Annotated in this window: 96 protein-coding genes and 1 riboswitch (2 of these 97 running past the window's edge); of the genes, 59 read left to right on the top strand and 37 right to left on the bottom strand. The window is 71.0% G+C overall.

Translation table 11 applies throughout. The annotated features are described in order from the left end of the window. The 9 genes from carB to ACFPA8_RS12670 all read left to right on the top strand — a co-directional run. Positions 1 to 2,858 carry the 3' portion of a carbamoyl-phosphate synthase large subunit gene (gene carB / locus ACFPA8_RS12710; protein ID WP_386447038.1) on the top strand. Its footprint begins 457 nt before the window's first position, so 2,858 of the gene's 3,315 nt are visible here — the last part of the coding sequence; its start codon lies off the left edge, out of view; it ends in the stop codon at positions 2,856 to 2,858. Between the two features lie 115 nt (positions 2,859 to 2,973). Further along, on the top strand, positions 2,974 to 4,122 hold the full coding sequence (locus ACFPA8_RS12705; RefSeq protein WP_386447035.1) for a quinone-dependent dihydroorotate dehydrogenase: 1,149 nt from the start codon (positions 2,974 to 2,976) through the stop codon (positions 4,120 to 4,122). Then, complete coding sequence (pyrF, locus tag ACFPA8_RS12700; protein ID WP_386447032.1) at positions 4,119 to 5,009, top strand: orotidine-5'-phosphate decarboxylase; 891 nt, start codon at positions 4,119 to 4,121, stop codon at positions 5,007 to 5,009. The genes ACFPA8_RS12705 and pyrF overlap by 4 nt, the downstream gene beginning before the upstream one ends. Before the next feature lie 311 nt (positions 5,010 to 5,320). Further along, complete coding sequence (gene mihF / locus ACFPA8_RS12695; RefSeq protein WP_028431629.1) at positions 5,321 to 5,644, top strand: integration host factor, actinobacterial type; 324 nt, start codon at positions 5,321 to 5,323, stop codon at positions 5,642 to 5,644. Between the two features lie 83 nt (positions 5,645 to 5,727). After that, positions 5,728 to 6,324: a guanylate kinase gene (gene gmk, locus ACFPA8_RS12690; RefSeq protein ID WP_386447029.1), complete on the top strand. Its 597-nt coding sequence runs from the start codon at positions 5,728 to 5,730 to the stop codon at positions 6,322 to 6,324. 48 nt (positions 6,325 to 6,372) lie between these two features. Further along, entirely contained in the window at positions 6,373 to 6,648 is a 276-nt protein-coding gene (gene rpoZ, locus ACFPA8_RS12685; protein ID WP_028431631.1) for a DNA-directed RNA polymerase subunit omega, read from the top strand. Between the two features lie 130 nt (positions 6,649 to 6,778). Further along, positions 6,779 to 8,017, top strand: a complete 1,239-nt coding sequence (coaBC, locus tag ACFPA8_RS12680) for a bifunctional phosphopantothenoylcysteine decarboxylase/phosphopantothenate--cysteine ligase CoaBC (RefSeq protein WP_386447027.1) — start codon at positions 6,779 to 6,781, stop codon at positions 8,015 to 8,017. A gap of 300 nt (positions 8,018 to 8,317) precedes the next feature. Continuing rightward, a complete protein-coding gene (gene metK / locus ACFPA8_RS12675) occupies positions 8,318 to 9,526 on the top strand; it encodes a methionine adenosyltransferase (protein ID WP_386447025.1) in 1,209 nt (402 codons plus the stop codon). A 190-nt stretch (positions 9,527 to 9,716) separates the two neighbouring features. Further along, positions 9,717 to 11,867 carry a primosomal protein N' gene (locus ACFPA8_RS12670; RefSeq protein WP_386447022.1) on the top strand — a complete coding sequence of 717 codons (2,151 nt, stop codon included), beginning with the start codon at positions 9,717 to 9,719 and terminating at the stop codon, positions 11,865 to 11,867. 215 nt (positions 11,868 to 12,082) lie between these two features. Here the strand turns inward: ACFPA8_RS12670 and ACFPA8_RS12665 are convergent, their stop codons facing one another. Next, positions 12,083 to 12,688, bottom strand: a complete 606-nt coding sequence (locus ACFPA8_RS12665; RefSeq protein ID WP_386447020.1) for a hypothetical protein — start codon at positions 12,686 to 12,688, stop codon at positions 12,083 to 12,085. 264 nt (positions 12,689 to 12,952) lie between these two features. On the opposite strand from ACFPA8_RS12665, the gene fmt reads away from it, so the two are divergent. Together fmt and ACFPA8_RS12655 are read left to right on the top strand one after the other, a co-directional pair. Beyond that, a complete protein-coding gene (gene fmt / locus ACFPA8_RS12660) occupies positions 12,953 to 13,894 on the top strand; it encodes a methionyl-tRNA formyltransferase (RefSeq protein ID WP_386447017.1) in 942 nt (313 codons plus the stop codon). A 124-nt stretch (positions 13,895 to 14,018) separates the two neighbouring features. Then, positions 14,019 to 15,476 carry an RsmB/NOP family class I SAM-dependent RNA methyltransferase gene (locus ACFPA8_RS12655; protein ID WP_386447014.1) on the top strand — a complete coding sequence of 486 codons (1,458 nt, stop codon included), beginning with the start codon at positions 14,019 to 14,021 and terminating at the stop codon, positions 15,474 to 15,476. 36 nt (positions 15,477 to 15,512) lie between these two features. On the opposite strand, the gene ACFPA8_RS12650 is transcribed toward ACFPA8_RS12655, so the two are convergent. The 4 genes from ACFPA8_RS12650 to ACFPA8_RS12635 all read right to left on the bottom strand — a co-directional run bounded on the left by ACFPA8_RS12650 (position 15,513) and on the right by ACFPA8_RS12635 (position 21,765). Next, positions 15,513 to 16,331 (bottom strand): enoyl-CoA hydratase, encoded by an 819-nt coding sequence (locus tag ACFPA8_RS12650; protein ID WP_386447012.1) that lies wholly within the window; start codon positions 16,329 to 16,331, stop codon positions 15,513 to 15,515. Then, positions 16,328 to 17,491: a CaiB/BaiF CoA transferase family protein gene (locus tag ACFPA8_RS12645; protein ID WP_386447009.1), complete on the bottom strand. Its 1,164-nt coding sequence runs from the start codon at positions 17,489 to 17,491 to the stop codon at positions 16,328 to 16,330. Before ACFPA8_RS12645 ends, ACFPA8_RS12650 begins: the two co-directional genes overlap by 4 nt. Then, positions 17,488 to 20,526, bottom strand: coding sequence for an FAD-binding and (Fe-S)-binding domain-containing protein (locus ACFPA8_RS12640; RefSeq protein ID WP_386447006.1), 3,039 nt, complete (start codon positions 20,524 to 20,526; stop codon positions 17,488 to 17,490). The genes ACFPA8_RS12645 and ACFPA8_RS12640 overlap by 4 nt, the downstream gene beginning before the upstream one ends. A 66-nt stretch (positions 20,527 to 20,592) precedes the next feature. After that, positions 20,593 to 21,765 (bottom strand): pyridoxal-phosphate-dependent aminotransferase family protein, encoded by a 1,173-nt coding sequence (locus ACFPA8_RS12635; RefSeq protein WP_386447003.1) that lies wholly within the window; start codon positions 21,763 to 21,765, stop codon positions 20,593 to 20,595. 98 nt (positions 21,766 to 21,863) lie between these two features. On the opposite strand from ACFPA8_RS12635, the gene ACFPA8_RS12630 reads away from it, so the two are divergent. The 6 genes from ACFPA8_RS12630 to ACFPA8_RS12605 all read left to right on the top strand — a co-directional run bounded on the left by ACFPA8_RS12630 (position 21,864) and on the right by ACFPA8_RS12605 (position 28,304). Next, positions 21,864 to 22,628, top strand: a complete 765-nt coding sequence (locus ACFPA8_RS12630; protein WP_386447000.1) for an IclR family transcriptional regulator — start codon at positions 21,864 to 21,866, stop codon at positions 22,626 to 22,628. A 231-nt stretch (positions 22,629 to 22,859) separates the two neighbouring features. Then, the gene (locus ACFPA8_RS12625; RefSeq protein ID WP_386446998.1) at positions 22,860 to 24,335 is read left to right on the top strand and encodes an SLC13 family permease; all 1,476 of its coding nucleotides are present in this window, start codon (positions 22,860 to 22,862) and stop codon (positions 24,333 to 24,335) included. Between the two features lie 104 nt (positions 24,336 to 24,439). Then, positions 24,440 to 25,132 carry a ribulose-phosphate 3-epimerase gene (gene rpe, locus ACFPA8_RS12620; RefSeq protein ID WP_386446995.1) on the top strand — a complete coding sequence of 231 codons (693 nt, stop codon included), beginning with the start codon at positions 24,440 to 24,442 and terminating at the stop codon, positions 25,130 to 25,132. Positions 25,133 to 25,383: 251 nt separating this feature from the next. Further along, positions 25,384 to 26,373: a sugar-binding transcriptional regulator gene (locus ACFPA8_RS12615; protein ID WP_386446992.1), complete on the top strand. Its 990-nt coding sequence runs from the start codon at positions 25,384 to 25,386 to the stop codon at positions 26,371 to 26,373. 178 nt (positions 26,374 to 26,551) lie between these two features. Further along, complete coding sequence (locus ACFPA8_RS12610) at positions 26,552 to 27,028, top strand: cation:proton antiporter regulatory subunit (protein ID WP_386446989.1); 477 nt, start codon at positions 26,552 to 26,554, stop codon at positions 27,026 to 27,028. 49 nt (positions 27,029 to 27,077) lie between these two features. Continuing rightward, the gene (locus ACFPA8_RS12605; RefSeq protein ID WP_386446986.1) at positions 27,078 to 28,304 is read left to right on the top strand and encodes a cation:proton antiporter; all 1,227 of its coding nucleotides are present in this window, start codon (positions 27,078 to 27,080) and stop codon (positions 28,302 to 28,304) included. 173 nt (positions 28,305 to 28,477) lie between these two features. Here ACFPA8_RS12605 and ACFPA8_RS12600 read toward each other — a convergent pair whose 3' ends face one another. Beyond that, entirely contained in the window at positions 28,478 to 29,236 is a 759-nt protein-coding gene (locus ACFPA8_RS12600; RefSeq protein ID WP_386446983.1) for a S1 family peptidase, read from the bottom strand. A 523-nt stretch (positions 29,237 to 29,759) separates the two neighbouring features. Between ACFPA8_RS12600 and ACFPA8_RS12595 the strand changes: the two genes are divergently transcribed. From ACFPA8_RS12595 to ACFPA8_RS12550, 10 genes are all read left to right on the top strand, one after another. Further along, complete coding sequence (locus ACFPA8_RS12595; protein ID WP_386446980.1) at positions 29,760 to 31,742, top strand: BTAD domain-containing putative transcriptional regulator; 1,983 nt, start codon at positions 29,760 to 29,762, stop codon at positions 31,740 to 31,742. 102 nt (positions 31,743 to 31,844) lie between these two features. Further along, complete coding sequence (locus ACFPA8_RS12590; protein WP_386446977.1) at positions 31,845 to 34,166, top strand: TOMM precursor leader peptide-binding protein; 2,322 nt, start codon at positions 31,845 to 31,847, stop codon at positions 34,164 to 34,166. A gap of 64 nt (positions 34,167 to 34,230) precedes the next feature. Beyond that, complete coding sequence (locus ACFPA8_RS12585; RefSeq protein ID WP_386446975.1) at positions 34,231 to 36,174, top strand: TOMM precursor leader peptide-binding protein; 1,944 nt, start codon at positions 34,231 to 34,233, stop codon at positions 36,172 to 36,174. Between the two features lie 29 nt (positions 36,175 to 36,203). Further along, positions 36,204 to 37,832, top strand: coding sequence for a nitroreductase family protein (locus ACFPA8_RS12580; RefSeq protein WP_386446972.1), 1,629 nt, complete (start codon positions 36,204 to 36,206; stop codon positions 37,830 to 37,832). Between the two features lie 20 nt (positions 37,833 to 37,852). Then, on the top strand, positions 37,853 to 40,642 hold the full coding sequence (locus ACFPA8_RS12575) for a lantibiotic dehydratase (RefSeq protein ID WP_386446969.1): 2,790 nt from the start codon (positions 37,853 to 37,855) through the stop codon (positions 40,640 to 40,642). Further along, positions 40,642 to 41,817, top strand: a complete 1,176-nt coding sequence (locus ACFPA8_RS12570) for a lantibiotic dehydratase C-terminal domain-containing protein (RefSeq protein WP_386446967.1) — start codon at positions 40,642 to 40,644, stop codon at positions 41,815 to 41,817. The genes ACFPA8_RS12575 and ACFPA8_RS12570 overlap by 1 nt, the downstream gene beginning before the upstream one ends. Then, complete coding sequence (locus ACFPA8_RS12565; protein ID WP_386446964.1) at positions 41,814 to 43,001, top strand: metalloprotease; 1,188 nt, start codon at positions 41,814 to 41,816, stop codon at positions 42,999 to 43,001. The genes ACFPA8_RS12570 and ACFPA8_RS12565 overlap by 4 nt, the downstream gene beginning before the upstream one ends. Positions 43,002 to 43,131: 130 nt before the next feature. After that, a complete protein-coding gene (locus ACFPA8_RS12560) occupies positions 43,132 to 44,115 on the top strand; it encodes an ABC transporter ATP-binding protein (protein ID WP_386446961.1) in 984 nt (327 codons plus the stop codon). Next, on the top strand, positions 44,112 to 44,867 hold the full coding sequence (locus tag ACFPA8_RS12555) for an ABC transporter permease (RefSeq protein WP_386446958.1): 756 nt from the start codon (positions 44,112 to 44,114) through the stop codon (positions 44,865 to 44,867). The genes ACFPA8_RS12560 and ACFPA8_RS12555 overlap by 4 nt, the downstream gene beginning before the upstream one ends. After that, positions 44,864 to 46,852 carry a TOMM precursor leader peptide-binding protein gene (locus ACFPA8_RS12550; RefSeq protein WP_386446955.1) on the top strand — a complete coding sequence of 663 codons (1,989 nt, stop codon included), beginning with the start codon at positions 44,864 to 44,866 and terminating at the stop codon, positions 46,850 to 46,852. Before ACFPA8_RS12555 ends, ACFPA8_RS12550 begins: the two co-directional genes overlap by 4 nt. A gap of 177 nt (positions 46,853 to 47,029) precedes the next feature. Here ACFPA8_RS12550 and ACFPA8_RS12545 read toward each other — a convergent pair whose 3' ends face one another. Next, positions 47,030 to 47,206 (bottom strand): thiazolylpeptide-type bacteriocin, encoded by a 177-nt coding sequence (locus tag ACFPA8_RS12545; RefSeq protein WP_045862230.1) that lies wholly within the window; start codon positions 47,204 to 47,206, stop codon positions 47,030 to 47,032. A gap of 164 nt (positions 47,207 to 47,370) precedes the next feature. On the opposite strand from ACFPA8_RS12545, the gene ACFPA8_RS12540 reads away from it, so the two are divergent. After that, positions 47,371 to 48,681, top strand: coding sequence for an amidohydrolase (locus ACFPA8_RS12540; RefSeq protein ID WP_386446952.1), 1,311 nt, complete (start codon positions 47,371 to 47,373; stop codon positions 48,679 to 48,681). Between the two features lie 200 nt (positions 48,682 to 48,881). On the opposite strand, the gene ACFPA8_RS12535 is transcribed toward ACFPA8_RS12540, so the two are convergent. From ACFPA8_RS12535 to ACFPA8_RS12525, 3 genes are all read right to left on the bottom strand, one after another. Beyond that, positions 48,882 to 49,778 carry an SCO0930 family lipoprotein gene (locus ACFPA8_RS12535; protein ID WP_386446949.1) on the bottom strand — a complete coding sequence of 299 codons (897 nt, stop codon included), beginning with the start codon at positions 49,776 to 49,778 and terminating at the stop codon, positions 48,882 to 48,884. A gap of 187 nt (positions 49,779 to 49,965) precedes the next feature. Further along, positions 49,966 to 51,537: an NADH-ubiquinone oxidoreductase-F iron-sulfur binding region domain-containing protein gene (locus ACFPA8_RS12530; protein ID WP_386446946.1), complete on the bottom strand. Its 1,572-nt coding sequence runs from the start codon at positions 51,535 to 51,537 to the stop codon at positions 49,966 to 49,968. Continuing rightward, the gene (locus ACFPA8_RS12525; protein WP_386446943.1) at positions 51,534 to 52,139 is read right to left on the bottom strand and encodes a hypothetical protein; all 606 of its coding nucleotides are present in this window, start codon (positions 52,137 to 52,139) and stop codon (positions 51,534 to 51,536) included. The genes ACFPA8_RS12530 and ACFPA8_RS12525 overlap by 4 nt, the downstream gene beginning before the upstream one ends. 947 nt (positions 52,140 to 53,086) lie before the next feature. Between ACFPA8_RS12525 and ACFPA8_RS12520 the strand changes: the two genes are divergently transcribed. Then, a complete protein-coding gene (locus tag ACFPA8_RS12520; RefSeq protein ID WP_386446940.1) occupies positions 53,087 to 53,806 on the top strand; it encodes a PucR family transcriptional regulator in 720 nt (239 codons plus the stop codon). Positions 53,807 to 54,154: 348 nt separating this feature from the next. Here the strand turns inward: ACFPA8_RS12520 and ACFPA8_RS12515 are convergent, their stop codons facing one another. The 4 genes from ACFPA8_RS12515 to ACFPA8_RS12500 all read right to left on the bottom strand — a co-directional run bounded on the left by ACFPA8_RS12515 (position 54,155) and on the right by ACFPA8_RS12500 (position 59,086). After that, complete coding sequence (locus ACFPA8_RS12515; RefSeq protein ID WP_386446937.1) at positions 54,155 to 55,846, bottom strand: DUF1996 domain-containing protein; 1,692 nt, start codon at positions 55,844 to 55,846, stop codon at positions 54,155 to 54,157. Between the two features lie 16 nt (positions 55,847 to 55,862). Then, positions 55,863 to 56,501, bottom strand: a complete 639-nt coding sequence (locus ACFPA8_RS12510; RefSeq protein WP_386446934.1) for a DUF4142 domain-containing protein — start codon at positions 56,499 to 56,501, stop codon at positions 55,863 to 55,865. A gap of 170 nt (positions 56,502 to 56,671) precedes the next feature. Continuing rightward, positions 56,672 to 58,606 (bottom strand): AMP-dependent synthetase/ligase, encoded by a 1,935-nt coding sequence (locus ACFPA8_RS12505; protein ID WP_386447646.1) that lies wholly within the window; start codon positions 58,604 to 58,606, stop codon positions 56,672 to 56,674. 282 nt (positions 58,607 to 58,888) lie between these two features. Continuing rightward, positions 58,889 to 59,086 (bottom strand): hypothetical protein, encoded by a 198-nt coding sequence (locus ACFPA8_RS12500; RefSeq protein ID WP_386446931.1) that lies wholly within the window; start codon positions 59,084 to 59,086, stop codon positions 58,889 to 58,891. Positions 59,087 to 59,428: 342 nt separating this feature from the next. Here ACFPA8_RS12500 and ACFPA8_RS12495 point away from each other — a divergent pair, with 342 nt between their 5' ends. Beyond that, positions 59,429 to 60,703 carry a hypothetical protein gene (locus tag ACFPA8_RS12495; protein ID WP_386446929.1) on the top strand — a complete coding sequence of 425 codons (1,275 nt, stop codon included), beginning with the start codon at positions 59,429 to 59,431 and terminating at the stop codon, positions 60,701 to 60,703. Positions 60,704 to 60,730: 27 nt separating this feature from the next. Here ACFPA8_RS12495 and ACFPA8_RS12490 read toward each other — a convergent pair whose 3' ends face one another. From ACFPA8_RS12490 to ACFPA8_RS12480, 3 genes are all read right to left on the bottom strand, one after another. Further along, positions 60,731 to 60,949, bottom strand: coding sequence for a DUF397 domain-containing protein (locus ACFPA8_RS12490; RefSeq protein WP_386446926.1), 219 nt, complete (start codon positions 60,947 to 60,949; stop codon positions 60,731 to 60,733). Continuing rightward, positions 60,925 to 61,773 (bottom strand): helix-turn-helix domain-containing protein, encoded by an 849-nt coding sequence (locus ACFPA8_RS12485; protein ID WP_386446923.1) that lies wholly within the window; start codon positions 61,771 to 61,773, stop codon positions 60,925 to 60,927. Before ACFPA8_RS12485 ends, ACFPA8_RS12490 begins: the two co-directional genes overlap by 25 nt. A gap of 134 nt (positions 61,774 to 61,907) precedes the next feature. Then, entirely contained in the window at positions 61,908 to 62,816 is a 909-nt protein-coding gene (locus ACFPA8_RS12480; RefSeq protein ID WP_386446920.1) for an aminoglycoside phosphotransferase family protein, read from the bottom strand. A 263-nt stretch (positions 62,817 to 63,079) separates the two neighbouring features. Between ACFPA8_RS12480 and ACFPA8_RS12475 the strand changes: the two genes are divergently transcribed. The 4 genes from ACFPA8_RS12475 (at position 63,080) to ACFPA8_RS12460 (ending at position 69,040) form a co-directional block, all read left to right on the top strand. After that, positions 63,080 to 64,531, top strand: coding sequence for an FAD-linked oxidase C-terminal domain-containing protein (locus ACFPA8_RS12475; RefSeq protein ID WP_386446917.1), 1,452 nt, complete (start codon positions 63,080 to 63,082; stop codon positions 64,529 to 64,531). A 6-nt stretch (positions 64,532 to 64,537) separates the two neighbouring features. After that, the gene (locus ACFPA8_RS12470; protein ID WP_386446914.1) at positions 64,538 to 65,788 is read left to right on the top strand and encodes an FAD-binding oxidoreductase; all 1,251 of its coding nucleotides are present in this window, start codon (positions 64,538 to 64,540) and stop codon (positions 65,786 to 65,788) included. Between the two features lie 107 nt (positions 65,789 to 65,895). Continuing rightward, complete coding sequence (locus tag ACFPA8_RS12465) at positions 65,896 to 67,263, top strand: (Fe-S)-binding protein (RefSeq protein ID WP_386446912.1); 1,368 nt, start codon at positions 65,896 to 65,898, stop codon at positions 67,261 to 67,263. A 37-nt stretch (positions 67,264 to 67,300) separates the two neighbouring features. Next, positions 67,301 to 69,040 (top strand): L-lactate permease, encoded by a 1,740-nt coding sequence (locus ACFPA8_RS12460; RefSeq protein WP_386446909.1) that lies wholly within the window; start codon positions 67,301 to 67,303, stop codon positions 69,038 to 69,040. On the opposite strand, the gene ACFPA8_RS12455 is transcribed toward ACFPA8_RS12460, so the two are convergent. Next, positions 69,001 to 69,699, bottom strand: coding sequence for a GntR family transcriptional regulator (locus tag ACFPA8_RS12455; RefSeq protein WP_386446906.1), 699 nt, complete (start codon positions 69,697 to 69,699; stop codon positions 69,001 to 69,003). The genes ACFPA8_RS12460 and ACFPA8_RS12455 overlap by 40 nt on opposite strands. Before the next feature lie 330 nt (positions 69,700 to 70,029). Here ACFPA8_RS12455 and ACFPA8_RS12450 point away from each other — a divergent pair, with 330 nt between their 5' ends. From ACFPA8_RS12450 to ACFPA8_RS12405, 10 genes are all read left to right on the top strand, one after another. Continuing rightward, a complete protein-coding gene (locus ACFPA8_RS12450; RefSeq protein WP_386446904.1) occupies positions 70,030 to 71,466 on the top strand; it encodes a GuaB1 family IMP dehydrogenase-related protein in 1,437 nt (478 codons plus the stop codon). A gap of 88 nt (positions 71,467 to 71,554) precedes the next feature. Beyond that, entirely contained in the window at positions 71,555 to 72,244 is a 690-nt protein-coding gene (locus ACFPA8_RS12445) for a class I SAM-dependent methyltransferase (RefSeq protein ID WP_386446901.1), read from the top strand. A gap of 83 nt (positions 72,245 to 72,327) precedes the next feature. Beyond that, positions 72,328 to 72,738: a VOC family protein gene (locus tag ACFPA8_RS12440; RefSeq protein ID WP_386446899.1), complete on the top strand. Its 411-nt coding sequence runs from the start codon at positions 72,328 to 72,330 to the stop codon at positions 72,736 to 72,738. Between the two features lie 209 nt (positions 72,739 to 72,947). Next, the gene (locus ACFPA8_RS12435; RefSeq protein WP_386446896.1) at positions 72,948 to 75,356 is read left to right on the top strand and encodes an ATP-binding cassette domain-containing protein; all 2,409 of its coding nucleotides are present in this window, start codon (positions 72,948 to 72,950) and stop codon (positions 75,354 to 75,356) included. Positions 75,357 to 75,505: 149 nt separating this feature from the next. Then, positions 75,506 to 75,961 carry a helix-turn-helix transcriptional regulator gene (locus ACFPA8_RS12430; protein ID WP_386446893.1) on the top strand — a complete coding sequence of 152 codons (456 nt, stop codon included), beginning with the start codon at positions 75,506 to 75,508 and terminating at the stop codon, positions 75,959 to 75,961. 233 nt (positions 75,962 to 76,194) lie between these two features. Next, positions 76,195 to 77,703 carry an amino acid permease gene (locus ACFPA8_RS12425; protein ID WP_386446890.1) on the top strand — a complete coding sequence of 503 codons (1,509 nt, stop codon included), beginning with the start codon at positions 76,195 to 76,197 and terminating at the stop codon, positions 77,701 to 77,703. Between the two features lie 10 nt (positions 77,704 to 77,713). Beyond that, entirely contained in the window at positions 77,714 to 78,169 is a 456-nt protein-coding gene (locus tag ACFPA8_RS12420) for an Lrp/AsnC family transcriptional regulator (protein WP_386446887.1), read from the top strand. A 360-nt stretch (positions 78,170 to 78,529) separates the two neighbouring features. After that, positions 78,530 to 79,324 (top strand): carbon-nitrogen hydrolase family protein, encoded by a 795-nt coding sequence (locus ACFPA8_RS12415; protein ID WP_386446884.1) that lies wholly within the window; start codon positions 78,530 to 78,532, stop codon positions 79,322 to 79,324. A 138-nt stretch (positions 79,325 to 79,462) separates the two neighbouring features. After that, entirely contained in the window at positions 79,463 to 81,211 is a 1,749-nt protein-coding gene (locus ACFPA8_RS12410; protein WP_386446881.1) for a flavin monoamine oxidase family protein, read from the top strand. An 88-nt stretch (positions 81,212 to 81,299) separates the two neighbouring features. After that, complete coding sequence (locus ACFPA8_RS12405) at positions 81,300 to 81,827, top strand: DinB family protein (protein ID WP_386446878.1); 528 nt, start codon at positions 81,300 to 81,302, stop codon at positions 81,825 to 81,827. 143 nt (positions 81,828 to 81,970) lie between these two features. Here ACFPA8_RS12405 and ACFPA8_RS12400 read toward each other — a convergent pair whose 3' ends face one another. Then, positions 81,971 to 82,900, bottom strand: coding sequence for an LLM class F420-dependent oxidoreductase (locus tag ACFPA8_RS12400; RefSeq protein WP_386446875.1), 930 nt, complete (start codon positions 82,898 to 82,900; stop codon positions 81,971 to 81,973). Positions 82,901 to 83,223: 323 nt separating this feature from the next. Here ACFPA8_RS12400 and ACFPA8_RS12395 point away from each other — a divergent pair, with 323 nt between their 5' ends. Both ACFPA8_RS12395 and ACFPA8_RS12390 read left to right on the top strand, forming a co-directional pair. Beyond that, a complete protein-coding gene (locus tag ACFPA8_RS12395; RefSeq protein ID WP_386446873.1) occupies positions 83,224 to 83,421 on the top strand; it encodes a hypothetical protein in 198 nt (65 codons plus the stop codon). A 275-nt stretch (positions 83,422 to 83,696) separates the two neighbouring features. Continuing rightward, positions 83,697 to 84,218, top strand: a complete 522-nt coding sequence (locus ACFPA8_RS12390) for a hypothetical protein (protein ID WP_386446870.1) — start codon at positions 83,697 to 83,699, stop codon at positions 84,216 to 84,218. A 55-nt stretch (positions 84,219 to 84,273) separates the two neighbouring features. Here the strand turns inward: ACFPA8_RS12390 and ACFPA8_RS12385 are convergent, their stop codons facing one another. Next, the gene (locus ACFPA8_RS12385) at positions 84,274 to 84,498 is read right to left on the bottom strand and encodes a winged helix-turn-helix domain-containing protein (RefSeq protein WP_386446867.1); all 225 of its coding nucleotides are present in this window, start codon (positions 84,496 to 84,498) and stop codon (positions 84,274 to 84,276) included. An 83-nt stretch (positions 84,499 to 84,581) separates the two neighbouring features. Between ACFPA8_RS12385 and ACFPA8_RS12380 the strand changes: the two genes are divergently transcribed. Next, on the top strand, positions 84,582 to 84,869 hold the full coding sequence (locus tag ACFPA8_RS12380) for a hypothetical protein (RefSeq protein WP_386446865.1): 288 nt from the start codon (positions 84,582 to 84,584) through the stop codon (positions 84,867 to 84,869). A gap of 477 nt (positions 84,870 to 85,346) precedes the next feature. Here ACFPA8_RS12380 and ACFPA8_RS12375 read toward each other — a convergent pair whose 3' ends face one another. The 14 genes from ACFPA8_RS12375 to ACFPA8_RS12310 all read right to left on the bottom strand — a co-directional run bounded on the left by ACFPA8_RS12375 (position 85,347) and on the right by ACFPA8_RS12310 (position 96,407). Next, positions 85,347 to 86,186 carry a phage major capsid protein gene (locus ACFPA8_RS12375; RefSeq protein WP_386446862.1) on the bottom strand — a complete coding sequence of 280 codons (840 nt, stop codon included), beginning with the start codon at positions 86,184 to 86,186 and terminating at the stop codon, positions 85,347 to 85,349. Positions 86,187 to 86,374: 188 nt separating this feature from the next. Continuing rightward, positions 86,375 to 86,797 carry a hypothetical protein gene (locus ACFPA8_RS12370; protein WP_386446859.1) on the bottom strand — a complete coding sequence of 141 codons (423 nt, stop codon included), beginning with the start codon at positions 86,795 to 86,797 and terminating at the stop codon, positions 86,375 to 86,377. Then, positions 86,790 to 86,960 carry a hypothetical protein gene (locus tag ACFPA8_RS12365; RefSeq protein WP_386446856.1) on the bottom strand — a complete coding sequence of 57 codons (171 nt, stop codon included), beginning with the start codon at positions 86,958 to 86,960 and terminating at the stop codon, positions 86,790 to 86,792. Before ACFPA8_RS12365 ends, ACFPA8_RS12370 begins: the two co-directional genes overlap by 8 nt. Continuing rightward, positions 86,957 to 87,106 carry a hypothetical protein gene (locus tag ACFPA8_RS12360; protein WP_386446854.1) on the bottom strand — a complete coding sequence of 50 codons (150 nt, stop codon included), beginning with the start codon at positions 87,104 to 87,106 and terminating at the stop codon, positions 86,957 to 86,959. The genes ACFPA8_RS12365 and ACFPA8_RS12360 overlap by 4 nt, the downstream gene beginning before the upstream one ends. A 29-nt stretch (positions 87,107 to 87,135) precedes the next feature. Next, the gene (locus ACFPA8_RS12355) at positions 87,136 to 87,273 is read right to left on the bottom strand and encodes a hypothetical protein (RefSeq protein WP_386446851.1); all 138 of its coding nucleotides are present in this window, start codon (positions 87,271 to 87,273) and stop codon (positions 87,136 to 87,138) included. Then, the gene (locus ACFPA8_RS12350; RefSeq protein WP_386446849.1) at positions 87,270 to 87,710 is read right to left on the bottom strand and encodes a phage terminase small subunit; all 441 of its coding nucleotides are present in this window, start codon (positions 87,708 to 87,710) and stop codon (positions 87,270 to 87,272) included. The genes ACFPA8_RS12355 and ACFPA8_RS12350 overlap by 4 nt, the downstream gene beginning before the upstream one ends. Positions 87,711 to 88,022: 312 nt before the next feature. Beyond that, positions 88,023 to 88,334: an HNH endonuclease gene (locus ACFPA8_RS12345; protein ID WP_386446846.1), complete on the bottom strand. Its 312-nt coding sequence runs from the start codon at positions 88,332 to 88,334 to the stop codon at positions 88,023 to 88,025. A 950-nt stretch (positions 88,335 to 89,284) separates the two neighbouring features. Then, on the bottom strand, positions 89,285 to 89,824 hold the full coding sequence (locus ACFPA8_RS12340; RefSeq protein ID WP_386446843.1) for a hypothetical protein: 540 nt from the start codon (positions 89,822 to 89,824) through the stop codon (positions 89,285 to 89,287). 239 nt (positions 89,825 to 90,063) lie between these two features. Further along, complete coding sequence (locus ACFPA8_RS12335; RefSeq protein WP_386446841.1) at positions 90,064 to 91,656, bottom strand: DNA primase family protein; 1,593 nt, start codon at positions 91,654 to 91,656, stop codon at positions 90,064 to 90,066. 89 nt (positions 91,657 to 91,745) lie between these two features. After that, entirely contained in the window at positions 91,746 to 91,952 is a 207-nt protein-coding gene (locus ACFPA8_RS12330; RefSeq protein WP_386446838.1) for a hypothetical protein, read from the bottom strand. 191 nt (positions 91,953 to 92,143) lie between these two features. Further along, positions 92,144 to 93,526 carry a recombinase family protein gene (locus tag ACFPA8_RS12325; RefSeq protein ID WP_386446835.1) on the bottom strand — a complete coding sequence of 461 codons (1,383 nt, stop codon included), beginning with the start codon at positions 93,524 to 93,526 and terminating at the stop codon, positions 92,144 to 92,146. After that, positions 93,516 to 94,283 carry a DUF5995 family protein gene (locus tag ACFPA8_RS12320; RefSeq protein WP_386446832.1) on the bottom strand — a complete coding sequence of 256 codons (768 nt, stop codon included), beginning with the start codon at positions 94,281 to 94,283 and terminating at the stop codon, positions 93,516 to 93,518. Before ACFPA8_RS12320 ends, ACFPA8_RS12325 begins: the two co-directional genes overlap by 11 nt. Before the next feature lie 275 nt (positions 94,284 to 94,558). Continuing rightward, positions 94,559 to 95,068, bottom strand: a complete 510-nt coding sequence (locus ACFPA8_RS12315; protein ID WP_386446829.1) for a hypothetical protein — start codon at positions 95,066 to 95,068, stop codon at positions 94,559 to 94,561. 34 nt (positions 95,069 to 95,102) lie between these two features. Beyond that, positions 95,103 to 96,407: an MFS transporter gene (locus ACFPA8_RS12310; protein ID WP_386446826.1), complete on the bottom strand. Its 1,305-nt coding sequence runs from the start codon at positions 96,405 to 96,407 to the stop codon at positions 95,103 to 95,105. Between the two features lie 305 nt (positions 96,408 to 96,712). Further along, positions 96,713 to 96,843: riboswitch (FMN riboswitch) on the top strand. Between the two features lie 219 nt (positions 96,844 to 97,062). Between ACFPA8_RS12310 and ribD the strand changes: the two genes are divergently transcribed. The 10 genes from ribD (at position 97,063) to ACFPA8_RS12260 (ending at position 106,258) form a co-directional block, all read left to right on the top strand. Beyond that, on the top strand, positions 97,063 to 98,196 hold the full coding sequence (ribD, locus tag ACFPA8_RS12305) for a bifunctional diaminohydroxyphosphoribosylaminopyrimidine deaminase/5-amino-6-(5-phosphoribosylamino)uracil reductase RibD (RefSeq protein ID WP_386447643.1): 1,134 nt from the start codon (positions 97,063 to 97,065) through the stop codon (positions 98,194 to 98,196). Then, positions 98,197 to 98,862 carry a riboflavin synthase gene (locus tag ACFPA8_RS12300; protein ID WP_386446823.1) on the top strand — a complete coding sequence of 222 codons (666 nt, stop codon included), beginning with the start codon at positions 98,197 to 98,199 and terminating at the stop codon, positions 98,860 to 98,862. Next, positions 98,859 to 99,548, top strand: a complete 690-nt coding sequence (locus tag ACFPA8_RS12295) for a nicotinamide mononucleotide transporter family protein (RefSeq protein ID WP_386446820.1) — start codon at positions 98,859 to 98,861, stop codon at positions 99,546 to 99,548. The genes ACFPA8_RS12300 and ACFPA8_RS12295 overlap by 4 nt, the downstream gene beginning before the upstream one ends. 83 nt (positions 99,549 to 99,631) lie before the next feature. Continuing rightward, positions 99,632 to 100,972, top strand: a complete 1,341-nt coding sequence (locus ACFPA8_RS12290) for a bifunctional 3,4-dihydroxy-2-butanone-4-phosphate synthase/GTP cyclohydrolase II (protein WP_386447640.1) — start codon at positions 99,632 to 99,634, stop codon at positions 100,970 to 100,972. Positions 100,973 to 101,057: 85 nt separating this feature from the next. Then, positions 101,058 to 101,543, top strand: a complete 486-nt coding sequence (ribH, locus tag ACFPA8_RS12285; RefSeq protein ID WP_386446817.1) for a 6,7-dimethyl-8-ribityllumazine synthase — start codon at positions 101,058 to 101,060, stop codon at positions 101,541 to 101,543. 35 nt (positions 101,544 to 101,578) lie between these two features. Then, entirely contained in the window at positions 101,579 to 101,851 is a 273-nt protein-coding gene (locus tag ACFPA8_RS12280; protein WP_386446815.1) for a phosphoribosyl-ATP diphosphatase, read from the top strand. 151 nt (positions 101,852 to 102,002) lie between these two features. Further along, a complete protein-coding gene (gene hisG / locus ACFPA8_RS12275) occupies positions 102,003 to 102,851 on the top strand; it encodes an ATP phosphoribosyltransferase (protein WP_386446812.1) in 849 nt (282 codons plus the stop codon). 55 nt (positions 102,852 to 102,906) lie between these two features. Beyond that, complete coding sequence (locus ACFPA8_RS12270; RefSeq protein WP_386446809.1) at positions 102,907 to 103,353, top strand: PH domain-containing protein; 447 nt, start codon at positions 102,907 to 102,909, stop codon at positions 103,351 to 103,353. Between the two features lie 299 nt (positions 103,354 to 103,652). Further along, positions 103,653 to 105,065, top strand: a complete 1,413-nt coding sequence (locus tag ACFPA8_RS12265; protein WP_386446806.1) for a hemolysin family protein — start codon at positions 103,653 to 103,655, stop codon at positions 105,063 to 105,065. Then, entirely contained in the window at positions 105,062 to 106,258 is a 1,197-nt protein-coding gene (locus ACFPA8_RS12260; protein WP_386446803.1) for a hemolysin family protein, read from the top strand. The genes ACFPA8_RS12265 and ACFPA8_RS12260 overlap by 4 nt, the downstream gene beginning before the upstream one ends. 24 nt (positions 106,259 to 106,282) lie before the next feature. On the opposite strand, the gene ACFPA8_RS12255 is transcribed toward ACFPA8_RS12260, so the two are convergent. Further along, the gene (locus ACFPA8_RS12255; RefSeq protein ID WP_386447636.1) at positions 106,283 to 108,310 is read right to left on the bottom strand and encodes an AAA family ATPase; all 2,028 of its coding nucleotides are present in this window, start codon (positions 108,308 to 108,310) and stop codon (positions 106,283 to 106,285) included. A gap of 507 nt (positions 108,311 to 108,817) precedes the next feature. Continuing rightward, a complete protein-coding gene (locus tag ACFPA8_RS12250) occupies positions 108,818 to 109,438 on the bottom strand; it encodes a uridine kinase family protein (protein ID WP_386446800.1) in 621 nt (206 codons plus the stop codon). A 181-nt stretch (positions 109,439 to 109,619) separates the two neighbouring features. On the opposite strand from ACFPA8_RS12250, the gene ACFPA8_RS12245 reads away from it, so the two are divergent. Continuing rightward, the gene (locus tag ACFPA8_RS12245) at positions 109,620 to 111,005 is read left to right on the top strand and encodes a peptidase C39 family protein (RefSeq protein WP_386446798.1); all 1,386 of its coding nucleotides are present in this window, start codon (positions 109,620 to 109,622) and stop codon (positions 111,003 to 111,005) included. Between the two features lie 263 nt (positions 111,006 to 111,268). Here ACFPA8_RS12245 and ACFPA8_RS12240 read toward each other — a convergent pair whose 3' ends face one another. Next, on the bottom strand, positions 111,269 to 112,330 hold the full coding sequence (locus ACFPA8_RS12240) for a class I SAM-dependent methyltransferase (protein WP_386446795.1): 1,062 nt from the start codon (positions 112,328 to 112,330) through the stop codon (positions 111,269 to 111,271). A 453-nt stretch (positions 112,331 to 112,783) separates the two neighbouring features. Between ACFPA8_RS12240 and ACFPA8_RS12235 the strand changes: the two genes are divergently transcribed. Further along, on the top strand, positions 112,784 to 115,343 hold the 5' portion of the coding sequence (locus ACFPA8_RS12235) for an alpha/beta fold hydrolase (protein WP_386446792.1). The gene runs 143 nt beyond the window's last position; only the first 2,560 of its 2,703 coding nucleotides appear in the window; it begins with the start codon at positions 112,784 to 112,786; the stop codon falls past the right edge of the window.

Genomic DNA, 115,343 nt, shown 5'->3' with positions numbered 1-115,343 from the left:
TCTGTCACTCGATGGAGGAGGTGCTGGCAGGGGTCGACGGTCTCGGCGGCTACCCCGTGGTGGTCAGGCCCTCCTTCACCATGGGCGGCGCGGGTTCGGGATTCGCGCACGACGAGGAGGAACTGCGCCGCATCGCGGGCCAGGGGCTGAACCTCTCGCCGACGAGCGAGGTGCTGCTGGAGGAGTCCATCCTCGGGTGGAAGGAGTACGAGCTGGAGCTGATGCGCGACAAGCACGACAACGTCGTGGTCGTCTGCTCCATCGAGAACTTCGACCCGATGGGCGTGCACACCGGCGACTCCATCACCGTCGCACCGGCGATGACGCTCACCGACCGCGAGTACCAGACGCTCCGGGACATCGGCATCGCCGTCATCCGCGAGGTCGGTGTCGACACGGGCGGCTGCAACATCCAGTTCGCCGTGGACCCCTCGGACGGACGCGTCGTCGTCATCGAGATGAACCCGCGTGTCTCCCGCTCCTCCGCGCTCGCCTCGAAGGCAACGGGCTTCCCCATCGCGAAGATCGCAGCGAAGCTGGCCGTGGGATACACGCTCGACGAGATCCCCAACGACATCACCGAGCAGACCCCCGCCTCCTTCGAACCCACCCTCGACTACGTGGTGGTGAAGGCGCCCCGGTTCGCCTTCGAGAAGTTCCCGGCGGCCGACGACACCCTGACGACCACGATGAAGTCGGTCGGCGAGGCCATGGCGATCGGGCGCAACTTCCCCGAGGCGCTGAACAAGGCGCTGCGTTCGCTGGAGAAGAAGGGCAGCCAGTTCGACTTCGTCACTCCGCCGGGTGACAAGGGCGAGCTGCTGGCGAAGGCGGCCCGCCCCACCGACGGCCGGATCAACACCGTCATGGAGGCCATCCGTGCCGGGGCCACCCATGAGGAGGTCTTCGAGTCCACGAAGATCGACCCCTGGTTCACGGACCAGCTCTTCCTGATCAGCGAGATCGCCGAAAAGCTGGCCGCTGCACCGGAGTTGAACCCGCAGCTGCTCGCCGGGGCCAAACGTTACGGCTTCTCCGACGCCCAGATCGCGGCACTGCGCTCGCTGCGCGAGGACGTGGTGCGGGAGGTGCGCCACGCGCTCGGCGTCCGTCCCGTCTACAAGACCGTCGACACCTGCGCGGCCGAATTCGCCGCCAGCACGCCGTACTTCTACTCCTCCTACGACGAGGAGACCGAGGTCGCCCCGCGCGAGAAGCCCGCTGTGATCATTCTGGGCTCGGGCCCCAACCGCATCGGGCAGGGTATCGAGTTCGACTACTCCTGCGTCCACGCCTCCTTCGCCCTCGGCGAGGCCGGCTACGAGACCGTGATGGTCAACTGCAACCCGGAGACCGTCTCCACCGACTACGACACCTCCGACCGGCTCTACTTCGAGCCGCTCACCCTGGAGGACGTACTGGAGATCGTGCACGCGGAGCAGGCCGCGGGGCCGGTCGCCGGCGTGGTCGTGCAGCTCGGCGGCCAGACGCCGCTGGGCCTCGCGCAGGCGCTGAAGGACAACGGCGTGCCGATCGTGGGCACTTCACCAGAGGCGATCAACCTCGCCGAAGAGCGGGGCGCCTTCGGGCGCGTGCTCGAGGAGGCCGGCCTCCCGGCCCCCAAGTACGGCACGGCCTACTCCTTCGAACAGGCCAAGGGCATCGCCGCGGAGATCAACTACCCGGTGATGGTGCGTCCTTCGTACGTGCTCGGCGGGCGCGGCATGGAGATCGTCTACGACGAGGCCTCGCTCGCGGCGTACCTGGAGCGTCATGCCGGTCTGATCTCCGAACACCCCGTGCTCATCGACCGGTTCCTCGACGACGCCATCGAGATCGACGTCGACGCCCTCTACGACGGCGAAGAGCTCTACCTCGGCGGCGTGATGGAGCACATCGAGGAAGCCGGCATCCACTCGGGCGATTCGGCCTGCGCGCTGCCGCCCATCACCCTCGGCGGTCACGACATCAAGCGGCTGCGTGCCTCGACCGAGGCCATCGCCCGCGGAGTCGGCGTGCGGGGCCTGATCAACATCCAGTTCGCGATGGCCGGCGACATCCTGTACGTACTGGAGGCCAATCCGCGCGCCTCCCGGACGATCCCCTTCACCTCCAAGGCCACAGCCGTCCCGCTCGCGAAGGCGGCAGCCCGCATCTCGCTGGGCGCCACGGTCGCGCAGCTGCGCCGTGAGGGGATGCTTCCGGCGGAGGGCGACGGCGGCGATCTGCCGCTGGACGCCCCGATCTCCGTGAAGGAGGCCGTGCTGCCGTGGACCCGTTTCCGCGACGTCCAGGGGCGCGGCGTGGACACCGTCCTCGGCCCGGAGATGCGCTCGACCGGCGAAGTCATGGGCATCGACTCGGTCTTCGGCACCGCCTACGCCAAATCCCAGACGGCGGTCTACGGCGCGCTGCCCACGAAGGGACGCGCCTTCGTCTCGGTGGCCAACCGCGACAAGCGCTCGCTGATCTTCCCCGCCCGTGAACTGGTCGCCATGGGCTTCGAGTTGCTGGCGACCTCCGGCACCGCGGAGGTGCTCAAGCGCAACGGCATAAACGCCACCGTCGTGCGCAAGCACAGCCAGGGGCCGGGGCCCGACGGTGAGCCGACGATCGTCCAGCTCATCCACGCAGGACGCGTCGACCTGATCGTCAACACCCCCTGGGGCACCGGAGGACGCCTGGACGGTTACGACATCCGCACCGCCGCGGTCGCCCGTGCCGTCCCCTGCCTCACCACCGTCCAGGCCCTTGCCGCGGCGGTGCAGGGCATCGAGGCACTCACGCGCGGTGAGGTGGGGGTCCGTTCGCTCCAGGAGCACGCGGACCATCTCACGGCGGCCCGCAGCTCCGGCTGACGCTCCCCGGGGGCCGGCGACGCAGCCGCCCCCCGGCGGGTGCCCGCGGCCTCCCGGTCCCGGTGCCCGCCGAACGCCCCCGACCCCCGTCCGTCCGCACGCGAAGGCCGCCCGCATGTACCACCTGCTGTTCGAGACCGTCCTGAGGCGGCTGGATCCCGAGAGGGCCCACCGGCTGGCCTTCGCCCTGATCCGGCTGGTCTCCCGCCTGCCGGTGCTGCGGCGGCTCGTCGCGGCCCGGCTGGCCCCCCGGCGCGACGAGCTGCGCGTCGAGGCGCTGGGCAGGAGCATGCCGGGCCCCTTCGGGCTGGCCGCCGGCTTCGACAAGAACGCCGAAGGCATCGACGGACTGGCGATGCTGGGCTTCGACCACGTCGAAGTCGGCACCGTCACCGGGCGGCCCCAGCCGGGCAACCCCCGCCGGCGCCTCTTCCGGCTGACCCCGGACCGCGCACTGATCAACCGGATGGGCTTCAACAACGAGGGCTCGGCAGCCGTCGCGGCCCGGCTTGCCGCACGCGCCGAAGGCCGGGCACGCGGGGCGGCGGGCGGACGGGCCGCCGGCGCGGCCCCGGTGGTCGGCGTCAACATCGGCAAGACCAAGGCGGTTCCCGAGGAGGAGGCCGTCGAGGACTACGTCACCTCCACGGAACGCCTCGCCGCCCACGCCGACTACCTCGTCGTGAACGTCTCCTCGCCCAACACCCCCGGCCTGCGCGCCTTTCAGGCCACCGAGGCGCTCCGCCCGCTGCTGAGCGCCGTACGCGAGGCCGCCGACCGTGCCGTCACCCGGCGCCGTGTGCCGCTGCTGGTGAAGATCGCGCCCGACCTCGCCGACGAGGACGTCGACGCTGTCGCCGACCTCGCGGTCGAACTCGGCCTGGACGGCATCATCGCCACCAACACGACCGTCGCCCGCGACGGCCTCGGTCTCACCGCACCGCCGTCGCTGACCGCGGAGACCGGCGGCCTGTCCGGGGCTCCGCTGCGTGACCGTTCGCTCCAGGTGCTTCGCCGTCTGTACGTCCGGGTCGGCGGCCGGGTCACCCTCGTCGGCGTCGGGGGAGTCACCAGTGCGGAAGACGCCTGGGAGCGCATCCTCGCCGGCGCCACCCTCGTGCAGGGCTACAGCGCCTTCGTCTACGAGGGTCCCGGCTGGGCGCGGTCCCTCCACCAGGGGCTGGCCGCCCGCCTGGCAGCCAGCCCGTACGCGACGCTCGCCGACGCAGTCGGCGCGGAACACCGGAAGGCCGAAGCAGCATGATCCAGCCTGCTCCTCACCAGGAACCCTTCGGCGCACGGCTGCGCCGCGCGATGGACACCCGCGGACCGCTGTGCGTCGGCATCGACCCGCACCCCGGGCTCCTCGCCGACTGGGGACTCGGTGACGACGTCGAGGGCCTGGAACGCTTCACCTTCACCGTCGTCGAGGCGCTGGCCGGCCAAGTGGCCGTGCTCAAGCCGCAGTCCGCGTTCTACGAACGGTTCGGCTCCCGCGGAGTCGCGGTGCTGGAGCGGGCGGTCACCGAATCGCGTGCTGCCGGTGCGCTGGTGCTGACGGACGCCAAGCGCGGCGACATCGGCTCCACCATGTCCGCCTACGCGGACGCCTATCTCGACCCCGCCTCGCCGCTCTTCTCGGACGCGCTGACCGTCAGCCCGTACCTGGGATTCGGTTCCCTCCGCCCGGCGGTCGACCGTGCCCACGCAGGCGGCTGCGGCCTGTTCGTCCTCGCGCTCACCTCCAACCCGGAGGGCGCCGAAGTGCAGCACGCGGTACGGGAGGACGGCCGGAGTGTGGCCGCCACGGTGCTCGCGCGGATCGCGGAGGAGAACGCAGACGCCGAACCGCTGGGCTCCGTGGGCGCGGTGGTCGGAGCGACCCTCGGCGGCACACTGCACGGCGCGGGCGTGGACCTCGCCGTCAACGGGCCGCTGCTCGCCCCGGGGATCGGGGCGCAGGGAGCCACGGCGGCCGACCTTCCGCGCGTCTTCGGGGCCGCGACGCGCAACGTTCTGCCGAGCATCAGCAGGGGGGTGCTCCGGCACGGCCCTTCCGGGAAACTGCTGCGCGAGGCCGCCCGGACGGAGGCGGAGGCACTGGCAGAGGTCCTCGCCCGAGCGGGCTCGGCCCCCGGCGCGGACGTGTGAGGGCAGTACGTCCCTTCCTGTACGGCTCCGTACCTGCTTCGTACCTGCGGCGATGCGCGGCCGGAACCCCGACAGCCGTGAATTGAGGCGGAGTTGAGCCGGGAACTGGGGGTATTTGTCCATTAATGTCCCGATCGACTTGAGTCTGACCAGGACTTTTCCGCAGTTCTCGCTGACTCAGGCGCCACAGGCCGCTAGTCTCCGTCGGGAGCAGCGCGAACAGGCGCGTTGCTCGTTGCCCCGTGCTGGCGGGGCTATGAGAAAGCTCCTCACGAATCCATTCCGACAGTTCTAACTGAGGTGACGTAGGCGTGGCTCTTCCGCCCCTTACCCCTGAACAGCGCGCAGCCGCGCTCGAAAAGGCCGCCGCGGCTCGCCGGGAGCGCGCCGAGGTCAAGAACCGGCTGAAGCACTCCGGCGCGACCCTGCACGACGTGATCAAGCAGGGCCAGGAGAACGACGTCATCGGCAAGATGAAGGTCAGCGCTCTCCTGGAAAGCCTTCCCGGCGTCGGCAAGGTCCGCGCCAAGCAGATCATGGAGCGTCTCGGAATCTCCGAGAGCCGCCGGGTGCGTGGCCTGGGCTCCAACCAGATCGCCGCTCTGGAACGGGAGTTCGGCGGAGCATCCGCCTGATCTTTCCGTGACCGGGACGCCGCGGGTCACGGCCCGCGGCGTCCTGGTGGCAAGGCACAGCTTCGAACCGGGATAATCACTGCATGAGTTCTGCAGTTCCCCGGGGGGACACCCCGGAACCTCCCGCCGGCAAGCCTCGGCTGACCGTGCTCTCCGGCCCCTCCGGGGTCGGGAAGAGCACGGTCGTCGCACATCTGCGCAAGGCGCATCCAGAGGTCTGGCTCTCCGTGTCGGCGACGACCCGCAGGCCGCGTCCGGGGGAGAAGCACGGCGTGCAGTACTTCTTCACCGGCGACGACGAGTTCGACAAACTCGTCGCCAACGGGGATCTGCTGGAGTGGGCAGAATTCGCGGGGAACCGGTACGGCACACCCCGCGGGGCCGTTCTGGAACATCTGGAACGGGGCGAACCCGTCCTGCTGGAGATCGATCTCCAGGGCGCGAGGCTCGTACGGCAGGCCATGCCGTCGGCCCGGCTCGTCTTCCTCGCTCCGCCCAGCTGGGAGGAGCTGGTGCGCCGGCTCACCGGCAGGGGGACGGAGCCTCCCGAAGTCATCGAGCGGCGGCTCGCAGTGGCCCGTACGGAGCTGGCGGCCGAAGGGGAATTCGACACCACCCTCGTCAATACCTCGGTCGAGGACGTCAGCGCCGAGCTGCTAGCCTTGATGCAGATCGCTTGATTTTCGATCTTTTTCTGAACTTCACCACACCCCTCCGGAAGGCAGAGCGTGTCCTCTTCCATCTCCACGCCCGAGGGCATCATCAACCCGCCCATTGATGAGCTGCTCGAAGCCACCGACTCGAAGTACAGCCTCGTGATCTACGCCGCCAAGCGTGCGCGCCAGATCAACGCGTACTACTCGCAGCTCGGTGAGGGTCTCCTCGAGTACGTGGGCCCCCTGGTGGACACCCACGTCCACGAGAAGCCGCTCTCGATCGCACTCCGCGAGATCAACGCCGGCCTGCTGACCTCCGAGGCCGTCGACGTCCCGGTGACGCAGTAGCCACCGGCGGACCACCGTCACGGGCCCGGCAGCGCGGCTGCCGGGCCCGTGGTGTGTCATGTGTAGGTGGTAGGCAGCCCGCCTGACACCCGTCAGGCACCGTCGGGCTACGCGTGGGGAGAGGCGAGCGATGGAGCAGCGCCGGCACGACAGGCCGCAGGAGAACGGGCCGCGGGTCGTACTCGGAGTCAGCGGCGGCATCGCCGCGTACAAGGCGTGCGAGCTGCTGCGGCGGCTGACGGAGAGCGGACACGAGACGCGTGTCGTGCCGACCGCCTCCGCGCTGCGCTTCGTCGGCGAGGCCACGTTCTCGGCGCTCTCGGGCAATCCGGTGAGCACCGACGTGTGGGAGTCGGTGCACGAGGTTCCCCATGTGCGCATCGGTCAGGGCGCCGACCTGGTCGTGGTCGCGCCGGCGACCGCGGACATCCTCGCGAAGGCCGCGCACGGTCTCGCGGACGACCTGCTGACCAACACCCTGCTCACCGCGCGGTGCCCGGTCGTCTTCGCCCCGGCCATGCACACCGAGATGTGGGAGCACCCGGCCACCCAGGAGAACGTCGCCACGCTGCGCCGCCGCGGCTGCCTCGTCATCGAGCCGGCGGTCGGGCGGCTGACCGGTGCCGACACGGGCAAGGGGCGCTTCCCGGAGCCCGACGCGGTCTTCGAGGTCTGCCGCGGCGTACTGGCGCGCGGCACGGCCGAGGAGCGAGCCGATCTGGCGGGACGGCACGTGGTCGTCAGCGCCGGCGGTACGCGTGAACCCCTCGACCCCGTGCGTTTCCTCGGCAACCGCTCCTCGGGGAAGCAGGGTTTCGCCCTGGCGCGTACGGCGGTGGCGCGCGGCGCCCGCGTCACTCTGGTCGCGGCGAACAGCGAGCTTCCGGCCCCGGCCGGTGTCGACGTGGTCCGGGTGGGGACGGCGGTACAACTGCGGGAGGCGGTCGTGGAGGCAGCGGCTGACGCGGACGCTGTCGTGATGGCGGCAGCTGTCGCGGATTTCCGTCCGGCCGTCTACGCCGAAGGCAAGATCAAGAAGCGGAAGGATGCGGAGCCGGAGCCCCTCGCGCTGGTCCGTAATCCGGACATCCTCGCCGAGCTGTCGACCGACAGGGCCCGCGCCGGCCAGATCGTCGTCGGTTTCGCGGCCGAGACCGACGATGTCCTCGCCAACGGCCGGGCGAAGCTGGCCCGCAAGCGGTGCGACCTGCTCGTCGTCAACGAGGTGGGGGAGAGCAAGACCTTCGGCGCGGAGGAGAACGAGGCCGTCGTGCTCGGTGCGGACGGAAGCGAGACGCCCGTCCCGCGGGGGCCGAAGGAAGCTCTTTCGGACAGGGTCTGGGACCTGGTTGCCCTGCGTTTCCCCTGACCGTTTCCACCCGCTTCGCGTCGCGCACGGAAGCGAGCGGAATCACTTCGTCCGCCAGTTCCGTTATGTGTGTCATGGCGTGATATGCCGCACGCGCCGACGGCTCGTCAAGAGCGCACCGGATGTGCTGGTGGGCGAGCTTGCGCAGGTCATGGCTGTATCGAAGTTCGGGACTACGTGATTGGATACGGCTCCAGATGGATAAACTGGCGGCGGACCGTGCTTGGGCCCTGATTGAGCACAGCCCCCGACCGGTCCGCCCATGAATAGCCAGCAGCCGCTGCAACCCCAGGGAGCGATGTGTCCCGCCGTCTGTTCACCTCGGAATCTGTGACCGAGGGTCACCCTGACAAGATTGCTGACCAGGTCAGCGACACCATCCTCGACGCGCTGCTCAAGGAGGACCCGCACTCGCGGGTCGCCGTCGAGACACTGATCACCACCGGCCTCGTGCACGTCGCCGGCGAAGTGACCACCAAGGCCTACGCACCCATCTCGTCGCTCGTGCGCAACAAGATCCTGGAGATCGGCTACGACTCCTCGAAGAAGGGCTTCGACGGCGCGTCCTGCGGCGTCTCGGAGTCCATCGGCGCGCAGTCCCCGGACATCGCTCAGGGCGTCGACACCGCGTACGAGAACCGCGTCGAGGGCGACCAGGACGAGCTGGACAAGCAGGGCGCCGGCGACCAGGGCCTGATGTTCGGCTACGCCTGCGACGAGACCGCCGAGTACATGCCACTGCCCGTCCAGCTGGCGCACCGGCTCTCCGAGCGCCTGTCGGACGTCCGGAAGAACGGCACCATCCCCTACCTGCGCCCCGACGGCAAGACACAGGTGACCATCGAGTACGACGGCGACAAGGCCGTACGCCTCGACACCGTCGTGGTCTCCTCGCAGCACGCCGCGGACATCGACCTGGACTCGCTGCTCGCCCCCGACATCCGCGAGTACGTCGTGGAGCCGGAGCTCAAGCGCCTCGTCGAGGACGGCGTGAAGCTGGACACCAGCGGCTACCGCCTCCTGGTCAACCCCACCGGCCGCTTCGAGATCGGCGGTCCCATGGGTGACGCGGGTCTGACCGGGCGGAAGATCATCGTCGACACCTACGGCGGCATGGCCCGGCACGGCGGCGGCGCCTTCTCCGGCAAGGACCCGTCCAAGGTCGACCGGTCGGCCGCGTACGCGATGCGCTGGGTCGCCAAGAACGTCGTCGCGGCGGAGCTGGCCACGCGCTGCGAGGTCCAGGTCGCCTACGCGATCGGCAAGGCGGAGCCGGTCGGTGTCTTCGTCGAGACCTTCGGCACCGCCACCGTCGACGTCGAGAAGATCGAGCAGGCGATCAGCGAGGTCTTCGACCTCCGCCCGGCCGCGATCATCCGCGATCTCGACCTGCTCCGCCCGATCTACGCCCAGACCGCGGCCTACGGCCACTTCGGTCGTGAACTCCCCGACTTCACCTGGGAGCGCACGGACAGGGTGGACGCGCTGCGCAAGGCCGCAGGGCTGTAACTCCCACTTGCCGCGGGGCGCTTGAGGCGTCCCCGGTCGGGAAGGCCCGGCCGTTCCGCTGCACGCGGGACGGCCGGGCCTTCCGTGTGGGCGGGACGTGCCGCATCGGTCCCCTCGGGTGCCGTTCGGGCCCGCACCCGCCGGTACGGGCGCCCGCGGGTGTCCGTACGGTCTGCTAAGACTGAAAGCTGTGAGCAGCGACAACGGGCCGCAGCAGCCCTCGGCGGACGGAGCGCGGGAAGCGCCCGAGCAGCTTGCGCTGCTGCGGGAGACCGTGCGGCGCAGCAGGCCGCCCCGGGCCAGGCCCCGGACCTGGCGCGGCGCCGAACTCGCAGCGGAACTGCCCGTCGCGCGGGTCCTGGTGGACAAGGGCCTCCTCCACCTCGACCGGTACTTCGACTACGCCGTTCCCGCCGCCATGGACGAAGAAGCGCAGCCCGGAGTGCGGGTGCGGGTGCGTTTCGGCGCGGGTGAGCGGGAGGGCAGGCGCGAGGGCGGCAGGCTCATCAACGGATTCGTCGTCGAGCGCGTCGCGCAGAGCGACTATCCGGGTGCGCTGGCGCCGATCGCGCAGGTGCTCTCGCCGGAGCGGGTTCTCTCGCCACCGCTGCTGCGGCTGTGCCGGGCGGTGGCCGACCGGTACGCGGGCTCGCTCGCCGACGTCGTGCAACTGGCCGTGCCGCCGCGGATGGCGCGGGCGGAGAAGCGGGCTTCGCCCGAGGCGCAGCCGCCGCCGTCCCCGCCGTCGCCCGGCAGCTGGGAGCGGTACGTCGACGGGCCGGCCTACCTCCGCACGCTCTCCGAGGGCGGCAGTCCCCGCGCTGTCTGGACGGCGCTGCCCGGCCCGGACTGGCCGCAGGAGCTGGCGCGGGCAGTCGCCGCAGTCCTCTCGTCCGGCCGCGGCGCGCTGGCGGTACTGCCCGACGGGCGTGCGGCGGCGCGGGTCGACGCGGCGCTGACGGCGCTGATCGGCGACGGACGCCATGTGCTGCTGACCGCCGAGTCCGGGCCCGAGCAGCGCTACGCGCGCTGGCTGGCCGTGAGCCGCGGCGCCGTGCGGGCGGTGGTGGGGACGCGGGCGGCGATGTTCGCGCCCGTTCACGACCTCGGCCTGGCGGTCCTGTGGGACGACGGCGACGCGGCGCACAGCGACGACCACGCGCCGCAGCCGCACGCCCGTGAGGTGCTGCTCCAGCGCGCCGTCACCGAGCAGGCGGGCTTCCTGGCCGGGGGCCACGGATGCACCGTGGAGGCGGCGCAGCTGGTGGAGACCGGCTGGGCACGGCCGCTGACCGCGGCCCGGGAGACCGTACGGGAGACGGCACCCCTCATCCGTACGGTCGGTGACCTCGACGAGGCCCGCGACGCGGCGGCCCGCACCGCGCGGCTGCCGACGCTCGCCTGGAACACGGCCCGCGAGGCTCTGCAGCGGGGCCCGGTGCTGGTGCAGGTGCCCCGGCGCGGCTACGTTCCGCGCCTGGCGTGCGAACGGTGCCGGGCGCCCGCGCGCTGTGCCCGGTGCTCGGGACCGCTGGAGGCCACCGACGAGCGGGGAAGCCTGCGCTGCGGCTGGTGTGCGCACGAGGCGCCGGACTGGCGCTGCCCCGACTGCGGTGGCGCGCGGCTGCGCGGACAGGTATTCGGCGCCCGGCGCACCGCGGAGGAGCTGGGGCGCGCCTTCCCGGCCGTGCCGGTGCGTACCTCGGGGCGCGAGCACATCCTGGAGAGCGTGCCGGACGCGCCCGCACTCATCGTCTCCACACCCGGCGCGGAGCCCCCGGCCGAAGGCCAGGGCTATGCGGCGGCGCTCCTGCTGGACGGCTGGGCGCTGCTGGGACGGCCCGATCTGCGGGCCGAGGAGGAGGCGCTGCGCCGCTGGCTGTCGGCCTCGGCGTTGGTGCGGCCCCAGGGCGAGGACGGCACCGTCCTCATCGTCGCCGAGCCCACACTGCGGCCGGTGCAGGCGCTGGTCCGCTGGGATCCGTCCGGCTTCGCGCTGCGGGAGCTGGCGGAGCGTGCGGAGCTGGGCTTCCCGCCGGTCTCGCGGATGGCTGCCGTCAGCGGACGGGCCGAGGCGGTGGAGGAGCTGCTGGGGCAGGCCGGGCTTCCGGCGGACGCCGAGGTGCTGGGGCCGGTGGGGCTTCCCGTCATCGAACCGGGGCGTCCCCGGCGCAGCGGCGATCCGCCGGTGGGGGAGCACTGGGTGCGGGCCCTGGTGCGGGTGCCTCCCGGGTCGGGTGCCGCGATGGCGGCGGCGTTGAAGACGGCGCACGCTGCCCGGCTGGCGCGCCGTGAGGGAAGTCCCGTCCAGATCCGCATCGACCCGCCCGACATCGGCTGAGGACGGCACGGGACGGCCGTCGCGAACTTTCCCCCGGGGACCGGCTCGTGGGTAACGCGGCTGTGAAGTGAGCTGTGCCGGCCCGTCGTCGGGCGTCGGTGCCGTCGGTTGCGCCTGCTCGTGTGCTGAACCGCCGGCCGGTCCTGGCTGTGGACGTCACACCGCCCGGTGCGTGCGGCGCGCACCGGGCGGTGGGGGCAACGGCCGAGGAGGAGTCAGCCGTTGCGAGGGCCGGGGAAAGCCCCCGGTCTGTGGTCACGTGAGGGCTGCCCGGGCACGGGCGGCCGTGACTGCGTCAGCGCGGAACCGTGGACGGTGCCGGTCTGGGCGGACGCGGCGGTGACGGCGGGCTCCGGACGGGCCGTCCCCGCCGAGGACTTCCCCGGCGCGGCGGGGAGGGCGGGCGCAGCCGGTGCCGCATCGGCCGCGAGCTCCGCGGACTGCCCGCCCGCGTCCGTCAGTTCGCGGGACGCGTTGCGCCGCGACCCGTAACGGCGGTGCACAGCCTGCTTGGTGACGCCGAGCGCCGATCCGACCGCGTCCCAGGAGAAGCCCAGCGACCTGTCGAAGTCCACCGCGGCCGTGACCAGGGTCTCCACGCTGTCCCGCAACTCCTGTGCGAGACGCACTGTCGGAGCGGGCGCCCGCCCGTAGACGACGAAGCCCGCCGACGGGGCGGAGCGTCGCGGTCGGTAGACGTTGCCGAGCTGGGCGGTGAGTGTGCGCAGCGCGTCCACCTGGCGGCGAACCCGCTCGATGTCCCGCACCAGCAGGTGCAGGCTGGCCCTGGCCTGGGCGTCGTGGGTTGCGTGGTCGGCCATCGAAGAAGCCTCTCGAAACCGTCGTGCAGCGGATGGGAGCCGCGAACGGCTCGTTTCGGTCAATCTGGTTTGACCAACGCGGTAGTGGTCGTTCGGGTCACGCCCCGGGGGTGTGTGGACGAGCGACGCGGGTGTGCGCGCAGCCACGTACGCCCCCTCGGGTGGCGCAACGGGATGCCAAGTGGGGCCCGTAGACTGGCGCGTCGTCCCTGACCGCGGGTTCCGCGGTGCAGCCGCCGTTCCGTGAGAGGTGGACCCCAACCGATGAAGCTCGTCTTCGCCGGCACCCCCGAGGTCGCCGTGCCCGCGCTCGACGCTCTGATCGCCTCGGAGCGGCACGAGGTCGCGGCCGTGGTGACGCGCCCGGACGCCCGTGCCGGACGCGGACGGCGTCTGGTGCCCAGCCCGGTCGCGCAGCGGGCCGAGGAGGAGGGCATCGAGGTGCTCAAACCGGCGCGGCCCCGCGACGAGGACTTCCTCGCCCGCCTCCGCGAGATCGGACCCGACTGCGCTCCCGTCGTCGCCTACGGTGCGCTGCTCCCGCGGGTCGCCCTGGACGTACCGTCGCGGGGCTGGGTCAACCTGCACTTCTCGCTGCTGCCGGCCTGGCGCGGCGCCGCACCCGTGCAGCACGCCCTGCTGGCGGGGGACGAGATGACCGGCGCCAGCACGTTCCTCATCGAGGAGGGCCTGGACTCCGGGCCGGTCTACGGAGTGATCACGGAGAAGGTGCAGCCCACCGACACCAGCGGCGACCTGCTCACCCGGCTCGCCTTCGCGGGGGCGGGGCTGCTCGCCGCCACCATGGACGGCATCGAGGACGGCACTCTGCGCGCCGTACCGCAGCCCGAGGAAGGCGTCTCCCTCGCACCGAAGATCGGCGTCGACGACGCCCGGATCGACTGGCAGGCCCCGGCGCTCCGGGTGGACCGGCTCGTACGGGCCTGCACGCCCGCCCCGGGTGCGTGGACGGTTTTCCGGGGAGAGCGCCTGAAGGTGAGGTCCCTGACGCCGCAGCCCGGACCGCCCGAGGGCGGCGGGCCGGGTCCCGGGGAGCTGCTCGCGGGCAAGAACTCGGTTCTGGCGGGCACCGGTTCGCACCCGGTGGAGCTGCAGTGGGTGCAGCCGCAGGGCAAGAAGCCGATGCCCGCAGCCGACTGGGCCCGCGGCGTGCGCGTCGCCGGGGGCGAGCGGCTGGGCGAGTAGTGGACGGCGGCAGCGGGGAGAGGGGGCGGCCGTCCGCGTACCCGCTGTCCGCGTCCACGCCGTCCGGGGCCCGGCGTACGCTGGACAGACACCTCGTCATCGCAGATCCGGAGCACTTTTTCCCGTGAGCAACAGGCCGCGCCGTCCTTCGAAGCCCTACCGCCGCCCCCGTAAGGACCCGGTCCGCATCCTCGCCTTCGAGGCGCTGCGTGCCGTCGACGAGCGTGACGCGTACGCGAACCTCGTGCTGCCGCCGCTGCTGAGGAAGGCCCGGGAGAAGGGCGACTTCGACTCCCGGGACGCGGCGCTGGCGACCGAGCTGGTCTACGGGACGCTTCGCTGGCAGGGCACTTACGACGCGATCGTCGCCGAGTGCGTCGACCGTCCGCTGCGCGAGGTCGACCCGCCCGTGCTCGACGTGCTCTCACTCGGCGCGCACCAGCTGCTGAACACCCGCATCCCCAGCCACGCGGGGGTGAGCGCCACTGTCGAACTGGCCCGGGTGGTGCTGGGCGACGGGCGTGCCAAGTTCGTCAACGCCGTGCTCCGCAAGATCGCCGCGGACGATCTGGAGGGCTGGCTCGAGAAGGTGACGCCGCCCTACGACGAGGATCCGGAGCAGCACCTGGGGATCCGTCACGCGCATCCGCGCTGGATCGTCTCCGCGCTGTGGGACTCGCTCGGCGGCGGCAGCAACGGCATGGAGGACCTGCTTGTCGCGGACAACGACAGGCCGGAGGTCACCCTCGTCGCCCGTCCCGGGCGGGCCACCACGGAGGAGCTGCTGAGCGGCGACGCGGCCCCCGGCCGCTGGTCGCCCTACGCGGTGCGGCTCGCGGAGGGCGGCGAACCCGGCGCGATCGACGCCGTGCGCGAGGGGCGCGCCGGAGTGCAGGACGAGGGAAGCCAGCTCGTCGCCCTCGCGCTCGCCGACGCACCGCTGACGCCGCCCGGCGAGGGCGGCGGGAGCAGTGCCCGTGGGGACCAGGAAGCGGACAGCCGTGCCGAGCGGTGGCTGGACGCCTGCGCCGGCCCCGGCGGCAAGGCCGCACTGCTCGGTGCTCTCGCCGCGCAGCGAGGCGCCGTGCTCCTCGCCGCCGAGAAGCAGCCGCACCGTGCGGGTCTCGTCGCCCGCGCTCTGGACGGCAACCCGGGGCCGTACGGGGTGATCACCGCGGACGCGACCCGACCCGCCTGGCGGCCGGGGGCCTTCGACCGCGTCCTGGCCGACGTTCCCTGCACCGGACTGGGGGCGCTGCGGCGGCGTCCCGAAGCGCGCTGGCGCCGCGGTCCCGAGGACGTGGCGGGATTCGCGCCGCTCCAGCGCGGTCTGCTGCGGCAGGCTCTGAACTCGGTGCGCGTGGGCGGTGTCGTCTGCTACGCCACCTGCTCCCCGCATCTGGCCGAGACCCGGGCGGTCGTCGACGACCTGGTCAAGGAGACCGGCGCCGAACTGCTCGACGTCAGACCGCTGTTGCCGTCGATGCCGGACCTGGGCGACGGGCCGGACGTACAGCTGTGGCCCCATCTGCACGGGACCGACGCGATGTACATGGCGCTGCTGCGCCGTACGCCTTCCTGAGCGCGGGAGCGGCCGGCGCCACCGGGGCCGGCCGGTTCAGCGCCCCTGCCAGCCGGGGGCGCGCTTGTCGAGGAACGCGGTCACGCCCTCGTGGAAGTCGCGGCTGCCGTAGCAGAGTTCGTAGAGATCGTCGGCGGGGCCGGGGGCCGAGGCGGCCAGCACGCGCCGGTCGGCCTCCTTCAGCGCGGCGAGCGTGAGGGGCGCTCCGCGGGCGATGCCGGCGCAGGTCGCGGCGACGCGGTCGTCGAAGTCGCCGTGCTCCGCGACCTCCTGGACGAAGCCGGCTTCGAGTGCCTGCTGTGCGCCGATCAGTTCGGCGGTGAGCAGCGCCCGCAGCGTGCGGGCCCGGCCGAGAGAGGCGTACAGGCGCGCGATCACGGCTGGAGCGAGGCAGTTGCCGAGAGTGCGGGCGATGGGCGCACCGAACACCGCGTCCTGCGTGCACAGTACGAGGTCGCAGCAGGCGGCCAGGGCGATGCCGGCGCCCACCGCGGGCCCTTGGACGGCGCCGACGACCGGCATGCGCACGGAGGCGAGGCGTTCGACGGCCCGTTCGACGCGCTTCTCGTACGCGACGCCGTCGGCGCCCGTCGTGAACCCTCTGAACTCGCGGATGTCGGTGCCGGCGGCGAAGGCGCGGCCGCCGGCGCCGCGCAGCACGGTCACCCGGATGTCCGGATCGGCGTCGATCTCCTCGCAGGACAGCTCGAGTTGGTCGTACATGCCCATCGTCAGGGCGTTGTGCCGGCTCGGGTTGGAGAGCGTCAGATGCGCCGCGTACGCGCCGGTGCCGGGCACCTCCTGCTTCGTCCAGCCGACGGACGGCAGTCCTGCTTCATCGGTCACACTGGTCACGCGTCCCCCAGAAGTTCCTCGTTGTGCTCGCCGAGCAGCGGCGGATGGCGGCGTACGCGAGCCGGGGTGCGGCCCAGCTTGACCGGGAAACCGAGGACTTGTGCCGTGCCCTCGACGGGATGCTCGTACTCCTCGACCATGCCGCGCGCCTCGGCGTGCGCGTCGCCTCCGAGGATCTGCCCGTAGTCGAGGATCGGTCCCGCGGGGATGCCCGCGTCCAGCAGCAGCCGTACGCACTCCTCGGTGCTCTCCGTCGCCAGCCGTCCCTCCAGCAGGGCGATCAGCTCCGCCCGGTGTTCCATCCGGTCGGTGTTCGTGGCGAAGCGCTCGTCGTCGGCCAGGTGCTCCAAGCCGAGGGCGGTGCACAGGCGTTGCCACAGACGCTGGTTGTTGGCGGCGACGGTGACGTGGCCGTCCGCGGTGCGCACCGCCTGGTACGGGGCCGTCATGCGGTGTGCCGAGCCGAGGCGCTGCGGTGCGCGCCCGGAGGCGAAGTACTCCGTCGACTCCCACACCGACATGGCCAGTACCGCCTCGTACAGGGACGTCTCCAGATACTGGCCTTCGCCCGTGCGCAGCCTGTGGTGGTGCGCGCCCAGGATGCCGATGGCGCAGAGCATGCCCGCGCCCAGATCACCCACGGGCAGACCGCACTTGACCGGTTCGCCGCCGGGTTCGCCGGTGACGCTGAGGGAGCCCGCCATGGCCTGCGCGATCAGGTCGTAGCCGGGCCGGTCCGCGTACGGTCCCCACTGGCCGAAGCCGGAGATCGAGGCGTAGACGATGTCCGGCCTGATCTGCCGTGCTGCTTCGTAGCCGATGCCGAGGCGGTCGGCGACCCCGGGACGGAAGTTCTCCACGACGACGTCCGCGTCCGAGACGAGTTTGCGGAAGCCTGCCCGCCCTTCGTCCGAGCGCAGATCGAGGGTGACGCTGCGCTTGTTGCGGTTCAGGGCGTGGAAGGCGGGACTGTCGCGGCCGGGCAGTGGGGTGTCCCAGGAGCGCCGGACCTGGTCGCCGGCGCCGGGCGGTTCGACCTTCACCACGTCCGCGCCGAGGTCGGCGAGGAGCATCGTGCAGTAGGGGCCCGCCATCACCTGGGTGAAGTCGATGACGCGTACGCCTTCGAGTGCGCCGGGCGGGAAGGGGGTCGAGGTCACTTCCGGGCTGCTCCCTCGGTGTCGGCGTCGGCTGCGGCCGGTGCCGGTGCTGCGGGGCCGGACAGCAGCGCTTCCCGTACGAGCTCCACGGGATGCCAGGCGTCGCGCTCGGTGCCGTGGAAGATCTGCTGGCGGCAGGAGACCCCGGTGGCGGCGAGGACCGTCGTGCCGGACTCGGCGGCGACGGCGGGGAAGAGGCGGTCGCCGCCCACGGTCATCGACAGGCCGTAGTGCTCGGACTCGAAGCCGAACGAACCCGCCATGCCGCAGCAGCCGGCGTCGAGTTCGACGACTTCGGCGCCGGGGATCTTCCTGAGCAGCTCCACGGTCGCGGCCGTGCCCACCTCGGCCTTCTGGTGACAGTGGCCGTGGTAGAGGATTCTGCGGCCCGCGGGCCAGCTCCTCCCGTCCAGGCGCAGCCGGCCTTCGTCGATCGCCTCGGCCAGCAGCTCCTCGACCTGCCGCACGCGGCCGGCGACGTCCTGCACCGCGGGGTCGTCCGGCAGCAGCGCGCGGTGTTCGTCCCGCAGCGTCATCAGGCAGGACGGTTCGCAGCCGACGACAGGGGAGCCCGGCTCGCCCGACTCGGCGAGCAGCGCCGCCAGCCGGCGGGCCTCGTCCTTGGCCCGGGTGACGAGTCCCTTGGAGAAAGCGGCCCGGCCGCAGCAGCCGCGGGTCTCCAACGAGACCTTCCAGCCTGCGAGTTCGAGCAGTTCGATGGCTGCGCGGCCGATCCCGGGCTCGGTGTAGGTGGTGAAGGAGTCGGCGAGATACGTGAGCGTGCCGGGTACCGCAGCGGGCGCACCGGCCGGTCTCGTGTCCGCACCCCCGGGACGGGCATGGCGCTTGCGGAACCAGCGCACCAGGTTGTTGCGCGTGTAGCGCGGCAGGGGACGGGCCGGGGTGATGCCCAGCCAGCGGTCCATCAGCAGCCGCAGCCCCCGTATGCGTCCCGGCAGATTGGACAGGGGCGCGGTGGCGGAGCCGAGCCGGTTCAGACGCCGGATCGAGCCGAAGACCTTCGACCTGCGCGGTACGCCGTGTTCGGCGTGGCGATGGGAGAGCGCCTCCGCCTTCAGGGTGGCCATGTCGACGCCGAGCGGGCACTCGCTCTTGCACGCCTTGCACATCAGGCACAGGTCGAGGACCTCGTGGAGCCGCTCGTCACCCAGCGCCCTGTGCGGGTCGGGCTCGGAGAGCGCCTTGACGAGGGCGTTGGCGCGTCCGCGGGTGGAGTCCTCCTCGTTGAGCGTGGCCATGTACGAGGGGCACATGGTGCCGCTGTCGCTCTTGCGGCACAGCCCGATGTTCATGCAGCGGTCGGCGGCGCCGCGCATTCCGCCGACGACCTCGAACGTCAGCTGGGTACGCAGCGGCCCGGCGGGCGGCAGGGCGGGGTCGCGGAGGTTGTCGGTCATGGCGGGGGCGTCCACGATCTTGCCGGGGTTGAGCCGGTCGTGCGGATCGAAGAGGCCCTTGACCTGCCGCATCGCCTCGTACAGCTCGTCGCCGAAGATCTCGCGGTTGAACTCGCTCCGGGCGAGGCCGTCGCCGTGTTCGCTGGAGTTGACGCCGCCGTACTCCCGGACGAGGTCCTTGATCTCCTCTGCGACGGCTCGCATCGTGGCGACCTGCTCCGGCTCGGCGGTGTCCACGAAGGGGCGGATGTGCAGGCAGCCGACCGAGCAGTGTCCGTAGAAGCCGGCGGAGAGCCCGTGCCGGTCGAGTACCTGCTTGAACCGGCCGGTGTACTCGGCGAGATGGACCGGGTCGACGGCGGTGTCCTCGACGAAGGCCAGCGGGCGGCGGGTCCCCTCGCCCGCGGCCATCAGCAGCCCGAGGCTGGACTTGCGCACCTTCAGCAGCGAGCCCTGCTGAGCGGGGGTGACCGCCTTGAGGGTGTGGTAGCCGTGGCCGTGGCGCGACCAGAGGGAGGTGAGCCTCTCCAGCGCGCCGGTCAGTGCCGCTTCGTGGTCGCCGGTGAAGGTGACGAAGAGCAGCGCCTCGGGGTCGCCCTCCAGGATTCCGCTGAGCGAGGCGTACTCGATCTTTCCGCGGGCCAGGTCGAGGATCTGCCTGTCCATGAGCTCCACGGCCGCCGGGTCGCAGGCCAGGGCGTCCTCGGTGGCTTCGATGGCGGCGGCGACGCTGGTGAAGTGCCCGACGGCGATGACGGTACGGGCGGGCCTGGGCACCAGATCGACGAGGGCACGGGTGGCCAGCACGAGGGTGCCCTCCGAGCCGACGACGAACTTCGCCAGGTCGAACTGGCCGCCGGCGGCGCCGGACCGGCCCGGCACGGGCAGCCGGTCGAGGCGGTATCCGCAGGCGCGGCGCCAGAACTGGGGGAAGCCGGAGGCGATGGCGTCCGCGTTCTCCGCGACGATACGGGGGAGTTCGCGGTAGAGGCGGCCCTCCAGCGTCGGTTCGCCCGCGCGCTGCTCGCGGACGTCCTCGTCGACGGGTGCCAGATGCGCCTCGCGGGCGTCCGCGAGCACGACGTCGAGTTCCCGGACGTGGTCGATGGTCATGCCGTAGCGGATCGAGCCGCTGCCCGCCGAGTTGTTGCCGATCATGCCGCCGACGGTGGCGCGGTTGCTCGTCGAGGTGTCGGGCCCGAACATCAGGCCGTGTTCGGCGGCGGCCCGGTTGAGCTGGTCCTGCACGACGCCCGCTTCGACCAGTGCGGTCCGGCGCCCGGGGTCCAGCTCCACGATCCGGTTCATGTGACGGGAGAGGTCCAGGACGAGTCCGGGGCCGACGGTCTGCCCGGCCAGGCTCGTGCCGGCGCCCCTCGGGACGACCGGTACGCCGTACTCGCCGGCGACGGCCACCGCAGCCTGTACGTCCGCGGAGTGCCGGGGGAAGACGACGCCCAGCGGCTTGATCGCGTACATGCTCGCGTCGCGGGAGAACAGGTGCCGTGTGTAGTCGTCGAACTGGACGTCCCCGTCGAACTCCCGGCGGAGCCTTGCCTCCACCTCACGTGCCGGTGCGGTCCCCGTCGCGGGGGCGTCGCCGCTGGTCGCTGTCATGTGCCGGTGACTCCAAGGGGTCGGGGGAGGTTCGGTCGGGGCGGGACGCGTCCGGGTCTCCGCCTCTCACTCGGAGCGCAGCACGTCCAGGGCGGCTCCGAGCCCGTCCGGTTCGACGGGGACACCCGCGAGCTCCAGGCCCATCTGCACCCCGGCGAGCGTTCCGGCCAGCGTCAGATCGTTGAAGTGGCCGAGGTGGCCGATCCGGAAGACCCTGCCGGCGAGCTTGCCGAGGCCCGCTCCCAGCGACATGTCGAACCGCTCCAGCACGGTGCTGCGGAACTTGTCGGCGTCGTGCCCCTCGGGCATCAGCACGGCGGTCACCACGCCGGAGGTCTCGCGCTCGTCCGCGCAGAGCACCTCCAGTCCCCAGCCGCGGACGGCCGCCCGGGTGGCGGCGCCGTGCCGTGCGTGCCGTGCGCAGACCTCGGGCAGCCCCTCGGCGTCCAGCATCCGCAGGGCCTCCTCGAGGCCGTAGAGCAGGTTGGTGGCCGGGGTGTAGGAGAAGGAGCCGCGGCGGTTGGCATCGAGGATCGGCTGCCAGTCCCAGTAGGACTTGGGCAGCCGCGAGTGCGCGGATGCCCTGAGCGCCTTGCCGCTGACGGCGTTGAAGCTCAGGCCGGGAGGCAGCATCAGCCCCTTCTGCGAGGCCGAGACGGTGACGTCGACGCCCCACTCGTCGTGCCGGTAGTCGAGGGAGCCGAGCGAGGAGACGGTGTCGACGAGCAGCAGTGCCGGGTGGCCGGCCGCGTCCATCGCCCGGCGGATCTCGGCGACGCGGCTGACGACCCCCGTCGAGGTCTCGTTGTGCACGACGCAGACCGCCTTGACGGCGTGCGCGGTGTCGGCGGAGAGCCGCTCGGCCAGTGCGTCGGGGTCGGCGCCGTGCCGCCAGTCACCCGGTACGCAGTCGGCGTCGACCTCCAGACCGAGGGAGCGGGCGAGGTCACGCCAGAGCGCGGCGAAGTGCCCGGTGTCGAAGGAGAGCACCCGGTCGCCCGGACTGAGTGTGTTGACCAGGGCGGCCTCCCAGGCGCCCGTTCCCGAGGCGGGGTAGATCACGACAGGGCCCGCGGTTCCGAAGACCGGTTTGACCGCTTCGAGGAGACGGAGCGTCAAGGCGGAGAACTCCGGGCCCCGGTGGTCGATGGTCGGCGCCGACATGGCGCGCAGCACCTGGTCGGGGACGTTCGTGGGGCCTGGGATCTGCAGGAAGTGACGACCGGTGCGGGGTGTCATGGGCCCGACTCCTCGGAAGGGTTGTGCCGTTCTGCGGCACGCTGTATCGTCTCACGGCACAGCGGAGCATAGGGTCCCTCTTCGGAACGAGTCAATGGATGCAGAACGTCGTCAACGCCCTCAGAGCCCTCGAGGAAGTCGCCGTCCGGCAGCCGGTCGGTGTCGCCGACCTGGCCAGGGCCCTGGAGCTGCCCAAGAGTTCGGTGCAGCGCACGCTCGTCACGCTGCACGGCGCCGGGTGGATCCGTCCTGCGGTCGGCAGCCCGACGCGGTGGCTCGTCACCACCAAGGCGCTGCACGTGGGACGTCATGCCACGGGTGAACTGGGGCTGCGGGACGTCGCGTTGCCGGTGATGGAGGAGCTGCGCCGCCGGACCGACGAGACGGTCCACCTGGCCGTCCGCGAGGGCAGCAACGTGGTGCTGGTCGAACGTCTGGAGACGAGCCAGCCGGTGCGCATCATCCTGCCGCTGGGCCAGAACCTGTCCATGCACGCCTCGGCCAACGGCAAGGCGGTGCTCGCCGCGGATCCCCCCGAGTCCGCCGAGCGCTACATCGCGGAAGGGCTGCGGTCGTTCACCGGGACGACGATCACCGACCCGCAGAGGCTGCGCGAGGAACTGGAGGAGACCCGGGCGAGGGGTTATGCGACCAACAGCGGGGAGTGGCGCGCGGACGTCTCGGCCGTCGCCTCCGCGGTCGTGGGGGAGAGCGGGCTGCCCTTCGCGAGCATCAGCATCAACGTGCCCACGTCCCGTATGACCCCGGGAGCGCAACCGGGGTTCGGCGCCCTGGTGAACGATGCGGCGAAGCGCGTGAGCGCAGCTCTGGGACGCGCGCACGAGGGAGGCGACGCTCGTTGAGAGATCCCGCCGCGAACTCTTGACTCGCCTCGACCCCCCTCCCATACTCACCCAAGGCGAAAACCGGATTCCGTATCGCGGAATTGCCTTGCCGTGCACTCTTGGTCCGACTGGGCCCGCAGAAGGCGGAGTTGCAGGGGCGGACAGAGCTTCTGAGTGCTTCTGGTCTCCATTCAGAAAGGTACCGGCGCGCCTGTGAAGTGACCGTTCGACCGAAGGCGAGGAAGCCTCGTGTCAGATCAAGTCATATCCATCGTCGGACTGGTGCTGGTATTCGCCGTCGCCACATTCTCCTCGGTCCATATGGGCGCGCTCGCCATCGTCGCCGCATTCGTGGTCGGTACCGCTTTCGTCGGCGAATCCGCGGACGACATATTCGGGGGTTTCCCCGGCGACCTGTTCGTGGTGCTCGTCGGGGTGACATTTCTCTTCGCCATCGCCAAGAACAACGGCACGGTCGACTGGCTCGTACACCGGGCGACAGGAGCCGTGGGCGGCAGAATCGCCCTCATTCCCTGGGTGATGTTCCTGGTCACAGCGGTACTGACGGCCACCGGCGCGGTCGTCCCCGCGGCGGTCGGAATCATCGCGCCCATCGGTATGGGATTCTGCCTGCGCTACCGGATCAGTCCCGTGCTGATGGGGCTGCTCATCATCAACGGAGCGAGTGCGGGCGGCTTTTCACCGATCAGCATCTTCGGCAGCATCACGAACGGCGTGGTCTCCAGGAACGACCTCGCGGGGAATCCGACGCTGCTCTTCGTCAGTTCCTTCGTCTTCAACGTCGTCCTCAGCGTCGCCGTGTTCTTCCTCTTCGGCGGACGCGGCCTGATCGGGAGGCGCGCGGAGGACGAGGCGCCGGACGAGGGCGATGACGCGGAGCGCGGCACTCTCGTCGCGGCGGGCGTGCACGGCGGCTCCGGCGGCAGCACGCCGGGGAAGAACGGGAATCCAGAAGGCGCAGCCGGAGCTCCCGGAACGGCCGCCGGCACCGCGTCCGGGGCGGGTACCAAGGGCGGCACCGCGTCCGGAGCGGGTACCGAGGGCGGCACCGCGTCCGTACCGTCCGCCCCGGCAGCGGCCACGGAGGTGCCCCCCGAGGACCTGCGCCTCGACGGGCCGCGCGTCCTCACCCTCCTCGGTCTGGTGGCCCTCGTCGTCGGATCGCTCTTCTTCGAACTCGACGTCGGCCTGATGGCGCTCACCGTGAGCGTCGTCCTGACCCTCGTCTCCCCGGCCTCGGCGAAGGGGGCCGTGGACCGCTGCGCCTGGTCCACCGTCCTGCTCGTCTGCGGAATCGTGACCTTCGTCAGCATGATGGAGCGCATCGGGACCATCGACTACCTCGGCGACAGCGTCGCCTCCATCAACGCCCCGCTGCTCGCCGCGCTGCTGATCTGCCTCATCGGTGCCGTGGTCTCCGCCTTCGCCTCCACGACGGGCATCCTCGGCGCCCTCATCCCGCTGGCCGTGCCGTTCCTGCAGGACGGGCACGTGGGTGCCGTAGGCATGATCGTCGCGTTGGCGATCTCCTCGTCCGTGGTCGACTCCTCGCCCTTCTCCACCAGCGGTGCCCTGGTCACCGCCAACGCACCGGACGCGGAGCGGGAGAAGGTCTTCAAGCGGCTGATGGTCTGGGGGCTGAGCATGTGCGCCGTGGCGCCGGCCGCGACGTGGGTGCTCTTCGTGATTCCCGGCTGGCTGTGAGGGTGCCGTCGGCGTCGGGCGCGTGCCGGACGCCGGTCGCCGTCCGGTGGACGGAAGGCCCGCCCGCCGGACGGCCCCTGCGCACGGACCGGGATACTGGAGTCATGGTTCAGATCAACCCCAGCATCCTCTCCGCCGACTTCGCCCGACTCGCCGACGAGGCCGAGGCGGTGCGAGGTGCCGACTGGCTCCATGTCGACGTCATGGACGGCCACTTCGTACCCAACCTCACCCTCGGGACGCCCGTCGTGGAGGCGCTGAGCAAGGCGACCAGCACGCCCCTGGACTGTCATCTGATGATCGAGGAACCGGACCGCTGGGCCCCGCAGTACGTGGAGGCGGGTGCTGGTTCCGTCACCTTCCACGCGGAGGCCGCGGCGGCGCCCGTACGGCTCGCACGGGAGATCAAGGCGCTGGGGGCCCGGGCCTCGATGGCGCTCAAGCCCGCGACTCCCGTCGAGCTGTACGAGGATCTGCTTCCCGAACTGGACATGCTGCTGGTCATGACCGTCGAGCCGGGCTTCGGCGGTCAGGCCTTCCTCGACATCATGCTTCCCAAGATCCGCCGTGCCCGGCGGCTGATGGACAAGCACGGACTGCAGATGTGGCTCCAGGTGGACGGCGGAGTCTCCGCCTCCACCATCGAGCAGTGCGCCGAGGCGGGAGCGGACGTCTTCGTGGCCGGGTCGTCCGTCTACGGGACCGACGACCCGGCAGCGGCCGTGCAGGCACTGCGTGAGCAGGCCGAGGAGGCGGCACGCCGGGCGGCGGACGCCTCTTCCCGGACGTCCGTGTAGGGCCCCCGCCGCCGCACCGCGGGGCCCCCGGGTCGGCGGCGCTTCGGAGGACCGGTCCCGTGCGAGCACACTGGAGTCGGGCCCTGCCGCTCCCTCCGGGAGTGCGTGGTCCTTGCACGAGTGGGATCAAGGTCACGTGAGATCTGCAAGGATGAACGCCCCGCGCGGATGCGCACGTACGGCAACGGCCCTGCGGCGAGACGGGGCAAGACAGTGAGGTGAGTACGGTGTCGTCGGGTCGGACCACACGTATGGGGCCCGCCGAGCTCATGCAGGCGGCAGCCATGGCACGCCGCTTCTACCTCGAGGGCAAGTCCAAGATCCAGATCGCGGACGAGTTCGGGGTGAGCCGCTTCAAGGTGGCGAGGGTGCTGGAGACGGCGCTGGAGAGGGACCTGATCCGCATCGAGATCTCGGTCCCCGCGGAGCTCGACGCCGACCGTTCCGACGCGCTCCGGGCACGGTACGGACTGCGGCACGTCGTCGTCGTCGAGTCCCCCTCCGAGGCGGCCGACGACGGCGCCGACCCGGAGAACCTGGGTGAGGTGGCCGCCGACCTGCTCGGCGAACTCGTGACCGACGGCGACGTCCTCGGACTCGCCTGGGGCCGCTCCACCATTCACATGGCCGCCGCCCTGCGCCAGCTTCCCCCCTGCACCGTCGTCCAGCTCACCGGTGTCTACGACGCGGGCACGGCCGACCGCGGCTCGGTCGAGGCGGTCCGGCGGGCGGCGGAGGTCGCGGGCGGCGAAGCCCACCCGATCTACGCCCCGATGCTGCTGCCCGACTCGGCCACCGCGGCCGCTCTCCGCAGCCAGACGGGCATCGCCCGCGCCTTCGAGTACTTCGACAAGGTGACGGTCGCCGCCGTGTCCATCGGTTCGTGGGAGCCGGGCATCTCCACAGTTCACGACATGCTCAGCGACACCGAACGTGAGCACTACTCGTCGCTGGGCGTCGCGGCGGAGATGTCGGCGCACCTCTTCGACACCAGTGGTCGCCGCATCGGCCGCGACCTGGGGGAGCGCTGCATCACCGTCGAGGCGGAGCGGCTGCGGCGCATCCCCGAAGTCGTCGCCATCGCCGGGGGCCAGCGCAAGGCCGGGGCCATCGGCGCGGTGCTGCGCTCGGGCCTCGTCACGAGCCTCGTCACGGACACGGCGGCCGCCGACTACCTGCTGACGGAGACGCAGCCCGGCCCCAAGCCCGCCCTGGAGCGGGCCGACCCGGACGGCTCCTGACCCGGCGGATCCCGGCGGGCGGTGGCCCGGAGAGCGGGACGGGCGTCCCGGGCGGCCGGAGTGAGGGCTGCCGTACCGGGGGAGTTACCCTCGTGACCGGCCGTGCGTCACGGCCCTCACACCGGGCCTCCGGCCCGGGAGGTACCCCAGTGCACTCTCCGAGGAGGCAGAGGCAGCCATGACCACGCAGCGCACCAAGCTGCCGGGAGTCGGCACGCAGTACGACATCGAGACCCGGGCCGGCCGCCACATCTCCGTCGTCACGCACCAGGACGGACGGCGCTTCCTCGGGTTCTACGAGCCGGACGACCCCGACGCCTGCCAGGCCACGGTGCCGCTGGACGCGGACGAGGCCTCGTCCCTCGCCGAGCTGCTGGCGCCGCAGGACACCCCGCGGCTGGGCACCAGCGAGATGGACATCGACCTCGTCACCGAGCGGATCCCGGTGACGACGCAGTCTCCGTACCGCAGCCGTCCGCTGGGCGAGACCCGCGCCCGTACGCGTACCGGGGCCTACATCGTGGCGGTGCTGCGGCGCACCGGACCTCACCCCTCGCCCGGGCCCGAATTCCGGCTGGAGGCAGGGGACTCGGTCGTCGCCGTGGGCACCCGTGAGGGCGTCGACGAGCTGGCCCGCATCATCGGCGGCACCTGACAGACCGTCGCGGCCGGGGCGGAGACGGAGAAAGGGACAGGCCGGGCTCGTGCACGACACCACCGTTCTGCTGATCGAACTGGGCGCCGTGATCCTCGGCCTGGGTCTCGTCGGACGTTTCGCCGGGCGCATCGGCATGTCGCCGATCCCGCTCTACCTCCTGGGCGGTCTCGCCTTCGGGCACGGCGGTCTCTTCCCGCTCAGCGCCACCGAGGGCTTCATCGAGGTCGGGGCGGAGATCGGGGTGCTGCTGCTCCTGCTGCTCCTCGGACTGGAGTACACCGCCTCCGAGCTGGTCACGAGCCTGAGGACGCAGTACCCCTCCGGCGTCGTCGACTTCGTGCTCAACGCCACGCCCGGCGCCCTCGCCGGGCTCCTCCTCGGCTGGGGCCCGGCCGGGGTCCTGGCGCTGGCGGGAGTCACCTGGATCTCCTCCTCGGGCGTCATCGCCAAGGTCCTCACCGACCTGGGGCGGCTCGGCAACCGCGAGACGCCGGTCGTCCTGGGCGTCCTCGTCATGGAGGACCTCTCCATGGCGGTGTACCTGCCGCTGCTGACCGCCATGCTCGCCGGTGCCGGCCTGGCGGGCGGCAGCATCACCCTGCTCGTCGCGCTCGGGACGGTGGGGATCGTCCTGTATCTCGCCCTGCGGCACGGCCGGCTCATAAGCCGCGCGGTCAGCTCCAAGACGCCGGAGATGCTGCTGCTCGTCGTCCTCGGCCTCACACTGCTGGTGGCGGGCGTGGCACAGAAGCTTCAAGTCTCCGCCGCTGTCGGCGCGTTCCTCGTGGGGATCGCCTTGTCGGGCGAGACGGCGGAGAACGCCCGGACTCTGCTGACGCCGCTGCGCGACCTGTTCGCCGCGGTCTTCTTCGTCTTCTTCGGACTCTCGACGACACCGGCCCAGATCCCGCCCGTGCTTCTCCCGGCACTGCTGCTGGCCGTCGTCACCGTCCTGACCAAGATCCTCACGGGCCGGTACGCGGCCCGGCGGGCCGGAGTCAGCAGACGGGGGCAGCTGCGCGCCGGTGGTGCTCTCGTCGCGCGGGGAGAGTTCTCCATCGTCATCGCGGGGCTGGCCGTCAGTGCCGAACCGCGGATCGGTCCCCTGGCCACGGCGTACGTGCTGCTGATGGTCATCTTCGGCCCGCTCGCCGCCCGTTGGACGGAGCCGGCGGTGAGCGGACTGCTCCGCCGCGTGCGGCGCGGGCCGCGAGAGCCGGGGCGTACGCATCCGCCCGCGCACAGCTCGGAGGCGGAGACACTCAAGCGCTGAGGAGATCCGGGCGGACGGAACGGAGGCCCGGGTCCGGGGCGTACCGCGCTGCCGCGGCGGAGGGACCTTCTCCGCGCGGCCCCTCCGCCAGGCGTACCCGCCCGGACGGAGGGGGCTGGCAGGCGTACCCGCCCGGACGGAGGGGCCGGAGCCGCAGCCGTGTGGGGGCTTGTTCAGAGGAGCGTCAGCCCGTAGGCGGCGAGGACTTCCGCGACGGGCTGGTAGTAGGTCGTCCCGGCGGAGGAGGCGACGACGAAGCCGAGGCCGGTGCTCCCGGTGAAGGCCGGTGTGCCGCCCTCCCTGGGCTCCGCCCGGGTGTCGGCGCTGAACAGGCCGTGCACGACGCCGTCGGGGTAGTTGACCGAGAGGTTCACGGCGAGCACGGTTCCGCACTGCATGCCCGCGACCTGGCCGGAGTGACAGACGACGGAGCCCACGGACGGGGCGCCGCTGCCGGTGATGTCGACCGGGCCGCCGGAGGTGCTGATCTCACCGGGGTGGGCGACGTCGGGGTTGGTGTAGCGGATCAGACCGTAGTCGTTGCCGGGGAACGAGGCGCCGGCGGTCGTGCCCACCGGGACCGTCATGGCGGCGTCGGCGTACCAGGTGTCCGCGCCGCTCAGGCACTGGCCGGAGCCGATGCCGTAGTCCTGCGAACCGTCGGTGGCGTTGAAGCCGAGGGTGCAGACCCGGCCGGGGGCGTAGACGGGGTCGCCGCCGCGGATCACCGACTGGCCGGCGGCGGCGGGACGTTCACCGGACGCCGGGCTTGTGGCGGCGGGGCCGGTCGCGGGCGGAGCCGCGGGAGACGGCTCTGCCGCGCTCGCGGCGGGGGCGGCTGTGAGCAGTAAGACGGCCAGGGCGGCGCAGGCCGCGGCCCGGCGTCCGTACGCTGCGGCGCGCGAGCATGAAGCGGATCTTCGCGAACTCAATTGTCGGTCCTCGGCTTTCGGTCGGACGGCCGCGGGAATCTGTTCATCCGTGAACATCGAGGCCGTTTCGGGATTCGCTCATTGTGTGACGAGGCAGATGCGCCGCACCAGACGTCCGAATTCGCACTGTTGGTGCGGAGTGAGGAGAAAAGCCCCACACGGAGCGGCTTGTTGTTTGTGCACGCGTGACAGAAGTCTCGACCTGCATTCCTCTGCTCCCTAGAATGCGTTCGGGACTTCCCACATGTCGGACTCGCAGGCAATGCCCGCTTTTGTGTGTCCGGAGCGGTCGGCGGTAACGGACCATTCCGCTTTCCGTGGGTGGCGGAGACCCGGGGACATTTCCACGGCATCGTGACCACAGGCGCGCTGTGCTGCCTGAGACGGAGGCGGCACGTGAAGGCGGAACCGGATACGGACACGTACCGGGACAGGAGCCACTCGGCCAGGAGTGGTGATTCCGGCCTGGAGTCGACGGCGGCCGCGGACGGCCTGGGCAGAACGGAAAACAGGGGGCAGGCCGATGCGTTTTCAGCTGCTGGGGCCGTTGAGCATCGCAGACGGACAGAACGTCGTCGTCCTCCAGCCTTCCAAGCCCACCAGTCTGCTGGCCGCCCTGCTCGCCCATCCCAACACCGTGGTCGCCACCGGCTATCTGCTGAGGGCCCTCTGGGACGATGAACAGCCGGCCACCGCGAGGGCCGCTCTCCAGACCTGCGTCCTGCGGCTGCGCAGGATCTTCTCCAAGTACGGGATCGCCGACAGCGCCATCGAGGCCGTCCCCGGCGGCTACCGCATGCCCGCCGACGCAGCGACGCTCGACCTGGTCCGCTTCCGTGAACTGGTCAAGGAATCCCGGGAGTCGGAGGACAGCGAGACCGAGCTGTACAGACTCAAGGAGGCGCTGGCCCTGTGGCAGGGGCCGCTCCTCGCGAACGTCTCCTCACAGATGCTGCACCGCGACGAGGTGCCCCGGCTCACCGAGGAGCGGCTGCGCGCGCTGGAGCGTGCCTGCGACATCGAGCTGGCGATGGGACGGTGCCGGCAGGTCCTGGTGGAACTGTGGGAGGCGGCCCGTACGCACCCGGGCCACGAACGCTTCTCGGAGCAGCTCATCGAGGCCCTGTACCGGACGGGACGTCAGGGCGAGGCCTTCGCCGAGTACCGCAGGGTCAAGACCCGGCTGAAGGAGGAACTGGGCGTCGACCCCGGGCCGTCGCTGCAGCGCCTCGAACTGTCGATCCTGCGCGGTGAGGACCTGGGGCCCACGGTCGCCGACCGGACGCCGGCGCTGCCGGCGGGGAGCGCTGCCGTCAGCGTGGAGGCGCTCGCGGACGGAGGAGAGGCCGGGGTCTCCGTGAGCCGCGCACCGTCGCTCACGAGCGCCGCCCCGGCGAAGGCGGCAGGCGGGCGCGTACCGGCACAAGCTGCCGCGCCGTCCCCCGCGTCCGCCGCCTCTGTCCCGTCCGCTGCTCCTCGGGCGCCTGTACGGGCCGCGCGGCCCGCCCCCGTCTCCTGTTTCACCGGCCGCGTCCCCGACGGGGAGGCCATCGGGGAATGGCTGACGTCGAAGCGGGACGCCGCCCCGGCCCTCGTGGTCGTCTCCGGCGCGCCGGGCGTCGGCAAGACCGCCCTCGCGCTGCAGACGGCGCACCGGATCAGAGGCGCCTTCCCGGGTGGATGTCTGGTGCTGCCCCTGGTCCGTCCCGACGGCAGCGGCGTCACCACGGACGAGGCGACGGAGGCGCTCGCTTCGCTGCGGGAGGACGCGGACGGCTCGTCCGGCGAGGCGCGGGGACGTTCGCTGCTGGTGCTCGACGACGCGCTCAGCGCCGACCAGGTGCGTCCGCTGCTGCCCGCCGCAGAGGGCAGCGCCGTCCTCGTCACGAGCAGACGCGGTCTGGCGGGCCTGGTGGCCACCCACGGCGGGCTCGTGCACCGGCTGGGCACGCTCTGCCCCGAGGAGTCGCGGCAGCTGCTGGTCAGCACCCTCGGCGAGGAGCGGGTCGCGGCGGAGCCCGCGGCGGCGGACCGGCTGGCGTCGCTGTGCGGTCACTTCCCGCTCGGCCTGCGCATCGCCGCGGCACGCCTCCTGACGCGGCCGGGTCTGCGCATCGCCGACTGCGCCGAGTGGATCGCCGGGGACGTACCGGGCCGGCTGGCTCTGACCGACGACCCCCGCATGTCCGTGCCGAACGTCCTCGACGGTGCGCTCGGGCGTCTGGAGCCGCGGCTGGCCGAGGCGTTCGTACGCGTCGCCGGCGGGCGGAGCGACGCCGGGCAGGAACACGGGCAGCCCGACGCGGCAGTGCCCTCCGGACTCCGGCCGGTGTCGGCGCATCCGCCGGGAGTCACCGAGGAGATGCTCGAACAGCTCGCGGACGCCGGCCTGCTGGAGGACGGACCGCCCGGCCCGTACCGCATGCACGAGCTGCTGCGCCGCTACGCGCGTCGATCGGCAGGGGAGCCCGACGACCGGGAACTTCCGGAAGGCCATCCGGGCTGAGGCCCCTCCGGCCCTTCCGGCCCTTCCGGCCACATCGCACCGACCGCGCAGCCGCCTCGACCGCGCCCGACGGCGCCCGACCAAGCAGGGGTGTCCCACAACATGGCAACAGCCGCCTACGAAGCCGTAGCCGCGACGCGTCCACGTATCCGCCGCGACGTGCTCTACACCGAGACTCCGGAAGGGGTGCTCTTCCACAACGCCGACGGCGGATTCCAGCTCACCGCCAAGTCGGCGTACAGGTTCGCCACTCTGATCGTCCCGCACCTGAACGGGCAGCATTCGGTGAGCGAGATCAGCGAGGGCTTCGGCGAGAGACAACGCGCCATGCTCGGCGAGCTGGTCAGGACGCTCTACGCCCGGGGCTTCGCACGCGACGTGCCCGAACCCACGGGCCGGCCCGGCGACGAGGGCTTCCCCTCACCGGACGCCGCACGCCGCTTCGCCGCGCAGATCTCCTACGTCGACCACTACGCCGACGACGCCCAGCGGCGCTTCCAGCGGTACCGCGGTTCCCGCGTGGCCGTCCTGGGCGAGGACGACGTCGCCCGCTGGTGCGTGCTGAGCCTGATACGCAACGGCAGTTCGGCGATCGGCGTGCTTCCCGGGCTCGAACGGCCGGAGATCGACAAGGAGGCCGCCGAGGCCGCTGCCGACGGATGCCCGGTGCGGCTCACCACACTGCCCGGTGACCGGGACGCGGCCGGCTCCCCGGACGGCCACAGCTGGGCCGGCCTCGACTCGTACGACGTCGTCCTGGTCACCGGAGGCCCGCTGGCGGCGCAGCGGCTCTTCCCCCTGCTGAAGGCGGGGATTCCGGACGGGCCTGCCGTCATCGCCGCGTGGTCCTACGGGCAACAGGCCGTCGTGGGACCGCTGATGGCGCGGGGCCGCAGCGGATGCTTCTCGTGCGCCGTGCTGCGCCTGGGGGCGGGCGAGGGGGCCGCCGCCGCGGCCGACGTGTGGAGCGCTCTGGCCATGCCCGGTGCCGTTCCGGCGGGTGGAACCCCCGGCGGACCGCTCGCCGCGATGACGGGCAACATGCTCGGCTACGAGGTCTTCCGGTTCACCACCGGGGCGCTGCGGGCCGAGACCGACGGTCAGCTGATCGTCCAGGACATGGCCTCGCTCGACGTCACCTCGGAGCCCCTGCTGCCGCATCCCCGCTGCACCTTGTGCTCGACGGCCGACGGTTCCGCTTCCGTCGCCGCGGCGGCGCGGCCCGCGGGCGAGGCCGGCACCTTCGACCTGGCCGCGGCCGACGCCGGCGGGGTGCCCATGCCGAGCGTGGCGACCGCCCGGGAGGCCGACGGCCTCGTCGAGGAGCTGAACCGGCGTTCCGTCCTGGTACGGGAGCACGCCGGGGTGTTCAAAAGGTTCGCCGACGAGGCGCTGACCCAGCTCCCGCTCAAGGCCGGAATCGTCGAACTCGGCGTCGGCCACGGCCACTTGCGAAGCATCGCGGCCTTCGACGTGCACCACGTGGCCGGTGCCCGCATGCGCGCGCTGAACGCGGCAGCAGCGGTCTACGCGGAGCACGTCGTCCCCTCCGGCCCGCTGGTCACGGGTGAACGGCTCGACGCGGCGCGCGAGTCGATGCCCGCCGTGGCGCCCGGGCAGCTGACGACCGCCAGTGGCGCAGGGGGGCCCGAGACCGGCGTGGCCGCCTGGGCTGTGGCGACATCGCTGGTCGGCAAGGAGCAGGTCCTCGTGCCCGCCGCCGCCGTCCGCACCTTCACGCCGGCCAACTCCGCCCGGCTCTTCGAGGCGACGAGCGCGGGTACCGGTGCCGGTGCGTCGCCGGCGGGTGCGGCGGCCCGCGGTCTGCTCTCCGCACTGGCCCACGACGCGCTGCTGCGGACCCTGCGGGGCGCCGCGGCGCTGCGGGTCCGGATCGGGCAGGGGGGCGCGGGTGAGGCTGCAGACGCCGGTGCGGACACCGGTGCGGACACCGGTGCGGACGCTGAAATCACCTTCCTCGCACGCTCGTTGGACCAGCTCGGCCTCCGGTGGGAGCTGCTGGACCTCCGGGAGGAGAGCCGCAGCGGAGTGCACGTGCTCCTCGCCCACGCCGAAGGTGAGTGGGCCGTGGGAAGCGAGACCAGCCGGAGCGGCGCCGCGGCGGCGGCCCTCCGGGACCTGCTCGGACGGATACAGCTGAGCCGCGAGGAGCACGCCGCGGCGGCCGACACCGGTGATCCGCTGCTGCGGGATCTCGCACCGAGTGCCCTCCCGGCCGAGGACGGTCCCGGAACGTTCACTTCCGGAGCCGGTGAACCCGTGGCGTGGTCCGACGTCCTGGAGAGACTGCGCGAGGCGGGCCGGGACGCGCTGGTGGTGCCCACCGGCTCCGCCGACCTGCAGAGCGCCGGCATCAGCACCGTCCGCGTGCTGCTCACCCGGGGCGCCGGTCATGGCGGCTAGCGCGGCCCCGGCCCGTCCGCCGGGTGCCGGGCGGGAACCGGCTCCGGTGCCGGCGCTCACCGCTATGCTCGCCCGGAGCCTGTCCCGGCTGGACGGGGCCGAGGCGTCGGTCGCAGTGCTGGGCAGCCGGGACGAGTTCGCCGCCGCGGAGGGCGGCCCGCAGCCTCACGACGCCGGTGCGGTACCCGTGCACGTCTACGGGCAGCACGTCCTCGTCGGCCCCGTCCGGCAGAGCGAGGAGGACGGTGGCGCCGTCCGTGCCTGTCCCCGCTGTCTGGCCCGGCGCTGGCAGTCCGTGCGCTCGGTGTCCCTGCGCGACGCGCTGGAGACCGGCGGCGCGACCCACGCGGCGGGGGAGTGGCCCTACGCCACGCCCTTCGCGGTGGATGCCGTCGCGGCGCTCGTCACGGCCGTACGGGACCGTGCCGCACGGCGCCGTCCCGGGGGACGGGCGACGGCCGGAGCCGTGGACGGCGACGAGGGGCCCGGTCTCTTCCCGGAGGTGCACCTGCTGGACCTGCGCGCCCTGACCGTCCGCCACTACCCCCTCGTCCCCGACCCGCAGTGCCCTGAGTGCGGGACGCCCGCGGCCGACGACGAGGAAGCGGCGCGGATGGCCCTGCGGGCGGCGCCCGAGTACAAGTCCGGCTCGTTCAGGGTGCGTTCGCTGGACGACTACGACATCGACGTGGCGGCGTTCGCCAATCCGGTGTGCGGGGCGCTGGGACCCTCCGTCGTGCACGACGTCTCGTCCACGTCGACCTCGGCGACCATCGGCTGCTTCTCGATGCGTTCGGGCGAGTATCTCCGCGAGACGTTCTGGGGCGGCCACGCCGACTCGTTCCGCGCGAGCGCCCGCATCGGAGTGCTGGAGGGGCTGGAGCGCTACGCGGGGATGCGGGCACGGGCCAAGGTCACCCAAGTGAAGGGAACACTGGAGGAGTTCGGGGAGCTCGCGGTGGACCCCCGCGTCGTCGGGCTGTACTCCCGGGAGTTCTACCGCGCCAACCCCCGGGTGGTTCCCTTCACTCCCGACCGTGAGATCCCCTGGGTGTGGGGCTACTCCCTCCGGGACGGGGCTCCGCGCCTGGTGCCCGAGGTGCTGACGTACTACCACGCGCCGGGACTCGAGAACCGCTTCGTGCAGGAGAGCTCCAACGGCTGTGCCTCGGGCGGTTCGCTGGAGGAGGCGGTCTACTTCGGCCTGATGGAGGTCCTGGAGCGCGACGCGTTCCTGCTCGCCTGGTACGGGATGCAGCCGCTGCCGGAGATCGACCCCTCGACCAGCGAACGTCCGGCGACCAGGCACATGGTCGACCGGCTGGAGATGTACGGCTACCGCGCCCGCTTCTTCGACACCCGCATCACCTTCCCGGTACCCGTGATCACCGGTGTCGCCGAACGGTTCGACGGCGGTCCCGGCCGCATGTGCTTCGGAGCAGGCGCCGGGCTGGACCCGGAGGCCGCGCTCGACGGCGCGCTGTGCGAGATCGCCACCGACGCCGTCAACCTGCCGGGCCGCACCGAGAAGGACGAGGCACGGCTGCGCGCCATGTCGGAGGACTTCAGCCGGGTCACTGCCCTGCACGACCACCCGCTGCTGTACGGCATACCGGAGATGGGCCGGTACGCCGACTTCCTGCTGCACCCTCGCACCGGACGTGCGGCCGGACTCCGTGTCACGGACCTCCGCTGGGCCGGAGCGGACCGCGGAGGGGAAGCGGGCGGCGTCCGTGACATCCGCGAGGAGCTGGGGCGCTGCGTGGAGACGGTGACGGCGGCGGGCTTCGACGTGGTCGCCGTCGACCAGACCCTGCCCGAGCAGCGCATGCTCGGGCTGCACACCGTCAGCGTCCTCGTACCGGGGCTGCTGCCCATCGACTTCGGCTGGTCCCGGCAGCGGGCGCGCACCATGCCGAGGATGCGCACGGCGCTGCGGGAGGCGGGACTGCGCGAGGAGGACGTCGGTCCTGCGGACCTCAACCCGGCGCCCCATCCCTTCCCCTGACCGTCCGTCCAGAGAGAGGAGTGTCTCCCGTGGGATATGCCCGTGACTACGCGGACGCCATCAAGCACCGCGCCAGAGTGCCGATGGAGCCGGCCGACTTCGTTCCCGACTGGGCTGACCGCCCGAGGAAGGGCAAGTTCTACCCCGGAGTCGAGTCCTTCCCGCTGCCCGCGACGGACTACCCGTCCGGAGCGAGCGCCGAAGCCGGCTGCCTGCCCGGCCGGCAGCCGCTCCCCGAGAGCCCCTTCACGCTGCCGCTGCTGTCGGGGATGCTGCAGGACTCCTACGGGCTGGTCGGCCGGCGCCTGGGCGTACAGGCCAACAGCGACCTCGCCGCACTGCCGCACTACACCCGGACGAACTGGTCGCGCGGAACGGCCTCCGGGGGAGGGCTCTACCCCGTCAGCATCTACTGGGCCTGCGGTCCCAGCGGACCGCTCACGCCGGGGGTCTACTACTACGCGAACCAACAGCACGCCGTGCAGCGGTTGCTGACAGGCGACGTGACGGGCCACGTGCGGGAGGCGACCGGCTGCGGCGAACCGGGCCCGCAGACCGACCAGTTCCTGATCCTGGGCGTCAAGTACTGGCAGAACTCCTTCAAGTACAACAGCTTCTCCTTCCATGTCGTCAGCATGGACATCGGCACCGTCCTGCAGAGCTGGCGCATGTGGGCACGGGCACGCGGGCTGCGGATCGAGCCGGCGATGTGGTTCGACGAGCCCCGGCTGAACCGGCTGCTGGGGACGGCCGAGGAGGAAGAGGGCGTCTTCGCCGTCGTGCCGCTCTCATGGGAGCCGCGCGAGTCCGGGGAGGGCGGCGCGACGGCCCCCGCGCGTCCCGCCGTACCCGGAGCGGCTGCCGCCCCTGCTCCGTCGGTCCGTCACAAGGACGTCGAACTGTCCCGCAAGGTGCTCGCGTTCGACATCCTGGAGCGCGTACGCGAAGCGACCGCCGCGGACCCGGACGCCCGGCCCGCTCCCGGAGCGCTCGCCGCCGCCGAAGCCGTCCCGCTCCCCGGGACGGGCGATCCCCTCCCGCTCCCGCCGCCCCGTACGGAACCGGTGACCGTGCGGGACGCCCTGCGCCGCCGCCGCAGCAGCTTCGGCCGCTTCGACGCCGAACGCCCGGTAACCGCCGAGCAGTTGGGCACCGCCCTGGCGGCCTCCGCCGGAGTCTCGCTGGAGACCGACGCCGAACCCCCGGGCGGCAGGCGGCTGATCAAGCTGTACGCCTTCGTCAACCACGTGGAGGGCATCGAGCCGGGTGCCTACGAGTACGACGGCGACGCCCACGCGCTGCGGCTCGTGGTGCCGGGCCCGCACGGCGAGTTCCTCCAGCGCAACTACTTCCTCGCCAACTACAACCTCGAACAGAGCGGCGCGGTGCTCGTCCCCACCGTCCGGACGACAGCGGTCCTCGACGCCGTCGGCGACCGCGGATACCGCCTGTACGGAGCCACCACGGGAGCCGTCTCGCAGGCCTTCTACACCGTCTGCACCGCGCTCGGTCTCGGCTCCGGCGTCGCACTGGGCTTCGACAACGTCTCGTACATCGAGCGGCTGCGCCTGGAACGCACCGGGGAGACGCCGCTGCTGATCATGCTGCTCGGCCACGAGCGGCCCCGGCCCGCCGACTTCCGCCACGAGATCGCCTGACGGCGATGAGGGAAAACGCCATGACCTCTGTGACCACGTCCTGGGAACCCGGGCAGCGCTTCATGCTCCGGGTCGCCGGACTGCCGGCCGAGTCCGTCCACGCGCTGCGCTGCCCCGACAGCTGCCGGTGGGCCGACCGGGTGCTGACGGAGGAGGACCGGCTGCGCGAACGGGCGGCCGAGCTGTCCGACGTCCTGCACGCGCTGGTCACCACCACGGACACCGCCGTACGCGGCGAAGGGGACCAGCGCCGGCGCCGGCTGCTCTCGCTGCGCCGGGAGATCTTCAACAACCGTCTCCCCGCCGCCCCGGACGCCGCCGCGGAGTTCATCACCGGCCTCGACGAAGACGCGGGACGGCAGGTCGGCGACTGGCTCGAGCGGCGCCGCCGGCTCGAACAACTACGCGTCGAGGGAGAGCAGTTGCTCGCCGCGGACCTCGACCGCAGCCGCGCCGCCCTGCGGGAGCTGGTGGGTGAGGAGCGGCTGCGGCGCGGCCTGCTGCTGGCCTCGCCGACGCTGGACGGCCAGCTGGAGGGCTACCTGCGCAAGCCGGTCACAGGCGCACGCCCCGACAAGCGGACACGCAAGGTCGAACGCTCGCTGCTGTCCTACCTGTACCGGACAGCCTGCAAGACCAGCCCCTTCAGCACCTTCACCGGAGTCGCCACCGGGCTGTTCCTGCCCGCTGCCGGGGCCGGGGAGCACAGCAGCGGCGATGCGGCGGTCCGGCTGCCCGACGTCTGGGAGAGCCGCGCCCGGCTCAACGTGCTCGTGCTCGGCCGCCTCGCCGAACTCGTCCTGGCCGACCCCGCCCGCCGCGCGGACCTTCCCGTGCGGCTCGCCTCCGGCTGGGGACGGGACGAGGACAGGGTCCGCTACGTACGGCGCTGGGTCACCGCCGGCGACGACGAGGCGACCGTGACCTTCGACGCGGTGAAGGACCGGCTCTTCTTCCTGCGCCGCAGCGGAATCCTCGACCGGCTGCTCGCCCTGTTCGAGGGCCGACCCGAACTGCGTTACCGGGAACTGGCCGAGTGGCTCGGCAGCGAGCACGACGCACCGCCCGAGCAGTGCGAGACGTATCTGGCGGCCCTGCTGCAGCTCGGCATGATCAGGGTGCCGTGTCTGGAGACCGACGTGCACAGCCCGGACCCGCTGCGCTCCTTCCAGGAGGCGCTGCGGACGCTGGGCCGTTCCTGGGCCGACCGGATCGCGGACGGACTCGACGCCACGGCGGAAGCCGTCGCGGCCTTCCCCGCGGCGGACGTGGCCCGGCGCGCCGGACTCCTGCGCGAACTGCGCGAGGGGCTGCACGGCCTGCAGCGGCAGCTCGGCGCAGCGGAACCGAGCCTGCCGCAGACCGTCCTCTACGAGGACACGGCCGCCGGACAGGACCTGGAGTGCCGGTGGCCCGCGTGGCAGGGGCGGGTCGGCGAGGATCTGCGGACGCTGGAGAGCGTCCTGCCCGCCTTCGACCTGACGCTGCCCCAGCGTGTCACCTTCAAGGGCTTCTTCCTCGCCCGGTACGGCCGCGGCGGACGGTGCGAGGACCTGCTCGGCCTCGTGCACGACTTCCACGAGGACTTCTTCGACCAGTACCTCTCCTTCACCGCCAAGCGCCGCGCGTACGACGACCAGGGCGAGTACGTGCCGGAGGAGAACTGGCTGGGCCTGCCCGGCATCAAGGCCGTGGACTCCGCTCGCCGTCTCTTCACCGACCGGATGCGCAAGCTGTGGGCGGACCGCGGCGACGCGTCCGAACTCTTCCTGCAGCGCGCGCACCTGGAAGAGACGGCCGCCGAACTGACCTCTGTGGCATCCGACTTCGCCCCGCAGAGCCACCATCTCCAGATCGCGTCCGAGGACGGCGCCGATCCGCTCGTCGTGGTCAACCGCTCCTACGGCGGGCTCGCGTTCCCCTTCAGCCGGTTCACGCACCTCTACGACGGCGCCGGCGGGCACTCCGCCCCGGACGCGAGCGCCGAGCCCTCCCCGTCCGGTCTGTCGGTGGCGCTGCGGAAGACCGCCGCGCAAGTCACCCCGCCCGGCGCGGTACTGGCGGAAGTCACCGGCGGCCCCGTCACCAGCAACCTCAACCTGCACGGCAGGCTCACCGATTACGAGATCGTCTGCCCCGGCGAGACCTCCACCGTCCCGGAGGAGGCCCGCCTCCACCTGGACGACCTGTACGTCGAGCACGACGAGGACGCCGACCGGCTGCTGCTGCGCTCACGGCGGCTGGACCGTGAAGTGATCCCCGTCTACCTCGGCTACCTGGTGCCGCTGGCGCTGCCGGAGATCCCGCGCACCCTGCTGCTGCTCTCACCGTCGTCCATGGCCCGCGCCGACGTCTGGGGCGGCGTGCCGGAGGCAGAGCCTCGCGAGGGCGTGACGGTGCGTCCCCGGGTGCGCTACGGCAGTCTCGTGCTCAGCCGGCGCAGCTGGACCACGACCGCCGCCCGGCTCCCCGTCCGTCAGCAGCCCGGCGTGTCCGACGCGGAGTGGTTCCTCGGCTGGCAGCGCTGGCGCCGCCTGCACACCCTGCCCGCCCGGGTGTTCGCGACCGTCACCGGCGGATCGGACGGCCGGGGAGGCGCCGGTGCCAAGCCCAGCTGCGTCGACTTCGACAGCCCGCTGTCCCTGACCGCCTTCGAAGCCCTGGTCAGGAACGAGGCAGACCGGATCGTCCTGCGCGAGATGCTCCCCACCGAGGACGGCCTGCACGTGCGCTCCTCGCGGGGCGGTCACGTCGCCGAACTGTCCGTCGAGACCTTCACTTCGAGAAGACCCGCGAAGGACGTGCTCTGATGTCGCAGCCCCAGCCCACCACGCACGCAGCAGCGGCGGCCCCCGCGACCGGTGGCGGCACCGAAGCGGACCGGGGCGCCGTGACCCCGGGCGAATGGCAGCCGCTCCACATCTTCTACGCCGCCAACCCGCAGCCCCTGCTGGTCAGTTGCATACGCCCTCTGATCGCCTCCCTGCGGGAGGACGGCCTGCTCGCCGGGCACTTCTTCCTCAACTACTGGCTCGAAGGGCCACATGTACGCCTCCGGCTGAAGCCCGCCTGCCCGGAGGCGACCGGCGAGGTGCGCCGCCGCGCGGAGGAGGCGGTCGACGCCTTCCTGCGGTCCCGCCCGGCGCTCTACGAGGTGGACACCGGCTTCCTGAACGAGTTCTACAACGCGCTGTTCGAGATCGAGTTCCCGCACGGTGACCGCGGCGACTTCATGGGCGAGGACGGCCGCATGAACCTGCGCCCCAACAACTCCCGTTCGTGGGAGCCCTATTCGCCCGAGTACACCAAGTACGGCGGCCCGGCCGGGGTCGAGCTCGCCGAGTGGCACTTCGCGCACTCCAGCGACCTGGTGATGGACGCCTTCAGCACCATGAACCTGCATCTGCGCACCGTGCTGCTGGGCACCTCGGCGCAGTTGATGATGGTCATGCTCAGCTGCTTCCTGCCCGACGCCCGCAAGCAGGCCGACTACCTGGACCAGTACTACGAGTTCTGGCACAGGGCCTTCCCCGGCACCGGGTTCATCGGCTCCAAGGAGTACGACCGCAACTACGCCGAGACCGCGCCCGGACTGCGCCGCCGCTACCGGGAGATCCGCGAAGCAGTCGCAGCGATGCGCGCGGACCGCGAAGGAGGAACGGCCGGCGGAGCCGGTGAGCCGGTCCGGCTCCCCGCGTTCCTGCAGGGCTGGTCGCAGCACTGCCTCGAACTGCGCTCGCGCGTGGTGTCGTCGGCCGGCAGCGGCCTGCTGGTCTTCGCCTCGCCCGAGGACGAGGACGCCGAGCCCACCACCGATCTGGCGCATGTGCTGCCGACGCTCCTCTCGCCGTACATGCATATGACCAACAACCGCCTGCACGTGACGATCAGGGACGAGGCGTACCTCGCCCACGTCCTCGGCCGGGTCCTGCGCGAGGACCTCGACGGGGAGGCCGGACCGACCGCCCCGGCGGTGGGGCCATGACCGTGGAATCCTCCGGAACCGTCGAACCGTCCGGGATGCTCGCGCAGCGGCCCGCGCTCAGGCCGGACGTGCTCGTCAGCCCACCGCTGCTGCGCGCCGCCTCGACGGTCCACCTGGTCAAGAACCCGCACACCGGGGGATCGTTCGAGGTCGGCGCGAAGGAGTGCTTCCTCATCTCCCGGCTGGACGGCGGGCGCACCCTCGAAGAGATCGGGGCGGAGTACGCGCAGCACTTCGGCAAGCGGCTGGGCGAGGCCAACTGGCGGCAGCTGCTGGGACTTCTCGGCAGCCGGGGTCTCCTCGCGGGCGCTCCGGGACCCGGCGCTCCGGGACCGGGCGCTCCGGGGCCCGGCCCGGCCGCCCGGCAGCCGGCGTCCCGGGTCCCGCCGGAGGGCGGTGGCATGGTCGTGGGCGGCGTTCTGCGGGGCCGGGTGCGGATGGTGGCCGACGCGGAGGCGGCCACAGCTGCGCTGCACCGTGCGCTGCGTCCGCTGCTGCGGCCCGTCGTGCTGCTCCCGCTGCTCGCTCTGACGCTGGTCATGGAGGTTCTTCTCGCGTTTCGGGCGGGCGAGTTGGGCCGGGACACGTGGTGGCTGGCACAGCATCCGGTGGCCCTGCTGGCGGTGTGCGTCGTCATCTGGTTCAGCATCGCCCTGCACGAGCTCGCGCACGGTCTCGCGGCCCGCCACTACGGGGCCACCGTCCACGAGATCGGGCTCCGCTGGCGTCTGCCGCTGGCGATCATGTACTGCACCGTCGGCGACTACGTGTATCTGCGGCACCGGAGACACCAGCTCGTCATCGCCGGTGCGGGGGCGTTCGTGAACCTGGTGGTCCTGCTGCCGGCAGCCGCGTGGTGGTACGCGCTGCCGCCGGACGACTCCACCCGGAAGGTCCTTTCCGGACTGCTGCTCCTGGGCAGCTTCCAGGCGCTGGTGAATCTTGTTCCGCTGCCACCTCTGGACGGCTACGCCATGCTCAGCCATGCTCTGCGGATCTCCCGCTACGCCCCGGAGAGCGGCCGGTATCTCAGGCTGCGGATGCGTGACCGAGCTGCCGCTGCCGCCTACCCGCGCCGGGCCCGCACTCTCTACACCGCCTACGCGGTCGGCTCCGCCGTCCTTGTCTGCTGCGTGCTGACCGGGGCGGCCGCCGCCGCGTACGTCTTCCTGACCTCTTCCTAGCCGTCCGCCAGCCGTCCGACCAGCCAGTACGCCGACCGGCGTCCGACCAGCCGGAGACCGACCAGCCGCAAGCGAACCACCCGTGAGCACCGACCATGAGCACTGTCAGCACCGAGGGGCACGAACAGACATGACCGACGCAAGGGCCGTGCCGGCCGAACGGCACGAAGCAGCAGCGCAGACGACGATCCTCATCGAGGAGATCCGCAAACGCTACGGCGGCCGCGAAGCCGTGGCAGGGGTGTCCCTCCAGGTGCGCCGGGGCGAGTTCTTCGGCCTGCTCGGACCCAACGGAGCGGGCAAGACCACCCTGGTGGAGATCATGGAGGGGCTGCGGGAGGCCGACTCCGGGAAGGTCACCGTCCTCGGGCAGTCACCGTGGCCCCGCAACGTCGAACTGCTGCCGCGCATGGGCGTCCAGACGCAGTCGTCGGCGTTCTTCGTGCGGCAGACTGCCCGCGAGCATCTGAACACTGTCGCCGCCCTGTTCGGCGTGGGCCGCGAGGCCGCCGACAGCGCCCTGGAGGACGTCGGGCTGACGGGCCGGCGCGACGTGATGGTCGAGAACCTCTCCGGAGGGCAGCGCCAGCGCCTGGCCATCGCCTCGGCCCTCGTCCACGGGCCGGAGCTGATCTTCCTGGACGAGCCGACGGCGGCCCTCGACCCGCAGGCCCGGCGCGATCTGTGGGAGGTGCTGCGCGGCCTGAAGAGGCAGGGCCGCACGATCGTCTACACCACCCATCACCTCGACGAGGCCGAAGCGCTGTGCGACCGGGTGGCCATCCTGGTCGACGGCCGCATCGCCGCACTGGACACGCCGCACAACCTCGTCTCCTCGGCCGGGGTGCCCACCCGTCTGATGATCCCCGCCGGGCGGCTGAGCCCCGAGGAGGCGCTGGGCATCGAAGGCGTCGACAGCGCGGAACTGCAGGGGGGTTCGCTCGTCCTCGAGACGCGGGTTTCGGGGCAGGTCCTCACGGCGGTCGACAAGCTCGCGGGACTCAGCGACGTACAGACGCGCACCGCGACCCTCGAGGACGTCTACCTCGAACTCACCGGCTCCCTCGCGGGGACCGGCCAGGACGGCGACAACGACACGGAGCAGCAGGCATGAGCGCGTACGCAGCACTGACGGGAGCCGGATTCCGGGCCCAGGTGAGGGACAAGGCCACTCTCTTCTTCACCTTCGCCTTCCCGCTCATCTTCCTCGTCGTCTTCGGACTGATCTTCAGCGGCCAGGACGTGAAGGCGTCCGGGCGGCCCTACATCTCCTACATCGCCCCCGGCGTGATGTCGTGGGGCGTGGCCAACGCGGCCGTCTTCAGCGTGGCGTTCACCCTCATGCAGTGGCGCCGGGACGACCTGCTGCGGCTCATCAGGATGACGCCGACGAGACTGCCGGCCGTCCTGGGCTCCCGCTACGTCCTGGCACTGGGCGTCGGCGTCGTGCAGGCGGTGCTCTTCGTCGGCATCGCGCTCCTGCCGCCCTTCGGGCTGGAGCTGAAGAGCAGCTGGCCGCTGGCCCTTCCGGTGCTGGTCTTCGGGATCACCGCGTTCCTGACCATCGGCGTGGTCATCGGTTCCCTGGCCGACACCCCGGAGGCGGTCGCCGCCATCGCCAACTGCCTCATGGTGCCCATGGCGTTCCTGTCGGGCTCGTTCATGCCGATGGACATGCTGCCCGACTGGCTGCAGACCGGCTCCCGGATCCTGCCGCTGCGCTACCTCAACGACGCTGTCTCCGCGGCACTTTCCGGCCGGGGCGACATGAGCGACATCGTGCTCGGCTGCGGCGGTCTGGTGGTCTTCACCGCCATCTTCGGCGCGGTCTCCCTGAAGACCTTCCGCTGGAGCAACCGCGCATGACCGCGACGGCCGCCCCCGGCGGCACCACAGCGGCCGCACCGGCCGGTCCGCTGCAGGCTGCGCGTGACCGGCTCCAGAGCGCCCTGGAGGAGCGATGCGGCGGGGAGTCCGCGCCCCTCGTGGTGCCGCTGGGGGCCGCCGACGTCCTCGGCGGCCCCGCGGCCGGCACGGGCCGCGGGGAGGAGGCCGCGGACCCCTACGCGGCGCTGCGGCCCGCCGCCACCGTCCAGCTCACCGCGCAGGCCGTCCTGGTGGGGCCGTGGGGCGGCGACGGCACCGCCCCCGCCTGCGGACGCTGCCTCGCCATGCGCTGGCAGCGGCTGCGTACCCGGACCGAACGGGACGCACTGGAGACCGGCAGCGGCATGCGGGCCGCGGGGGAGTGGCCCGTGCTGCCGGCCCACGTGCTGGACGCCGCGTGGGCTCTCCACGAGGCAGCCATGGGTGGCGAGTTGAAGCCCGGAGGGCAGTCACCGGCCGACCGTGCCCTGCCGCAGGTCTCCCGTCTCGACCTGGAGACCCTGGCGGTACGCACCTTCCCGCTGCTCGCGGAACCGCTCTGTCCCGAATGCGGACCGTACGAGCCGGACACCGCCGATGCGGCGGCCCGGCTGCGCCCGGTCCCGCGGCCCAAACCGGACGCGGACACCTACCGGCTGCGCCCGGCGTCCTCCTACCCGATGCCGCTTCAGGCCCTGGCCAATCCGGTCACCGGGGCGCTGGGCGCGGGCACCTGGATCAACGTCACCTCGCCCACCACGGCCCCCGTGGCGGGCAGCGTCTTCATGCGCGGCTACGCGGGACTGACCGACGTCACCTGGAGCGGCCAGGGGAACGGCTTCGACACCAGCCGCGAACTCGCCTTCCTGGAAGGTCTGGAGCGCTACGCCGGAACCCACCGGCGGCGGCGCGGCCCCCTGTTGACCGAGGCGTACAGCAACATCCGCGAACAGGCCCTCGACCCGGCCGAATGCGGCTTCTACGCACCGGAGACCTACCGTGACGACCCGATGGTCGCCCCCTTCGACCCGGACCGCGAGATCCCGTGGGTGTGGGGCTTCTCGCTGCGCGACGAACGTCCCGTCCTGGTGCCCGCGCGCCTCGCCTACTACAGCGCCGGCCTGGCGGCCGACAACTTCGTCTTCGAGTGCTCCAATGGTTGCGCCATCGGCAGCTGCCTGGAGGAGGCCGTCCTGGGCGGGCTGCTCGAACTCGTCGAGCGGGACGCGTTCCTGCTCGCCTGGTACGGGGGCACGCCCCTCACCGAGATCGACCTCCGCTCGGCCGGCGACGGCCCCGTGGCGGCGATGGCCGCGCGGGCGGCCATGCAGGGCTACGACGTGCACGCCTTCGACAACCGCATCGACCTCGCCGTCCCCGTCGTGACCGCTCTGGCCGTACGCAGGGACGGCGGTCCCGGAAGTTTCTCCTTCGGCGCCGGAGCGAGCCTCGATCCGCGGGCCGCGCTGGAGGGCGCGCTGTCCGAGGTCCTCACCTACATCCCGCACCTGCCCCGTCAGGTGGCGGAGCGGCGTGCCGAACTGGAGGCGATGGCCGACGACTTCGGCAAGGTGCTGCACCTGAAGGACCACGCGCAGCTGTACGGCCTGCCCAGGATGACCCGGCACGTGCGCACGTACCTGGAGCCTCCGCGTGTGCGGACGGCGGACTCGCTGTGGAGCGAGTGGGAGCAGCGGCGGCCCCGCACCGGCGACCTGGCCGACGACCTCGCGCTGTGCCGGGACGAGCTCGTACGGGCGGGGCACGACGTGATCGTCGTGGACCAGACGACGCCCGAGCAGGAACGCATCGGACTGTGCACGGTCGCCACGGTCGTACCCGGCCTGCTGCCCATCGACTTCGGCTGGAGGCGCCAACGCGCGCCGCTGATGCCGCGGTTGCGCACCGCGGCACGGCGGGCGGGCCTGCGTGCCACGGATCTCACGGACGCCGAGATCCGCATGGTCCCGCACCCTTTCCCGTAACGGACGGGCGGACGCGGACAGTTGAAGGGGGACACGGGAAGCGGCGCGCGGGGCGGGAAGGCGCCTGTGCGCGCCGTTGAGCGCCTCACACGCGCCACTCGGCCCACTACGCACGAACGGCTCTCTCCGCGCGGGAGAGAGCCGTTCACGGGCTCGGTGTTGCTCAGGCCGGGTCCGTCAGGCGCTGCACGAGGTGGTGCTGGTGGTCGAGGAGCAGGTCGAGGTGGACGAGCAGCTCGTCGAACCGGCGAGGACGACCTCGCTCGCATCCGAGTAGTCGGAGATCTCGAAGGTCTCCGACTCCAGTTCCAGGATCTCGTCGGCGAGCGAGGCGAGGGAGGACTTCTCAGTCATGGGGGCTCCTTCTGTCGGCCACAGGTACCACCGGTGGCGAGGTGTGCCGACATTCCAGCCGACGCCGCTGGCAGATGGCTCGATGTTCCACTGACACCTCACTGACACCACGTGTCAGCGGACTGAGAGCGCCGCTGCGCCGGGCGTGCTGAAAGGATGACCGCGTGAGCCGATCCGCCGCCTTCACCGGCGAGAGAGCCCCCGTCCTGCAGGGGCTGAAGGACATCCTCAAGCCGCTGGTGACCTTCTATCTCGATCTGCACAGGAACCCCGAGCTCTCCGGCAGGGAGAGCCGCACCGCCGCCCGGTTCGCCGACTGGCTGGAGCAGGAGCCCTACCGGGTCACGCGGGGCGTCGGCGGCCACGGCGTCGTCGGTGTGCTGCACAACGGCTCGGGCCCCTGCGTGATGCTGCGGGCCGAACTGGACGCTCTGCCGGTGCGGGAGCGCACCGGCCTCGCGTACGCCGCCGAGGGACCGGTCATGCACGCCTGCGGCCACGATCTGCACACCGCTGCCCTGGCTGGTGCCGCGACGCTGCTCGCACGGTCCGCGGACAGCTGGCGCGGCACGGTGCTGGTCGTGGCGCAGCCCGCGGAGGAGACCCTCGAAGGTGCGCGGGCGATGCTGGAGGACGGGCTGTACGAGCGGTTCCCGCGGCCCGGCACCGTGCTCGCGCAGCACAGCGCACCGCTTCCCGCCGGCATGGTCGCCCACACCGATCCCGCGGGTCACTCGCCGGTGCTGGGAGGCAGCGTGACCATGAACGTGGTGATCCACGGGCGGGGCGGTCACGCCGGCGCTCCGCACCTGGCCGTCGACCCGCTGCTGACCGCGGCGTCCGCCGTGCTGAGGCTGCAGGGCGTCGTGGCGCGGGAGACGGCGCCGGGGGAGCAGGCCGTGCTCAACGTCGGTTCGCTGCACGCCGGTTCGGGAAGCAACGTGATCGCCGACCGGGCCGTGCTCGGCATCACCGTGCGGGCCCTCTCCGAGGCGTCACTCGACCGGCTCGCGGCGGCGGTCGAGCGGATCGTACGAGCGGAGTGCGCCGCGTCCGGCTGCCCGGAGGAGCCGCAGATCGATGTCGTCTCCCGCTCGCCCGTCACACTGACCGACCCGGCGGCGACCGAAGCAGTGCGCGCAGCCCACCGGGAGCTGTACGGGCCGGAGCGGGTCTCGGGCTGGCTGCCCACTCTCGCCACGGAGGACTTCCCGCTGTACGGGGACGCGGGCCGCCGGCTGCACGGCGCGGAGGGCATCGCCACGGTCTACTGGATGCTGGGCGTCGTGGGGGCGGCGCAGTACGCCCGTGCCTCCGGGGAGACCGCAGCCGAGAAGCTCGCCGCACTGCCGGCGAACCACGCACCGGATTTCGCCCCGGACGTGCGGACGAGCCTCCCGACGGGAGTGACGGCGATGACCAGCGCGGCCCTGGCACGGCTGGGGGAGCCCCCGCATGCGGAGCGGCGTCCGTAGCGCGCGTCACAGGGACGGCTGTCGCCCGGCCGGTGAACGCGCCGGGCGGACCGGCGGTCCGGAACCTCCAGGGCCCGCCCCCTGGCGGCTCACCCCGCGTGCGGAACGGGGACGAGACGGGTGCAGGAGTGCGGGCCCTGGAGGATGGTGCGTTCGACGGCACCGGACCGCGGCGGGGCGTCCGGGCCGGAAGCCGGGTCTCAGGGGGCCACGCCGGCCCTCTTGCCCTTGTCGGTGACGGCGTGCCAATCGCCGTCCTTGCCCTGGCCGTTGATGTCACCGGGCTCCTCGTCACCGGTGAACCAGTACAGGGGCCAGCAGTCGATGGTGAGCTGCTGGGTGCCGTCCGGGCGCTTGAACGTCGTCAGCAGCTTCGGGTCGACGCCGGAGACCTTGTCCCTGTCCACCGGCTTGGCGGGCTTCCAGCTCTTCAGGCACTCGCCCTTGCAGTTGGACTTCATCGGCCAGGCCGAGTCCTTGTCGAACCGGTAGAGCGTACGGCCCTGCCCGTCGGCGAGGATCTTGCCCAGCTCGGGGTTGTTGACCGCCTTGACCTGGTCGGCGTTGGCGGCGCTCGCCTTGTTGCCGTCGGGTGCGAGGGCGTTCCAGGTCTCGCCGACACCGTGGCCCTTGACGTCACCGGGCTTGGCGTCCTTCGCGTAGCGGTAGACGGGCCAGCCGCCGAGAGTGAGCTGGTAGGAGCCGTCGGTGCGCTTGACTTTGCCGATCTGGCTCTTCGAGATGCCCTTCGTCGCCTCGGCGTCCTTGGCGGGCACGGCAGGCCAGGCCTTTGCGCAGCCACCGTCGCAGTTGGACTGGGAGGGGGAGGCGGTGTCGTCGTCGAAGCGGTACAGCGTCCAGCCCTTGGAGTCGGTGACGATGTCACCGAGCTTCGAAGTGGCCTTCACCTTCAGATCCCTGGCCGGGGCGTCTTTCGCGCCCTCCCCGTCGCCACCGCCGTAGCCGTCGCCCACGGCCTGATCAGCCGGTTTGATCTTCTGAGGAGGCGCGCCGCCACTGTCGGAGCCACACCCTGTCGCGAACAGAGCTACGGCGACCGCGGTCCCTACCAGAGCCACGTGACGCTGCTTCTTCATGACCGCTCCTTCAGTTCTCGACTGTGACTGGCATGTGAGTGTGGTGCAGGAGCGATGCAGGCGGCGAAAAGTTGTCAGATGGCGCCAAACCAAAAGGTTTGCGGGAGCCATCTCGCTCGGACCAGCGAAAGCCCCCTGTACGGCGGCCAGTTCGGCCAACTGCAAACGTTGCCGCCGGGCCTTTGCCTCACTTCTCCACGATGCGCAGAGCGAGCGCCGGGCAGCGGCGCACGGCCCGCTGGGCCTGCTTGTTCATGTAGTCGGGGATCTCGGCGGACGCGCCGGTCGGGTACCCGTCGACGTCGAGCTCGACCATGTCCGGGACGACTCCCGCGCACAGTCCGTGTCCCTGGCACAGCGTCCAGTCGACGACGAGCCGCCTGGTCTTCTGCGGGACACCCGCCGCCGTGCGGCCGCGGTCCGCCCGTATGCCCCGGATGCCGCGGGCCTGCGAGACCCGTCCTTCGCCGGGCACGGAAAGGGAGCTGAGGACGGGCCTCCCGCACCCCTGCCCGAGGGCGTGGAGTTCGAACTCCTCCGGGAACGCGTCGAGCGTCGACTCCACCAGGCGGGACGTGCCGTCGGGGTGGCTGCACGCGCCGCGCCCCTTCACGGCTCTGGCCCGTGCCCAGACGGCGTCGAGGGCCTCCTGGCCACCGCCGTCGGCCGCCCACGCGATCGTGTCCGCGAGGGCGGGCAGCCCCAGTACGCACGGCCCGCACTGCCCGGCCGACTCCTTAGCCATCCAGCGGGCGACGAGCTCCAACTCGCCCGCGGGGCACGTGCCTTCGGGGAGCGGCATGATCGCGCCCGCGCCGAGGGTCGAGCCGTGGGATTCGAGCGACTCACGGGAGACGCGCGCCGACCAGGCGAGATCACGCTGCAGCCACCGGCCGTGGTAGCCGCCGACGAGCACGCCCTGACCCGGGTCCATGCCGCACAGGCCCAGGATGTACGACAGCGGCGCACCGAAGGGCGTCTCCACGACCCGTTCCCCGGCCACGGTCAGCAGGACGGTGCCGGGCTCGGTCGGCAGACCCACGTTGCGGAAGTCGAGCGCGCCGAGACGGGCGGCGATGGCGAGCTGGGCGTAGGTCTCGGTGTTCGACAGCAGCGTCGGAAGGCCCGCGACACCGCTGTCGCTGGCGCGCACGCCCGTACCGGAGGGCGCCACCGGCAACTGGTTGAGACCGTTGACGAGGGCGGAGGACTCGCCGGTGACGAACGCCTCGGGCATGCGGGCCACCCGGACGCGCGGAGCGCCCGGGCCGCGTTCGGCCACGGCGTCCCGCACGGAGCGCTCGACGTCCTGGCGCGCGACGCAGATGCTCACCTCCTCCGCCTTCAGCGCCCGCGCCACCAGCAGGGCACCGTCGATGACCAGGTGCGGCGTGTACAGCAGCAGCGCCGTGTCCTTGAGGCAACTCGGCTCGCCCTCGCTGCCGTTCACCACGACCGCCGTACGCGCGTCCTGCCGCCGGCGCGCCGTGTCGATCACGGCGCTGAGCTTGCGGGCGAAGGGGAACCCGGCACCGCCCCGGCCGCGCAGGTCGATGTTCTCGGCGAGGTCGACGACTTCCTGGAGGCGCAGCTCGGGCATCTGACCGTGCACCGTCAGATGCCCCACGCGGTCGAGACGCCTGTGCCACGCTCCGCCGGTGCCCAGGCCTGCCAGCAGCCGTGGCGGCCCGAAGGAGGCGAGGGACGGAGTCGCGTCCGCGTTGGAAGCGGACACGGGACTCGGCACGACAGAGGTCACCGTTTCTCCTTCTTGCTCGATCCCGGACGCTTGGTACGGCCTTGAGCGAGTCGCATCATCAGCACAACCGTCACTGCCGTCAAGCACAGGCCGTACCCGAGGTCCACGTAGTCGGCGACGGGACGTCCCGCGCGCAGCCCGTGGATCAGGGCCGAACCCCAGGCGAGGTACGCGCTCATGTGCAGCGCCCGCCACAGCCGCGACTGGCCCTTGCGGGCGAAGGCTCCACGCACCGCACCGGTCACAGTAACCGCCACGAACAGATAGCCCGCGACCGATCCCAGCCCGACCAGCACCGGCTGGGCACCGTCGGTGAACGGGATCGCCGCCGCCTGGGGGCTCGTGGAGCCGAGGGAGATCTTCGACCAGACGTGTAGACCGAGGAAACCCAGACCGCCGACAGCCGTTCCGCGGTGGATCGCCTGCGCGATCAGCCGGTGATTGGGATCGAGGACGAACTGGTCGGCCGCGGCGAGACCCCACAGGACGGCGAATGTCAGCAGCAGAAGAGCCACGACCCCGGAACCGAAGTCGATGAAGGCCCACATCCGTGCGAGCGACTGGTTGCTGATCGCGAATACGAGGGCGAGTGTGGCGACCATCACGAAGGCCGTTACACGAGGAACGTAACGAGCTCCGCTGCTTTTTCGTGAAATGTCTGCTTCGAGCCGACGTTCGGGTGCGACGCCCTGGGGAGGGCGAGCGTCGCCTCTGCGGGGCGCTACGAGCGTCGAGGGCCGGCGCTCCGTAGGCGGTACACGAATCTTTTCTCGGGGCATCGGATCTTCCGATCGCACAGTCGCCTGGTCCGACCTGACCCTCGGTCCCGCATCTGCCGTGACCGCAAAGCAGTTGAACGGGAAATCACCAGTGACGTTCTGGTGTCTTGCTCTCTACTTTGCGCGACCAAAATGCGGTGGTCGGGATGCAGCAGCATCTCGAAACTCCCCAACCCCTTCACAGGATTTATCGCTCTGTGACAAATTCTGGCAGTGGGATCGCCGCCGCACCCCGCGGTGTCGATGATGCCCACTCAGGGGAAGCAGGGGGACCCTCAACTCCGGAACCGGGGCGGGATACCGGTTTCGGGGGCAACCTCCGCGGGCCTGCCAGTCCCGTGCTCGGGCAGGCCCAACCCGGCAGGAACGAGGTAAAGATGAGCGACGTTCTAAACCGCATCCGATCTCGCCCTCGTGGTGAGTGGACGCGTGTTCAGAGAAAGGAGCTGCCCGCCATCGCTGACCAGGTGGTGGATGCTCTGCAACGCAGCATACCGGCAATGTCCGCTTTTCTGCGTGAAATTGACCGCGAAGATGCTCAATGGGCCGTTGAGCAGGCGCTGCTGGCGGCTCTCGGGCGACATGCCCAGGAAAGCGAAGAACCGGGAAATACAGGAAATACGGACACGGGAACCGATGCACCGGCGGACAACGTCACAGCAGCGGTTCCCATCGACCGTGCCCGTCGACAGCTGTTCACCGCCCTCATGGGAGAGGAGGAGTATCCGGAAGCGCGCTTGACCGAACTGGCCCGATCCGCCAGGTGGCCGTTGCCCGAGACAGTCCGAGCCATAGCACTCGCATCCCCGAGCGAGGTGCCCCAGCTCGCGGCTGCACTCGGCAATGCGCTGGTCAGTCCGGTCGAGAGTGAGCTGTGCCTGCTGATACCCGATCCGGAGGACGACCGCGAAGCACTGGAGAACGTGCTGCGCGGTCGCACTGCCGCGATCGGTCACACCGTTCCCCTCAACGATGCGGGATCTTCGGTGCGCTGGGCACGGCGGCTGCTGGAACTGACACCGGCGGGCAACCCCCCGGCCGCCGGTATCGGTACCAACGGCCAGGACGGGAAAGTCCTGTTCGTGGACGACCACCTGTCCATGCTCATGCTGCTGCAGGACGAATCACTCGCCTGTGCGCTCTCTTCCCGCTGGCTCGGCCCGCTGGCGGAACTCACACCGAGGCAGAGCGAGCGGCTGGAGGTCACGCTGCTGGCGTGGCTGGAGAGCGGGGGAGCGCCGGAAGCGGCGAAGACGCTGCAGGTGCACCCCCAGACAGTGCGGTACAGGCTTCGCCAGATCGAGAAGCTCTTCGGTTCGGCGTTGCGCGACCCCCGTACCCGCTTCGAACTGGAGATGACCCTTCGCGGCCGGCGGCTGCTGGGGCAGATCCGACGGCAGCGCACCCGGGCCGGACGCAGGGCTCGCTCCGTCTCCTCGGGCGTACGCCCACTGGGTGTCGCACGCGAGGCCAGGGTCAACGGTCTCTGACTTCCCCCCTCAGCCGATGCCCCCTCGCATCGGAACCGACCCGTCCCCCCACGTGACGACCTGAAGCACCGAGAACCACGGCGGCCCGGACACAGAATCTGTGTCCGGGCCGCCGTGGTTCTGCGCTGTGCCTGTCGTTCCCGTGTCCTTCCCGTGTGCCCGGTGGTGCTGCGCCGTGGTCCCGGGCTCTGCGGATGTGCTGTGCCGCGCTGTCGTCCTGCTGGCTTTGTCGTCCGGTCGTCCTGCTGTCCGGGGCCCGCTGTCCCGCTGCCCGGAAATGCGTCAGCCGCGGGGCCGATTGCTCGGTGGCCCCGCGGCTGACCTGTGCATCAGCTGGTCGCTAGTGCGTCAGCACTCACGGCCTTCGTTGATGCAGCTGACTGCCTCGTTCATCAGGTCGTCGGGCATGACGTTGATGAAGTCACTGTGGTCAGTGATCGGCTTGTGCAGCTGCTCCGGGAAACTGTCGACTGCGAACGGAGCGTCCGCGTTCACCAGGTTCTCGGCGGGGATGTCGTACTTGATCTTCTGCTGCAGCTGCGGGATGGCCTGGAAGCCGTCCGGGCAGGTGCCGTCCTCCTCGGCGAACGCCATGTGGTCGCGGTGGTTACCGCTGTCGGTGTTCTGTCCGTCCCAGCAGTTCTGGAAGTTGAAGGTACGGATCATCTGGGCGCCGTCGGGGCAGATCGGGTACTTGTCCTTCAGCTGACGGTCCTCGAAGCCTTCGCAGCTCCAGGAGGCGTTGGCGTTCGCGTCGCCGTTCGTGAAGGACTTGGCGTCACCGGTGATGATGCGCAGGAACTTCGGCATCGCGACGACGTCGTCGTTCGTACCCTTGATGAACTTCAGCGTGGCGCTGGCCGGCTGCAGGATCGAGCCGACGTTGAGGTCGTTCGCCCCACCGTCACCAGGCTGGGCCTCGGCACCTTCGCCACCGCCGACCTGCTCCTCTTCACCTTCACCCTGACCGGCGTCCTGTCCGGCGTCCTGGCCCTGGTCCTGACCGGCGTCCTGTCCGGCGTCCTGTCCGGCGTCCTGGCCCTGGTCCTGACCGGCGTCCTGTCCGGCGTCCTGTCCGGCGTCCTGGCCCTGGTCCTGACCCTGGTCCTGTCCGGCGTCCTGTCCGGCGTCCTGGCCCTGGTCCTGACCCGCGTCCTGACCCGCGTCCTGACCCTCGTTCCAGCCGTCCTGCTGGACGCTGTTGGTGCTGGCCTCGTTGGCGCTGCCCTGGTTCTGCTCGCTGCCGACGGCGCCCCGCTGGTCCTCCTGCCCGTCCAGCGAACGGATCACAGGCCAGTAGTGCGTCGACTGGTCGTTCTGCTCACAGGTCGTACCTGCCGCAGCGAGGGACTCGTCGGAGGACGCAGCGCTCGTGTCCTCGTTGCCGACGTAGTCGTGAACGTGGTGCGCGCCGTTCAGCACGCCCGGGGCGGCGATGACGTTGTCCGAGTTGAGGTGCTCGTTCTCGTTGACGCCGCACTTCGTCTCGAAGCTGCCGCCCTGGCCCCCCGCCTCTTCCTCGTTCGTGTTGGGCTCGACGGTCGTGATGTCGACGAAGTCCTCGGCGACCGGGCCACTGACCTGCTCGCCCTCCTCGTCGCTCTGGTTCTGACCGGCCTGGTCCTGCTTCATCTGGCACTGCGACATGCCCGCCATGTCACCAGGCTGCTCGGCGCCGGCGGCCTTGAGGTCCTCGCCGATGCTGGCGATCGTCTCGGAGCGCTGCTTGTTCAGCTCACCGAGTGCCTCGTTCGCGTCGGCCTCCTGGGAGTTCCACTGGCCGTACGCCTGCGCGACCTGCTGGTCCAGGGCGGCGAGCTTCTGGCCGACGGGCTCCTTGGCCTTCTCGGGCACCTGGCCCAGTGCAAGGCTCACATCGGGACAGTCGATCGTGCTGGCTGCCGCCTGGGGCTCTTCGTCCCCGCCGGCGAACGCGCTGGCACCGATTGCCGCTGCTCCGCCGCCACCGATCACCAGCGCTGCAACGATCGCTATGGTCTTGTTCTTCGTGCGCGAGCGTTTGTGGCTCAGTTTTCTCACAGTGAATTCACTCCACTCATTTCTCGTCGTTCAGCGCCTCGTAGTCCACCAGTCCGGTTTCTTCCAGGACCGCGAGGTGATCGAGGACGACGGTGTTGGCCCGGGTCGCCAACGACCGCACCATCGAGTTGCGGGTCTGATCGCGTACGAGACCGATGAGGGCCAAGGTCTTGCCCGATGCCCGACGGAGGCGGTCGACGAAGACGCGGTCGAACTTGTCTCCGTCGGCGTTCTCCATCTCCTTCAGCCAGTTCTGCTGGGGGCCGGTCGGCTGATTGGACAGGGGAAGCTTCAACGTCTTGGCGGCCTCAATGGTCCGCTTGTCCAACTCCGTGTGTCCGTCGACGAGGTGGTTGCCGGCGATCCGGACAGATTTGCGCCCGCCGCGCTCCTTTGCAGAACGTCCGGCGGGCAGCTCCCACAGTCCGGCACTCCGTACACTTCGTATGAAGTCCCGGTCGAGTGGGGTAAGCGGCCCATATTCTGTCTTCCAGGTTCCGTCACCGTCGTCCTGCCAGCCGGAACGGGCAAGCGCAATTGAGCGGTTGCCGTCGAACCACTGGATAGGAAGCAGCAACGCGGAAAGCGTTGCTACAAGCGCGAGCATGATCAGCACTGTGCCGGCAGCTCGCCCCGACGCCATGGCGGAACGCATCCGCCCTCCTCTCCACACATCTTCGAAGTGCGACGGACGTTAATGGCGCGTGTGAGGATGTGGTCGAGGGTTCGTCCCGACCTGACAAGAACCGGTTGTACAGCGCTCAACACTGCTACATTGCCGACTCGGATCTGCCACGCCCATGCGCCGACGCAGGGCCCGGCGCCTCAGCGTGCGTAGAGTTCGTCGATCTCCGCCGCGTACATGCGAGTGATCGCGCCCCTCCGCAGCTTCAGTGACGGTGTCACAAGCCCGTCCTCCATGCTGAACTCGTCGGAGAGGACGCGGAATGCGCGGATCGACTCCGCTCTCGAGACGATGCTGTTCGCCGCAGCCACGGCCCGCTGTACCTCCCGCTCCAGCTCCTCCGACATGTTGCTGCCCGACCCGGGCCGGCTGGGACCGTACTGTTCCATCGCCGTCCGCCATTGCTGCAGCACTTCGGGGTCGAGCGTGAGCAGGGCGCCCACGAAAGGACGGTCGTCGCCCACCACCAGCGCCTGGGAGATGAGCGGATGGGCGCGGAGCCGCGTCTCCAGCACCATCGGTGCGACGCTTCGGCCGCCGCTGGTGATGATGACGTCCTTCTTCCGGCCGGTGATGACGAGATAGCCGTCGTCGAGGTGACCGACGTCGCCCGTGCCGAGCCAGCCGTCCTGCAGCAGCTCCTCGTTGTGCGGCCGGAGCAGTGTGCCGCCGTCGTCGCTCTGCTCCGGGGCGTGTCCGTCCCCCCGGTTCCGGGAGGACGCAGGGCCCTGCGCTTCCCGCCGGGCCTCCGCGAGACCGGTGTAGCCGGGAAAGACCATGGGGCCGCGAACCCACACCTCGTCGTCCTCCGCGATGTGCACGGAAGCACCCGGCATGGGGCGGCCGACCGTGCCGAAGCGCGGACGGCCGGGAGGCTGTGCCGTGACCGCAGCCGTCGTCTCGGTCAGGCCGTAGCCGTCGTACACCGTGATGCCCGCGCCGGAGAAGACCAGTCCCAGTTCGCGGCTGAGCGTCGACCCGCCCGACACGACGTTGCGCGTACGGCCGCCCAGGACGCTGCGCAACTGGCGGTAGACCAGACGCTCGTAGACCGCGTGCCGTGCCTTCAGGCCCGTGCTGGGCCCCGGTCCCGCGCCCAGCGAGCGGGCCTCCATGGCCTCGGCGTAGCGCGTGGCGATGTCCATGGCCCGTTCGAAGAGGTCCCCGCGTCCGGATTTCACGGCGATCATCCGCGCACGCGCGTAGACCTTCTCGAAGATGAGGGGAACGGCGAACAGGCAGGTGGGCCGGAACGACTGGAGAGCGGGCACGAGGTCGCGCACCGCCATCTCGGGCTGGTGACCCAGCAGGTATCCGCCGCGTACGCACAGCACGGTCACCATGAGTCCGTACACGTGCCCCACCGGCAAGAAGGCCAGAATGGCCGGCTGTTGGCCGGGCTCACCCATGAGGCCGCCCCAGCCCGCGATCAGCGTGTCGCACTCCACGGCGAGGTTGGCGTGGGTGATGGCGCAGCCGCGGGGCCGTCCGGTGGTGCCGGAGGTGTAGATGGTGGCGGCCGTCATCTCCGGAGTGACGGCCCAGCGGTGCCGGTGCACCTCGTTCTCGTCGACGGGACGCCCGCGGTCCGTCAGCCACTCCACGCATCCGGCGTCCAACTGCCAGATGTGACGCAGGGACCGGAGCCCTCCGCACACCGAGCCGACCGTCATGGCGTGGTCCTCGTGCTCGACGACGACGGCACACGACTCGGAGTCGGCCAGGACCCATCGCAGTTGCTCGGGCGAGGACGTGGCGTAGATCGGCACCGCCTGCGCGCCGATGGACCACAGGGCGTAGCCGAAGACCGTCCACTCGTACCGGGTGCGGGTCATCACCGCGACTCTGTCGCCGAACCGGACGCCCTCCGCCAGCAGCCCCTTCGCCAGACCCATCACCTTCTCGGCGAAGGCCGCGGCGGTCATCTCGCGCCACGGTCCGGTGCTTCCGTCGGGGCTGTCGCGACGGGCCAGCTGAGGCAACTCCGGTTCACGCGCGGCCGTTTCGTACACGGAGTCGGCCAGGCCCCCGGAGCGCAGCGGTGCTACGAGCGGCGGACAGCTGTAGTCACGCAACAGCACACCGCCCCTTACCCGGTCTGCGATTCGATCACGACAGTCAGTGATTGAAGGCGAAAATTACCTCGCTCCGCGCCCGGCTGCCTAGGGGTTTCCGAACTCCGCGTGGGCGGAATCCGAGGAGGGTATGTGAGAGAAAATTGCCCTCCGACCTGAGGTGATGCTTCCGGATGCGCCGAGAGTACGGGCGGCGCACGGGGCGAGCGGCCCGGCGACGGCGAGTGACCGCCGCAGGGCCGGGCCACTGCCGGACACGAGGCCGCCGGAGGGCGTCGACGGTCAGGAGCCGGGGGCCGCCACGATGCTCCACCGGCCGACCTCCGAGTACGCCGAGTCGTAGATCGCCGAGCCGTCACCGGGCTTCAGGTCGTAGTGGCGCAGGTTGCCGCCCCAGTACCGCAGGATGCGGCCGAGCTCGCCGGCTGCCTCACCGTCGAACGCCGTCTCGCCCATGTCGACTTCGAGTACGAACTTCACCCTGTGCCTCCCGCCGGATACATGGCACGACCAGCCTGAATGCGGCCGCGCCGTAGCTTCGATCATCTCATTGAACTGCTAGTTGAAACTTTGGAGCGCCACAGCTCGGCAGCTCACGGAAGTTGTCCGGGGAAGCTTCAAACAGCGGTGTCCGCGCGGCTCACAAGACGACTGCGCCGGACCTCTTTCCGTGCAGCCGGCACGCGAAGACTCTCCGGGCCGGCCACGGCCGCACCCGCGCTGTGCCCGAACCACGCCGAAGGTGCCGCCGGACGGCGTCCCGGCACATAGCCTGGGGAGCGGCCGGCCCGCCCGGCACGAGCACGGAGCCGAAGGGGACGCGTGGACGAGTCACAGGCCGCTGCGGGGGCCCGGCAAGCCCTCACGGTCATCCTCCCGCTGCGGCTCACTTCGGCCCCCGACTGGCCCGAGGGGCCGCTCCCCTTCGAACTGGGGAGCCGTCGCATGGACACGGCTGCCCGTTCGCCCTACTTCGCCCCTGCCGCAGCCCGCGCACTGTACGGCGCCCCCGGCCGCCCCCGCCGCTGGCACCGGACCCTGTCGGTGCACCACGAGGGTCTGCGTCTGCACGGACTGGAGATCCTCTGCGCGGCCACCGCACGCAGTCCCGCGCATGCCCTCGCAGTGCTGCACTTCGAGGTCGCCAGACCTCTGCTGGCCGTGCTCCGTGCCATCTCCCACCGCCGGGAGAGCGGGCCCGACCCCCTCAACGGCCCCCTGGACCCGGCCGCGTTGCTCGAAGGCATCGCCGAAGTGCACGTCCACAGAGGTTCCTTCGCGATCGAGCACCCCTACACGGTCGCCTTCCTCACCCCCGGGGAGCGGCACATCCACACCCTGCGGGCCGCGCCGGACGCGCGACTTCCCCCCGGCGCCGACCGGTGGCTGTGGCAGCTCGCCTCCCGCTCGACGCCCCGGGACTTTCCCCTGGCGCCGGAGACCGCCGATGCCCAACTCGACGGAGCCGTACGCATATCGGCCGACTGGAGCGCCCTGGTGCTGCGTCAGAGCGCAGCCTTTCTCGGTCACCGCGCCGACTCCGGTGAGGGTGACTTCTACGATGTCGCCGCCCTGCGCGCCCGCACCGTCTATCTCGACGCCCTCCTGCTGGGCTCGCTCCAGCGGGACCACATCGACGCGCTGACGGACGAACTCTCAGAAGTGTTCGACTCCTCGCGTCTGTCGTCCCGGGTCGCCAGGCTGGAGAAGAGCATCGCGGTCTTCCGCAGCACCTACTGGCGCCAGCATCTGACCGCTCACGGCCCGGCCAACGAACTGCTGGTCGCCTTCCAGACGCAGCACCGGCTGCCTGCGCGGTTCGAGGAGATCCTCACCGAGGCCGCGGACTACAGCCGGCTGGTCCAGAGCCAGGAGAGCCAGCAGATCAGCGGCGCGCTGGGCATTCTCACGATCCTCGGTCTTCCCGTCGGCACCGCGCTGGGCATCCTTCAAGTGCTCGGTGACGACTCCTTGTCCCACCTGCTCACCGCCCTCGGCCTCGCCGTCGCCGCCACCGCAGCGATCCTGACCACCCGCTTCGGACGACTCGTCGTCTCCTCCTTGCGGGGAAGCATCGTGACCCGGCGCAAAGGCTGAGACGCCAGGGCGTTCGCTGCCCGGTCCTCAGAGGCGGGGGAAGGCGGGGGACTTCAGGGATTCGACGAAGGCCGTCCACGCCGCCGGGTGGAAACGCAGGGCGGGACGGGCCGGGTTCTTGCTGTCGCGGACGGGGACGGTGCCGGGGGTTCCGTCGGCGACTTCGAGGCAGTCGCCGCCGCCTCCGTCGCTGTATGTGCTCTTGCGCCATCGGGCACAGCTCACGTGACTGCCTGCGTCGCGCATGTTCCGAAATCCTCCATCGCCTGGTGGAGCAAGGCTGTTGATGCTTCGGGCGGCAGTGCTTCGGCGTGCACGAGATCGTATCGGTACGAATGCCTGGCGACCATTGCGCGTTCCTCCACCAGCTGCCCCGAGTGGCCCGCCTCCAGGTAGGCCACGTCTGGCGAGTTGTCGAACGACAGCAAGGTGAGTGAGCCGCCCATCGCCGCGTGACCCCCGGCGTCGAAGGGAAGTACCTGAAGCTCGACTCCCGGCGTCCCGGATACCCGGATGAGGCGGTCCAGCTGCTCCCGCATCACCGCGACGCCTCCGACCGGTCTGCGGATGACGGCCTCGTCGAGGACGACCCAGAGCAACGGCGGGTGCGTTCGGCGGAGAAGGCTCTGACGGCTGATACGCGCGGCGACTTTGTCGTCGATCTCTGTCCCCGTGCACCAGGGCTGACCCAGGCGGAGCACTTCACGGGCGTACGCCTCTGTCTGGAGCAGGCCCGGCACGCTGTGCGCCATGTACTTGTGCATGGCAGTCGCTCTGGCCTCGTACTCCATGAACATCCGCGCCCAGTCGGGGAACGGTGTCCGGCGGACGTGGCCCCACAAGTCGTTCAAGTCCCCGTCCGCGCCGAGGAGTTCGTCGAGTCTGCGGCCGACGTCCTCCGGTGGCGTCTCGTTGCCGAGCTCGAACTGCGCGATGCGGCTGTGGGCGACGGGGATCTTCTCGCCCAGTTCGCGCTGGGTCCAGCCGGCCCGGCCGCGCAGCTTGCGCAACTTCGCGCCGTACAGGGCTGCCAGGGAAGCGGACGGGTCAAGATCCTTCGGTGCGGGCACAGTTGCTCCCCGTCTGCGTTCCGGCAGCGATCGTCACTCACGGTGATCGTAGTCTCACCCCGCGCGCCTGTCATCCGAACCTGAGCGATACCGCAAGGGCTCCGGATACTTGAGCCGTCGTCAGCGGGCCGGTGCTAAGCCAGGAGTCCGGCGAGCGCCCGCCGGCCCGCGGGTTCCCATGTCGGCTGCCCGCCGGGCAGCCCCTGTCGCCCCGCCCTTCCGATGTCGACGAGCGACAGCGCGTGCAGTACGGCCCAGCCCTTCGCGCGGCGGACCGTCGCCGTGTCCGCTTCCCCGTAGGCGTCGAAGAAGCGTGCAGCCGCTCCGCCGGGCAGGGCGAGCCACGCGGCTGAGAGGTCGGCGGCGGGGTCGCCGGAGCAGAGTTCCCCGAAGTCGACGACGCCGGAGAGCGTTCCCCCGGAGACGACGACGTTCGCGGGGTGCAGATCGGCGTGCAGCCACACCGGCGGTCCTGCCCACTCCGGTGACGCGACGCCCTCCTCCCACACGTCTCGCAACTCGCGGGTGCGGCCGTCCGGAGCGGCGACCGGCGCCACTGCGGCGAACCGCTCCTCGAATCGGCTCGTGAGCTTCCGGAGGGGAATGCCCCGGCCCGGGTTGGACGGTGCCTCGGCGGGGGCGGGCCGGTGAAGGGCCCTGAGGAATCCCGCCATCGCGACGGCCGAGTCGGCGGCGCGGTCCATGGCGGCACGATCGCCCGGTTCACCCCTGACCCACCTCGTGACGGCCCAGGCCCGCGGGAAGACCTCCGACGGCTCACCCGCCCGTACGGGGGCCGGCACCGGAAGCGGAAGCCGCGGCGCCAGTTCGGGCAGCCACCGCTGCTCGTGGCGGAGACGGGAGGGCCCTGTGGTCGTGCGGGGCAGGCGGACGGCCAACTCGTCCCCGAGCCGCCACATCCGGTTGGCCCAGCCGCCCGCCACCAGGCGGAGCGGCAGATGTGCGAGGTCCGGGTGCTGGGCGCGCAGAAGCGAGCGCACCGACTCCTCGTCGGTGTCGGCTCCGTCCGTGAAGTCGTCCATGAGGAAGGCCTCCGCTCATCGGTTTCGTGACCACGCGGAGCATCTCCCGCCGCAGGCCGCCCACATGGCGTCTCCCGGGCGTTACCCGTGGTCATCCCTGCACAAGTCCTCGACGATCCCGTTGCAGAACATAGATGCAACGAAGGGTTGACCCATAGATACAAGGCCCCTAGGTTCCGTGTCGCGGTCTTTGAATACCGGACTTCGGAATTCGCTGAACTGCCGTTCTGCCGGGAGGACTACGGGTCAGGAGGCACGGCGCCATGATCGACACCGCCCTGCGCCAGAAGTTCGAAGCCGCACTCGGACGGGACGCCGTACTGACCGATCCGCTCCAGCTGCGGACCTACGAGTGTGACGGCCTCACCGGCTTCCGTGAAGTCCCCGCCCTCGTGCTCCTGCCCCGCACCACCGAACAAGTCTCGGCCGCGGTCACGCTGTGCGCCGAGGCGGAACTGCCCTTCGTCGCGCGAGGCGCGGGAACGGGCCTCTCCGGGGGAGCGGTGCCCGTCGCGCAAGGGGTGGTCATCTCCCTCGCGCGCATGCGGCAGGTCCTCGACTTCGACCCCGACGACCGCACAATGGTCCTCCAGCCCGGCGTCACCAACGCGGAGATCTCCAGAGTGGCCGCCCCGCACGGCCTCTACTACGCGCCCGATCCGTCCAGCCAGGTGGTGTGCACGATCGGCGGCAACGTCGCCGAGAACTCCGGCGGCGCCCACTGCGTGAAGTACGGCTTCACGGTCCACCACGTCACCGCACTGACGGTCGTGCTGCCGGACGGCTCCGTCGTGCCGCTCGGCGGGGACGCCCCGGAGAGCGCCGGTCCGGACCTGCGGGGCCTGTTCATCGGCTCCGAGGGCACGCTCGGCATCGCCACGGAGATTACGGTCCGGCTGCTGCGCACGCCGCAGAGCGTACGGACGCTCGTCGCGGACTTCCCCACCGTCGAGGCCGCGGGCGAGGCCGTCAGCGGAATCATGGCGTCCGGCATCGTGCCCGCAGCGGTGGAGATGCTCGACGCGCTCGCCATCGAGGCGAGCGAGGCCGCCGTGCACGCCGGATACAGCCTCGACGCGACGGCCGCTCTGGTCGTCGAACTCGACGGCATGGAGGACGAGTGCGACGAGCAGTTCGAGAGAGTCGTCGCCCTGTGCCGGGAGAAGGGCACCACACACATCCGCATCGCCACGGACGCCGAGGAGCGGGCACGCATCTGGAAGGGCCGCAAGGCCGCCTTCGCCGCCGTGGGACGCATCAGTCCCGACTACTTCGTGCAGGACGGCGTCGTCCCGCGTACGCGGCTGGCCGAAGCGCTGAGCCGCATCGCCGAGATGTCGCGTGCCGAAGGTCTGCGCGTCGCCAACGTCTTCCACGCGGGGGACGGCAACCTGCACCCGCTGGTGCTCTTCGACGAGCAGGCGGGCGAATCGGAGAGAGCCGAGCGGCTGTCGAGCGAGATCGCCGAGATGTGCGTCGAGTTGGGCGGGTCGCTCAGCGGCGAGCACGGCATCGGCCTCGACAAGGCGTGCTCCATGCCGAAGATGTTCGGCGAGACCGATCTCGCGGTGATGCAGCGGCTGCGCCGTTCCTTCGACCCCTGCGGACTGGCCAACCCCGGGAAGGTGCTGCCCACTCCACGGCTGTGCGGGGAGAGCCCCGGCCGCTACCGGCCGCATCCGCTGGAGGCGGCCGGCGTGATCGAAAGGTGGTGACGTGAGATGACGGACGAACCACCCGGGGCGGTACGCGAGTCGGGCGGCCCCCGGTCCGCCGGCGAGTCCGGCGAGGCGCCGCCCGCAGGTGCCCCGCGCGTACGTCCCGCGAGCCTCGCCGAGGCGGCCGAAGCGCTCGGGACGGCGGCGCGTGAGAAGCAGGCGCTGCTGTTCGACGGCGCCGGAAGCGCCCTCGACTGGGGTGCACCGGTCAGCAGGACCGACCTGGTGGTGGAGACCGGCGGCCTGGACGGGCTCGTCAGCCACGCGGCCGGGGACTGGACGGTCGGCGTGGAGGCCGGAATGCCCCTGGCCCGGCTTCAGGAGCTGCTGGCGCCCGCCGGCCAGTGGCTGCCGCTCGACGCGCCGACCGAACGTGCGGGCGCGACACTCGGCGGCCTCCTCGCCGCGGGCGACACGGGGCCGCGGCGCCTGAAGTACGGCGGTCTGAGCGACCTCGTGATCGGCGCGACGCTGGTCCTCGCCGACGGCTCCGTCGTACGGACGGGCGGCGACGTCATCAAGAACGTGGCGGGCTACGACCTGGCGAAGCTCATGGCGGGCTCACTCGGCGCGTTCGGCCTGGTGGCACAACTCAACCTGCGCGTGCACCCGTTGCCCGAGTCGACGGCCACGGTGGCGCTGGAGACCGGCGACGCCGGGCAGGCGCTGCAGGCCGCACGGGCCGTGATGCGCTCACCGCTCGAACCGGTCGCGGTCGAGTGGGAGGGAGAGCGGCTGCTGATCCGCTTCCACGGCACGGGGGAGAGCACGTCCACCCGCGGCAGGCTCGCGACGGACCTGCCCGAGCTGGCCGGTGCCCGTGTGCTCGACGAGGACGCCGAGACAACGGCATGGGAGGACCTCGCCGCCGTCATCGCGGGGGAGGACGGTCAGACGGTGCTGCGAGCCGGGACCCGCCCGGCCCGACTGCCGGAACTCCACGCGGAGTTGACGGCGCTGACGCAGGGCACGGGCGTGACGGCGAGGCTCGTCAGCGGCATCGCGCAGGGCGTGCACACCGTCGTGCTGAGCGGGGGAGAGGCGGCGGAGCACGCCGCCTGCGTCACCGCCTGGCGCGAAGCAGTGCACGGCAGCGGCGGCTCCGTGACGCTGCGGCGCCGCCGCGAAGGCGTCGACGCCCTCGCCGCCCCGTGGGGCCCCGCGCCGCCCACCGCACCCGTACTGCGCGCGCTCAAGCGGCAGTTCGACCCCGGCGGCCTCTGCGCGCCGGGCCGTTTCGCCCCCTGGTTCTGAACCGCCGCCCGCAGCACGCCCCTTGTCCCAGCCCAGAACCCAGCCCCAGAACCCGGCCCCAGACCACTCGACGATCCGTACACCCGGCCACCCACAGGGAGCGCCGCATGACCTCGCCGCACGGTGGAACGCACGACCCGCAGGCCGCGCAGGCCGCGCAGGCCCCGGCACAGGGCCCGGGCTTCGACGCCCACCACCCGCCCTCCCCGGACCTCCTCTCCGACTGCGTGCACTGCGGTTTCTGTCTGCCCGCGTGTCCCACGTACGCCCTCACGGGCGAGGAGATGAACTCACCACGCGGCCGCATCTACCAGATCAAACTCATCAGCGAAGGCGAAGCGCCCCTCGGTGAAGCCGCGGTGGGGCACTTCGACAACTGCCTCGGCTGCATGGCCTGCGTGACGGCGTGCCCGTCCGGCGTGCAGTACGACCGGCTCATCCAGAGCGTCCGTCCGCAGATCGAGCGCAACTGGGCACGCTCACGTGCCGACCGTGCCTTCCGCGGACTGATCTTCCGCCTCTTCCCCTACCCGCGGCGGCTCCGCCCGGCCGCGGTGCTGGGGGCCCTCTACCAGCGGCTCGGCGTCCGGAGCCTGCTGAAGAGAACCGGCGTGACGCGGCGGCTGCCCGCTCGGCTGCGCGCCCTGGAGGCTCTCATGCCGGACGTGCCGCTGCGCTCGGCCCTGCGCCGTACTCCCGCGCACAGCCCCGCCCGGACCCCGGGGTCCGCAACGGCCGCCCGCCGCACCGTGGGCATGGTCACCGGCTGCGTGCAGCAGGTCTTCTTCGCGCACGTCAACGAGGCGACGGTGCGGGTGCTCACGGCCGAGGGCTGCGACGTCGTCGCCCCCCGCGAGCAAGGCTGCTGCGGGGCGCTCAGCGAACACGCGGGACGTGAGGAGGAGGCCGTCGTACGGGCCAAACGGCTCATCGAGACCTTCGAAGGACTCGACGTCGACGTCATCGTCGTCAACGTGGCGGGCTGCGGTTCGGCGCTCAAGGAGTACGGACGCCTCCTCGCCGGCGATCCCGGATTCAGGGAGCGGGCGGAGCGGTTCGCCGCGAAGGTACGCGACGTCTCCGAACTCCTCGCCGAACTGCCGCCGCTCGCCCCGCGCCACCCGGTGCCGGCCCGGCTCGCCCACCACGAGGCCTGCCACCTCGCCCACGCGCAGGGCGTGCGGCAAGCACCGCGCGAAGTCCTGCGCACCGTGCCCGACCTGGAGGTCGTCGACATTCCGGAGGCGGACATGTGCTGCGGCTCGGCAGGCGTCTACAACCTCGTACAGCCCGAATCCGCCGAAGAGCTCGGCCGCCGCAAGGCCGGCAACGTCCGCTCGACCGCACCCGAAGCCGTGGTGACCGCCAACCCCGGCTGCCTGCTGCAGATTTCACGGCATCTCGACGCCGAGCTTCCCGTGCTGCACCCCGTCCAGGTCGTCGACGCCTCCATACGCGGCGTCAAGCCCTGGTGAGTCGTCCCCCGAGTCCCAACTCGCCACCGGAGGCACCGTGTTCCAACCCGTACTCGACCCGCTCGGCGGCTCGCTGGGGTGGTCGTCGCTCGTAGCGGCGCTGCCGCTGGTCGTCTTCTTCGTCATGCTGGGCATCCTGCGCATCCAGGCGTGGCTCTCGGCGCTGGCCGCACTGGCCGCCTCCGTCGTCGTGGCCGTCGCCGTCTACGGCATGCCGGTCGGCCAGAGCCTCAACTCCGCGCTGCTGGGCGCCCTGTTCGGCCTGTTCCCGATCATGTGGATCGTGGTCAACGCCCTGTGGGTCTACCAGATGACGGTCGACACAGGGCACTTCGAGGTGCTGCGCCGCTCCTTCGGCAAACTCTCGGACGACCAGCGGCTGCAGGCCGTCATCGTCGCCTTCTGCTTCGGAGCGCTCCTCGAGGCGCTGGCCGGGTTCGGGGCGCCGGTGGCGATCAGTTCGGTGATGCTCATCGCGCTGGGCTTCAAACCCTTCAAGGCCGCGACGGTGGCGCTCGTGGCGAACACGGCGCCCGTGGCGTTCGGTGCCATGGGCACCCCCGTCATCACGCTGTCCGAACTGACCGGCCTGCCGCTCGCGGACGTCTCCTCCACCGTCGGACGTCAGACCCCGCTGCTCGCGGCGATCGTGCCCGTACTGCTGGTGTACCTGGTCGACGGGCGGCGCGGGGTCAGGCAGACCTGGCTGCCCGCCTTCGCATGCGGACTCGCCTTCGCCGTCGCCCAGTTCGTCACGTCCAACTACCTCTCGGTCGAACTCACCGACGTCGTCGCCGCGCTGTTCGCCGTGGGTGTGCTGGTGGTGGTGATGCGCGCAGGGCGGACGTACACGCCCGGCGGGCCCGCACCGGCGACGGGAAGCGGCGGAGACGCGGAATCCGGCGCCGGCGACGGCTCCGCCGCCACCGGAGGCAGCAGCGGCACGGGTGGCCCGGCACCGGCCGCGAGCGATTCCCGTACCGGTCCGGGAACGGGCACGACCACCGGTACGGACACGGAAGTTCACGACAGCACCGGTGCGGCCGTGAAGGCGTACCTCCCGTACGGCGTGATCATTCTCGTCTTCGCCGTCACCCAGATCCCCTCGGTGAAGACCCTCCTCGAGAAGGGCTCCGTCCTCTTCGACTGGCCGGGCCTCGACGTCGCCGACCCCGTGAGCGGAAAGCCGGTCGCCTCCACGGTCTTCAACTTCAACTGGCTGCCCGCCACCGGCACGATGCTGCTCCTGAGCGGCGTGGTCACCGCCGTCCTGCTGGCGGTCGCACCGGGCGTCGCCGCACGGGCCTACGGCCGGACCCTCCACCAGCTGCGGTGGGCCATCCTGACCGTCGCCACCGTCCTGGCGCTCGCCTACGTGATGAACCTGTCCGGGCAGACCTCCACGATCGGCCACTTCATCGCGGGCGCCGGCGCGGCGCTGGCATTCCTCTCGCCGGTGCTGGGATGGCTGGGAGTCGCGGTGACCGGCTCCGACACCTCCGCCAACGCCCTCTTCGGCATCCTCCAGGTGACGGCCGCCAAGAACTCCGGCTACCAGCCGGAACTCCTCGCGGCCGCCAACAGCTCGGGAGGTGTCCTCGGCAAGATGCTCTCCCCGCAGAACCTCGCCATCGCCGCGGCCGCGACGGGGCTCGGCGGACGGGAGCCCGAACTGCTCCGCAAGGTCGTCGGCTGGAGCCTCGCACTGCTGCTGGTGATGTGCGTGCTGGTCTACCTTCAGTCCACGCCGGTGCTGGGGTGGATGCTGCTGTCCTGAGCGCCGCTGTCCTGATGTCCCAGAGCCGCTGCGCGGGTGCCCCGCAGGTGCCCGCGCAGCGCCGTCCGGTACCCGGCGACGTCGCCCTGCTCCAGCAGGTCGACGAGCTCGACGTGCTGGTGGTTCGTGGCCCGCAGCCTGTCGTGGTCGTGGAAGACCGCGAAGAGCCCCATCCGCTGCTGACGGTCCCGCAGACCGGCGTACAGGTCGAGCAGGATCGGGTTGTCCGCCGCGGCGACGATCATCTGGTGGAAGAGCTGGTCCGCGGCCACGAACGCCTTGCCTTCCCCGGCCTCCCGCAGCTTCCTCTGCTCCTGGAGCTGATCACGCAGGTCCCGGACGAGCTCCTCCAGCGCCCCGGGGCCCATGGACGCGACCTTCCCGGCGGCGAAGGACTCGATCAGTTCCCTCGTCTCCAGGACCGACTCGACCTCCTTGGCGGAGACGGGCACGACGACCGCGCCGCGCTTCGGGTAGAGGCGCAGCAGCCCCTCCGCCTCCAGCCGCAGGAACGCCTCCCGCACGGGCGTGCGGCTGATGCCGAGAGCGTCCGCGACGGTGCCCTCGCTGATCAGTTCGCCTCCGGCGAGGATGCCCTCGAGTATCCGCTCCTTGGCGTAGTCGTAAGCGCGCCGGGACGTGGGGAGAGCCCTTCCCACCTGCGGCCCTCCCAACATGGATGGATTCATGTGTCCGAGCGGGACATTAGATGTGCCTCAGGCGCGCTGGCAACCGGCACCGGAGGGCTGCCTCGCCCACGGTTCCGGCGGGCCAGACGGGCCAGACGGGCCAGACGGGCCAGACGGGGTCAGACGGATCAGACGGGTCTCCCGGCCGGGCGCGGAAGGCACCGGCGTGCCCGCCGCCCCCGCCTGGCCGGTCCCGCAGCGGATCGGCGATGATGGACAAAGGAGCCACAGCCCGGACGCTGCCGGCCGGCACAGACTCCCCACCCGCCCGGATGCAACAACGCAGGTGAGAGAGTCGGTATGCGATTTCTGAACGATCAGCAGCCCCCGTACGACCTGACATACGACGACGTCTTCATGGTGCCCGGCCGCTCGGCCGTCGGCTCACGGCAGGACGTGGACCTCGCGTCCCCCGACGGCAGCGGCACGACGATCCCGCTGGTCGTCGCCAACATGACGGCCATCGCCGGGCGGCGCATGGCGGAGACCGTCGCCCGCCGCGGCGGGCTCGTCGTCATCCCCCAGGACATTCCGATCGACGTCGTCGCCGAGGTCACGGCGTGGGTCAAGCGCCGTCACCTGGTGCTGGACACTCCCATCACGCTCGCGCCCACGCAGACGGCCGCCGACGCGCTGTCGCTGCTGCCCAAGCGCGCCCACGGCGCGGGCGTCGTGATCTCCGACGGGCGGCCCGTCGGCGTCGTCACCGAGAGCGACCTGACCGGGGTGGACCGCTTCACGCAGCTGTCGGAAGTGATGTCCCGCGACCTGCTCGTGCTCAAGGCCGACGTCGATCCGAGCGTGGCCTTCGCCCAGCTCGACGCCGCCCACCGCAAGCTGGCGCCCGCCGTCGACGCGGACGGCCGCCTCGCCGGCATCCTCACCCGCAAGGGCGCCCTGCGGGCAACGCTGTACACACCGGCCACGGACGCGTCCGGACGTCTGCGTGTCGCGGCCGCCGTCGGCATCAACGGCGACGTGGCGGGCAAGGCCCGTGCGCTGCTGGACGCGGGCGTCGACACCCTCGTGGTGGACACGGCGCACGGCCACCAGGAGAGCATGATCGAGGCGCTCCGGGCCGTGCGGGCGCTCAAGCCCCGGGTCCCCGTCGTGGCGGGCAACATCGTCGCCGCCGAGGGCGTACGCGACCTCGTCGAGGCCGGTGCCGACATCGTCAAGGTGGGTGTCGGGCCCGGTGCCATGTGCACCACCCGGATGATGACGGGCGTGGGCCGCCCGCAGTTCTCCGCCGTGCTGGAGTGCGCCGCCGAGGCACGCAGGTTCGGCAAGCACGTCTGGGCGGACGGCGGCATCCGTCATCCGCGGGACGTGGCGATGGCGCTGGCCGCGGGAGCGTCCAACGTGATGATCGGCTCCTGGTTCGCCGGTACGTACGAGTCGCCGGGCGATCTCCAGCAGACCGCCGACGGCCGCGCGTACAAGGAGTCCTACGGGATGGCCTCCTCCCGGGCCGTGCGCCACCGCACCAGCGAGGAGTCCGCGTACGACCGCGCCCGCAAGGCCCTCTTCGAGGAGGGCATCTCCACCTCGCGGATGTTCGTCGACCCCGGCCGCCCGGGCGTCGAGGACGTCATCGACGCGATCGTCGCGGGCCTGCGTTCCTCCTGCACCTACGCGGGGGCGGCCTCGCTCGCCGAGTTCGCGGAGAAGGCCGTCGTGGGCGTGCAGAGCGCCGCCGGCTACGCGGAGGGCAAGCCACTGCACGTCAGCTGGTGAACGGCATCCCGGTGGCGGTGCCCGTCCGGCTTTCGTCCTGGAGCGAATCAGTACCGGACGGGGCCGGGCGGAGGCTGCGATACGCGACATGACGACCTTCACACGTGACGGACACAGCGGCAGCGGCAGCGGCGAATTCACCCCCGACGGCTGCTCGGTGGAGATGTACGCCCGCCTCCCCGAGAACGGCGAGACGGCCGTCATCGCCGCCGCCGTGCCGACCGGCGGCACTCTCCTCGAACTCGGCGCCGGGGCGGGCCGGATGACGCGGCCGCTGCTGGAACGCGGCTTCGACGTCACCGCCGTCGACGAGTCCGAGGCGATGCTCGCGAAGATCGACGGAGCACCGACGGTGCACGCGCCGATCGAGGGCCTCGACCTCGGAAGGCGCTTCGACGTGGTGACGCTCGCCTCCTTCCTCGTCAACACGGCGGACGACGCCCACCGGGGGCGGCTGCTGCGCACCTGCGCCCGCCACGTCGCCCCCGGCGGCTGCGTCCTCATCCAGCGCGAACCCGACGGGCTGCACAGGACGCTGAAACCGGGAAGCACGTGGAGCCGAGGGGAGATGACCGTGTCGGTCGTCTCGCTGGAGCCGGTGGGGGAGAACGTCTCCAGGACGTGCATCCGCTACGACTTCGAGGACAGGCACTGGACCCAGACCTTCTACTCGCACGCCCTGAGCACACCCCGCTTCGAAGCCGCCCTCGCCGAGGCGGGGCTGACGGTGGACGGCTACCTCACCGAGGACCGGTCGTGGGTGAGGGCACGGCCGTGACCTCGGCCCGCACCGGGCGGGCCGTTCCCGAACGATCAGGAATCGAGAAGCCCGGTCAGCCGGCCGCGGCTAGCGTGACAGCCATGGACATCACCATTCACGCGAGTTTCCTCCCGCACACCGATCCGGACGCATCCCTCGTCTTCTACCGCGACACCCTCGGCTTCGAGGTCCGCAACGACGTCGGATACGAGGGGATGCGCTGGCTCACGGTCGGCCCCGCCGACCAGCCCGGCACGTCCATCGTCCTGTATCCGCCCGCCGCCGACCCCGGTGTCACCGAGGACGAACGCCGCACCATCACCGAGATGATGGCCAAGGGCACCTACGCCTCGCTCGTCCTGGCCACCGCCGACCTCGACGGCGCCTTCGAGCGGGTGCAGGCCGGCAGCACCGAAGTCGTGCAGGAGCCGGCCGAGCAGCCGTACGGCGTTCGCGACTGCGCGGTCCGGGACCCCGCGGGCAACCTGCTCCGCATCCAGGAACTGCGCTGAGCCGCCCGGCCGGCGCCGGCCGCGCCGGCACGGGCGTCGCGCGTGCCGGCAGATCCGCCGGCCGGGTAATCACCGGCAGACCGTTGCCGCGGCCACGCCGGACGAAGTAGAACCAGACGTACTGCTCGAAACGGTCAGACCGCGACGCCGGGCGACACCGGCACGAAGCACACCGCGAAGGCGGCCCCCGCCTCACAGATGGAGACACGATGAGCAAGGCCACGAGGACGGACAGGCAGTCGCCTGCGCTGCACGATGCCGACAGCCACGACATGATCCGCGTGCACGGCGCGCGTGTGAACAACCTCAAGGACGTCAGCATCGAGATCCCGAAGCGCCGGCTGACGGTGTTCACCGGCGTCTCCGGCTCGGGCAAGAGCTCGCTGGTGTTCGGCACGATCGCCGCGGAGTCGCAGCGGCTGATCAACGAGACCTACAGCGCCTTCGTGCAGGGCTTCATGCCGACGCTGGCGCGGCCCGAGGTGGACGTGCTGGACGGGCTGACGACCGCGATCATCGTCGACCAGCAGCGGATGGGCGGCGACATCCGCTCCACGGTCGGCACCGCGACCGACGCCAACGCCATGCTGCGCATCCTCTTCAGCCGGCTCGGGAAGCCGTACGTCGGCTCGCCCAACGCGTTCTCCTTCAACGTCGCCTCGGTCAAGGCGAGCGGTGCGATCACGGTCGACCGCGGTGCCGACAAGTCCAAGGCCGAGAAGGTGACCTTCAGCCGGACCGGCGGCATGTGCACGCGCTGCGAAGGCCGGGGCACGGTCTCCGACATCGACCTCACCCAGCTCTACGACGACTCCAAGTCGATCGCCGAGGGCGCGTTCACCATCCCCGGCTGGAAGTCGGACAGCTGGTGGAGCGTGCGGATCTACGCCGAGTCGGGCTTCCTCGACCCGGACAAGCCGATCCGCGAGTTCACCGAGAAGGAGATGCGCGACTTCCTCCACCGGGAACCGACCAAGGTCAAGGTCGAGGGCGTGAACTTCACCTACGAAGGGCTGATCCCCAAGATCCAGAAGTCGTTCCTGTCCAAGGACAAGGAGGCGATGCAGCCGCACATCCGGGCTTTCGTCGAGCGGGCGGTCACCTTCACCGCCTGCCCCGACTGCGGTGGCACCCGGCTCAGCGAGGCGGCCCGTTCGTCGAAGATCAAGAAGATCAGCATCGCCGACGCCTGCGCGATGCAGATCAGCGACCTCGCCGAGTGGGTCCGCGGCCTCGACGAGCCGTCGGTGGCTCCGCTGCTCACCACGCTGCAGCACACGCTCGACTCCTTCGTGGAGATCGGCCTCGGCTACCTCTCCCTTGACCGGCCGTCGGGCACGCTGTCCGGCGGCGAGGCGCAGCGCGTCAAGATGATCCGCCACCTCGGTTCCTCACTCACCGACGTCACCTACGTCTTCGACGAGCCCACCATCGGCCTGCACCCCCACGACATCCAGCGGATGAACGACCTGCTGCTGCGGCTGCGGGACAAGGGCAACACGGTGCTGGTCGTGGAGCACAAGCCGGAGACGATCGCGATCGCCGACCACGTCGTGGACCTCGGTCCCGGCGCCGGTACGGAGGGCGGGGCCGTCTGCTTCGAGGGCAGCGTCGAGGGGCTGCGGGCCGGGGACACCATCACGGGCCGTCACCTCGACGACCGGGCCACTCTGAAGGAGAAGGTCCGTACGCCCAACGGCGCCCTGGAGATCCGCGGCGCGACCACGCACAACCTGCGCGGCGTCGACGTCGACATCCCCCTCGGCGCACTCGTCGTGATCACCGGCGTCGCCGGCTCCGGCAAGAGCTCGCTCGTGCACGGGTCGCTGGTCGGCAGGCGGGGGACCGCCGAGGGCGTCGTGGCGATCGACCAGGGCGCGATCCGCGGCTCGCGGCGGAGCAACCCGGCGACGTACACGGGCCTCCTCGACCCGGTCCGCAAGGCGTTCGCGAAGGCCAACGGTGTGAAGCCGGGGCTGTTCAGCGCCAACTCCGAGGGCGCCTGCCCCACCTGCAACGGCGCCGGCGTCATCTACACCGACCTGGCGATGATGGCGGGCGTCGCCACCACCTGCGAGGAGTGCGAGGGGAAGCGGTTCCAGGCATCGGTGCTGGACCACCACCTGGGGGGCCGCGACATCAGCGAGGTGCTGGCGATGTCGGTGGCCGAGGCGGAGGAGTTCTTCGGCGCCGGCGAGGCGCGCACCCCGGCCGCACACCGCGTCCTCGACCGCCTGGCCGACGTCGGGCTCGGCTACCTGAGGCTCGGCCAGCCGCTGACCACGCTGTCCGGCGGCGAGCGGCAGCGGCTCAAGCTGGCCACCCACATGGGAGAGAAGGGCGGCGTCTACATCCTCGACGAGCCGACCACCGGCCTCCACCTCGCCGACGTCGAGCAGTTGCTCGGACTCCTCGACCGGCTCGTCGACTCCGGCAAGTCGGTCATCGTCATCGAGCACCACCAGGCGGTCATGTCGCACGCCGACTGGATAATCGACCTCGGCCCCGGCGCCGGCCACGACGGCGGCCGGATCGTCTTCGAGGGCACACCCGCCGACCTGGTCGCCGAACGCTCCACGCTCACCGGCGAGCACCTCGCGGCCTACGTCGGTTCCTGACCGGGGCAGCCGCGGATACCGTGGGACGGGTTCGGGCATCCGGCCGGACCCGTCCTGCGCGGCCGGCACGCGCAGGAGTACGACCCGTCCCACGCGGCGGGCAGGCGCAGGAGTAGACGATCCGGGAACCGGCTCGGGAGAATACGGACATGCCACGCAACCGCTCGACGCCCGAGGAACAACGCCTGCGCGACCTCGCGGTCCTGCGCCGCGTCCGCGACCGGATCGACAGGGAGTACGCCCAGCCGCTGGACGTCGAGGCGCTCGCCCGCGGCGCGCACATGTCGGCCGGCCACCTCAGCCGCCAGTTCCGGATCGCCTACGGCGAGTCCCCGTACGGCTACCTCATGACGAGGCGCATCGAGCGCGCGATGGCGCTGCTGCGCCGGGGCGACCTCAGCGTCACCGAGGTCTGCTTCGCGGTCGGCTGCTCCTCGCTGGGCACCTTCAGCACCCGGTTCACAGAGCTGGTCGGCATGCCGCCCAGCACCTACCGGCGTGAGGCGGCGCTCGCGACGTCGGGGATGCCGTCGTGCGTGGCGAAGCAGGTGACCAGGCCGGTCAGGAGCCGCCCGGCGACGGTCACCGAACCGCAGCCGGCGTGACCGCCGAGGACGTCCTCCTGCCCGCGGCGACCACTCACGGGTGAGGGCCGTGCGCAGCCGCCGGACGTACCCGGCGGACGTATCCGGCGGCTCCTCCTGAACGATCGGCACCCGAAGCCTTCCGGCGCGCAACGGATCGCCGCACATGCGCAAGGAAGCCCCGTTACCCGGGGCGGTCGGCGGCTCGTAGGGTCGGTGCGCCACGCGAGACCGACCGCAAGGAGACCGACGCCGTGCCGGATCAGGGAACCGAGCTGTTCTCCCCGAACCAGCCCCACACGCCCCCGGGCACCGCCGCGCGGCTCATGCGCCGCAAACCGGTCGAAGCGCTCGTCGCGCAGAGCGGCCACGGCGCGGGCGGTGAGCTCCGCCGCAGCCTCGGACTGTGGCAGCTGACCATGATCAGCATCGGTGCGACGCTGGGCACCGGCATCTTCGTCGTACTCGGCGAGGCAGTACCCGACGCGGGCCCCGCCGTCATCGTCTCCTTCGTGATCGCGGGACTGACCGCGCTGTTCTCCGCGCTCTCCTACGCCGAACTGGCGGGCACCATCCCCGTCGCGGGCTCCTCGTACTCCTACGCGTACGCCACCATGGGCGAGTTCGTCGCCTGGGTGTGCGGATGGTGTCTGCTGCTGGAGTACGGCGTGTCGGTCGCGGCCGTAGCCGTCGGCTGGGGGCAGTACATCGACGAACTCCTCGGCGGAGCCTTCGGGTTGAGCCTGCCGCAGGCGCTCTCCGCACCACCCGGCGAAGGCGGGCTGTTCAATGTGCCCGCGCTGGCGGTCGTACTGCTGGCCATGGTCTTCCTCCTCGGCGGTGCGAAGGAGAGCGCCCGCGCGAACACCGTCATGGTGGCCGTGAAGATTTTGGCACTGCTCCTCTTCTGCGGCGTCGCCGCCATGGGCATCCGGGCCGGGAACTACCAGCCGTTCATGCCGCTGGGCATGGCCGGCGTCAGCGCCGCGGGCGCCACCCTCTTCTTCTCCTACATCGGGTTCGACGCCGCCTCCACCGCCGGGGAGGAGGCCAGGAACCCCCAGCGCGACCTGCCGCGCGCCATCCTGCTCTCCCTCGCCGTGGTCACCGCGCTCTACTGCCTGGTCGCCGCCGTCGCGGTGGGCGCCGAGCCGTGGAGGGACTTCGAGGGCTCCGAGGCGGGTCTCGCCGCGATCCTGCGGCACGTCACAGGCCAGGACGTCTGGTCGCTGCTGCTCGCCTTCGGCGCCGTCGTCGCCATCGCCTCGGTCGTACTGACGGTGCTGTACGGGCAGACCCGCATCCTCTTCGCGATGTCGCGGGACGGCCTGGTGCCGGGAGTCTTCTCCAGGGTCGACCCCAGGAGCGGGACGCCGCGGGCCAACACCGTCATCGTCGCCGTCTTCTGCGGGACCCTCGCGGCGGCCGTGCCGCTGGGCCGGCTCGCCGACGCCACCAGCATCGGCACGCTCTTCGCCTTCGGCCTCGTCAACGTCGCCGTACTCGTCCTGCGCCGCACCCGTCCCACGATGCGGCGGACGTTCAGGGTGCCCGCCTCGCCGCTGGTGCCGCTGACCGGAGTGGCACTGTGCCTGTGGATGATGTTCAGTCTCGACGCCGTCACCTGGGCGGTGTTCGGCGTGTGGATGGCCGTGGGCGCTGTGGTCTACTTCGGCTACGGAATGCGCCGTTCCCGGCTGCAGACCGCGCCGTCGGCCCCACCGGGGACACCCCCGTCGGACACCGCGAGCACGGAAGAGTGACCCACCCGCAGTGCCTCTGAACGAACTCGACGAAGCGATCGTCCACGTCCTCGCAGAGGACGCCCGCCGCTCCTACGCCGACATCGGCGCCGAGGTCGGCCTCTCCGCCCCCGCAGTCAAACGGCGCGTCGACCGGCTGCGGGAGGAGGGTGCCATCACCGGCTTCACGGTGCGCGTGGACCCGGCGGCACTCGGCTGGGAGACGGAGGGCTACATCGAGATGTACTGCCGCTCGAAGACGGCACCCGAGGACATCCGGCGGGCGCTGGCCCGCTATCCGGAGGTCGCCTCCGCCTCCACCGTCACCGGGGAGGCAGACGCCGTCGTGCAGATCTTCGCCTCCGACATGCGCCACTTCGAGCAGGTGCTGGAGCGCATCGCGGGGGAGGCGTTCGTGGAGCGTACGAAGTCTGTGCTGGTCCTCTCGCCCCTGCTCCGCCGCTACACGGCGGGCGCACCGCGCTGAGGACGGACCGGGGCGGTCCGGCACGGTCCGGGACGGGGCTCCGGACCGGGGCGTGACAGGCGCGCGCCTCCTTCGCCTTCAGCTGCCTGGTTCAGCTGCCCGGTCAGCGTCCGCCGGGTGCCGGAGCCGGTGAACCGGCGGGCCCCGGCGCCGCCTCCGCGGTGCTGCACGCCCTGAGCCCGGCCACCTGCGCAACGAATCACCGCGGAGGCCGCGACAGACGCAACGAAGAGCGCATCGACGCGCAACAGATGAGTATTGTCCGCCGGTGGGCGGGACCGTAGCGTCGAAACGTACCCACGCACGTCTGTACGCACCTGCCTCCGGCCCGCGTACATCCCACCCCGAGTCAGAGGTTCCATGACGTCGCTGCGCGTTGCGCTGCTCCAGGGCCCCGCCGGCACCCCCGGGTCCGGCCGCGACTGCCTCGCCGCGCTCGATGACGCCGCCCGGCGGGCGGCTGCCGCGGGCGCGCGGCTGCTGGTGACGCCCGAACTGTCCCTCACGGGCTACGCACTCGGGGACGGCGTCGCCGCAGCAGCGGAAGCCGCGGACGGCCCCTCGCCCCGCGCGGCCGCCCGTATCGCCTCCCGCCACGGCGTCGCCGTCGTCTACGGCTACCCGGAGCGGCACGGCGAGGCCGTGCACAACTCCGCCGCCCTCGTCGGACCGGACGGGAAGACGCTCGCCGGCTACCGCAAGACCCACCTCTACGGCGGCTACGAACGCGCCCACTACACACCCGGCGACCAACTCGTCGCCCAGGCGGACCTGGAGGGAGTCCGCGTCGGGCTTCTCGTCTGCTACGACGTGGAGTTCCCGGAGACGGTGCGGGCCCACGCGCTCGCCGGAACCGAACTGCTGGTCGTGCCCACCGCGCTGATGAGGCCGTACGACATCGTCGCCGAGACGCTCGTCCCGGCACGCGCCTGGGAGAACCAGCTCTACATCGCCTACGCCAACCGTACGGGCCGCGAAGGGGAGTTCGACTTCGCGGGCCTCAGCCGTCTGGCAGCCCCCGACGGCTCGGTACCCGCACGAGCGGGCCGCGGCGAGGAACTGCTCGTCGCCGAGGTGGACACGGGCCGCCTGCCGGCCTCCAGGGAGCAGAACCCGTACCTGACCGACCGCCGACCCGGCCTCTACACCGCCTGACGCGCGCCTCGGCGAGGGCACACCCGGGGCGTTCCCTGCCCCGGCACCTCGCACCGGCCGGCCATCCGGCCCGCCCGACCGGCCCGCCCCGACGCCCACCCGGCCCGCCGCCGCGACCCGACAGGAGAAGCACGCACGATGACGTCCACGGTGCCCACGGCCGTACACGAGGAGCAGCAGGCCGCGGCCGGCTCCGCGCGGCCGCTGACCATGTTCGGTCCCGACTTCCCCTTCGCCTACGACGACTTCCTCGCCCATCCCGCCGGCCTCGGCTCCGTCCCGGCCACCGAACTCGGCACCGAGGTCGCCGTCGTCGGCGGCGGGCTGTCCGGCATCGTCGCCGCCTACGAACTGATGAAGACCGGCCTCAAGCCCGTCGTCTACGAGGCCGACCAGATCGGCGGGCGGCTGCGCACCGCGTCCTTCGAGGGGTGCGAGGGCCAACTGACGGCGGAGATGGGCGCGATGCGCTTCCCGCCGTCCTCCACGGCCTTCCACCACTACGTCGAGCTCACCGGTCTGGAGACGGCGCCCTTCCCCAACCCGCTGGCTCCGGACACCCCTTCGACGGTGGTGGACCTCAAGGGGCAGACGCACTACGCCCGGACACTGGACGACCTGCCCCCTGTGTTCCACCAGGTCATGGACGCCTGGAACGCGTGCCTGGAGGACGGTGCCCGTTTCTCCGACATGCAGCGCGCCGTACGGGAACGCGACGTGCCGCGCATCAGGGAGATCTGGTCCGCCCTCGTCGAGAAGCTCGACAACCAGACCTTCTACGGCTTCCTGTGCGACTCCCCGTCCTTCTCCTCCTTCCGGCACCGCGAGATCTTCGGCCAGGTGGGCTTCGGCACGGGAGGCTGGGACACCGACTTCCCCAACTCCATATTGGAGATCCTCCGCGTCGTCTACACGGGCGCCGACGACGACCACCGCGGCATCGTCGGCGGCAGCCAGCAACTCCCGCTCCGGCTCTGGGAGTTCGAGCCCGACAAACTCACGCACTGGCCGCGCGGCACCTCTCTCGCCTCGCTGCACCCGGGCAGGGGCCCGGGCCGCCGGTCCGAGGGGGGACCCCGTCCCGCCGTGACCCGGCTGCACCGCACCGCGGGCAACCGCATCACCGTCACCGACTCCGACGGGGACATCCGCACCTACCGGGCGGTGGTCTTCACCGCCCAGTCGTGGATGCTGCTCAGCAAGATCGACTGCGACGAGGCGCTGCTGCCCATCGACCACTGGACGGCGGTGGAGCGCACCCACTACATGGAGTCCTCGAAGCTCTTCGTACCCGTCGACCGGCCGTTCTGGCTGGACACGGCGGTCGACGACAAGGGGGAGCCGACCGGGCGGGACACGATGAGCATGACGCTCACCGACCGCATGACGCGCGGGACCTACCTGCTGGACAACGGCCCGGACCGCCCCGCAGTCATCTGCCTGTCGTACACCTGGTGCGACGACAGCCTCAAGTGGCTGCCGCTGGACGCGAACCAGCGCATGGAAGTGATGCTGAAGTCGCTCGGCGAGATCTACCCGGACGTCGACATCAGGAAGCACATCACCGGCAGCCCCCTGACCGTCTCCTGGGAGAACGAGCCGTACTTCATGGGCGCGTTCAAGGCCAACCTCCCCGGCCACTACCGGTACCAGCGGCGGCTGTTCACCCACTTCATGCAGGACCGCCTGCCGTCGGACAAGCGCGGCCTCTTCCTCGCCGGGGACGACATCTCCTGGACGGCGGGCTGGGCGGAGGGCGCGGTGCAGACGGCGCTCAACGCGGTCTGGGGCGTGCTGCACCACCTCGGCGGCGGCACCGACCCCTCGAACCCCGGACCGGGCGACGTCTACGACGGGATCGCGCCGGTGGAGCTGCCGGAGGACTGAGGAAGCGCACGTGGCCGCCGCGCGTGGAGCCCGCCCCGTCCCCGGAAAACCGCTTTCGGGAGCGGGGCGGGCGTGTCAGGGTCTCCCGGTGACCGACTCCCGGTGTGACCTGCTGCGCTTCCAGTTCGACCTGACATGGTCGCTCTTCGAATACCACTTGGAGCGGCTGACTCCCGCCGACTTCCTGTGGGAACCGGTCTCCCTCTGCTGGACGGTGCGCCAGGACGGCGCCGGCGCGTGGGTGCCGGACTGGGCGGAGAGCGAACCGGACCCCGTGCCCGTCCCCACCATCGCCTGGCTGAGCTGGCACATCGGCTGGTGGTGGGGGGTGACCCTCGACCACGTGCGGGGACGCACACCGCGGGAGCACACAGAGATCACCTGGCCGGGGCCGGGGGAACCGGCTGTCGAAGGGCTTCGCAGCCTGCGTGAGGAATGGCTGGCGGTGCTGGACGAGTTCACCGGGACAGACCTGGACGCCGCCGCGCCGTTCCCCTGGCCGGACGACTCGGGCCGCACCGTGGCGCACATGGCGGGCTGGGTGAACTCCGAGCTGATGAAGAACGCCGCGGAGATCGGTCAGCTTCGGCTGCTGCGTACCGCCTCGTCGGGGTGACACGTCGCGGTTCGAGTCGCACGGGGCCCGTCCCGGCCCACCCGTCGTGGCCCGTCCTCACCCGTCCGGATCTTCGGACGCCGGAGAACCACGCCCCGGTGAAGAGGGTCCCGACGTCTCCCGCTGTCAGCAGGCGCGTTCCGTCACATTCCCGCTTCCCGGACGGCGGCACACAACTTCCGTCCCGACTCCAGCAGTTCGCCGACGTCCCGGGACGAGCCCTGAAGATCGAGGATCGCCTCGTCCACACCGGCCGCGACGCCTTCGGCGAGGTCTTCGACGATCTGCTCGACGCTGCCCTGGTGCGGCCGCCGGTCCCCGCCGAGCGGCTGCGGAGTCAGCCGCAGGCCGCACCGCTGCACGACCGTCAGGCAATCCGGGTCCCGCCCGTGGCGTTCCGCCCGCTCGCGCAGCTCGGCGCGCGTACGGGCCACCACGTCGTTCGGCGTGAAGGAGGGCAGCCAGCCGTCCGCACGGCGTGCGATCCGGTCCAGGGTGCGGGAGTTGCTCGCGGCCAGCAGGACGGGAACGCGGCCCCGCGGCGGCTTCGGCCCGACGTCGGAAGGAGCCAGTCGGGTGCGGACGCCCTCGTGCGCCGAGGGGCCCTCGCTCCAGACCGTCTCGCACACGTCCAGCAGTTCGTCCAGCAGCGCTCCCCGCCCGGCGAAGTCGGCGCCGGCAGCGGCGTATTCGTCCCGGGACCATCCCGTGCCCAGCCCGGCGACGAGGCGGCCGCCGCTCGCGGCGTCCAACGAGCCGAGGGTGCGGGCCAGTTCGAAGGGATGGTGCAGCGGTCCCACCAGGACGGACGTGCCCAGCCGGACCCGTTCGGTGACAGCCGCCGCCAGCGTGAGGGTGACCAGCGCGTCCGCGACGTGCCGGAAGCCCTCCGGCCAGGGGCGGCCCGGCACGCCGTACATGCCGTCGACGGGGTCCTCGGGCACCAGGGTGCGTTCGAAGACCCACACGCTGTCGAAACCGCACTCCTCGGCGGCGCGTGCCGCGGCAGTCACATCACAGCTCAGGTCGAACTTCTTCATCTGCGGCAGACCCAGCCCCAGGCGCAGCGTCATGATTCCTCCCACGCACCTTCTGCCCGCGAAGACGCCCCGGACAACTCGCTCCACGGGACGAGTACGCGGAGCGTGGCCGACCGACGGGGCACGGGGCCGCGTGCACCGGTCATCGGTCGTATTCCGCCCGGTCGCGGCGCCCGGCGCAACGGGGGAGCGGCGGAAGCGGCGTCAGGAGGCAGCGGCCGGCCATGCCGACGCTCTCGTCGAGCCGCTGCGCGAAGTCCTCGGCCAGATCCGGCAGTCCGCGCAGACCCCACATCGCTCGGAACGCGGTCCATGCAGTGCTTCCAGAAGAGGCACATCTAGTGGGAAGGCGCACCGTGGATACGATCTTGAACTTCGTCGCCGCCATCGTCTACTTCGTCAAGGAACACACCTTGGCCGTTGGCTTGGTCGTTCTTGTCGCAGCGGGGTTGGCGGGCCTGGCGCTCTGGCTGCCCCCGCTGGCGGAGGGGCGTGCCGACGACTTCGACCGTCCGTGCAGCAAGGGCGACAGCCACACGGGCGAGTGCGAGTGACCCGGCAGATCAGCGTCAGACGTGACCGGGACCTGTCTGACGCGTTGGCCGTCCTAGGGTCCGCTGGCTGGTCTACCAGCGACGCCGTCAAGTACGCCGTACGACTGCTCGCTGACGCTCACGAAGGCGCGTGGGACAGCGGAGTGACGCAGGCAGGGGCGCCGGTGGACGTCGTCTCGGCAGCCGTCCAGCCCCGGGCGTCTGACGGCGCGTAAGGCGCAACCATCCGCACCGCAGACAAGTCACACATCCGTACTCAGGAGGGGAAGAACACCATGAAGAAGATCATTGCCGCCGTAGCCGTCACTCTGCTGGCCCTGACGGGCTGTTCAGCGGGAGCCAGCGAGGAGCCTGCGCCGGACAAGACCACGAAGCTGCCGACCGCTGACCCGGCCGCCAAGGAGCCTCAGGACGAGGTCCTGCCCTTCGGCAAGGCCACGAACCACAACGGCGTGACGATCAGCGTCCGGCCCCTGTCCAGGGCCGTTAGCAGCGACGCGGCAGCCCCGGCCAAGACGCCGTACGTGCGGCTGGAGGTCATGGTGAAGAACGGGAGTCAGAAGCAGCTTGACGCCACGGCGGCCGTGCCGAATTGCTCCGTCGGCAACGGGGGCAAGGCGGCTGAGGGCGTGTTCGACGCAGAGGAGGGGGTTGGCACCGACGACTCCAGGGTCCTGCTGAAGGGGCAGTCGGCCAAGCTGGTCCATGGCTGCGCAGTGCCGAAGGGTGAACAGGATCTTCAGGTGAGCATCGCTGGGGAGCACTCCACCGTGGTCTGGAAGGGCAAGATCAAGTAAGTCCAGATACAGCAAGAGGCCCAGTCCCGGTCATGGGGGCTGGGCCTTCTGGCGTTCAGCGGACGAAGGTACCCATGCCGACCTCGGACCGGGTCAGGCCCTCGGCCTTGATCGCTTCCATGGCCCGCTGGGCTGTCGAGTTGGCTACCTCGAACTCAGCGGCGATCTGAACCACCGACGGGATCTTGGTGCCGCTGGGGTACGTCCCGTCCTTGATCCTGCGGACGATCACAGCGGCGATCTGAGGCCAGGCGGCGCGTGTCCGGTCGATCTCTGTCACGTGATCAAGGCAAGCGCACTGCCGTGTACTGCGCATCCGGAGTAGTCTTCGGTATACCGAGGTATACCGAAGGTGGAGTGATCATGGGTCAGCACGTAACCGGGCTCCGTCGATTCGCGTTTCCCAGCGCAGAGGGCCGCACCGTCTACGTTCAAGAGGGAGGCATCTTGACCGCCGTTGCAGATGCCGTAGAGGCGGAGACCGTCAACGACGCCAAGGCCGTCTTGGAGCTTGCCCGGAACGCAATGGGGCCGGACGGGGGAGATGACCAGGTCCTGAGGTTCGTCTGTGCCCGCCTGGCGGAGGTCCTGGACGGCGTTATCCGGGTCTGTGACGCCCGGGGTGAGCGGCTGCCCCAGTCGGAGGAGTGAGCGGCCGTCAGAAACGCGTACAGGCCCCCTGTAGCCGGTCTCAGTGACCAGCCGCAGCGGGCCTGTTGGGTGTCAGTCGACTACAGCGCACATGGCCAGGCGGTCCCCGCTGCGGACACGGCGGTCAACGAAGCGGACACGGTGGCCGACCGGGCGGACACGTGACCGCTGGCAGGCGGACAGGTCGGACAGGCTCCCGGCCAGGCCCCGGCCAGGGGCGGTCACGGTGACCGCTCCGGACGGCCAGGGCGGTCACTGGTTCGCAGTTGTGGCCGCTGGCCGTTTGCCTGTCCGCCCCGTCTGACCAGGGCTGGGACCACTCGCCGGCTCGGAGCGGCCGTTCCTGCCGCAACGTGTCCGGACACGAGAAAGGCCCGCTGACCGCCCCGGTCATGGGAGCGGCCAACGGGCCAGGCGCTGTCCGCTACGAAGCGGTCAAGCGGTCATGCTGTGTCCGCCTGTCAGCGGTCACGGCGGTCACTCAGACAGCGTGATGACCGCGTGTGTGGCCGGAACCGGCGCAGCGAACGCCACGCGCATCGTGCCCCGGACGCCGATCCGGTCGGACTCGAAGTAGCGAGACCGGTCGACGTCAACGCGGGTGCCGTCGCGCACCACGATCTGGAGGTCAGCCCCGGAGACGCCGAACACCGTGTCGGCCGGAGCCTGCTCGGAGACGTAGACGGGGCGGCCCAGGATCTGGCGCCGTCCGTCAACGGTCAGGTCCGCGTTCAGGAGGCCCCGGTTCGAGCCGGTGCCCTCCTTAAGCTGACTGATGGCCAGCGCGGTCGCCGCGTCGGTGACCCAGGCGGAGATGTTGCCGCCAGCGCTCTCCGAAGCCGAGAGGGCCTCGTAGAAACTGTCCAGGTTCGCGAAGGCCGCGCCTGCGTCAACCGCGCTGATCCCGCTGAGGCCGTTCAGGCCCTGGGGGTTGAGACCCGTCTTCGGCTTCAGGAGCGCGCTGTCAACGGACTTGGCGATCTGACGGGCGATGCTGCGGCCGACCACGTCCAGCGCAGACGGGGACGAGTCGTCCGCCATCTCGCGGCTGACGATGCTCAGGCCCGCGAACTTGACCGGGTCAACGGCCAGCTCGGAGAAGACGACGTCAGACGGCGTGATGTCGGCACCCTCAGCGACCGGGCCCAGGACGACGTCAGACGCGAGGATCGGGACGCGGTAGGTCGTCGCGGAAGTCGAGACGCGAGTACCGACCTGGAAGGCGACGGACAGTTCAGAGACCGGCTTTTCGACCAGGACGCCGAAGCCGTCCGGGGTTACAGCGCCAGCGCCGGAGGAGGAGGTGTAAAGAGCCATGATGTTGTTCTCGATTCAGGGAGGAGTCGTTGTGTGGACTCCCTTGGGCTCCAGGCCCGTTGGGTTGCTCACCAGGAGCGGCGTTGCTGATCAAGCCCGTACCAGACTGCGACTTGATCAGCGGGGTGTTGCGGTACTGCTGGGCCAGGCCCCCGTCTGTCGACCGACGGGGACCCAGCCAGGGTCGACTAGGAGCTGAACAGCCCCTGCCACGATGGGGCGCCGCCAGCAACGGTCCCGCGTGCGCCCATGGCGCCCTGCAGGGCCTCTCTGGAGGCGTCACGGGCCGCAGCCTGATTGGCCAGGCCCGGCCGTTCGGCCACGAGGGCGTCAGCAGCGGCAGACACCTTGTCAGGGTCAACGCTGCCGTCCTCAGCGAGGAGGCCAGCCAGCTCGATGCCGCCGACGGCGAACAGGTCCCCGGCCACTTCGAGCTTCTCAGCGGCGAGGCGCTCGACCTCTGCCGACTGGAAGGCAGTCACGCGCTCCAGGAGCGCGTCACGCTCCCGCTCAGCCTCGCGGAGACGGCGCCGGAGCTGCTGGGCCTCACGGCTGCCGCTGGCTTCGGTCTGGCCCTCGTCAGCGGTGGCCTGTTCGGTCTGTTCAGTCATCGGTGCTGTCCTCCGTGGTGTAGACGCCCGTGAAGACGCCAGTCAGTTCGCGTGCGTCCACGGCCAGGGGGGAGCCGTCTGCGTCAAGCAGGACGTCCAAGTGCGGGATGCTGACCGGCTTGCCGACAAGGGCCTGTGCGGCGGCAGGGTCGACGGCGGTCACTTGCTGGCCTCCGCTGCCTGGTGTGCACGGAACTCCGTGACGATGCGCAAGGCCGTCTCCTCGCTGACTCCGAAACAGTCACGAAGGTCAGCGATGATCCAGGCCAGTTCGTCCTCACGGCTGAGGCTCTCTGCGAATGAAGACATGTCTTGTCCAATCGGTGGTGGTGGGTTGACTACTTGCGTTCCTGCTGCGCGCGTTGGGCGGCAGCAAGCTCTCGGTAGACGAACTTCGTTCGTCGTTCTCCTCGCAGGCCCTTCGCTGTGGCTTCGAGCCAGCGGGCGGCGAGGATCTTCTGGGGGACGTCGGTCATCGCAGTCCGGCCTCTTCTTCCAGGCGCCGTGTCTCGGCTTCAAGGGCGGCGATCTCGGCAGCGGCGCTGGCTGGCTTGTCGGCAGAGTCCTCGGGTTCCACAACGTCGACGTAGATGTCCAGGCGGCGCCGGTCGTAGGCCGTGGCTCCCAGAAGCTGCTCTACGCGCCGGATCTCAGCGCGGTAGCGGAGACCTTCGGGGCCAGCGTGGAGGGCCTCCACGAGCGGCAGTGTGTCCAGGAGGGCTTGAACCTCCGTCGCGGTGAACTGGTCGGCCCACGGGACGCCGCGCCAGGTGTCGTACCAGCGCCGGACCTCTGCGTTGTCGCGGTACCGGGCGGGCAGACGCGGGAATCGGCCCCGCTCAGCGGTGTACGTGGCGACGCCCTTGGCTCCGCGACTGTTCGCGCGCCTGTCGGGCGCCTTCTTGTGGCTCACTAGCGCCTCCTAGTCGGCGGTTTGGGCCCTGTTTCGGGCCGTTAGGCAGTGGTTTCAGGGCCGTTCTTGGCTGGCTTGTCACGGCTACAAGGCCCGTAGAAGGCTGTCTGAGGGCCTGGGTGCCGGTATCGGCCCAGGTCAGCCCTGGTGCGCTCCCAGGCCGGCTCGGGGCCCCTCCAGGGCCGTGCAGGGGCCTCCGTGACCCTCACACCGCACGAATGGGCGGAGACAGCCCCTTACCGGTCCTCCGATGGGGGGGGCAGTGGAGTCCCCGGCCAGGGGTGGGGGGTGTCCTTGATCTCCTCGGCGCCGTCAGATCATCCCGGGGTGCTTGGCCTTCGGGTACTTGGCGCGGGAGTCGGCACCGCGCCTACGACCTGCCTGGGCTTCCTGCTGAGTCTTCACCTGGTGGTGCTCGCGGCACAGCGACTGAAGGTTGGTCATCGAGTGGTCGTCGCCTGCCTTGATGTGGTCCACGTCCGTCGCGTCTGCGGTACAGCGTGAGCCAGTGATCTCGATGTGCATGCAGCGGTAGCCGTCGCGTCGCAACACTCGGAGCCTGAGCTTGGCCCAGTTGCTTGGCAGCCTGGCCTTGCGGTCGCTGCTGCTCCAGTTGTTGGCCATGCTGATCAGGCTCCCTTCAGGCTCGATGCAGCGGCACGCGCATGCGCCCCGCTGCTGTGCGGTGCTGACGTGTGGTCAGCGCCGTGCTCATGGCCCAAGCCCACGCACCCCAGGTACCGGGGCCCAGGCACGGGGGCCATGGGTCACAGGGGAGGGGGCATGGGCAGAGGGCAGGGGGGTGGCTGAGAGGGGCCTGCCTCGTCGGCTGGGAGACGAGGCCAGGCGTCACCACACAAGATCGACGCTGTGCGCGTCGTCCAGCTTCTAGACCCCTTGGGTTAGAGGTCGTCAGGCGCTGGGGCCTGGCAGTAGGAGAACCTGGCTACTGCTCCAGGAGATTGGGGGAGGATGCGCCCCCGCCTTCCGCTAAGAGGCGGGGGCTCCGATCCTGCTTGCTTCCCGTTTCGAAGGCCCCGCCGTTGCGGCTGGATCTTCCGGGGGCACTGCGGGTGTGTTCCTGGCAGAACAACCTGCTGACGATCCGTGCTGAGGACCGAGCAGGGTCTAACTGATCAACGACACTGAGCCGGTTGCCTTCGCTCGCGAGGAGACGAGAGCCTGACCAAGCCCCTTGTGTTGGCAGATCCTGGCCGCATGTCGACGGCGGACCTGGCAGCGGTAAAGCCCAGCCGCTGCATCTGGGGGACTGTGTCGGCGGGGAGGCCAGCCCAGGCGGAAGCGCCCAGGCTGGCCGTCTGACCCACCGAAGGACCCACGGATTACCCGCCGTGGACGGGAGTCTTGGGGCGCTCCTGACTCGCGCTGTCTCCCTCTAAGGGCAGCGGGCCAGGGGCTTCAGCCAGGCGGCACCCCGCTGGCTGGTCTGGGTACGAAAAGTGGCCAGGTCCCTCAGCCGACCCTCAACCTGCCGCCAGACAGGGGGATCAGCCAGGAGGGACCCGGCCATGAAGTGTGTGCAGAGGACGCCGGTGCTGGCGGTGCGTCTCTCCCTACAACCCATACTGTGAGGCGTGACGGTCACGGGCTCGCTTGGCCCTCTGGCGCTCGGCAGCAAGGCGCCGCTTGCGGGCAGGCTTGCAGCCCGAACAGACCGTGTCCCAGGGCCGTTTCGTCGTCTTCTGGCGGGCCTGCTCGAAGGTTTCGGAGCACTCAGCGCAGGGACCGTTCCAGATCTTCATCTCGCCCCGGACTTCTACGCGGCCGTACTTCGTGGCCCAGTCAGCGGCGACGGGCAGTTCCCTGGCGGCCTCGATGCGCTGCTCCTTCGTCTTCGGCTCGAATCCGGGCAGGTACGAAATGGTGACTGGCCCAGCGAGGTCAGCGCCGATGTCAGCTTGGCGCCCGCTGGGCAACTCCGTGCCGTCCAGGCGGGCCTTGTCGCGAGGGTCCCAGGTCGTGCCGCTCATACGCGTGTAGGGGTCGCTGCGGCGAACCTGGAAGCCTGCCGCGTAGACCTCGTCTTCGTACGCCTCGTACTCGTCTCGCTGACGGTAGGTGCGTCGGCGGGGTGCTGCTCCGTCGTCGGACATGGTGGTCTCCTGAGGTGGGTGAGGGTGGTCAGCGGGGGAGGGTGACGAGGTGACGTGCCGAGGCCCTGATTCAGGACCTTTAGCTGATCTAGCTGGGATCTTGTTAGAAGTCTTGAAGTGCCTCGTCACCTCGTCACCAACACCCCCTCAGCAGAACAAACCAGCAGGTCAGCGCCTTACCGAGGGGGTGACGAGGGTGGTGACGAGACTCAAAAAGGTGCCGAGGGTCCCGACACCAGCTACTCGGAGCCGTCCATGACGCCAGGTCCGGTCGGCCCGCCATGCTGCTCAGCAGGGGTCAGCTCCCGAATGCCTACGATCACGCGGCCTGCCTTCGTCCGCTTCACACTGAGGCTGGGGTACCGCTCCAGTAGGGCGCTGTTCAGCGTCTGCGACTGCTTGAACATCGGGTCCCCCAGCGCTGCCGCCCAGGTCCCGTACGCCTGGAAGACGGTGGTGGCTTTGACGCCCTTCCCCTCCTCGCTGTCATCGAGCTTGAACGTCTGCTCAAGGAAGCCGTCCAACGGGTCAGACTCCCGCTGGTAGTCCTCAGCCGCCGCTGCCATGGATGCCGTGTCAGACAACCCCTCAGCGAACCACTGAACGGAGCCCTGGACGGCCCAGGCCAAGATCCCTGCGGCCTCCTCGCTGACCAAGAAGTCCTCAAGACCCTCGTCACGCTGGTCTCTCTCGAACCGGGCCTCGAAGGGAATGACCTTCACACGGCGCCAGGTCCCGAAGTCCGCGTCCTTGATCCGGGGCAGGTAGTTAGTCGCCAGCATGATCAGGCAAGTCGGCTTGTAGCTGTACGGGTCCCTGTACTTAGGCATGACCGTCAGCCTGTCTCCGCCTGTCGCCTCCTTGATTGCCGCCGTGTTGAGGACAGCGGTCCTGTTGGTCTCCGACGCGACAGCGAGCCTGGCGCCCTTCAGAACCTCGGACTCCGGCCCGCCTGCCCGGTCGCCCAGGAAGATGTTGAAGGAGCAGCGGCCCGTGAAGGCAGCAAAGATCCGCTCCAGGACGTTGATCAGGACTGACTTGCCGTTGGCGCCCTGGCCGTAGAGGTTGACGAAGCACTGTTCGCGCGTGTAGCCCGTGATCCCGTAGCCAATGAGCCGCTGCATGTAGGCAGGCAGCTCAGCGTCGTTGGGGAAGACCTCCGTCAGGAACGCCCCCCAGCGGGGCGCCCTGGCGTCCGGGTCGTAGTCGACGTCAACGAACCTGGTGATCATGTCGGCAGGTCGGCCAGGCCGGAGCAGGCCCGTCCTCAGGTCCACGATCCCGTTTCTGACAGCGAGCAGATCATGCTGCTGGTCGAAGGTCTCAGCCATGGTTCCCGCTGCGAGGGTCACGCCCGGCAGCGCCTTGATCGCGTCCACGACGTTGCGGCGCTTGGCAGTGCTGCCCAGGCTGGCAATGCGGGCGAACTCCTTGTCATCGGCGTTGGGTCCCAGGCTCTTGGTCCAGCTCTCTCGCCTGCCCCGAAGGAAGGTTGCCGCTGCCTCGTTGATCGGACCGTCCTTGCCGGAAACGCTCCACGTGTGGGCGCCAGGGTGGAAGACAGCCCAGCCAACAGCGGGGTCGAAGTGCACATGCCCGCCCAGGCCGTCCAGCAGCATCTGAGCCAGGCTGTCGTCACTGAGGTCTGTCGGCACAGGCTCTACCGCCGTCTGCGCCTGGAGCGTGCGGACCAGGTCCGTCATCTGACCTGGGCTGCCCGCCAGCAGTTGCGCAAGCTGAGCGAGCATCGGGTTGGTCAAGTCGGGGGCAGGGGCATTGACAGGTTCAGCCGTTCGTACCGCCGCTGCGAGTTCAGTAGCGAAGTCGGTCATTGTGGGGTCCTCCGGTAGGTGGGTGAGCATGCGAGGGCCCCCGGACCAATGAGCTGATCCGGGGGCCTGACTGGATGCCTGGCGGGGTGTCAGGTCTTGCTGTCGGGGGCTACGAGTTCGTACATGCCGTCTCCTGACTGGCAGTGCGCGCCTCGTGTGCCGAACAGGCCCGGTTCCAGGTCCGAGCCGCCACCGTGGGTGTGCTGCTTCGTGCAGAAGGGGCACTGAACGGTGAGCAGCCAGGTCTTGTCGTCGGGGGCCTTCTCGATGGTGGGAACGATCTGGGGGTAGGGCATCGGGTCCTCCTGGGTGCGGGCCTGGACGGGGCTGATTGCCTCGACACCCTCTTCCGGTGATTGCCTCCCCCGCCGCACATGGGCAGGGGTCGGGGTGTCGGCGAGGCTCGTTGGCCTCCGTGAGAGGACGGTGTCACTGCCTCTCAAAAGGTGTCCGGTGAGGACCTCCCCTGCTCGGGGTTACAGCCTGGTCAGTCGGCTGGTTCGCTGTACTCCTCGTCAGCCGACCAGACCACCGTGAGCCGACCAGGATCGAAACCGCGAACGCCCCTGCGTCCGGGCCTTATCGCCAGGACGGCGAAGACCTCCCGGAGTTGCTCCCTGCGGTCCTCCACGGACGCGGCGGCCCACCAGTCGCCCGCAGTCTCGCCTGTAGGCTCCAACTCCGTCCGGACGCCGGGGTCTTTGTCGGCAAGCTCCCTGCGACGCTCCTGGAGCTTCTGAAGGCGTGTCAGGCCCTCTGCGCTGGCGTCAGCGGCCAGATCGGTCAGTGCGTCCCTGATCTCAGCGTCAACGCGGGCAAGGTCGTTGGCTGTCCCGACAACGGCCCGCTCTCGGTACATGGGCCAGTCCCCAGCGACAGCGAGGTAGCGGGCCTCGATGTGGGCTTCCACTCCCGCCGCTGTCACGCTGGCAGGCTCCCCGCAGGCTCGGCCCTCAGTCTTCGTCATGCACACGTATCTGGGGGCGCCTGCACTTGTCACGCCGACGCGCATGGGCGCGTCGCAGGAGGCACACGTGAGAAGCCCTGACAGGAGCCTGGAGGGCCTGCCGCCCCTGCCCTGGGGTCTGGGCCCGTTGGCCAGGAGAAGGGCCCTGAGGGCGGCGTGTTCAGCGTCCGTCAGGATCGGCGGGTAGGGGCGCAGTATCTCCCCGTCAGGGTCCCGGACAGGCTTCCCGTCGTGGCTGAGCTGGCCCAAGGCGGCGGTGCCCGTCAAGACGCCCCTGAGAGCCTGACGGGACCACGTTGACGCCTTCCTGGGGCGGTAGCCTGCGTGCTCCAGCCAACGGCAGACGCGGCCTAGGGACTCGCCCCTGAGGATGCGTTCCGCTGCCTCTCGGATGGCCGCTGCTTCGTCAGGCTCGATGGTCAGAGTCCGGCCCTTGCCATCGTCAGCGTTGGTGACCCGGTAGCCGTACGGGACCAGTCCCCCCGCCCAGCGGCCCGACTGGCGGGCGCGTCGGCGCATGTCGTTGGATCGCTGCCTCATGCGCTCCCGCTCAGCCCTCGCGATCTCCGCCTTCAGTACGAAGGCGATCCGCCACGTATCCCCGCTGGCAGAGTCAATCCCCTGGGTGTCCAGGATGCGCACCGGGGCGTGTATCTGCCGTCCGGTCTCAGGGTCCTTGCCCTCGTGGACGTCCAGGAGGCGGGCGGCTACGTTCAGCCCTTCTCGGGTCAGGCGATCGACGCTGTAGGTGGCAAGGACTTGAGCCCTGCCGGATCGGGCGTCGTCCAGCCATGCCAGGAAGGCGGGTCTGTCTCGGAATCCGCCTGAGAGGCCGTCATCTACGTGTAGGGCGGCCTCAGTCAGGCCCAGGCGCTGGCAATGGTCCCGCAGGTCATCGGCCATGCCCCGGAGGGACAAGTTGCTGTCGGCGGCTTGCTTGCTCAGACGTACGTACAGCGAGGCGGAAGTCATGCCGACCAGTCTTGCAGAAATGTGTTTCAGTCGGTAGTGTCGCCCACGCCCCGCTGCGCGCCATCTCCAGGCTCCACGAGCCCACCAGATGAGTGAGGGGATCGGCCACGTCCAGCATGTCGGGACCGGGCATCAGCTCCTCCCGGATGCGCTCCTCCAGCCCGGTCAGAACGTCGCCGATACGCTCGAAGTCCCTTTCCAGGGCGTCCGGTTCGCACTGCCGTGCCTCGCAGGTCTCCAGCAGCGCGAGCGGCAGGTCGTGGCCGATGTGGGCGTTGATGCCGGCGGTGGCGAACTGCAGCGGGCGTACGGAGGGATGGCGGCGGAAGTGGAAGAGCGGGCGCCAGCAGGACGGTGTGCGGCGGCCGGAGAGGCACGCCTCGACGGCGTCGAGGTAGCGGCCCGCGAATCGCACGCCCAGCTCCTCGGCGGTGACGCGGTCCGTGAACCAGCCCGTCTCCAGGCGCCGTTGCAGCTCCTCGGTGACCGTCAGATAGACGCGGTTGAAGACGGCCACCCCGTCACCGGCGGGCAGTCCGGCTCCGATGCCGTGCATGCGCCGCAGGACGGAGCGTACGGAACCCGGCCGGGACGCGCGGGCCGTCCGCACAGTTGCGCGGGAAGTCCCGCAGGGCGACCGCAGTTGCACGCCCGTCGTGCCCGGTGGCGGCTGCTCGGTTGAGGTCATGTACGGCAGCGTCGCAGCCGTGGTGGCGGTCGGTGGCGCACCTGCCCGGGACTGCGCCCGTACGGAGGACAAGCGGCAGCGGTGTGAGGGAACCGGCGGCGGGGGAGGCCGAACGCTCCACCCCCCTCGGCCGGGCGGTGGGCATGCCCGAAGCCCTGCACCACCGACGCCCAACGCACCGTTGCCCTGGCAGACTTCCCGCACCCCTGCGACGATCACCGCTGCTGCCACGGGCGCTCGCTGCCCGGCCACCGGTCAGCGGTGTGAACCACGCATCAGGTCACCGGCAGGCGCCGCAGCCGCCGGCCGGGCGGGTCGAAGGTCAGCCCGTTCTCGTCGAGGGCGTTGAAGACGGTCGCCCGGCGGTCCGCCTCGAAGACGAAACTGACGTCGACGCTCCCCTGAGCCGCGTCCCTGCCCGTCCACTCGAGCAGTTCGACGCCCCCGAGGGGGAGCCCGCGCAGGGCCCGCAGTCCGGGAAGCGGCTCGGGACGCCACTGCAGGTCGAACTCGGGCCAGAGCAGGGGACGGGCGGGATCGACCGTGTTCCACGTGAGGGAGAGATCGTCCAGCTTCTGGTGATTGATCTCGACCTGCTCGCCGTCGAAGTCGAACAGCACCGGGCAGTCGCAGAACCACTCGTCGTCCTGGCGGTCCCAGACCATCCACACCCTCGTCAGGGTGCGGCCCACGAGACCGCGCAGGCGCAACCCGTGCTCCCGCGTCACTTCGCCGCGGCCGTTCAGCCACACCGGCCGGTACCCGCCGATGCCGAAATCGAACATCGGGCCATCCTCCCAGAGTTGCCGTTCCGGGCCCCTAGGAGGACGCCGCGCCCGGACCCGCGGGCTGCTCCGCGGCCGCCGGCTCCGCTCCTCCCGCGTACTCAGACTCGTCCTCGGTCTCGTCCCCGGCGTCCCCGGCCGGCTTCTTCGCGGGACCCGCCGCCCGTGGCCGAGTGCGCAGCACGCCCGCCCCGAAGACCAGACCCAGCAACAGCACCGTGACCATCCCGAACGACACCGTCAGCGACGTGGCTTCCGCGATCCAGCCGACGGCCGCCGGCGCGGCCAGGCCCGATGCGTACGCCAGTGTCGCCACCCCCGCGATCGCCTGTCCCTGCGACCCCGTGCCCGAGTGGCCCGCCGCGGCGAAGCACAACGGCACCACGACAGCGATACCGACGCCGATCAGGGCGAAGCCCGCGACGGCCTGCGGGGGAGACCCGGCAGCGACCACCAGCGCGCTGCCGAGCGCGGCCACCAGTCCGCCGACCCGCACCGTGCGCACCGGTCCCAGGCGCCTGACCACGGCGTCTCCGACGAGCCGTGCGACGGCCATCGTGCAGGCGAAGGCGGTGAACGCGGCGGCGGCGAGCCCCGGATCGGCGTACGTGACGTCTCGCAGGTAGATGCCCGACCAGTCCATGGAGGCGCCCTCGGCGAAGATCGCGCAGAAGCCGATGACGCCGATCGGCAGGACCGCGCGGGCGGGCAGCGCGAAGCGCGGCGGCTCCTCCTCGCCCTCGCCGGACTGCGCCGTCTCCTCTGCCCGTACGTCCAGCGCCCAGCGGCTCGCGACGACAGCCGCGACCGCCACCACCGGCGCGACGAGGGCCAGATGAACCCGGCCGTCGAGGCCCGTGTGCGCGGCCAGAGCGCCTCCCGCGCCGCCGAGCAGCGTGCCCACGCTCCACACGCCGTGCAGTCCGGACATCACCGACCTGCCGTACCGCTCCTCGATCTGCACCCCGTGCGCGTTCATCGCGACGTCCATCAGACCCAGTCCGCACCCGTAGACGAACAGGGCCAGGCACAGCCATCCCAGGGCGGGTGAGAGCGCAGGCAGCGCGAGACCGGCGCAGCACATCAGCGACAGCCACGCCAGCAGCGGACGCGGACTGTAGCGGTGGGCGAGGCGGGCCGAGAGCGACATCGCGGCGGAGGCGCCGACCGTCAGGAAGACGAGCGCTATCCCCAGCCAGCCGGGGCTGAGATCCAGGTGCTCCCGGATCCAGGGGATGGCGGTGGCGAAGCTGCCGCTCGCCGCTCCGTGCGCGGCGAAGACGACCGAGATCGCGAGCCGGGCCCGGCGGGTGGCGCCGTCGGGGGCGGTCTGCTGCATGTACGGGGTCCTCCGGCCTGTGTCCCTGCGAGTGGTCTGACGTGCTGTTCACGGGGCCGGGTGCACCCTGCGCGCACCTGCCGCCCGCGGCTGCCGGGCCGTGCGATCCGGGCCACTGTACGGGGGTCCGCGGGGTGCTCGACAAGGGGATTCCACGCCCGGAGAGGGCGAGTTGAGAGCGCTCACAGGTCACTTCGGACAGCTCCCGCCGATGCGCCCGGCGGTCCTGGCTGTGAGTGAGCCCACAGGCACCGGGAGCATGGGGCGCGGCGGACCGTGGCAGACTGGACGCGTACCAGTGACGTCAGCGCACTCCGGGGTCGGTGAAAGTCCGAACCGGCGGTTACAGTCCGCGACCCGTTCGCAGCCAGCGACCGGTTGACCAGGTGAAACTCCTGGACCGACGGTTAAAGTCCGGATGGGAGGCAGTGCGCGGCGGGCCGAGAACGGTACACCGCCGACCCGGGCGTTCCGGACCCGTACTCCGCATCGCGGAACGGTTCCCGGCTCCTCGGAGACCAGGCGGTGCAGCCGGCTCACAGGTCCGCAGAGATCCCACATGCCCCGGAGTCCGTGCCCTAGAGGCAGGAGAGACCCGGTGGCCACCGACGCCGCAGGCTCAGCACCGTCCGCCGAACCGGCCGAGCGTGCTGCCATGCGCCGAGCAGTCGAACTCGCCGCCCGCGGGCTGGGATCGACCAGCCCCAATCCCGTCGTCGGCTGCGTCGTCCTGAACTCCGAGGGCCACCCCGTCGGCGAAGGCTGGCACCAGCGGGCCGGCGGCCCGCACGCCGAGGTACACGCCCTCGCCGAGGCCGGGGACGACGCGAGGGGCGGCACCGCAGTCGTCACGCTCGAACCGTGCGACCACACCGGACGTACGGGCCCCTGCTCCCGGGCCCTGATCGACGCCGGGATCGCCCGCGTCGTCTACGCCGTCGCAGATCCCGGCGCGAACGGCGGCGAACGCACCCTGGCCGGAGCGGGCATCGACGTGGAGCGCGGGCTGCTGGCCGACGAGGCGGCAGCCGTCAACGCCGCCTGGCTCACCGCGGTGCGCGTGCAGCGTCCGTACGTCGTATGGAAGTACGCAGCCTCGCTCGACGGCCGAAGCGCCGCTGCCGACGGCTCCAGCCGCTGGATCACCTCCGACGCGGCACGTGCCGACGTCCACCGCCTCCGCGCCCGCACCGACGCCGTGATCGTCGGCTCCGGGACCGCTCGCGCCGACGACCCGCAGCTCGCTGTGCGCGGCGTGTCCGGTGCCGTGCAGCCGCTGCGCGTCGTGATCGACACCGCCGCCACCGCTGTACGGCCCGGCGCCCGCGTGCTCGACGGCACCGCACCCACGCTGATCGCCGTCGCGCAGGAAGCCTCCACCGCTGAACTCGGCGACGCAGCCGAGGTGTTGCGCCTGCCCCGCGCCGAGGGGGGCCGGCGCGGCCTGGACCTGACCGCGCTGCTGGAGGAGTTGTACGGACGGGGAGTGCGCTCGGTGCTGCTGGAGGGCGGCCCGACGCTCGCGGGCTCCTTCGTCGAAGAGGGACTTGTCGACGAAGTCATCGGCTACGTCGCCCCCGTCCTGCTGGGCGCCGGGCCCGCCGCGCTCGGCGACGCCGGAATCGCCGCCGTCGCGCAGGCGTTGCGGCTGCAGATGACCGAATCCGTGCGCATCGGCCCGGACTTGCGCATCACAGCGGTCCCCGCGGGCTCCGCACGCGCCAGGGCCGCCGCTGCCTCCCCCGTCACCGCTTCCACCGCTTCCCACGCTGCCACCGAGGAGTCCTGAGTGTTCACCGGAATCGTCGAAGAACTGGGCGAGGTCGTCGCCGTCGAGGAGCTGCCGGGCGCCGCGCGCTTCCGCCTGCGCGGCCCGCTCGTCACCAAGGGCGTACGGCACGGCGAGTCGATCGCCGTCAACGGCGTCTGCCTCACCGTCGTCGACACGGCCGGCGGCGAGTTCACCGCGGACGTCATCGGCGAGACGCTGAAACGCTCCTGCCTCGGCGCGCTTCGAGCCGGCTCCCGCGTCAACCTCGAACGCCCCATGGCACTGGGCGGCAGGCTCGACGGTCACCTGGTCCAGGGACACGTGGACGGGACCGGGACCATCACCGAACGCACCGAGCAGGGGAGCGTGGCCGTCCGTATCCCCCCGGAGCTGGCCAGGTACATCGTCGCGAAGGGCTCCATCACCGTCGACGGCGTCAGCCTCACCGTCGTCGAGGCGGGTGACGAGCACTTCACCGTCAGCCTGATCCCCACGACGCTCGAAGCGACGACCCTGGGCGTCAAGCAGGCCGGGGACCCGGTCAACCTGGAGGTCGACGTGCTCGCGAAGTACGTCGAGCGGCTCATGACCCACGGCGGCGGCGCGCACGCGGACCGCAGCACGGGCAGGGGAGCCGGGGGAGCGGGGCGGGACGCCGCGGACGTGAGGGAAACCGTCCGATGAGCGCTCTCGGCTGGCTCAACGACCAGGCCTTCACCGCGTTCGGGCAGCACGTCATCTACTCCGACATCATCGGCAACAGCATCGGCCTCGCCGCCCTCGCACTGGGCTGGCGGCGCTCGATCCTGACCTGGCCGGTCCAGGTGCTCTCCGGCGTCGTGCTCGTCGGCGCCTACTACTCGGCCCAGCTCGCGGGTGGAGTCGGCAAGCAGCTGCTGGTCATAGCGGTCGCCCTGTGGGGCTGGTGGCAGTGGCAGCGCGGCAGGCGGCAGACGCAGGACGGAACCGTCGCGGTGCGTTTCGCAACCGGACGGGAGCGCGCCGTGCTCCTGGCCGGTACGGCCCTGGGCACGCTCGCCGTCGGCGGGCTCTTCACGCTCGTCCCCTCTCTCTCGTGGAGCCCCTGGCCGGACGCGTACATCTTCGTCGGCACGCTCGCCGCCATGACGGCGCAGGCGCGTGGCCTGGTGGAGTTCTGGTTCGCCTGGCTGCTGGTCGACATCGTGGGCGTCCCCCTGGCGTTCAGCAGCGGGCTGGCCTTCTCGGGCCTGGTGTACGTCGTCTACCTCGTCCTCGTGCTGTGGGGTCTGCGCAGCTGGTGGCTGCGGACCCGCCGTACGGAGAGCACACCGGGCGTCACCGGCCGGGGGCCGGGGCAGCAGCCGGCCGCCGAAGGAGCACTCCCATGAGCGACAGCGCCACCGCAGCGACCGGCACCGCCGGGACGACTCGCACCACCGGCCCGAACGGGTCCCACGAAGGAGTTGCAGACATGAGCGTGAGCACCACCCCCGCCCCGTCCGCAGCGCACCGGGCCACCGACGCCGGAGTGCCGGGCCGCGACGACTTCGGCCCCGGGGATCTCGGGCTGGATCCCGTCGAACGCGCCATAGCGGACATCGCCCTCGGCCGCCCCGTGGTGGTCGTCGACGACGCGGACCGTGAGAACGAGGGCGACCTGGTCGTCGCGGCCGAGCGGATCACCCCCGAGATCGTGGCGTTCATGATGAGCGAGTGCAGGGGTCTGATCTGCACTCCCATGGAGGCCGCGGATCTCGACCGGCTCGACCTGCCGCAGATGGTCGAGCAGAACTCCGAGGCCATGGGCACCGCGTTCACCGTCTCCGTCGACGCCGCCGCACACCACGGCGTCACCACCGGCATCTCCGCCGCCGACCGCGCCACCACAATCCGCCTCCTCGCGGACGCCGGGTCCGTAACGGGGGACTTCGTACGGCCCGGGCACTCCTTCCCGCTGCGCGCCAAGCCCGGCGGCGTACTGGCGCGGCCAGGCCACACCGAGGCAGGCGTGGACCTGGCACGGCTGGCCGGACTGCGTCCCGCCGCCGCCATCGTCGAGATCGCAGGGGAGGACGGCACCATGCTGCGGCTGCCCGAGCTGATCCCCTTCGCCCGCAAGCACGGCCTGGCGATCATCTCCATCGAGGACCTCATCGCGTACCGCAGGACGTCCGAGCCCACCGTCCGCCGGGAGGCCGTCACACGGCTGCCCACGCAGTACGGCGACTTCCAGGCCCACGGCTACCGCTCCACCCTCGACGGCGTCGAACACATCGCTCTCGTCACCGGTGACGTGACGGAGGCCGGCGGCGAGGACGTCCTCGTGCGCGTCCACTCGGAGTGCCTGACAGGTGACGTCTTCGGGTCTCTGCGGTGCGACTGCGGCACACAGCTGCAGGAGTCCCTGCGGAAGGTGCAGGAGGAAGGCAGGGGAGTCGTGGTCTACCTGCGCGGCCACGAGGGCCGGGGGATCGGGCTGCTGTCCAAGCTGCGCGCGTACGAACTCCAGGAGCGCGGGCGCGACACCCTGGACGCCAACCTCGAACTGGGGCTGCCCGCCGACGCACGCGACTACGCCGCCGCCGCCCAGATCCTCGGCGACCTCGGTGTGCGGTCGCTGCGCCTGATGACCAACAACCCGGAGAAGTCCGAGGCGCTCACCCGGCACGGGCTGCGGATCGTCGAGCGGGAAGCCATGCCCGTCGAGGCGGGCGAGCACAACCTGCAGTACCTGCGCACCAAACGCGACCGGATGGGGCACGATCTGCCGTGGCTGGAGCTGGACCAGGCCTCTCCCTGCGGCAGTCAGTGACCCCGCACACGCACCGTCCCATTTCACCCACCCCACCCCGACCGGCCGGTTCTCCCGGCCGGACACCCCTGAGGCAAGGAGCAACGTGAGCGGCAAGGGAGCCCCCGAACTGTCCGTGAAGAACTGCGGCGACCTGCGCGTCGCAGTCATCGCCGCGCAGTGGCACCAGCAGGTCATGGACGGGCTCGTGGACGGATCGCTGCGCGCCCTGCACGAACTGGGCATCGACGAACCGACGCTGCTGCGCGTCCCCGGCAGCTTCGAGCTGCCGGTCGTGGCCAAGGTCCTCGCAGACCGCGGGTACGACGCGATCGTGGCACTCGGCGTCGTCATCCGCGGTGGGACACCGCACTTCGACTACGTCTGCCAGGGCGTGACCCAGGGCCTGACGCAGGTGTCCGCCGACTCCGGCGTCCCCATCGGCTTCGGCGTCCTGACCTGCGACACCGAGGCGCAGGCCCTGGACCGGGCCGGCCTCGCCGGTTCCTCCGAGGACAAGGGACACGAGGCGGTCACCGCCGCCGTCGCGACAGCCGCCGTCCTGCGCACCGTGGCCGAACCCTGGCGCTAGCAGCCCCGGGGCCTGCACGTAGAGTTGAGGACACCATGGCGAACAAGACCTTCGAGGAGCTCTTCGCCGAGCTCCAGCACAAAGCCGCCACCGGCGACCCCATCACCTCCCGTACCGCGGAACTGACCGCCCAGGGCGTCCACTCCATCGGCAAGAAGATCGTCGAGGAGGCCGCCGAGGTGTGGATGGCGGCCGAGTACGAGGGGGACGAGCGCACCGCCGAGGAGATCTCGCAGCTGCTCTACCACGTGCAGGTGATGATGATCGCCCGCGGCGTATCACTCGAGGACGTATACGCTCATCTCTGAGCGGCGGCCCGTACGAGGCGGTCCGCAGACCGCTCGTCCGCCGCAGCCCCTGGGGGCCGGCCCGCACCTCGCCCGACGCACGCACGACAACCTCCCGCCCACGCAACCGCACCTCACGCACATCGCACCTCACGCAAAGGAAGCCCGCACCATGCTGCGCATCGCCGTCCCCAACAAGGGTTCACTGTCCGAGCCTGCGTCGGAGATGCTCCATGAGGCCGGCTACCGGCAGCGCAAGGACCGTCGCGAACTGGTGCTCGCCGACACCGAGAACGAGGTCGAGTTCTTCTTCCTGCGGCCCCGTGACATCGCCGTCTACGTCGGTTCGGGCAAGCTCGACATCGGCATCACCGGACGCGACCTGCTCCTGGACTCCGGTGCCCGCGCCGAGGAGATCCTCCAACTCGGCTTCGCCGGCTCCACGTTCCGGTACGCCACCCGTCCGGGAACGGCGAAGAGCGTGACGGACCTCGGCGGCATGACGATCGCCACCTCCTTCTCCGGTCTGGTCACCAAGCACCTCGCCGACCACGGCGTCGACGCCTCCGTCGTCCACCTCGACGGCGCGGTGGAGACCGCCATCCAGCTCGGTGTGGCAGAAGTCATCGCAGACGTCGTGGAGACCGGAACGACGTTGCGCAACGCGGGTCTTGAGATCATCAGCGAGCCGATCCTGCACTCCGAGGCCGTCGTCGTGCGGGGCACCGGAGCCCCCGACGACGACCCCAAGGTGCGCCAGTTCCTCCGCCGCATGCAGGGCGTTCTCGTGGCCCGGCGCTACGTGATGATGGACTACGACATCCGCGCCGAGCACCTGGAGCAGGCCGTCGCCCTGACCCCGGGCCTCGAATCGCCCACCGTCTCCCCGCTGCACGACCAGGGGTGGGTCGCCGTGCGCTCCATGGTCCGCACGAAGGAGGCGCAGCGCATCATGGACGACCTGTACGAACTGGGCGCGAGGGCCATCCTCACCACCGGCATCCACGCCTGCCGCCTCTAGGGTGCGTCGCCCGGCCACTGCACCAGCGCGTGCGTACCAGCCAGGAGTTCCGCGCATGACCCAACTGCCCGCCCTGCCCGTCACGTTCCGCCCGACGCGGACCCGCGTCGTCCTCGTCACCGTGGGCGTCGCACTCTTCGCCGTGCTCACGGCGATCGCCCTTCTCCTGCCGGCGACGGCGCCGGGGGAGCGGGTCAGCTTCGTCGTGACCGGGCTGCTCTTCCTCGGTGTGCTTCTGCTTCTCTCACGGCCCCACGTCACCGCGGACGAGAACGGCGTGACCGTCGTCAACCTGACGACGAAGAGGCGCCTCGAATGGGCGGAAGTCCTGGGCGTCCGGCTCCGCGCCGGCGACCCGTGGGTCGCGCTCGACCTCGCCGACGGCACCAGCCTCCCCGCCATGGGCATCCAGCCGGGCATCGCGAAGAAGCAGGCGATCGGTGACGCCGCGGCACTGCGCGCACTGGCCCAGAAGCACGGCTCGGGAGAACCCGTGCGCTGACTCTCGAACCAACCCGCACCCTGCCGGACGTACTTCAGCCGGAAGCGTCCCGGTGCACGCGGCAGTGCGCCGATCCGTCCCGGCCGTTTCCCCGGGCAGAACCGATTCGCCCGGTCATCGCCTCTGCCGCGGGCCGCGCGAAGGTGATTACTCTGGTCGGGGCGCCGGATCGAACCGTGACCGGCTCGGACCGCGCCCCCACCCGGCCCGCTACCCGAGGAGTGACCACCGTCAGCGATGGACGGATCGTCCTGTAGTACCTGCGCTGTGCCTTCCCTTCCCATCCGGGGAGCCACAGCATGACCCTCCCGCTCGTACTGCTCGCCGCAGCCTTCGTGCTGATTCTGGCCAACGGCTTCTTCGTCGCTGCCGAGTTCGGCCTCGTCACCGTGGAGCGCCCCGAAGCCGAACGTGCCGCTGCCGAAGGCGACCGCCGGGCCCGCGCCGTGACCGCCGCCCTGCGCGAGCTGTCCTTCCAGCTCTCCGGGACCCAGCTGGGCATCACGCTCACCTCGCTGGTCGTCGGCATGCTCTCCGAACCGGCCCTCGCCCGGCTGCTGGGCCCGCCGCTGGCGGCCTCCGGGCTGCCGGAGGGGCTGGTACCCGGCATAGCCGTCATGATCGGCATGCTGCTGGCGTCCGCGCTGCAGATGGTCGTCGGTGAACTCGTCCCGAAGAACTGGGCGGTCTCCCGGCCGATGCAGGTCGCCCGCTTCGTCGCGCGCCCCCAGCGGCTCTTCTCCGCCGCCTTCCGGCCGCTGATCACCCTGCTCAACGCCCTGGCCAACCGCATCGTCCGCGCGTTCGGCGTGCAGCCGGCGGAGGAGCTCGCCTCGGCCCGAACACCCGGCGAACTGGTCTCCCTCGCACGGCACTCCGCACGCGCGGGCGCCATCGAGCAGGACACCGCCGACCTGTTCGTCCGGACCCTCTCGCTGGCCGGCCTGACGGCGCAGCACGTGATGACGCCGCGTGTGCGCGTCTGCGCCCTGCAGACCGGCGCGACCGCCGAGGACGTCCTCAACCTCACCCGCGCCACAGGACACTCCCGCTTCCCCGTCTACAGCGAACGGCTGGACGAGATCACCGGCATCGCCCACCTGAAGGACGCGCTCGCCGTCCCCGCCGAAGAACGTCTGCGCACGCCGGTCACCCGGATCACGGCGCCCGTTCTGCAGGTCCCGGAATCGCTGCCCGTGCAGCCGCTGCTGGAACGGCTGCGCCGCGAGGCGCCCATCGCCGTGGTCGTCGACGAGTACGGCGGTACGGCGGGAGTGGTCACCCTCGAGGACATCGTCGAGGAACTGGTCGGCGAAGTACGCGACGAGCACGACGGGGACGACGTCCCCGCGCTGGCTCCCGCCCCGCCCGACCCGGAGGGGCGGCCCGCGTGGGAGGCCGACGGAGGCTGCCGGGTGGACATGCTGCGCCGCATCGGCCTCCGCGCGCCGGAAGGCCCGTACGAGACCGTCGCCGGGCTTGTCGCCGACCGGCTCGGGCGCATCCCCGCCCCCGGCGACGTCGCCGTCCTGAGCGGAGGGCCGGAAGCTCCCGACTGGCAGTTGCGGGTACGGCACGTCAGGCATCACCGGGCCGAACGCGTCCGGATCGTGAGGGTGGAGGACGGCGTAAGCGCCGCCGGGCCGTCCGCACGTGCACCGGAGCAGGCCGAGCCGGACGGAACGCCGCGACCCGGGGGGAGCCTCCGTTGAGCACCCTGCAGCTCCTCTTCGCCGCCCTGCTGGTGCTGGGCAACGGGTTCTTCGTGGGGGCCGAGTTCGCCCTGGTGTCGGTGCGCCGCAGCCAGATCGAACCACTGGCCGCCGGCGGATCGGCGCGTGCCCGCAAGGTGCTCACCGGTCTGGAGAACCTGCCGCAGATGATGGCCGCCGCGCAGTTCGGCATCACCGTCTGCTCGCTGACACTCGGCGCGGTCGCCGAACCCACCATCGCGCACCTGCTGGAGCCCGTCTTCCACGCCGTGCGGCTGCCCGAGGCACTCGTCCACCCGGTCGGGTACGTCGTCGCGCTGGCCGTCGTGGTCTCCGCCCACCTCGTCATCGGGGAGATGGTGCCGAAGAACCTGGCGATGGCCGCACCGGAGCGCACCGCGCTGTGGCTGAGCCCCGCCCTGGTCGGTTTCGCGCGGCTGTGCCGGCCGGTGACCGCCGCCCTGGACAGCTGCTCCAAGTGGATCCTGCGGCTCTTCCACGTCGAGCCCAGGGACGAGGTCGAGGCCGTCTGCACCAGTGAGCAGCTCACCGACCTCCTCGCCGACTCCCGGCAGGCCGGTCTCCTCGACCACGCGGAGCACGAACGCCTCTCCGACGCCCTGGAGCTGGGCTCCCGCCCCGTCACGGACGTGCTCCTCTCCCGTACGTCCCTGGTGACCGTTCCGCCCGACGTCACCCCTCGCGAGGTCGAGGAACTGACGGTCCGTACCGGCTACTCCCGCTTCCCCATCTGCGCACCCGACGGGGCCTTCATGGGGTACCTGCACGTCAAGGACGTACTGGACCTCACCGAGCACCACCGTGCCGTGCCGCAGCACCTGTGGCGCTCGATGGCCACGCTCCGCGCCGAACTGCCCCTGGACGACGCACTCGCCGCGATGCGCGGCGCCGCCTCCCACCTGGCGGCCGTCGCCGACGCGGCGGGGCGGGTACTGGGTCTGGCGGCGCTCGAGGACGTGCTGGAGATGCTCGTCGGAGAGGTGCACGACCCGGCGCACGAGCCGGCCGGGGCGCCGCCGAGACAGCGTACGTCCGGCTCCGCGGCAGGGATGGCCGGGACAGCCGGGACAGCAGGGACTTCAGAGACGGGAGACACGGGCAACTCCGCGCAGGACGGGGGAAGTTCACCGGAGGCCGCCGACAGGGCCGCTTCGGAGGTCCCGGCCGGCTGAGGCCGTGCGGGGAGGTAGCGCCGCTCAGCCCAGCGGAGAGGGAGGGTCGAAGCGAGGTCCGTCAGGGCCCCGCCCGGAGAGCACTTCCCCGTACGCCTGCATCAGGTCGGGCAGCCGCAGCGTGGAGAGGTCCTCACGAGTGGGGGTGCCCGGGTAGCCGGACAGCCGCAGATCGCGGTACGCGCAGCTCTTCTCGTAAAGGGTGCGCAGGAAACGGCCGTTGCCAAGTTCGTCGACCCAGCCCTGGTCGACGACGTGGCCGCTGATGCTGCGCATCTCCTCCAGACTCTCCTCGTCCCACACGTCGCCGTTCTCCGCCGCGAGCACCTCGCCGATCGCGGTCAGCTCCAGGGGGCGGTAGCTGGGGAAGTCGACGCGCGTCGTGAAGCGGGACGACAGACCGGGGTTGGCGGCCAGCAGGCGGTCCATGCCCTCCCGGTATCCGGCCAGGATGACGACCAGCTGGTCGCGGTTGTCCTCCGCACGCTTCAGCAGCACCTGCAGTGCTTCGTCGCCGTACGCGTCGCCCTTGCTGTAGCCGGAGTTGGCCAGCGCGTACGCCTCGTCGACGAACAGCACCCCGCCCAGCGCCGAGTCGATGAGCTCGTTGGCCTTCACGGCCGTCTGACCGAGGAACTCCCCGACCAGATCGGCCCGTTGGGCCTCCACGAGATGGTCGCCGCCCAAGAGTCCCAGCGCGTAGAACGCCCGGCCGAGGATGCGTGCGACCGTCGTCTTGCCCGTTCCGGACGGCCCGGAGAAGACGAAGTGCCTCTTCGGCGGCTGTACGGGCAGGCCCTGAGCGGCACGCAGCCGGGCCATGTGCAGCTGGGCCGAGAGCGCCCGCACCTGACGCTTGACCGGTTCCAGGCCGACCATCCGCTCCAGCTCGTCCAGCGCCTGCGCGAGCAGGACCGGGTCGGAGGGGCCGGCGAGCACGCGGTCCGTGCCGGTGTCGGCCGTGTGGGGGACCATCCGGTTCCGTACGGCGTCGGAATCCACCCGTACCGGCTCCGCCGGGTCGCCGGAGTCCTCCAGGCTCAGCGCGTCGGCGACCGGGTCCAGGTCCGGGTCCGCGCTCTCCGCGGGATCGGGCGCGTCGAAGCCGGGGGCCGCCGCGGACCCGGTCGGCGGACCGTCGGCGGGGAGGTCACCCGCGTCCTGGCCCGGCTCCGGCCCGCCGGGCGGCCCGTCCGGTCCGTCGAGGCCGTCCAGGCCGCGTCCGCCGCCGGTGCCCGCGAGGGTGATCGCGGCGGCCAAGTCGCCGGAATCGCCGAGACCGTCGCTCTCGGCGATGGCGGTCAGCCGGGCAGCCGTGTCCATGAACGCCGGATCTATGCGGTGCACGGCGCGGTAGAGCGGCAGCGCCGCAGCGCTGCGTCCGGTGCCCTCCCGGGCCCGGGCCAGCCAGTACCGCAGCTCCTTGCGCTGCGGCTGTTCGCTGCGGCAGCGCATCAGGGCGGAGGCGAGCAGCGGCTCGGCCTGCCCGTACATCTCCAGCCGCACCCGGGCCATTCCCGCGAACAGCCCGGCCTCGATGCCCAGCAGCGGATCCTCGACGAGGGGCTCGGTGTGGGCGACGAGCCGCTCCCAGTCCTTGGCGAGGTAGGCGCGGCACGCGTGCAGGAAGCGCACCTGGGGGTCGGTCTCCACGGGCGGGCAGTCGGCCAGCGCCCGGTCCAGTTCCGCGACGTGCCGCCCGTCGAGCCAGTGCGAGGCGTGCGCGAGCAGCAGGTCACGCTCGCTCTCGAGTACCGGCTGGACCCACCAGCCCAGCCAGTACCAGGAGTTGAGGTTGCGGGCGTAGCGTTCGCGCTGTTCGCCGAAGCGCTGCCGGTGCTGGTACATGTGCAGGAGGGCCGTGTGGGTGTCGGCGCGCAGGGCGTGAAGTCCCAGCCAGCCGTCGGCCATTCCGGGGTCGAGCCGTACCGCCGTGTGGAACTCCTCCTCGGCCTGGGCGTACTGGCCCACCGTGTAGGCGTCCACCCCGCGCAGCCAGGCGAGATCGGCAGGGGCGTGGAGGTGCGGGCCACTCTGCCTGCCGTAGTCCATCACGTCCCCCACGAAACGTCCCCCCGTCATCCGCCGACGGCCGCCCGCTTGCGTCCCGGGAGCGGGCCCCGGGGCGCCCCCATCACCGGACGACCGGATGAGGTGCAGGACGAACGTCCGTACTCCGGGCGGGATTTGGGGTCGGCTGACCCTGGTTTGCCCGAAGTCCGCCGCCCCCAAGCATCGTACCTGCGGGGTCGTCGCCGCCGAAGGCCGATCCGGGAGCACGCCGGGCACCGAAGTGGAAGGCTGCGCTCCGGGCTGGTCCGGTGACGTACGGTGAGCGCCATGGCCGGAGAGGTCCTCGACGGCCGGTGTCCGGGCAGAACGAAGCCCCCGATCACGGGGGAACAACCGGGGGCTTCGCGTCTGCGGGCGACCTGTACAGACCGCCTTCTGGAAAAGTAATTCCTGTGGGGTCCCCGGGTCAAGCGGCTCTGCGCGACTCTCCCGGAGCGACGCCGCACGGACACCCAACGCGTAACGTTGAGTGACGAGTTGAGCCCGTCAGCCGTGCCTCCGGGGTCCCCTGCGCACCTCGTATCCCTGCGCTCCCCGACGCACCAGGTAATTCGCATACGAATACGAGGGGTCCTCGGCGAAATGCGTAGTCTCGGCGCACGTCCACGCGTCCCAGAATCCGGACAGCCGCGTACCGTCCCGCCGCCGTCCACGCCCCCACGCCTCCGCCGGGGCGACGTCCATCCACAGCACGCGGGCCAGATGCGGGCGCAGGGCACGCCGTCCCGCTCCCACGCCCTCGATGAGGACGACGGGAGCCGCGGGGACGACGGCTGCTGTGTCCGCGTCCGGGGGGAAGGCCCCCCGCGTCCAGTCGTAGGGGACGTAGCGCGCGGGACGGCCCCCGGCGAGGGGGAGGAGCACCTGCTCCGTGAGCCGCCCGGTCCATCCGAAGAAGGACCCGTGAGTGGCGAAGTCGTCCAGATGCAGCACCGGCGCACCGTCCAGCTGCTCGGCGAGGACGGCGGCGAAGGTCGTCTTGCCCGACCCGGCGTGCCCGTCCACGGCCACGAGCCGCACGGGCCCGCACGAGGGGGGAGCGGCGGCCAGCTCCGCAGCGAGGGACGCGGGGTCGAGGACGGATTGAGGGTCCGCTTGCCGGGGCATCGCATTCAGCGTACGGCCCGCGTGCAAGGCGCCGTACGCGGGCCGCAGCAGTGGTCCAAACCAATATTGGTGAGTGCGTTCGGGGGGCCGATCCCTGGCACGGCGAGCACCGCAGCGGAGATAGTGGCAGTCTGACGCGCACCTGACGCCGCATGGGAACCGAGTTGAGGGATCTATGGCCATGAACAGCAGACCCGCCACGCGCCGTACCGTACTGGCTGCCGCCGTAGCCACCGCAGCCGGTGTCGCAGCCGGACAGCCCGCGTCCGCCGCCGGGCTGGGCGCGGGGAGCGCCGGCGGAGGCACACGGGCGGGCGGCGGTGCGTCGCACGTCTCGCTGCACACCTGGCACCGCTACCGGGACTGGGCGGAGGGCAAGGCCGAGGGCGTACGCGCCGTCAACTCGGGCCGTCCGCGCATCGTCTTCGAGACGCCGCAGGGCACCACGGAGTACAAGGACCCCCACACCGACAAGACGGAGACGTGGGAGTACGCCACCTGGACCTCGCCGCTGCGCAAGGCGGGCGTGGCCGCCGGCGAGATCATCACGTCTTGGAACGCGCACACCCCGGCCGGTACTTGGGTGCGCATCGAGCTCAAGTGCCTCTACTCGGACGGCACCAAGTCGCCCTGGTACACCATGGGCATCTGGACCGCAGGCGACGGCGAAGACGTACCGCGCCGCACCTCCGTCGACGACCAGAGCGACGACAAGTCCAGTGTCTGGACGGACACGCTCGCCATCGACGACCTGGCCGGCGGCCTGCGTGTGATCGCTTACCAGGTGCGCCTGACCCTCTACCGCGCCCTCGCCGGCGGAGCCGAACCGGCCGTGTGGCGGCTGAGCGCCATGAGCTCCGACGTCCCGGACCGGTTCGACGTCCCCGCCTCCGAGCCGAGCCTGCCGCGGGGCGTCGAGCTGGAGGTGCCGCGCTACTCGCAGGAGATCCACAAGGGGCAGTACCCGGAGTACGACGGCGGCGGCGAGGCGTGGTGCAGCCCGACCTCCTCCCAGATGATCATCGAGTACTGGGGGCGCAAGCCGTCGGCGGAGGACCTGGAGTGGGTCGACCCCTCCTACGCCGATCCCCAGGTGTGCCACGCCGCCCGTCACGCCTTCGACTACCAGTACGAGGGATGCGGCAACTGGCCGTTCAACGCCGCCTACGCGGCGACCTACCGCGACATGGAAGGCGTCGTCACCCGCCTGGAGAGCCTGACGGACGCCGAACGGCTCGTCGCGGCCGGCATCCCCCTCATCACGTCGCAGTCCTTCATCGAGTCCGAACTCGACGGCGCGGGCTACGGCACGGCCGGGCACCTGATGACAGTGGTCGGCTTCACCGACGACGGGGACGTCATCGCCAACGACCCGGCCTCCGACGACAACGACGCGGTCCGCCGCGTCTACAAGCGGCGTCAATGGGAGAACATCTGGCTCCGCACCAAGCGCAAGGACGCGGACGGCAAGGTCAAGTCCGGTACGGGCGGGGTGTGTTACCTCTACTTCCCGACCGACCCGACGTCCGCTCAGCGCCGCGTCCTGCGGAGCGTGGGTATCGGCTGAGCACGGACCGCCCGACGCGGCATGGGCACCTGACGGCAGCGTTCACCGACCGTCCTCCGTCAGGTGGCCGCAGCGGTCCACTGTGATCTCGATCGACGTGTGCCCCATCCACCGGGAGACCTGGTGGGTGGGGACATCCCCGGTCAGGGGCAACCTGGCCCAGGAATGCCGCAGACCGAGCGGCGGTCCTGCGGGCTCGACACCGGTGGGACAGGGGCCTCCGGACACCGGCCACAAGGGAAGGCGGGGCGTGCCCGCCGGGATCAGGACGTCCGGCGCGCCAGCACCCGGTAGGTGTTGGACATGCCTCGTTTGCGGCCGATCGGCGCGATCACACGGTCGACCAGCAGCGCGGCCACGACCAGGGGAAGGCTCGCGACGAATGCCGTCTTCCGCAGCGCCCTGCGGAAACGCGACGGCGGAGCCGGTCGCCAGGCCAGGTTCTCTCCGGCGATCGTGGCAGCGTTCACGAGGAGGAGCGCCGCGTTCACCGCGTCCGTGGCGATGTGCGGTTCGGCCCGCTGCTCGGCGACCACGGTGAACCCCAGTTCCGTCAGCCGGGCGCGCAGGTTCGCGATCGGCATCATGTGGAGGTGCTGTGGCTGCAACCAGGGCGTCCACCAGCGGCCGAGCAGCCGGCTCCAGGCGGATTCGGGGTCCGGCAACTCGATGGAGAGGTACCCGCCCTCAGGGAGCGCCGTGTGGGCGGCGGCAATCTCCTTCCCCGGATCCAGGGTGTGTTCCAGATAGTGGTACATGCTGATCACGTCGTACTGGCCGGAGATCTCCTCGGCGAGTTCGACGAAGTTGCCGTGGTAGGACTTGCGGATACGCCCCTCCTGCTGGGCGAGCAGGACACCGTCGGTCATGTCGAGGCCGTCGAACTCGGTGTCGGGCAGCACCCTCTTCGCGTCATGCGGGAAGTGACCGTGCCCGGTGCCGACGTCGAGCCACTGCTTGGGCGTACCTGCCGAGGCGAGGACCATGCGGGCCCGGCCCTCGTGTCCCGAGCGGTTGAACTGGAGCGTCGAATTCATGTCTTCTGCGCCGAGCCCGTCGTAGAAGTCCCGGTAGTAGAACTCGAGGCCTTCTGTGTTCAGCCGCGGATTCTGGAAGACATGTCCGCAGTCGGTGCAGGATTCCAGCACGAATTTTCCCGGCTTGTGCTGTATGACGTCCGAGGTGCGCAGCACCACCTTGAACGGCTTCGTCGATGCGCACCACGGGCAGGTCTCACGGCGGCTTTCGAAGAACCGGTCGGTTCCTTCAGCAAGGTCGGACATGTACGCCGGTCTGCGTGCGGCAATCATTTCGCTCTTCGTCATGGGCGCGGATGCTATACGCCCCGGCTCGTTCGCCCCAGTGCGGCGAACGTCCGCTCTCCGTGGGGCCGATTCCCAATTCGGCGCCAACTCGCATGCTTCCGGAGCAACTTGGTTATCCCGCGCTGCTGAAGGAGTTGCCGAGTGGCGGTCGCGTCCCACGATGTCGCCCGGCCGCCGCCTTCGGCGAGAACGAGGAACAACCCGACAATGACGGTTTCTCCGGCCACGAGCCGGGGGCGGCTTCTGCATCGGACGGCTCGACTCCGGTTTCGAGCCGGTCCGGTCCTGCGTCGTGCATGATGCGCTTCCCGGGCGGTACGGGGGCCGGGCCATCGGGACCGCGGCCGTACCGCGGTAGTTGTACGCGGAGGCGTGAGCGTACGCCCGGGAGCGGAGCCGGAATCCACCTGGAGACCCCCGGTAATCCGTCGTCCGTCCTTCTAGGGTTCGAGCATGGATCTGCGAAAGAGCCGTGGGAACAGGCCGGCCCGGCTGTCGGCACTGTCGGCCCGGCTGCGCGGCACGGCGCGCGGTGGCCGGAGACGGCTGCTCGTCGGGGCAGCCGCCGTGGTCGTGCTCGCCGGAGCGGGCGCCTGGAACGCGACGGCGTCCGGTGAACAGCCGCCCGTCGAGCGGGTCGACCGGACCTTCGCCATGCCGGACGCACGGATCGACGCCTCGTACTTCACCTCGGGCTCCCGCTCCGAGAAGCGGCCCGTGGTGCTGCTCGGCCACGGTTTCGGCGGAGACAAGGACGACATGCGTGCGCAGGCGCAGAACCTGGCTCGCCGGGGATACGCCGTACTGACCTGGTCGGCGCGCGGCTTCGGAGACTCGACCGGTGAGATCGGCCTCAACGACCCGGAGCACGAGGTCGCGGACGTCTCCCGCCTGATCGACTGGCTTGCCCGGCGCCCCGAGGTGCGGCTCGACGACGCCGGCGACCCGCGGGTCGGAATGGCCGGAGCCTCGTACGGCGGCGCCATCGCCCTGCTCGCGGCGGGACACGACGACAGGGTCGACGCCATCGCGCCGCGCATGACGTACTGGAATCTGGCCGACTCGCTGTTCCCGGACGGGGTCTTCAAAAAGCTCTGGGCCGGGGTCTTCTTCGGCTCCGGCTCTCCCCAGGGCGGCTGTGGCCGCTTCGAGGCGGAGCTGTGCGAGATGTACGAGCGGGTGGCGGTGAGCGGCAAGCCGGACGCCGCCGCACGTGAACTGCTGGAAGACCGCAGCCCGTCCGCCGTCGAGGACCGGATCGAGGTGCCCACGCTGATCGCCCAGGGCCAGGCCGATTCCCTCTTCCCGCTCGGCCAGGCCGACGCCGTCGCCAAGGCGGTACGTGCCAACGGCGCGCCCGTCTCCGTCGACTGGTTCGCGGGCGGCCACGACGGCGGCGACCTGGAGACGGCCCGTCTCGATGCCCGTACGACGGCCTGGTTCGACCGCCATCTGAAGGGCGACGAGGGCGTGGACACAGGACCGGCCTTCCGCGTCACCGAGGCCGGAGGGGTGGACTCCACGGACGGCACGGTCCGGACGCGGGGCGCCACCGGCGCCGACTACCCCGGATTGAACAGCGGTGCCCGCGGGGTCGCCCTCGACACCGGGGAGAAGCGCTTCGAGAACCCGCCGGGCGCGGGGCCGCCCTCGATCTCCTCCGTTCCCAGCCTCGGCAGCGGCCTCTCGCAGCTGTCCTCACTCGGCGTCGGCGGCCTCAACGTCGACTTCCCGGGCCAGCACGCGCGCTTCGACTCCCGGCCGCTGCGGAGCTCTCTGCGCGTCACCGGCTCTCCCACCGCCAAGGTGCGGGTGAAGTCCGACAGCGCCGACGACGCCGTGCTCTTCGCGAAGGTGTACGACGTCGGGCCTGACGGCGACACGACCCTGCCCTCCCAGCTCGTCTCCTCCGTCCGGATCACCGGCGCCGAGAAGGGCCGGACCGTGGAACTCCGTCTGCCTGCCGTGCACTACGAGGTCGAGGCCGGCCACCGGCTCCGGCTCGTCCTCGCCACCACCGACCTCGGCTACGCGTCGCCGGCCGAACCCAGCTCGTACACCGCCTCGGTGATGGGCGGCGGCTTGAGCGTGCCCACTGCCGACGGCGTCAGCACCGAAGCCGCCCCGCTGCCCGACTGGGTCTGGGGTCTTCCCCTCGCCGGAGCCGTCGTCGCGGTCCTGCTGGTGACCGGCAGGCGCCGTTCTCCGGCCCCGGCCCCCGCTCCCGGACTTGCCGAAGTGCCGCTGGAAATCACCGGGCTGACGAAGCGCTACGCGAAGTCCGATGACCGGTACGCCGTACGCGACCTGTCCTTCCGCGTCGAGAAGGGCCAGGTGCTCGGTCTCCTCGGCCCGAACGGCGCGGGCAAGACCACCGCCCTGCGCATGCTGATGGGCCTGGTCACGCCCGACGCGGGTGAGATCCGGATCTACGGGCACGCTGTGCGGCCCGGCGCGCCGGTGCTCTCCCGGGTGGGCGCCTTCGTCGAGGGCGCGGGTTTCCTCCCGCACCTGTCGGGGCGCGCGAACCTGGAGCTGTACTGGGCCGCGACCGGCCGTCCCACGAGGGACGCCCGCATCGAGGATGCGCTGGAGATCGCCGGGCTCGGAGACGCCGTCCACCGCGCGGTGCGCACGTACTCCCAGGGCATGCGTCAGCGGCTGGCCATCGCCCAGGCCATGCTCGGCCTGCCCGACCTGCTGATCCTCGACGAGCCGACCAACGGACTCGATCCGCCGCAGATCCGTGAGATGCGCGAGGTCATGATCCGGTACGCCGCCCAGGGCCGCACCGTGATCGTCTCCTCCCACCTGCTGGCCGAGGTCGAGCAGTCCTGCACCCACCTCGTCGTCATGGACCGCGGACGGCTGGTGCAGGCGGGCGCGGTCACGGAGATCACGGGCTCCGGAGAGACGCTGCTCGTCGGGATCGACGGCCCGCCCCTTCCGGACGCCGTGCTGGGGAAGGTCGCCGGACTGCCGGGAGTGCTCTCCGCCGTACGGACCGACGACG

This window comes from Streptomyces ovatisporus (genome assembly GCF_042653885.1).
Taxonomy (GTDB): Bacteria; Actinomycetota; Actinomycetes; order Streptomycetales; family Streptomycetaceae; genus Streptomyces; species Streptomyces ovatisporus.
The sequence above is the reverse complement of the archived record's forward strand: the minus strand, read 5'-3'. Positions and strand labels throughout refer to the sequence as shown.

Excerpts from the sequence above, each read along its gene's own strand:
- ACFPA8_RS12705 (WP_386447035.1), top strand. The coding sequence starts at position 2,974 with ATGTACCACCTGCTGTTCGAGACCGTCCTGAGGCGGCTGGATCCCGAG.
- pyrF (WP_386447032.1), top strand. The coding sequence starts at position 4,119 with ATGATCCAGCCTGCTCCTCACCAGGAACCCTTCGGCGCACGGCTGCGC.
- gmk (WP_386447029.1), top strand. The coding sequence starts at position 5,728 with ATGAGTTCTGCAGTTCCCCGGGGGGACACCCCGGAACCTCCCGCCGGC.
- coaBC (WP_386447027.1), top strand. The coding sequence starts at position 6,779 with ATGGAGCAGCGCCGGCACGACAGGCCGCAGGAGAACGGGCCGCGGGTC.
- ACFPA8_RS12665 (WP_386447020.1), bottom strand. The coding sequence starts at position 12,688 with ATGGCCGACCACGCAACCCACGACGCCCAGGCCAGGGCCAGCCTGCAC.
- fmt (WP_386447017.1), top strand. The coding sequence starts at position 12,953 with ATGAAGCTCGTCTTCGCCGGCACCCCCGAGGTCGCCGTGCCCGCGCTC.
- ACFPA8_RS12640 (WP_386447006.1), bottom strand. The coding sequence starts at position 20,526 with ATGACAGCGACCAGCGGCGACGCCCCCGCGACGGGGACCGCACCGGCA.
- ACFPA8_RS12635 (WP_386447003.1), bottom strand. The coding sequence starts at position 21,765 with ATGACACCCCGCACCGGTCGTCACTTCCTGCAGATCCCAGGCCCCACG.
- ACFPA8_RS12630 (WP_386447000.1), top strand. The coding sequence starts at position 21,864 with ATGCAGAACGTCGTCAACGCCCTCAGAGCCCTCGAGGAAGTCGCCGTC.
- rpe (WP_386446995.1), top strand. The coding sequence starts at position 24,440 with ATGGTTCAGATCAACCCCAGCATCCTCTCCGCCGACTTCGCCCGACTC.
- ACFPA8_RS12615 (WP_386446992.1), top strand. The coding sequence starts at position 25,384 with ATGGGGCCCGCCGAGCTCATGCAGGCGGCAGCCATGGCACGCCGCTTC.
- ACFPA8_RS12610 (WP_386446989.1), top strand. The coding sequence starts at position 26,552 with ATGACCACGCAGCGCACCAAGCTGCCGGGAGTCGGCACGCAGTACGAC.
- ACFPA8_RS12595 (WP_386446980.1), top strand. The coding sequence starts at position 29,760 with ATGCGTTTTCAGCTGCTGGGGCCGTTGAGCATCGCAGACGGACAGAAC.
- ACFPA8_RS12590 (WP_386446977.1), top strand. The coding sequence starts at position 31,845 with ATGGCAACAGCCGCCTACGAAGCCGTAGCCGCGACGCGTCCACGTATC.
- ACFPA8_RS12585 (WP_386446975.1), top strand. The coding sequence starts at position 34,231 with ATGCTCGCCCGGAGCCTGTCCCGGCTGGACGGGGCCGAGGCGTCGGTC.
- ACFPA8_RS12575 (WP_386446969.1), top strand. The coding sequence starts at position 37,853 with ATGACCTCTGTGACCACGTCCTGGGAACCCGGGCAGCGCTTCATGCTC.
- ACFPA8_RS12570 (WP_386446967.1), top strand. The coding sequence starts at position 40,642 with ATGTCGCAGCCCCAGCCCACCACGCACGCAGCAGCGGCGGCCCCCGCG.
- ACFPA8_RS12565 (WP_386446964.1), top strand. The coding sequence starts at position 41,814 with ATGACCGTGGAATCCTCCGGAACCGTCGAACCGTCCGGGATGCTCGCG.
- ACFPA8_RS12560 (WP_386446961.1), top strand. The coding sequence starts at position 43,132 with ATGACCGACGCAAGGGCCGTGCCGGCCGAACGGCACGAAGCAGCAGCG.
- ACFPA8_RS12555 (WP_386446958.1), top strand. The coding sequence starts at position 44,112 with ATGAGCGCGTACGCAGCACTGACGGGAGCCGGATTCCGGGCCCAGGTG.
- ACFPA8_RS12550 (WP_386446955.1), top strand. The coding sequence starts at position 44,864 with ATGACCGCGACGGCCGCCCCCGGCGGCACCACAGCGGCCGCACCGGCC.
- ACFPA8_RS12545 (WP_045862230.1), bottom strand. The coding sequence starts at position 47,206 with ATGACTGAGAAGTCCTCCCTCGCCTCGCTCGCCGACGAGATCCTGGAA.
- ACFPA8_RS12535 (WP_386446949.1), bottom strand. The coding sequence starts at position 49,778 with ATGAAGAAGCAGCGTCACGTGGCTCTGGTAGGGACCGCGGTCGCCGTA.
- ACFPA8_RS12525 (WP_386446943.1), bottom strand. The coding sequence starts at position 52,139 with ATGGTCGCCACACTCGCCCTCGTATTCGCGATCAGCAACCAGTCGCTC.
- ACFPA8_RS12510 (WP_386446934.1), bottom strand. The coding sequence starts at position 56,501 with ATGCGTTCCGCCATGGCGTCGGGGCGAGCTGCCGGCACAGTGCTGATC.
- ACFPA8_RS12490 (WP_386446926.1), bottom strand. The coding sequence starts at position 60,949 with ATGCGCGACGCAGGCAGTCACGTGAGCTGTGCCCGATGGCGCAAGAGC.
- ACFPA8_RS12480 (WP_386446920.1), bottom strand. The coding sequence starts at position 62,816 with ATGGACGACTTCACGGACGGAGCCGACACCGACGAGGAGTCGGTGCGC.
- ACFPA8_RS12475 (WP_386446917.1), top strand. The coding sequence starts at position 63,080 with ATGATCGACACCGCCCTGCGCCAGAAGTTCGAAGCCGCACTCGGACGG.
- ACFPA8_RS12470 (WP_386446914.1), top strand. The coding sequence starts at position 64,538 with ATGACGGACGAACCACCCGGGGCGGTACGCGAGTCGGGCGGCCCCCGG.
- ACFPA8_RS12465 (WP_386446912.1), top strand. The coding sequence starts at position 65,896 with ATGACCTCGCCGCACGGTGGAACGCACGACCCGCAGGCCGCGCAGGCC.
- ACFPA8_RS12450 (WP_386446904.1), top strand. The coding sequence starts at position 70,030 with ATGCGATTTCTGAACGATCAGCAGCCCCCGTACGACCTGACATACGAC.
- ACFPA8_RS12445 (WP_386446901.1), top strand. The coding sequence starts at position 71,555 with ATGACGACCTTCACACGTGACGGACACAGCGGCAGCGGCAGCGGCGAA.
- ACFPA8_RS12440 (WP_386446899.1), top strand. The coding sequence starts at position 72,328 with ATGGACATCACCATTCACGCGAGTTTCCTCCCGCACACCGATCCGGAC.
- ACFPA8_RS12435 (WP_386446896.1), top strand. The coding sequence starts at position 72,948 with ATGAGCAAGGCCACGAGGACGGACAGGCAGTCGCCTGCGCTGCACGAT.
- ACFPA8_RS12430 (WP_386446893.1), top strand. The coding sequence starts at position 75,506 with ATGCCACGCAACCGCTCGACGCCCGAGGAACAACGCCTGCGCGACCTC.
- ACFPA8_RS12415 (WP_386446884.1), top strand. The coding sequence starts at position 78,530 with ATGACGTCGCTGCGCGTTGCGCTGCTCCAGGGCCCCGCCGGCACCCCC.
- ACFPA8_RS12410 (WP_386446881.1), top strand. The coding sequence starts at position 79,463 with ATGACGTCCACGGTGCCCACGGCCGTACACGAGGAGCAGCAGGCCGCG.
- ACFPA8_RS12400 (WP_386446875.1), bottom strand. The coding sequence starts at position 82,900 with ATGACGCTGCGCCTGGGGCTGGGTCTGCCGCAGATGAAGAAGTTCGAC.
- ACFPA8_RS12390 (WP_386446870.1), top strand. The coding sequence starts at position 83,697 with ATGAAGAAGATCATTGCCGCCGTAGCCGTCACTCTGCTGGCCCTGACG.
- ACFPA8_RS12380 (WP_386446865.1), top strand. The coding sequence starts at position 84,582 with ATGGGTCAGCACGTAACCGGGCTCCGTCGATTCGCGTTTCCCAGCGCA.
- ACFPA8_RS12375 (WP_386446862.1), bottom strand. The coding sequence starts at position 86,186 with ATGGCTCTTTACACCTCCTCCTCCGGCGCTGGCGCTGTAACCCCGGAC.
- ACFPA8_RS12370 (WP_386446859.1), bottom strand. The coding sequence starts at position 86,797 with ATGACTGAACAGACCGAACAGGCCACCGCTGACGAGGGCCAGACCGAA.
- ACFPA8_RS12360 (WP_386446854.1), bottom strand. The coding sequence starts at position 87,106 with ATGTCTTCATTCGCAGAGAGCCTCAGCCGTGAGGACGAACTGGCCTGG.
- ACFPA8_RS12355 (WP_386446851.1), bottom strand. The coding sequence starts at position 87,273 with ATGACCGACGTCCCCCAGAAGATCCTCGCCGCCCGCTGGCTCGAAGCC.
- ACFPA8_RS12345 (WP_386446846.1), bottom strand. The coding sequence starts at position 88,334 with ATGGCCAACAACTGGAGCAGCAGCGACCGCAAGGCCAGGCTGCCAAGC.
- ACFPA8_RS12340 (WP_386446843.1), bottom strand. The coding sequence starts at position 89,824 with ATGTCCGACGACGGAGCAGCACCCCGCCGACGCACCTACCGTCAGCGA.
- ACFPA8_RS12335 (WP_386446841.1), bottom strand. The coding sequence starts at position 91,656 with ATGACCGACTTCGCTACTGAACTCGCAGCGGCGGTACGAACGGCTGAA.
- ACFPA8_RS12330 (WP_386446838.1), bottom strand. The coding sequence starts at position 91,952 with ATGCCCTACCCCCAGATCGTTCCCACCATCGAGAAGGCCCCCGACGAC.
- ACFPA8_RS12325 (WP_386446835.1), bottom strand. The coding sequence starts at position 93,526 with ATGGCCGATGACCTGCGGGACCATTGCCAGCGCCTGGGCCTGACTGAG.
- ACFPA8_RS12320 (WP_386446832.1), bottom strand. The coding sequence starts at position 94,283 with ATGACCTCAACCGAGCAGCCGCCACCGGGCACGACGGGCGTGCAACTG.
- ACFPA8_RS12315 (WP_386446829.1), bottom strand. The coding sequence starts at position 95,068 with ATGTTCGATTTCGGCATCGGCGGGTACCGGCCGGTGTGGCTGAACGGC.
- ACFPA8_RS12310 (WP_386446826.1), bottom strand. The coding sequence starts at position 96,407 with ATGCAGCAGACCGCCCCCGACGGCGCCACCCGCCGGGCCCGGCTCGCG.
- ribD (WP_386447643.1), top strand. The coding sequence starts at position 97,063 with ATGCGCCGAGCAGTCGAACTCGCCGCCCGCGGGCTGGGATCGACCAGC.
- ACFPA8_RS12295 (WP_386446820.1), top strand. The coding sequence starts at position 98,859 with ATGAGCGCTCTCGGCTGGCTCAACGACCAGGCCTTCACCGCGTTCGGG.
- ACFPA8_RS12290 (WP_386447640.1), top strand. The coding sequence starts at position 99,632 with ATGAGCGTGAGCACCACCCCCGCCCCGTCCGCAGCGCACCGGGCCACC.
- ACFPA8_RS12280 (WP_386446815.1), top strand. The coding sequence starts at position 101,579 with ATGGCGAACAAGACCTTCGAGGAGCTCTTCGCCGAGCTCCAGCACAAA.
- hisG (WP_386446812.1), top strand. The coding sequence starts at position 102,003 with ATGCTGCGCATCGCCGTCCCCAACAAGGGTTCACTGTCCGAGCCTGCG.
- ACFPA8_RS12270 (WP_386446809.1), top strand. The coding sequence starts at position 102,907 with ATGACCCAACTGCCCGCCCTGCCCGTCACGTTCCGCCCGACGCGGACC.
- ACFPA8_RS12265 (WP_386446806.1), top strand. The coding sequence starts at position 103,653 with ATGACCCTCCCGCTCGTACTGCTCGCCGCAGCCTTCGTGCTGATTCTG.
- ACFPA8_RS12255 (WP_386447636.1), bottom strand. The coding sequence starts at position 108,310 with ATGGACTACGGCAGGCAGAGTGGCCCGCACCTCCACGCCCCTGCCGAT.
- ACFPA8_RS12250 (WP_386446800.1), bottom strand. The coding sequence starts at position 109,438 with ATGCCCCGGCAAGCGGACCCTCAATCCGTCCTCGACCCCGCGTCCCTC.
- ACFPA8_RS12245 (WP_386446798.1), top strand. The coding sequence starts at position 109,620 with ATGAACAGCAGACCCGCCACGCGCCGTACCGTACTGGCTGCCGCCGTA.
- ACFPA8_RS12240 (WP_386446795.1), bottom strand. The coding sequence starts at position 112,330 with ATGACGAAGAGCGAAATGATTGCCGCACGCAGACCGGCGTACATGTCC.